Below are 112421 nucleotides of genomic sequence, written 5' to 3'. Positions count from 1 at the left end.
GACCCCATTCCCGATGAACAACTTTACACTTTTTTGAAGGAGGAACTTTAGGTGGTCACCTTCATCCGTTTTTAAGGAGGCAAGTTTACCGTTTTTTCCAAATTATAATTTTAACAAACCAATAAAACAAAAATCAAAAAATTCTTTTTTACATTTGTATTTTTAAAATTACAGAGTTTTGATTTGACAAGAAGTGTGGCATATACTTAAAAATTAAAACATAAAATTCAACAGAATGAAAAAAATAGTTTTTCTATTACTGGTTGTGATACCTTTTATGGTATTCGGGCAAAAATCCCAGATTAAATTCGAAGCCACTTCCCACAGTTTCGGAACCATCAGCGAAACCGGTGGTAAAGCGGTTCACGATTTTCTTTTTAAAAATACAGGAGATGCTCCCTTAATCATCACTAATGTACGGGCAGGTTGTGGCTGTACCACTCCGGAATGGAGCCGCGAACCCATCGCTCCGGGAGCAACCGGAAATATCAAAGTATCTTTCGACCCCACCGGACGGCCGGGAGCATTCATTAAATCCGTCACCGTCAATACCAACGGCAATCCTTCCGTAGTGACCCTTACCATCCGGGGAAATGTAAGCCGCAAACCGGCTTCGCCTTATGCCAGTTACAAATTCTCCATCGGTACCCTGAAACTGACTACGCTCCACTTGAATCTGAATGCCATTAAAAACGACAAACAAACAGAGAAAACCATAGATATTATCAACTCTGGAACAGAACCTCTGAATATCACCGCAACAAGCACTTCTCCGGCCATAACCGTCAATGTCGAACCCAAAACTTTAGGGAAAGGAGAAAAAGGAAAAATACAAGTCATCTATGATGCACAGAAAAAGAACGACTGGGGATTTGTATCGGATAAAATTGAAATAAAAACCCAGAATGCAGTCGGGAACATCATGATTGTCGGAAACATACAGGAGGATTTTTCAGCCTATAACGGCGATTTCTCCGATGCTCCGGTTGCTGTTTTTTCAGAAATGGAAAGCATCTTGGAAAATCTGGCCCCCAACAGCACAGTAACTCACGAGTTTTATATTCAGAATACCGGAAAATCTGATTTGATCATCAGAAAAACCCGGACTTCGGATAATCAGGTATCTGTAAATGTAGCTAAAACTTCCATAAAACCCGGAAAGAAAACCAAAGTAGTTATTACTTTCAAAACCGGACAGATTTCCAAAGCAACCAAAATCATCCAGTTTACGTTAAACGACCCGCGTAATTCTATCGCCACTTATAAAATAGTAAGCATCTTGAAAAAATAAAAGCATCGTTAAAATCCTACGAACATGAAATCCGTTTTATTTTTGACTATTTTCTCTCTTTTGGCGATAAAAATCCTCGCACAAGGACGTTTAGAGCTCGAAACACCTCGGATAATCCTGGATCGTTTAATGGTAGACGACCAGCCCCAACACGCCACTTTTACAATTAAAAACAGCGGCGACCAACCGATCATCATCACCCGGGTCACTCCCATGTCAAGTCAAATCAAAGCAGACTGGACGAATGAACCATTGGCTCCGGGAAAAAAAGGGACCATTACCCTGACATTTACACCTTCCAGATTTCCAGAAAATTTCAACTATAAAATACTGATTTACTCGAATGCACAAAACAACCGGGAAGAGGCAGAACTGGCAGGAACGCTGGTAGAAAATCCGGACAAACTCAAGTTATCCTACAAATACGATCTCAACGGATTAGCTTTCAAAACCACCAATGTCAATTTGGGTAAAGTTTTTACCTGGCAGAAAATATCCGATACAATTACCTTTATCAACACCAGGAAAGAAACGGTTAAACTAAGCGTACAATACCAACCGGCCCACCTTCAAACCAGATTTATTCCGGAAGAAGTGGCTCCAGACCAAAAAGGATGTGCCGTCATTACTTATGACGCCCCCAAGAAAAATGATTATGGCTACAACTATGAAAGCATCATCCTTTCCATAAATAATTCCCGGGATTATAAAACCCGTCTTTCCGTGAGTATCAACCTCCTGGAAGATTTCAGCAAACTCAACAAAAAGCAATTGTCAGAGGCTCCCATAGCTTCTTTTAAACAAAAAGATATCAATTTCGGAGAGATAAAAAAAGGAGAAAAGGTCAACTGTGATTTTGAATTGACTAATAGCGGAAAAAGTGACCTTATCATCCGTAAAACCAAAGCCAGTTGCGGTTGTACGGCTGTAACCCTGGGCAACAAAACACTGGCACCAGGACAATCGACGATAATCCGGGCTACCTTTGATTCTACCGGCAAATCCGGACGGCAATACAAAACCATTACCGTCATTACCAATGACCCTGCCCAAGCGGAAGTACAATTAAATATTCAAGGAAACATTAAAGAAAAATAGGAATATCCAGGCAAAAGAAGTAACCCCAAAGATGATATACCCGGAACATTTCGAATCCAAAATCAAATTCGATAAGATCAGGCAGCTCATTAAAAACTATTGCTCCAGCGATATGGGCAAAGAACTGACGGACGCAATGAGTTTCACAGCAGAGCCTCATCTCCTGGAAGAAAAATTAACAGAAACCCGGGAATTCATGTCTATTCTCCTGGAAGAAAATGAATTTCCGGATACTCACTTCCGGGATGCCCGTCCTTTTCTACAGAAAATCAGAATAGAAGGTTTATTTCTGGAAATAGCGGAAATGGTTTCTTTAAAAAATTCCTTGGAGACTTTATCCGCAATCCTCCGTTTTTTCCGGACCAAAGAGGAACGCTACCGCCTTCTCTGTAGCAAAGCAGAAACGATTTTTCAGTTTCCGCTCATCTTACAACACTTAGATTCTATTGTTTCCAAACACGGAACCATAAAAGACTCGGCCTCTCCTGAACTAAGCAATCTACGCCGTGAATTGCAAAAAAAACAGGCAGGGATTTCAAAACGGATGCAGAGTTTATTACAACAAGCACAATCCGAAGGATGGGCGGACAGGGAAAGTAGCATTGCCATCCGGGATGGTCGTATGGTCATCCCCATCCCCTCAGCATACAAACGAAAAATCAATGGTATTGTACATGATGAATCAGCTACCGGCAAAACTTCTTACATAGAGCCCACAGAAATCGTTGAGACAAACAATGAAATCCGGGAACTGGAATTGGAGGAAAAAAGGGAAATCAATCGCATCCTCCGTAAATTCGCCGATGAGCTTCGCCCGCATATCGACGAACTACTGCCTGCATACGACTTTCTGGCCTATATCGATTTTGTCAGGGCAAAAGCTTCTTTTTCCAATTACATAAATGCAATCGTTCCCCCTTACAGCGAACGTGCGGAAATGTTATGGTATGAAGCCCGGCATCCATTGTTATGGCTCAGCCTGAAAAACACAGACAAAGTATTGGTTCCACTCAACATTGAGATAAATGAAGACCAACGGATTATCCTGATTTCAGGCCCCAATGCCGGAGGAAAATCCGTATGCCTGCAAACAGCCGGACTCCTGCAATACATGTTTCAATGCGGATTGCCCGTACCCGTCAGTGAAACCAGCAAATTCGGCATTTTTAAACATATCCTGATTGACATCGGAGACGAACAGTCACTTGAAAACGATTTGAGCACCTATAGTTCCCATTTGATCAACATGAAATATTTCCTGAAATATGGAAATGCCGCAACATTGATTTTAATTGACGAATTCGGCACAGGAACGGAACCGATGTTGGGAGGGGCCATTGCAGAAGCCATACTTGCCGACCTGAACAAAACGGAAGTAAGAGGAGTCATTACCACTCATTACACCAATCTGAAGCACTTTGCTGCAGAAACACCGGGAATCTTAAACGGAGCCATGCTGTATGACAGTCATCGGATGTTACCACTGTTTGAACTGCGAATCGGCAAACCAGGCTCTTCCTTTGCCTTTGAAATCGCTAAAAAAATCGGCTTACCCAAAGAAATATTAGACTATGCAGCTACCAAAATCGGGGAAGACCATATCAACTACGACAAACACCTCAAAGACATTGCCCGGGACAAACGCTATTGGGAAGAAAAACGACGTAAAATTCATGAAAACGAAAAACATCTGGATGAAGTCGTAGAAAAATACCGTACAGAACTCAACGAAACCTCACGGCTACGTAAAGAAATTATCCAGGAAGCCCAGCAAAAAGCCCGGGAAATCATAACCCAGGCCAATAAAACCATAGAACAAACCATCCGGGAAATTAAAGAACATCAGGCCGAAAAAGAAAAAACACGGCAATTGCGCCACCGATTGGAAGCAGAAAAAGAACACTTGCTTTCTGAAGCTGCCGCAACAGAAGAGGAGCGCATCCGCAAGAAAATGGAAAAACTGCAAAACCGGGAAAAAAATAAAAAGCAAAAGAAAGAACCGCCCCCTCAGGACACCCAACAAACAACAAAACCGGAAATGTCCATTTTTTGCAAAGGAGATATGGTAAGCCTGCCTAATAAAGCCATCGGAGAAATTATCAAACTGGATGATAAAACAGCAACCATTGCTTTGGGTAATCTGCAAACAACAGCCAAACTCACCCAGTTAAAAAAAGTATCCGCCTCACAAGCCAGAAAAACGGCGCGCCCTCAAGTTTCTTACGCCAATATTCGCGAAAACATCAGTCAAAAACGCATGAACTTTAAGCCGGATATAGATTTGAGAGGAATGCGCGGAGATGAAGCACTGCAAAAAGTAATCTCTTTCCTGGACGAAGCCGTCATGCTGAACTACAAAGAACTCCGGATCCTGCACGGAACGGGAACCGGAGCTTTACGCCAACTCATCCGGCAATACCTCAGTACGAATCCCTTGGTTGCCTCATACGCCGACGAGCAGGTACAACTTGGAGGAGCCGGAATTACCGTCGTACAATTGGATATTTAAGTAGAATAACGGACACCCGGAAGTTCATGGCCTTTTACATCCGCAATACGGGGAGAAACAAAATGTAAATAATACCAGTAAGTATTTTTAAAACGCCAAAGCATTTTCTTCGCTTCCTCTTTATTCCCCTGGTACCTCTGAAAAATAGTCATATAGTCAGAATAAGCCCTCGCACTTTCAGCCGATACACCCCAGTTCTTCTCCATTACGCTTTCATGCTGAAAGTCCATAGCCACCAACAAAGCCTGTTCATATGCCCTGGGAAGGCGGACATCGGGACCATAAGAATAAAAATGAGTAAATATACGGCAGAATTTCTCCAATTCCTTATTCAACAAAAGTCCGCAAAGAACATAATTTAAAGTCAACGACTTACTTTTTCCGGCATCCAAAACACGAGCCATATCGGATAAGAAAGGACGTCCTCCGATGAAAAAATCCCTATCCGCAAAAAAATTCAGTGTATCCCGGGCAACAGCTTCCAATTCAACTCTTTTTCCGGCACACCATTGCCTATGATTTGATGAATGCTCCAACACCGACAGATATTTTTCTGCCACAGCAAAATCCCGCTTCTGGATATTCAGGTCAACCAAACGCCTGAGACACCGGAAATCCATTCCCTGCGGCGTTCCTACCGAAGCCTGAAAAATCCAATGAATCCCTTCATTGGGAATATTCAAGCGGTAATAAAATTCTCCGCCAATGACATTAGTCTGGTAATCCATATCCCGGGGCAGATATAAACATCCCAACCCCCAAACCGGAAAATCAAACAATCTGTCTCCAATCTGATCATTACAAGCCAAAGCCAGGCAAATCAAATACATTTCTTCCCGGGTCGGTTCTTTTATCCCTTGAGCCACCAGCAAGGCACGCTCCCACTTCCCTTGCTGGACAGCCTGGTCCAAACGATAAAAAACTTCCCGCTCGGCCGGATACATCCGGTAAAAGCACAGTCCTAAACCGACAAATACCAAAGCCAGTTCACTCCAGTATACCCACCTGCGGAAAGGCTTCTGCACTTTTCCGGCCCCACAGGCAATCAGCAGTAGACACAGCCCATAAACATACATCCCCCAAACAGCCCACATTCCTGCATTTTTCAAGGGAATAAGGATTAAAGCATACAAAGATTCTGACGAACTGAAAAACATTTCCCGACGCCAGATATAAGGAAAACTCCATAAAAGCCCTAACCACAAAATACCTATTCCCCACCGGCCCTTTTCCTTCATCCGCCAAAGCTCATACCCCCAACAGGTCAGAAACAAAAAAATACATCCTCCCGGCGAAAGCGTCAAATAAAGCAAAGGGAAAGCGAAAGTGAAAATACCGTAACGCCACTTTACCGAACGAATAGCTACATATCCTCCCAATCCCCAAAAGAAAAAAAACATCCGTAAAGATTCACCCAAAAATATATCGGAATGCAATTGCAAATAAAGATTTAAAAACACCGGGATATATCCCACCCATAACCAGGCAGGTGGCACTGACAAATGAACAGCAATAAAACGAATTGCCATATACAGTCCAAAATTTATCCCCGTTAACAGTAAAGCCCCAACCGCCGGCCACTTATAAAACTGCAATAAAAAATGGGCCAGATAGTCTGTCCATCCTCCGGGTCTCAGCGCAAATTCCTGCCAATATGCGCTTTTCAACATAAAAAAATCCGATTCCTCTCCAAATACAATATGTCCCGGCATACACCAGAACCAGAAACACCAAATCAACGGAAAAGTAAAAAGCGCAATTTTTTCTTTTTTCATTACCATCTCCTCTTTTTAATTATAAAGCATCCTCTATCTTTCCCTTCATCACCTCTTCCAAACGGTAAGGAGAAACAGTCACTTCTCCCCCGATAAATTCAGGGACATTAAACGAGCGCAAATACATCTTGTAGAATTCCGGATCTTTTTGAGGCATAACGAAAGGTTTATGCATTTGTCCGTTCCGGTCAAAATAAGCAAAATAACAATGCGTGTATGCATGGTCCAGACGGCGGCTACTGAAAACCACCCACCGGCCCGAAGAAGCCCAACCGTGATAGCTTTCTGCCCGCTCACTGTTCAGTACATCAGCATCCACAAGACTATTCGTTTGTAAATCCCATATCCTCAGGTCCGCATCTTCATGGTGAATCAAGAAAACACCACAATCGGCCTCTGTATACATCAGATAACGCCCATCCGGTGACACGGCAGGATATACAGCAGTAGTACCCGTCTCTGCCGGATCGATAACAGGAACAATGGAATCTCCCAATAGTCCCGTTTCTGCATCAAAATCAACCCGGTAAATTCCATACCTCAGTTTCCGATATTCCTGAGGCAATTTTACCGGCTCAGCTTTACAAAAATACAAATATTTCCCGTCAGGCGACCAGGCCGGATAAGCCATCCATTGGTCCCGGACATTAAAACGCGGATCGGCCAGAACCCTATTATGCTCTACATCATATATCATCAGGTCACCCGCCAGGTCATACACTTTGATTTTCTCATCGGCAAAAGCATGAAAGGCCTGATAGGTATCATTACACGAAAAAGCAATATATCTACCGGAAGGATGCCACATGCGGTAAGAACCGGGACGCTCCAGACCGGCTTTGGTATTTACTCTTTTCGCTTTTCCGTCCTTCACAATAATTGTTCCCGGGTCTTTCCAGCGTACATGAAACATAAAATGGTCAGGAGAATAATTACAAAAAGAATGACAATTTACACAACTCCCTTCCACCAAAGAGGCCGGCACAAAAGCCTTCTCCTGAAAAGATGACAAGTCTCTCTGCACCAAACACAAACGGGTTCCCAATTCATAGCCGGGATCAATTAAACGGTAAGCCAGATAGGGATCAATGGAATCGGCCGCCACCATCAGAGGAAAAGCCTTATATCCCTCCCATCGTCCTTGTTTCTTCGAAAAAACTTTTACCTCTAACGTATCTCCCTGGGCTTCTGCCATCAGTCTACGCCATTTCTTTAAAGAAATATCTATTCCCTGCTTCCCCCGGCAAGTCAATAGAATGGTCCCGGACTTAGAAAACTGCACTTCTATGCTTTCTGCACCATCCAGCATAAAATTCAAGGGAGCTATATTTACCGGTACAGTCACAGCTTTATAATCCGGGAAAATCTCCGGAAGCCGGTCAATCTCTTTCACTTCCCTCTTTCCTTCCTGACAAGCAGAGAAACACACCCCAAGAGCACACACACACAACCACCTTCTCAACATAATTGATATTTTAAAATTACAAAATAGCCTTTCTTATCCGTACCAATCGTTCCAACAATCCTTCCAACAAATCCAGTTGCAACATATTGGCCCCGTCTGATTTGGCATTCCGGGGATCCGGATGTGTTTCAATGAAAATACCATCTGCTCCTACTGCCACCCCGGCGCGTGCAATTGTCTCTATCAACTGAGGATGTCCCCCGGACACCCCACAAGCCTGGTTCGGCTGCTGTAAAGAATGCGTCACATCCACCACTACAGGACAATGGCAGGACTCCTGCATGATCTTCACCCCACGATAATCCACAATCAAATCCTGATAACCGAATGTTGTCCCCCGTTCCGTCACCATCACATTTTCATTGCCCGAATCCCTTACTTTCGCAGCAGCAAAAAACATAGCCTCCGGCGACAGGAACTGGCCTTTTTTTATATTCACAATCTTCCCGGTCCCCGCTGCAGCTACTAACAAATCCGTCTGCCGGCACAAAAAAGCAGGAATCTGCAATACGTCCACATACTCCGCAGCCAGCACAGCATCCTCCGGAGTATGAATATCAGTGACCACCGGTACATGAAATTCTTTCTTTACCTTAGCCAGAATCTCCAGAGCTTTCTCATCTCCGATACCTGTAAAAGAATCCAAACGGGAACGATTGGCCTTTTTAAACGACCCCTTAAACACATAAGGAATTCCCAGTCTTTGGGTAATAGCCGCTATATGTCCGGCAATATTCAGGGCCATCTCTTCTCCTTCTATCACACAAGGCCCCGCCAATAAAAAAAACATCTCCCGATTGGTTAACTCATCTAATATTTTCATACGATTATAATTTTACGAATTTTATATATCCTTTTTCTTTTGAATGGTCCGGTTTTCTTAAAATCCGGCTACCTGATCAGTTATATTTCTTTTTCCACCAATTTTTCAATCTTTCCCATATTTTTATCTCCGCTGCATTAGACTGCGGCCGGTAAAATACTTTTTCATTCACTTCTTCCGGCATAAATTCCATTTCAACAAAATTTCCCGGATAGTTATGAGCGTATTTATAATCTTTTCCGTAATTCAATTCCTTCATTAACTTCGTCGGAGCATTACGCAAATACAAAGGAACCGGAAGATTACCCGTTTGCTTTACAACAGCAATAGCCTCATCAATAGCAAGATAGGCAGAATTACTTTTGGGGGAAGTAGCCAGATAAATGACACATTCCGACAAAGGAATACGCGCTTCAGGCATACCGATTTTATGAATAATATCAAAACAGGCATTTGCCAATAACATAGCATTCGGATTAGCCAGACCTATATCTTCAGAAGCAGAAATCAAAAGCCGGCGGGCAATAAACTTGGGATCCTCTCCTCCTTCCAACATCCGGGCCATATAATAAAGGGCGGCATTCGGATCACTCCCCCGGATAGATTTTATCATAGCAGAAATGATATCATAATGCTGTTCCCCGTCTTTATCATACATCAACGGATTCTCCTGCAACTCCCTACGAACGGTATCATTATCAATGATTATTTCAGGACCCGCCTGGGCATTCACTACCAATTCCAATATATTGAGCAATTTCCGGGCATCTCCTCCGCTAAAAGAAATCAAGGCTTCTTTTTCCCGGACTATAATATTCTTTTCTTTCAGATAAAAATCTTTTTGAACAGCCCGGTCCACTAAAGCTTCCAGGTCCGCTTTTTCCTGTGCCTTCAGAACATATACCTGGCAACGGGACAACAACGGAGATATCACTTCGAAAGAAGGATTTTCAGTAGTCGCCCCGATTAAAGTCACTGTGCCCTTTTCCACAGCAGCCAGCAAAGAATCCTGCTGTGCTTTGGAGAACCGATGAATCTCATCAATGAAAAGAATGGGATTAGGCGTATTAAAAAAGCGCTGGCTTTCCGCTTTCTGAATCACTTCCCGAACATCCTTCACCCCGGAACTGACCGCACTCAATACATAAAAAGGCCTTTTCAATTGCTCCGCAATAATCATCGCCAACGTAGTCTTGCCCACTCCCGGAGGCCCCCACAAAATAAAAGAAGAAACCACACCCGATTCAATCATCTTGCGCAATACTTTCCCCTTACCGACCAAATGCTGTTGCCCGATATAATCGTCTAACGTCTTAGGTCTTAAGCGCTCTGCCAAAGGCTTGTTGTCCATATTAAAAATCCGTATCTTCTGACAAAGATACGGATTTAATTTATCATTCGACAAGCTTCATTTTATTTCTTTGAAGTACCACTTTCCAATATACTGACTATAGAAAACAGACAGAAACAAATAGCCCCCAAACCGGATAACACCCGGGCCGGTACAAAAAAAGCATTGTCATACAGACCTTCTTCAAATAAAAAAACACCTGAAAACAAACACAATAAAGCAGTAATTACCGGAATCATAGGAATGCGGTTGGCTAAAGCAAAAGACCGCTTCCATACTTTAGCCAACAAAATCACTTTACTGGAAATACTAAAACAAACCAATCCCAACCCCAACATGATAAAACCGGTAGTATTTGCAACATTTCCTATCCAGGCAAAAATAACCACTAATCCCCATATAAAAGCAACGGTTCCCATCGTTAAAACCAGCTTAGGCCACATATTCCGGTCCCGATTTGTATAAGTATTGCGAATCTGTTTAACAATACTCGCCACCAAAGCAATCAGACTGGTACAGATACAAGCCAAGCCCCCCATAACCGTTCCGGTGACAAAATAATAAGTTTCTTTTTCTGCACACATCAATAATACTATACACCAAACCCAGGCTATCACCGAGAAAAACGAAACCAGACCGGTCAATATCCGTCCCGTCACAGTGGAAAACCCCTGAACATTTACCCTGTTTCCAACTGTCTCGGAATTAACCGGAATCAAATAAAATTTAGTGGAAGAAGTAGCAGCAGTTGAAACACAGGCAGCAATCAAACCCACTCCGCAGACAACATGGCCCGATACAATAAAATTCGAATTTCTCCCATTCAGAAAAATCATCACTCCCGCAGCAATAGTAATAGCAGCGACCAAATAACCGAAAGCGGGCACTACATAACGAAGAAAAGGATGAAACTTTTTTATCAACTGCCGAATGATGACAGCAGCCGTAGCATACAAAGCCAGGCAAATTGCTCCCAGAAAAAATACCACAGGCCCGGCCACCTGACGTAATCCGTCATCCCCATACCAATAAATAAAACCTCCCAGAAAAAAACAGATAAAAGCCATTACAACCGGAATAGCCCTGAACAAGACACTGATACCATGATTCATACCTCTATTTTTAGTTATTCATTCACGGTATACGAATCTGTTTTTCCCAAAGTTTCTCCCTTTCCCCCCTCCCGGCAAAACTCCTTCAAACAGTCAGGACAAATACAATACCCTTTTTAATAAAATATCTTGCCGGAGGTTATATTCCTCCGGCAGATACTCTGCATTTCAACCGCCCCGGTTCAGATTTTATCGTTCCGGACATCCCTCAGCATATCTTCAAGTTTTTTCACCTCGATCAAAGGCTTTTTCTTTTCAAAAATCTTTTGTTTGGCAATGGCCGTTTCCAAAAAAACAACAGCCTCTTTCTTGTGCTCCAGGCGCATCAACAACCGGGCAGCCCTCATCGCAACATCCGGACTGTAGGGATTCATCCGGCAAACATAATCCAGCCAATCAAAACACCGTTCACGATATTTCTTATCCGAAGGCACCAAACGCCAATAATAATCAATAAAATTAATCATGGTTTTACCGAACAACAGATAACGTTCCGACATCGTACTCCGTGCAAAAGGGATATACTCTATCAGTTCTTCCAACTGCTTCGTTTGGGCATTCAGCGTATCCAACGGATTTTTCCGCATCAAATCCGGCAAATAAGATTCCATCAACGCTTTAAAACGTTCGTCATCATTCCGATTTTGATATAAATAACGAAGATTAATCCAATCCTCCGATACAAAATACAATCCCCGGCCTTCGACAACATTAATATCATTGTCTATTGAATGAGGCAACACGCTGAATGTCTTTTTTAACGAAAAGAGTTCCTCCAGGCGTTCCTGTTCCCCATTTCTCACACATTGATTAAAAAACTCTGTCATTCTGAACTGCAACGGGAAGGTATAAACAAAATCATATTCCGGACTCTGTTCCCCCATCTTCACCCGGCCTTCAATGATACGTTTCATCAAATCGTAATTATAAACCGACAAGCCTTTCTCAAACAACTTCCCCGTTTCCTGAGCAAACAATTGTTTGTCCGGCAATGCCATCAAATAACGGTTTAACGCCACAACTTTCTCATCTCCCGGACAAAGTTCATAATATACCTTTATCAACTCCGGGTCAGTGCTTCCGGATTGATAAGCGGACTGTATTTTCTCCCAACCGTCATACTGTGCACAAAGAGACACCCTTTCAGCTTCTTCCAGAAATTCTTTAGCATCCCGGGCACCACTAAAACGATACACAACCTGCCCCTCTCCATTCAAATACAAAAAAGTCGGGAAAGCAGTTACTTTATATTTCTTCGCTAAATCCGGTCCTTCTCCCTTCTCCCCGTCAACCTTGCAACAAATAAAATTCTGATTATAGTAATCCCCGACTTTCTTCTGGGAAAAAACCTCCCTCTCCATCATCTTGCAGGGACCACACCAAGAAGTATAAAAATCCACAAAAACAACCTTATCCTCTTGTTTGGCCTGCGTAAGTATTTCTTCCCAAGTGCCTTTCTGAAAAACAATCCCCTGGGCCCACACTCCGCAAGCCACCAGCAAACACCCTAATAAAACCAACAAATTTTTCTTCATTCCAATCCTGTTTTAAACTGTTTATGTAACCATGTACCCATAGCAGACGTACGCATTACCGATACATCAGACTATCGGTACATTGATATAGTATTTATTTCCCTGTAAAAGCAAAATCCGATTTCCAGGCACTACGTCCCGGGCAATAATTCAACACCCAACGCATCCGGATACATTGCTCCCGCGAAACGGAACAATGTACTCCACGCGGATCGTCCATGATATTTTCCGCCCGGAAATAACAACCGTTGGCTTCCTTATACCATTGCCGATTCTTATCTACAGCATTTTCGTCCGGCCCATAATCATGAGTGTCATCACAAAAATCTGTCCCTACTCCATATAAATGACAGGTCGGCAACAACCCCAGATATTGCCCGATATAATACCCCAGTTCATTATTGGCCAATCCTCCGCTATTCGAAAACTCCCGGTCAATATTATCCAATTCCTGCAATTTATAAATCACTCCCGCTTCACGTGCCGACAACTCACTGCCGTCATATTCCTTCCAGGCAATCCCTTCCGGCGCATTTCCCTCACCCGGATTCACATAATACGGATAACACAAAGCACTGATTTTATTACCGAAATCATCGACATCCATTTCCCTGTCCGAAATCAGCCAAACATTCATATAGTGCTCCACCGGCCAAATCAAGTGCTGTCCGACCAAAAAATCTTCATACCGGTTCTCAACATTAATCTCCCTTACTGTCAATCGGTCAATACCGGGTTCCATCAACTTCTTACCGTAAGGATCGTAAAGGGCAGGCTTTAACCGGATATGCGTATTCACCCCTACCGGATTATGTGTTGTACTTCCGTCTAACATGTTATTCAACTTCATTAACAAGGCCTCAATCTGCTCCTGTTTATATTCTCCGCCGAATGATTCCACATCCTCCGTAGTCTGTACAATATGAAACACCACCGGTATGATGATTTCCGAAGTATATTCCGTCTCCAACGGAGCGATAACCTCAAAAGTCACCGGATTCGATTCCAAATCCGTCCCTTTAATTTTCAACCGGGCCGTCACGGTCTGGCCAATCAGACTGGCATCCGATGTTGAAAAATAACGGCTAAGACGGATACCCGATTCCGAAACATACTCCAACCACTCATCCTTTACCCGGCTGTCGGGAATCTGATTGCCCTCCCGGGTAAACAACTTCGGAAAAAGTTCCAATTGCGCATGCCCATCAGCCAATACCATAACATGATTGGCGACAAGAGCGACACTATCTACACTACTGACATCCATATCCCGGTTATCCCGATAAGTATAATCATCCGGTGTGCAGGAAAACAATAACCAAATTCCTGAAAACACTCCTAATATTCGTGATACGTTCTTTTTCATACGATTCTATTTTTATTGTACCAGGATCACTTTCTCCCATCCCGGCGTTTGCACCATATTTTTATTCAATTGCAATTCCCGGAGCGGTATAGGAAAACTATACCGAAAATCATCCGGCTGCAAGATAAACCGCTCTCCGGCAACCAACCGTTCCACCCGTACCCCCAGCCGCTTCATATCCAACCAACGGAAATCATTTTCCTGGTAAAACTCCCGAATCCGCTCATCAAGAATCTCCTGCAACAAAGTCTCAGGATCAGAAGCAATCTCCACCTCGTCCGTATAACGAGCAGAACAAAATTCCTGCAATACTACCCGGGCATCGCCAATTTTACCCTGCCGGACCAAAGCCTCCGCCTTAATCAGATACATTTCCGCCAATCGGAACAACATCAGACATCCTCCATTCATACTTCCAAAAATGCCGTACTTGTCATTATAAGTACCCTCGCTATTAAACCATGCCGTTTTCCGGATATCCTCATCCCGGAAATAATTATAATACATCCGGTTAACCCGACCGTCACTCACTCCTCCCTCATAATAGGCATTGCTGAAATTAAAAAGCTGCTGATGGTTTCCGTCCAGAAGCCGAAAATAAAATTCATCACTCTCTATCACCGTTTCATTGCTCACATCTTTGCAATTAAATATGTTTTTCAATTCTGCAGAAGAACTGACTAAAGCACGTCCCTGCATAGCTTCCGTAGCACACTTTTCCGCATCAGCCCAGTCTGTGGATTCCGCAGCCCCAGACATTGCCCTCCACGTATAAATACTGGCCATCATAGCATGGATAAAATCGCTGCGCCAGGCACAATTCCACTCATTGGAAGCCGTCTCCCTCAGTAAAGCCAGAGCTTCCCCACAGTCTGTAAATATACGGTCATACACCTCCCTCTGCGTTTTCCGCTCCGGCATCGCCGCCCCGATATCCTGTTCCGGAGTCAGATATACCGGTACGCCATAAATATTGTCTTTATAAGGAGCATAATACTGCAACAGCTTAAAATAAGCGAATGCCCTCCATACCAAAGCCTCCCCCTTCACCCGGTTCCGCAACTGCTCATTTTCTCCTTCCGCCGTCTCAATTCCGGAAATAATCAAATTAATCGGTCCTAAGAAACCGTAATAACGGTCCCAGGCATAAACATCCGTCATTAGCCAGGTCTGCATATTCTTTCCGCTCGTCGTATACGTTCCGTTCTTGTTATCATAATAAAAAGATGAAGCCGTATTCAGATTCGTTTCTCCGGTATAAACCCCCAGATTGGCAGCTACATCAAAAAGCGGAAAAGCATAGGCATCTACCCCAAACACTTTCTCCTGAGTAGGGTTCGGCGTTTTCAGCAAACGCATATAACTTGCCATAATATCCCGATAATCCTCAATCGTACTGACTACCTTTTGATCACGGGGTGTCAACTCCAGAAACCTATCACAAGACGTCAGTATCAAAACCGACAAACATGCAATAAACAAATATATCTTATTCATAAAACCCTTTTTTTAAAATCCAACAGTCAGTTTAAAATTAAATTCACGTGCCACAGGATAAGCAAAAGCACTACCCGACCCGACATCCAAACCTCTGTACTTCGTAAAAGTCAATAAATTCCGGGCATTAAAACCAAGGGACAAATTTGTCATTTTCCATTTCTGAACCAATTGTGAAGGGAAACGGTAACTCAATGACAAATTTGTCATCCGAAGATAATCTCCCTTTGAATAACGGTCAGAAATACACATTGAAGACCACAAATCATTATCCGATGTCGTAAACTGCGGCACATCTGTGACATCTCCGGCAAACTGCCAGTAATACAGATACTTTCTCTCCCGGTTTGTTGCCGACACTTTCAAATCCGAGGAATAACCCAACGCTACACGCCTGTCATCCGCTTCGTTATTCGGCGCATTCTGGTAATCATTAAAATTAGGAATCAAATGACCTGTCTTAAATGTCCACGAAGTTGTAAACTCCAGACCTTTATAACGCATTACAGTATTAAAACCACCCACATGCTTCGGATTGGAACGTCCGAGATACTGCATGGAAGAAGTGACAAACCCAAATTTATCGGAACTCGCCCGCAGGTAATCTATTTTATCAGGAATCTCGTTCATCGAACCGATCAAAGGTTGATATTCCTCTTTCTTTTTATCGGAATAAGAATCCCAGCCATCAAGAAACTTTCCGTAAGCCCTTTTCCCTTCTTCCGTCAAATAATATTGCGGATTACCTGACCGGGGATTCACTCCGGCAAACTTCCAGCCATATATACCTCCGGTTTCGTTCCCTACAATGTTGATAATACCCCCTTGTACCACAGCTCCCTTTTCCAACACCTCCCGATAAGAAGCATAATCATAATGCGATTTCTTGATTACATTTTTATTGCGGGCAATATTAAATGAAGTACTGAAAGTAAAATCCCCGGCCTTCACCCATCTCACATTCAGATAAAACTCCAGACCGCTATTCTCGACAACACCGCCATTGGCTCTCACTGAAGTCCGTCCCGTGGAAGAAGGTACCTCCAGATTTTCCAACACATCTTCCGTCCGATTGGAATAATAATCAAACGTAAAATTAATACGGTTATCCAACAACGTCAGGTCCAGACCGATATTCCGGTCCTTTTTTCTCTCCCAGCCTACAGTCGGATTGGGGTAAGTAAAATCCGTCGCATAACGGTTACCCATATACATATTGCTGCCAAAAGAAATGGTAGAAAACGGATAAGCCGAACGGTCGATATTACCGGTATAACCATAAGACCCCCGAACCGATAATTCCGTTACTATCGGATTTTTGAAAAACTCTTCATTATGCAGGTTATATCGTGCTCCAACTGACCACAACGGAGTAAAACGATTGGTATTCCCAATCACATCCGCACCGTCTGCCCGGTAATTGAAGTTCAAAACATAACGGTCTTTATACCCGTAACGCAACGAACCTAAAAATGACACACTGCGGTCCTGCCCGTCAGAAGTCTGGAACATACTCCCAACAGAAGTCAGCAAATCCTCGTAAGCCACATTCTTATCAAAAGTCGGTACGCCTGTAATCCGGTAATCACCATAATAAATGGGAGAAGTATAACCGAAATTAGTGAATTTCTTCGACATAACCTCATTCGCCAACAGCACACTGAAAAGATGGTCCTGCTTTACAGTAAACGAATAATCAATCTGATTCCGGATAGACCAGTTATAGTTTTTCCCGGAATTCTCCGATAACTCTCCGTTATCATATCCAGCAGGCATGATATTATAGTCCTTAAAAGCATCCCGCCCGAACTTCTCATTCTTCCAGGAAGTATACGTCCCTGCATTCACCTCCCGGGTTTCAGTATTGTAACTGATTCCTTTACGGACAATCGACTCCAGGGAAAGTCCCGGAATCACTTCATAACGGACATTAAAAGTCAGCTCTACATCCGAACCGTCCTGCTTCAAACGGGTATCACGCATTTCTTTCAAAATATTAAACTGGTCATATACATAACCGGAAGCCCTTTCGGAAGTATAGTTATTGCTCAAATAACTCAAGTCAGCTGCATAATTCCCATTCTCATCATAAGGTCGTTCATAAGGATTCGCAAATATTGCATACGTGAATGGGTCAATTGCCGAAGCATTGTCTCTGTTTTTCCGGGAATTGGCTGCAACATTCAAAGCCACAATCAAATTCTGTACCGGACGGTAATCCAATTTCATCAATACTCCCGCACTCTGATACTTATTAGAAATCAGAATACCGTTCTTTTCCTGATAATTTACCGAGGTATAATAAGTCAATTCGCCCGTACCTCCCCTGAGGCTGATATTATGGGAATGCGACTGTGCCGTCCGGAACAAAACATCAAACCAGTCAGTATTTATATTGGCCAAACGCTGTACTTCCCGTTCATAATTTGCCGGAGTCAGGTAACCGTTCACGCTCCGCTTATACATATATCCTCCACGGCCTGTCAGATAAGCATAATTGAGACCAAAATGGTCGACAATCGAACGTTCATAACTCAACTTCTCTGCCGAGTTCATAAAATCCAACCGGTTGCGGGGAGCAATACCACATTCATAAGTACCACTGTAATTCACCTGGGTTTTTGAACGGAATCCTTTCTTCGTCGTAATAACAATCACACCGTTAGCAGCACGGGCCCCATAAATCGCCGCAGCCGAAGCATCCTTCAAAATACTGATCGACTCTATGTCTTCCGGCATAATATTACCTACACCATCCTGCATAATTGTACCGGCATAATCTCCCGAATTACTCTGAGGTACTCCCGACATCATCGGCAATCCGTCAACAATCCACAAAGGTTCGGTATTCCCGCTCAGATTATTCTCCCCACGAATGGTAATCTTGGAACGGGATCCCGGAGCCCCGGAAATCGTCGTACTGTTCAAACCGGCTACCATACCTTCCAGTATACGGTCCAGAGAAGTAATACCTTGCATCTTCAAATCTTTAGCTGTAATAACGGTAGCACTACCGGTCATGTGCTCTTTCTTCACCGTTTCCATACCGGTAACGATCACTTCATTCAGGCTTTCCGAATTCTCATGCATCACCACCTTAATTTCTTTGGCCGGATCTTTCACCGAAAAACTTTCCGTCTGCATCCCGATAAAAGAGAAAAGTAACTCCGGCAATTTTTCCCCTACCGGAAAACTTATCGTAAAACGGCCTTCAGCATCCGTAGCAACACCAACCACTGTCCCTTTCAGTAATACCGATACGCCAGGCAAAGGCAACCCGCTTTCATCCTGCACCTTTCCTTTCAGTACCCACACCTGAGGCTGCTCTTGCGGCTGTGATTTTCTCTGTTGCAGAACAATAATTTTATCCTGAATAATAAAATCCACATTCAGGTTCTCCAGACAAATCCTCAGAACTTTCTCGATATCAGCATCCTGTACATCGACTGAAACCCTGGCCCTGTCATTAATCTCACGGGCATTATATACAAAATCAAACTCTGTCTGAGCCTTGATTTCCTTTAAAATTTCTCTGATTTCCGCATTTTGCTTACTCAGATTTACTCTGGCCAGTTGCTGGCCGGCAGAAGCATGTGCAAAACTACTCCCAAGCAAGATAGTACACACCACCGTACATAACCATCTGCTCCAATACGTTCTATAATAAAATCTGTTCTTCATCGGTTATATCTCTTTATCATTTATATGCAAAAATTAACGGATTTGCGGATTAGCTACCACTGCCGGACACTTGATTTCCAATTCCAAGGTCGGATTCTGGGGTATACGATATCCCATCATCCCTCCCATATCCTCATCCGTACGAATGGCAACTCCTTCCGCTACCCAAGAGATAACTTTTATCACACCCGACACACCTTTTCCGGTTTGGAAAAAAACATAACACGGTTTAAAATCCTGCGTCGGAATTTTCACAACTTCCTCCGTAATGGCAAAAGAAAAGGTCTCAGCATTTAAATTTTCAAAATCCGCATCGGAAAAATCCGCCGGTGCTTTCATGTATATCGTATGACAAGGAAAATTATATTTATCCCTATGTCCTACCCAACGGCGAACCCGTATAGGAGACTCAAAATAAAAAGATTCTTCCGTTTTATCCCATGACAAAGCCACATCAATTGCATCTGCTTTTTTGCTGGCATCCTTTACCCTCTGGCTTAAACCGGTAGTCAAAGAAAATAAAGAAGTTCCGTTATACTCGATATCATAATCATACTCCTTGTTTCCAACATCAAAATAGCGACCGTCACTTACTTCTAATCCGATATATTCAGCCAATTCATCAAAAGATGTCATTCCCAAAATCTCCATAAAACCATCCACCCCTCCAAAATCTTCAAAAGCCCCATCCAATATCATCCGCGCCAAAGCCTCATTATACCAGGGAGTAACTTCCACTTTCTCCATTAATCCGGCCAGCACAATATCCTTATATTCGATGGAACTTACCTGAGAAACACGACATTCGTCAAGTTTTCCCCTATACTCGCCAAAAATCTCCCCCCCGAAAGTGGTCTTACACTCAAACTTTACATACCATTCCTCTCCGTTCTGCCCGATATTCACTTCCCCCTCAGCCAAGCCGGCTACAACATTATCCCTTTCGGAAGTGTTATAATCCGATGAACAATATCCGCTAAAAGTTCCGGGTAATTTCTCCGTTCCAAATACATATTTCCCCGGAACCAACCGACCTGTTTCAGCCGAAGCCAGGTGGAAAGAAACACAAGCACCTTTTCCCTGAGCTTTCTCCAATTTCTCATTATAAGTAAGTCCCTCTTCATAAAGCGAAAGCATAAAATTACCGGTTTCCGTTTGGTCATCTCCCGGACAAACCCCTTCAACCCGATCGGTAACCTGTTCACCCTCATCATTCACATAAACATCTTCATACACATAGGGCTCACTCGAAACAACCATGTTCGGATTACTCTGCCAGATCACACCACTCTGCAAATTGTAGGACCGGCCATACAACCGAATCACGCGCTCAGGACTCAAAGCATCGTCGTCGCTATCTGAACAGCCCCAAAAACATGATAATGCCAGAAACATTATCCCCACGAAACAAAACATTTTATTCATACTATAACTATATATTGGTTAGTCAATTACTTATCCTCAGCAAAAACCGTAATTGTATTTCCTTTGACACCGAAACGGACACCCCCGGCCGTTCCAATAGCCTCCAACAATTTCTCTATGGTATCATACTTTCTGATGTTACCACTGAAAATCAAATCCTTAGCACTTTCATGCTGAAAAAAAACATGGATTTCATACCAACGGGATAATTTGTGCAGAATTGTTTCCAACCTTTCGTTCTGAAACACAAACTGCCCGTTCCGCCACGAAGTATATAATTCCGTATTTACCTTCTCCGTACTCAAATCTCCGGCTCTTTTCCCATACACAGCTTTCATTCCCGGAGTCAACTGTGCCATCCTCATATCCTTAATTATCCGGACACAACCTTCTTCCAAAACCGTTTCCGCTATTTCTTCATCCGGATAATTCCGGACATTGAAAGAAGTACCCAATACTTCCACCCGAATATGGTCGCGCAACTGAACATGAAAAGGACAATGTTTATCATGTGCCACCTCGAAATAAGCCTCACCCGTCAACTCTACAGACCGGATACTGTCTGTAAAAACAACCGGATACCTTAATCGGCTCTGTGAGTTCAGCCATACCTTTGTTCCGTCACTCAGCGTTAGTTGATACTCACCACCCGTGGGCACCCGTAGTTCGTTATAAACCGCCTTCCCCGCAGGACAAACAGAAACATCAGAAAGTTGTTTATAGCTCAGCCGGGTTCCGGAATTATAAGCCTCCGCATGACCGGCCATTACCCGTTTTTCCTTCACGGCCGTCTCCAAATTCCACACACTTCCGTCACTCAATACCAATTCGGCCCTTGACATTCCCGGAGTAATCGCACGAACCACCTCCGGATAATCTTTCCGGACCGGTAAAAACAAAACAGTCAGTCCGATGAATAACACCGCCACAGCAGCGGCAATCCATAAATACCCCACTTTCCGCCGTACATAACGCCTATGGTATTTCATCAACCCCTTCTCCACATCTATTTCATCATAACGGGCTAAAGCCGATGCCCAATCCTTCCGACTCAACCGCTCATACAACTCCCGATGATGGGAACATTCCGCCACCCATTTCTTCAGTTCCTCAACTTCAGACGGTTTCAGAATTTCCAATCTTTCTTTTAAAATCAATGAAAAAAGTATTCGATAATCGGGTCGCATATCCATGTTATTTTTATATATAAACCCGCAATTTTTACATTTGATGACAAGAAAAATGATTTTTTTAGGAGACAATTTTCATTATTTAATGAATCCTATGAAACTGTCAGTAAAAAAGCAACGTAGAAAAGACTGTATTTAAGCAAGAAATAAACTTGATTAACAAGGAGGAGTGTTATGAATTTAATCAGAAAAAGCGGAGAATCCAGGTCTTCTTATCCGAATATCCTGGATGAATTATTAAATACGGGGCTCTCTGTTTTTGAAGACAGAAGAAGTGTTCCTGCATTGAATGTAAAGGAGGATGAAAATCAACTGGCATTGGAATTGCGGGTCCCGGGTATGAAAAAAGCAGATATTCATCTGGATTATAAAGATGGTATTTTGACGGTTTCCGGAGAAAAGAATGAAGAGAAGGAAGAGAAAGATAAAGATAAATATCTGAGGAGGGAATTCTGCTCTTATTCTTTTAACCGGAGTTTCGAACTACCGGAGGAGAGATATGATGTGGCAAATGCTCAGGCAACCTATAATGACGGAATACTTGAGATTTCTTTGCCAAAGAAGGAGCAGAAAGATAACGTGAGTAGAAGAATTGAGGTGAAGTAGGTAGTTTGATTTTAGTGGTCGGCCGGTTCGCAGAAAGAACCGGCCGATTTTTAATTTCTTTTTTTACAGAATTATTTGGATAAAATTATAAAAGATATTATCTTCGCATCGTCAAAATAAGAGTTGATTGATTTTATGCGAAAATAGCTCAGTTGGTAGAGCACGACCTTGCCAAGGTCGGGGTCGCGGGTTCGAGTCCCGTTTTTCGCTCCACGTGCCGGATTAAATCCGGCATTTTTTATTCTATTCCGGCTCTTGCTCCAAGAAAGTTAAACATCTTTTCCGTATATTTGTAAAATAAACTTTTCGGGCGTTATGGATATAAATCCTCAGTTAGAACTGGCTTTTAATTTTGTGGAATTTACCGGAACAAGTGTTTTTCTGACCGGAAAGGCAGGTACCGGAAAAACTACTTTTTTGCGGGAGTTAAGAGCACGCTCGCCCAAAAGAATGGTTGTACTGGCTCCGACGGGCATCGCTGCCATCAATGCGGGTGGAGTAACCATCCATTCTTTCTTTCAGTTACCTTTCGGGCCTTATCTGCCGGGAAACCACGCAGGGAATTCTACCGGAGAGAAACGTTTTACGAATAAATTCAACCGGGAAAAGATCGATATTATCCGTAGTATGGATTTATTGGTCATCGATGAAATCAGTATGGTCAGGGCTGATTTGTTGGATGCCATCCATGATGTGTTATGCCGTTATCGGGACAGAGACAAACCTTTTGGCGGAGTACAATTGTTACTGATCGGGGATTTGCAACAGTTGGCGCCGGTGGTCAGAGAAGAGGAATGGGAATTGTTGAAGGGAGTTTATTCTTCTCCTTTTTTCTTTAATAGCCTTGCTTTGCAGCAATTGCCTTATTTTTGTGTGGAATTGACCCGGGTTTACCGGCAAGCTGATGTTTTTTTTCTTCGTTTATTAAATCAAATCCGGGAAAATCGGGCGGATGCCGATACATTAAGACTGTTGAATCAACGATATATTCCCGGATTTAATCCGGATGACAGTGAAGGCTATATTGTTCTGACTACACACAACCATCAGGCTCAGCAACTCAATCAGAAAAGACTGAAGCAGATTGAAGAGCGGGAATATACTTATAAAGCAGAGGTAAAGGATGATTTTCCGGAATATGCTTTTCCGACTGATGCTTCCCTGGTATTGAAAAAAGGTGCCCAGGTGATGTTTGTAAAAAATGATTCTTCATCAGAGAAAAGATATTATAATGGAAAAATTGGCAGAATAACCGCACTTAGTCCTGAACATATTTTAGTACGTTGTGCAGACGGGAAAGAGGCTATATCTGTAGAACGGGAAGAGTGGAATAACACCAGGTACAGCATAAATCCGGAAACCGGAGAGATCATTGAAACGGTCACTGGTTCTTTTAAACAATATCCGTTGAAGACAGCCTGGGCCATAACCATCCATAAAAGCCAGGGACTTACTTTTGAAAAAGCAGTTGTGGACGCAGCTTTTGCATTTACGCACGGACAAGTTTACGTGGCTTTAAGCCGTTGCAAAACGCTCGAAGGACTTGTACTGGGGTCTCCTTTGAGATTGGAGGCTTTGGTAAATGACCCTACTGTGAAGGAATATACAGAATATGTGCAACGGAATGTTCCCGAAACCAGACAGTTGCAGGAGGCACAACAGGAATATTATCTGTTATTGCTGAAAGAATTATTCGATTATTCCCTGATTGTAAGGAAGTTACAGTATGCCACCCGGTTAGTTTGTGAACATTTGTGGAAATTATATCCTGAATTGGCCGAACGGTATAAAATGCATAGGGAACGTTGCTACAAAGAATTATTGGAAGTCGGGGAACGGTTTCAAATGCAGTTGGAAGAAGGGGTAAGAAAAAACAAGAAGTATGAGGAGGATGAATGGATCCGGGAAAGAGTGATAAAGGGAGTGGAGTATTTCCGGGAAAAGACCCGGATACTTCTGGTAGAGTTGTTGGAGTCTACTCATCCTGAGACAGATAATAAGGAAACCCGTAAAACACTGGAGGAGGCTTTAATGCGTTTACAGCAGGAGATAGAGGTGAAAATGACTGTATTAGAAGGTTGTCGGGAAGGCTTTGGGGTAAAAGCATATTTAAGTCTTCGCGCCAGAGCTCTGTTGGAAAAACCGAAACGGAGGACGAAAAAGGAAAGCAATAAAGTGGAAGCCGGCGGGGATATATTACATCCCCGGTTATATGAAATATTACGTATGTGGCGTAAGGAAGAGGCACTCCGATTGAAATTGCCTGCTTATACCGTATTGCAGCAAAAAGCTTTGCTGGGTGTTGCCAATACTATGCCAACCAGAAGCAAGGAACTTCTGGCAATACCCGGAATTGGCAAAAAGGTCGTAGAACGTTATGGAATCCGGTTGTTGGAAATTGTAGATGAGTATCGATTAAAAATAAATGGAGATTAATATGGAAAATAGTTATGTTTTAGGAGTAGATATCGGCGGTTCGCATATCGCTTGTCAGATTGTGAATTTAAAGGAATGTCAACCCCTGAAAGAAAGTTATGTAGAGGTAAAAGTACCTGAAAATGAGGCTGCCGGTGTGATCTTATCGGCATGGGAGAAAGCTTTGAACACCTGTATTCAAAAGATGCCGGATATTGAAATTACCGGTATGGGGGTAGCCGTACCTTCTCCTTTTGATTTTGTGAACGGTATTGCGATGGCGGAGCATAAATTCGCTGCTTTGAAAGGGTTAAATATCCGGGAAGAACTATCCCGGGTGACAGGGATAAAGCCGGAGTGTATTTTATTTACGAATGACGCTGCGGCCTTTGGAATGGGGATATGGCGTTGTCATGGAAAGAAACATCATCATCTGATAGGAGTGACTTTGGGGACGGGGTTCGGAGCTTGTTTTATTGTTGACGGGTGTTATGCAACCTTTGGGCCGGGAGTCCCCGTTGGCGGGGAATTGTGGAATTGGCCTTTCAGGGGAGTGATCGCGGAGGATTATGTATCTACCCGCTGGTTTGAGAAACGTTTTAGAGAATTGACCGGAGTAAAAATATCAGGATTAAAAGATATGGTAGGCCTGTATGAACAAGGGAAGTTTTGCCGGGAAGCAGAACAGGTTTTCCGTGAATTTTCCACAGCATTCGGAGAAATTATGCTGCCCTTTATGCAGCGTTTTGAAGCCGATAGTCTGGTTATTGGCGGAGGGATGGTACAGGCCGCTCAATATTTTCTGCCTCAGATAAGGCAATATTTTGAAAATAACCATGTCAGGGCGTCAGTAGATATTTTTACCGATACTACTTTGGCTATTATTACCGGTGCAGCCGCCTTGTGTGATTGATATTTTATTTTGAAATGCTATATTTGTGCAGTTATCGAAAGAATATGACAATCACAGAAAAAGATTTCGGAGGATTTATAAAAGGGGATGAAAAATCCTTCGAAATTATTTTTCGCCAATATTATAAGACACTGGTATCTTTTGCGATGCACTACGGCCTTGAACAGATGGAAGCTGAAGATGTTGTCATTGAGGTAATGCATCGTATCTGGGAAAAGCGCACGGAAGTGCAATCAGCTGCAGCTCTGAATAGTTTGTTTTTTACTGCCGTACAAAATCGTACAATAAATGTCGTACGTAATCTTAAAAACCGGAATCGGATTCTTCAATCACAAGAGCAACAGGAAAAAGAATTCTATAATTATGTGACGGAGGAAGAAATTACCCGTTTGCTGGATGAGGCGATAAAGGCGTTGCCGGAAAAATGCAGGACAGTTATATTGCTGGTATTGCAAGGAAAAACAACTGCCGAAATTGCCGGAGAAATGGGAATTTCCGTAAATACGGTAAGAACTTATAAGATGCGTGCCATCCGGATATTACAAGACCGGTTATCAGGTAATCCTTTTATATTGTGGATGATTTTACTCCGTTTGGATAGTACCCCATTGGGCAGATATTAAAACGTAACTTTGCAGGAGGCGTAAATCTGGCAAAGAGCATGACCTTTCTTCTTAAAAAATATCCATCCTGTTATACTTTCTATTAAAAATTAAAAATTAGCTCTCCCATTCCAATTGCCTTTTAAAGCTTATTTTGTAACTTCGAAGCCTGATAAGAAAAGATTCTCAATATGGCTATAATCAAAAAACTAAACGGGCATGTTCCTCAATTTGGAAAAAATTGTTTTTTAGCGGACAATGCCGTTATTATCGGTGATGTAGAAATGGGAGATGATTGCAGCATCTGGTTCGGGGCCGTACTCCGGGGAGACGTGCATTCCATCCGGATAGGTAACCAAGTCAATATTCAGGACAATGCCGTCATTCACGCCACTTATCAAAAATCCCCCACTCACATCGGCAACCACGTTTCAATAGCCCATAACGCCGTTGTTCACGGCTGTACCATCCACGACAATGTGTTGATCGGTATGGGAGCCATAGTTCTGGATAATGCCGTCATAGAAAGCAACACCATCATAGCCGCCGGCAGCGTAGTGACCAAAGGTACTGTTGTCGAATCCGGATGGGTGTATGGCGGTATTCCCGCAAAAAAAATCAAACAAATGGGAGAGGAATTATTAAAAGGAGAAGTGGAAAGAATCGTAAATGCTTATTCCATGTACGCAAGCTGGTATAAACAAAGTGAAGAATAAGCTAAATTGAATATCATAACTTAAATACACAAAAATGAGTGTTATTGTTTCTCCTTCACTACTTTCCGCAGATTTTTTGAATCTGGGCAAAGATGTGGAAATGGTCAATAAAAGTGCAGCAGATTGGTTTCATTTGGATATTATGGACGGTGTATTCGTTCCCAACATCTCCTATGGTTTGCCGATTGTAGAACAAATAAAGAAGATTGCCTGCAAACCTCTGGACGTACATTTAATGATTGTCCAGCCGGAGCGTTATATTGAAGCCTTCCGACAGGCAGGAGCCGATATTCTGACCGTTCACCTGGAAGCCTCCACTCATTTACACCGCACTCTGCAACAAATAAAATCCTGCGGAATGAAAGCCGGAGTGGCCCTGAATCCGCATACCCCGGTTCATTCATTAGAAGATATCATCCAAGATATTGACGTGGTCCTGATCATGAGTGTTAATCCGGGATTCGGTGGTCAGTCTTTTATTCCACATTCCTTGGAAAAAATCAGAAAATTAAAAAAATTAATACAGGCAACCCAAAGTAAAACTTTAATAGAAGTAGACGGAGGAGTAAATACCCAAACCGGTCAAGAACTGATAAACGCAGGTGCAGACGCCCTGGTTGCCGGCAGTTTTGTCTTTAAATCTCCACATCCGGCAGACACCATCCGAATGTTGAAAGAATTGAAAACCGAGTAAGAAATAAACTATGGCTGATAGCATTATTAAAATGACAGGAGGAGTAATCCGCCAACAAGCAAATACCATACTCAAAAATGTCAACATTGAAATTCAAAGCGGGGAATTCATATATCTTATCGGTAAAGTCGGTAGCGGAAAAAGTTCGTTCTTAAAAACCTTATACGCCGAATTGCCTTTAGAATACGGAACTGCGGAGGTGGCTGGTTTTCAATTAAAAAAAATCAAAAAATCACAAATACCATTACTCCGTAGAAAATGCGGAATTGTATTCCAGGATTTTAAACTATTGATTGACAGAAGTGTATACGATAATCTGGAATTTGTACTCCGGGCTACCGGATGGAAAAACAAAAAAGCCATCAAAGAAAGAATCGAAAACGTATTGGAAAAAGTAGGCATGTCAGAGAAACAAGATAAAATGCCTCACCAACTTTCCGGAGGAGAACAACAACGCATCGTCCTCGCACGGGCACTCTTGAACGCTCCCCCTTTGATTCTGGCAGACGAACCAACCGGAAATATCGACCCCGCAACCTCTTATAAATTGGTAGAGCTGTTAAAAGAAATCTGCAATACAGGCAAAACGATTATTATTGCCACCCATCAATATGACCTCATAGAAAAATACCCGGGTCGGGTTCTCTGTTGTGAGAACGGAGAATTATTTGAAAAATCTGATTTCGCCGGATGTAACTGTGAAGAGGGGACCTCAATTCTTCCCGTCGAAGAGACTGTTCCTGCTATCCAGGAACCGGACCTTCCAGAAAAGGAAACTGACGAACAAGAAATCATATCTGAAACCGCCTCCACGGTAACGGAAGAAACAAACGAACAGCCGACAGAAGAAACCCAAGAAGATATCTTATCCCTTATCGGGAAGTTGGATTACCCGGAAATTACAGCTTTTGATTACGAATTGGAGCAACTTCCGGAAATCAAACCCGAAGAAGAAAAGAAAGAAAATACCGCTTCACCGGCATCCCCTGTGATGGATTTAGAATTGATTGACTGATTCTTGACCGGTTCTCCGGAACCATCATTACAGAAGCCCAGACAGAACATAAAACCGCATAAGACGAACTCTTAAAACATGTTAGTCTTCAGGTTTTAAGCAAACTTCCGTATCTTTAATTTCGATAATCCCCTGTTTCAACAAGGTCCCCAAAGCTTTCTTATAATTCTTTTTACTACAACCGAAAACACGGTATATCTCTGCCGGCTCACTTTTATCAGAAAGGTCCAATACTCCGCCATAATCTTTCAGCTTCTCCAAAATCATCCCCGCCAATCCTTCAATTTTTCCATATCCCGCGGGTTGCAGAGAAACATCTATTTTTTCATCTTCACGCACTGTCTTGATATAACCTCTCATCTTCTGCCCGATCTTAAGAGGCCGAAATATCTCATTGTCATACACCAACCCCCAATGAGCATGATTGACAATGACAGCATATCCTAAATCGGTCTTACGGGCAATCAAAACCTCTACTTCTTCTCCCGGTTCATAATCCGGAAATACCTGATCCAAAAATTTCTCAATCTTTGTCGAAGCAACAATCCGGTCAGATGCCTTATCCACATAAGCATACACCAAATAGGATTTTCCTTCCACCATAGGGTCACGCTGTTCCCGAAAAGGCACAAATAAATCCTTCCGCAATCCCCATCCCAAAAAAGCACCCACCTTACTGACCGCCACCACTTTCAGAAAAGCAAATTCCCCCACCTGTATGGCCGGTATTTCCGTCGTAGCCACAATCCGGTCTTCAGAGTCGAAATAAACGAATACCTCTACTTCATCGTCCGGACTACAATTGGTCGGTACATATTCTTTGGGCATCAGAATCTCACCTCGTTCACCCCCGTCCAGATAAACTCCGAAATCAACTATCTTTACAACAGTCAGTGTATTATACTTACCTATTTCTACCATGTATTTCTATATTTCTGTTTCCAATCAGACAAAAACAGGCCATCACCTCTTACTTCTGTCCGGAATTTCATTTACAAACTTTAAACTCACATCATCTTGCAACTTTTCAAAAACAAAGTAGCCCTCTATCCCCTGTTCATCCCGGCTCACTCCACGAATCGTCGTCTCATCCACCAACAGCCCGAACCAATAGTCCAACTCGTAACTCACCGGAAAATCAGCATGGATCACATCAAAACCGGTAGCTTCCAGTTTAACCTTCTTTTCCTCCTGTATTCCGGTCAGAAACTCCTGAATCATATAAGGAACTTCCCCCTTCAAACGATCGGAAAAAACAATCCTTCCGGACAACTCCTTCCCTTCTTGTTTCAGATACAATTCACCTTCAGCAACTCCATTCCCGTAATTTTCAAAATATCTCCATTTTCCCGTCAAATTCATGTCTATATCTACATCATTTATGACAAGTTGAAACCTTCTGCTTAGCTTCCTGCCAAAGCATTTCCATCTCTTCCAGACTCATATCCTGCAAAGTCTTTCCTTCTCTCTGAGCACTTTCTTCAATATAGTTAAACCTTCCGATAAATTTCCGATTCGTTTTTTCCAATGCATTCTCCGGATTTATCCCATATAAACGGGCAGCATTCACTACAGAAAACAAGAAATCTCCAAACTCTTCTTCCATTTTTTCGGGATCAGCCTTTTGAACTTCCGCTTCAAACTCTTCCAATTCTTCTTTCACTTTTTCCCACACTTCTTCTTTCTGCTTCCAGTCAAACCCCGCTCCCCTGGCTTTATCCTGAATGCGGTAAGCTTTCACTAATGCCGGTAAAGCCTGAGGGACCCCCTCAAGAACTTTATGCTTACGTCCTTTTTCCTTTAATTTCAATTGCTCCCAATTCTGGACTACCTCCTCAGCATTCTGTACCTTCACCCCGCCGTAAATATGCGGATGACGGTATTTCAATTTCTCACAGATTCCGTGCAACACATCCGAAATATCAAAAACCTGTTGTTCCTGTCCTATCTGGGCATAAAAAACAATATGCATCAGCAAATCCCCCAATTCCTTCTTCACTTCTGCCAAATCATTTTCCAGAATAGCATCTCCCAACTCATATACCTCCTCGATAGTCAATGCCCTCAATGTTTCCATGGTCTGTTTCCGGTCCCAGGGACATCCAGACCGCAAAGTCTCAATAATCTCCAATAATTCAGCAAATGCTTCTTTTTTAATCTCTAATTTTTCCATGAATACATGCTTTAGCCAAATTCAAACCATAGCCTCCCAACAAAATATTCCACAGCCTCCGTATACCTTTTTCACCATTCACCTGATTTTCATCCGCAAAAATAAGGTATTTTTTTGACAAAAAAATTGATTTACTACACCTGATAATATTAAAAAAGACGCTACATTTGCTTGATATTTGAGAAACGAAAAGTCAAGCATTGAATCAGGTTTTATGCAAAACCAAGGCGTTTATTAAAAGTTTCATGATCGAAAAAAGAATAAGTATAGGCAATATTGATCCCCTGGACTTTTATGGAGTGAACAACTCTAAATTTAATATCCTCAAAGAATATTTTCCCAAACTGAAGATTACCGCACGAGGGGATGAAATTATCCTGCAGGGAGAGGTAAACGACATAGAAGTAATCAGCAATAAAATCAATGCCCTGTTAGAGCACTACCACCGTTATAATATGCTGACCGTTGCCAATCTGAAACGCATCATCCTGGAAGACAATCAAGTAACAGACCCGGAAGATGCAGAATCGGTTATTTTGTTCGGTCATGCCGGCAAAGCAATCCGGGCACGTACCACCAACCAACGCACTTTGATAGAGCTGGCACGTGCCAATGACCTGCTTTTTGCCACAGGCCCGGCAGGCTCCGGGAAAACCTATACGGCCATCGCCTTGGCAGTAAAAGCACTCCGCAACCGGGAGGTAAAACGCATCGTACTCAGCCGCCCGGCAGTGGAAGCCGGAGAAAGCCTGGGATTCCTGCCTGGCGATATGAAGGAAAAAGTAGACCCTTATCTGCAACCTCTGTATGATGCACTTTCCGACATGATTCCTCCTAAAAAATTGGAAGAATATCTGGAATCGGAAATCATCCAGATTGCTCCGCTGGCTTACATGCGGGGACGCACACTGAACGATTCCTTCGTTATTCTGGATGAAGCCCAGAACACAACCCGCAACCAATTGAAAATGTTCCTGACCCGAATGGGAGTCAGTGCCAAGTTCGTCATCACCGGCGATATGAGCCAGATTGACTTACCCCGACGGAACGATTCCGGCCTGATTCATGCCTTTAAAATCCTCAAAGACATTAAAGGCATTGCCTTCGTGGAATTTAACTCAGATGACATCGTACGCCACCGTCTGGTAAAAGACATCGTCAAAGCCTATCAGAAAGAAGACGAAACTTTCGAAAAATAAAGATTATATTGAACATTAAATATTAAAGTTATGGACGCCATCGTAAAAACAGATTTCCAGTTTCCCGGACAAAAAAGCGTATATAAAGGAAAAGTACGCGATGTATACGACATCAACGACGAATACTTAGTCATGGTAGTATCAGACCGTATTTCAGCTTTCGACGTAATCCTGCCCAAAGGAATACCTTACAAAGGACAAGTACTAAATCAAATCGCGTCCAAATTTCTGGATGCCACCTCCGATATAGTACCAAACTGGAAAATTGCTACCCCGGATCCCATGGTCACCATCGGACACAAATGCGAACCCTTCAAAGTGGAAATGGTAATCCGCGGTTATTTGACCGGAAGTTCGTGGCGGGCTTATAAAGCCGGTGAACGGACAATCTGCGGCCTGCCCTTGCCCGAAGGCATGAAAGAAAACCAGAAATTCGATTCTCCACTCATTACCCCAACCACCAAAGCCGATGAAGGACATGATGAAAATATTTCAAAAGAAGAAATCATCGCTCAAGGTTTAGTAAGCCGGGAAGACTACGAACAGATGGAAAAATATACATACGCCTTATTTAAGCGTGGCACAGAAATAGCTGCCGAAAAAGGATTGATTCTGGTAGACACCAAATACGAATTCGGTAAGAAAAACGGAAAAATATACCTGATCGATGAAATCCACACGCCCGATTCTTCCCGCTACTTCTATGCTGAAGGCTATGAAGAAAGATTTACCAAAGGAGAGAAACAAAAACAACTCTCTAAGGAATTCGTCCGCGAATGGTTGATGGACAACGGTTTCCAGGGACAAGCCGGACAACAGGTTCCGGAAATGACCCCGGAAGTCGTGGCAGGCATTACCGACCGTTATATTGAACTTTTTGAACACATCACCGGACAAAAATTTGAAAAAGCAGAAGGCGGAAATATCCTTAAACGCATTGAAAATAACGTAAATGACTGCCTGAAAAAATTATAACCAATCCCTAAAAAAGAGCTCCGGCAAATGCCGGAGCTCTTTTTATTTTCCCATTCCTATTTCGTAACGAAACCGGCAAAATCATTTGCCAGAAATTTTTTCAACTCTTCAGGACTCACCCTTACTTTATAATTCCCGTCCTTAAAAAAAGTAATATTACCAGTCTCTTCACTAACCACCACGACATAAGCATCACTGACCGAGCTTAACCCCAAAGCTGCCCGATGACGCAACCCCATACTGCCCGGAATATCCGTGCGGTCCGATACAGGTAAAATGCAACGGGCCGCCAGGATTTTATTGTCATTAATAATCACAGCACCATCATGAAGAGGGGTATTTTTGAAAAAAATATTTTCAATCAGTTCATCTGTCACTTTAGCTTTTATCAATACTCCTGTCTGAGCATAGGTATATAATTCCGTATTTTGCTGGAAAACAATTAAAGCACCGGTTTTCGTGGCTGCAAAATTAGTACATGCCTCTACGATAGCATCCGACACATTCTCCTGGATTCCCGGTTTGGCAAATAATTTTTCCAGATTAAAAATATTCTGCAAATTATACCGGCTGCCGACCAACAATAAAAAACGGCGCACCTCCTGCTGGAAAACAATCAACAAAGCAATCACCCCCATACCGATAAACTGCCCCAGAATAGAAGAAATCAGTTCCATATTGAAAGCCCGTACCAGCAACCAGGCCACATAAAAAGTAAAAATACCAGCGAAAATATTAATAGCCGCCGTCCCTTTCACCAAACGATAAATTTGATAAAAGATAAAAGCTACAATCAAAATATCCAGAATGTCGAAAAAGCCCAATTTGATGAATAATAACATATTATTCCAGAATTATGTTTTTAATTTCTAACTAAGCAGGTTACATTCTACCCTTTGGAGGATTAATCATTTTATTCCACAAATCTAAATAAAATTTCAGAATATACAGTACATTCCTTATCTTTGTATTAAATTTAAAATGAATGCTATGCGATACTTTACAACCTTACTCTGGATTATGATAGCTTTCAGCGTTCTGGCACAGAGCGATCCAAAAGCCAGAGAAGTTCTTGACAAAGCTGCCGCCAGGTTCAAAGCCTATCCGGCTGCAGAAATAGATTTCACCCTGGCTATGGAAAACAAAGCAGAAAACATCCAGGAAACCCACTCCGGAAAAGCATGGATGAAAGGCAATCTGTACAGACTCGACCTGATGGATGTTGAAAACTATTACGACGGTAAAGTGATTTACACTTATATGCCTGAAGTAAAAGAGGTAAACATCAAAACTCCCAGCGATGAAGAAGAAGGCTTTCTCAATCCGGCAACTTTATTCGATATCCACAATCAAGGCTTCAATCAGAAACTACTCAGCACAAGTAATGATGTCGCTTACATAGAACTTTACCCCAAGGAAAAGAAAAATATAGAAAAAATCGGAGTATGGGCCAAACTATCCTCCTCTTCCATTCAAAAAGTGACTTCTTTTGGTAAAGATGGAAACAATGTAATAATTACCATTAAAAACATCAAATCCATAAATCCGGCTCCATCGGATGATTTTTTCAAATTCGATACAACCCAGCATCCGGATGTGGAGATAATCGATATGAGATAGAAGAAACAGCAAGAGGGTGCCCGTAAGGACACCCTCTTCATATTATTCTTATCGGTTGATCGTATCAGCCTATACGTTAAAGCGGAAATTCATCATATCCCCATCCTGCACAATATATTCTTTTCCCTCAACCGACATCTTTCCGGCTTCCTTGCATTTGGTTTCAGAACCGTAGTGAATAAAATCTTCATATTTGATTACTTCAGCCCGTATAAAACCTTTCTCGAAATCAGAATGAATAATTCCGGCAGTCTGGGGAGCTTTCATCCCCTTACGAAAAGTCCAGGCTCGCACTTCTTTCGGACCGGCAGTAAAATAAGTCTGCAAATTCAACAAATGATAGGCCGTGCGGATCAATTTGTTTACCCCAGCTTCTTTCAGGCCTAAATCCTCCAAAAACATTTGTTTCTCCTCGTAAGTTTCCAGTTCGGCAATATCAGCCTCAATAGCCGCACCAATCACCAGAACTTCGGCATTCTCATTCTTCACAGCCTCCTGTACGGCTTCCACATATTTATTTCCATGAACAACAGAAGCTTCGTCCACATTGCAAACATACAATACCGGCTTAGCCGTAAGCAACTGTAAATCCTTGGCAGACTCCTGCTGTAATTCGTCCAATACTACTGTCCGGGCAGACAAACCTTTCTCAAGGGCATTTTTATACATATGCAATACTTCCACCAAACGTTTTGCTACAGCATCCCCCCCTGTCATCGCCCGTTTTTCTTCTTTCTGCAAACGATTTTCAACTGTTTCCAGATCTTTTAATTGCAATTCCGTGTCTATGATTTCTTTATCCCGGATAGGATCGACACTTCCGTCCACATGAACGATATTATCATCGTCAAAACAACGCAACACGTGAATAATGGCATCCGTTTCCCGGATATTGGAAAGAAATTTATTTCCCAATCCTTCGCCCTTGCTGGCTCCTTTCACCAAACCGGCAATATCCACAATTTCCACAACGGCCGGCACCACATTGGCCGGATTGACCAATTCCACCAATCTATTTAAACGTTCATCCGGAACAGTAATCACTCCTACATTCGGCTCAATGGTACAGAAAGGAAAATTGGCCGATTGAGCTTTGGCATTACTCAAACAATTAAACAACGTGGACTTCCCAACATTAGGCAGGCCCACGATACCACATTGTAAACCCATAAATATGAAGTAAAAAATAAACACAAAAAGTGAAAAAATCACTCAGTCATCAGTGTGCAAAAGTAGTACAAATTTTTATATTATCGTACAGTAACATGAAAACATCCCTGTTTAAATTCATAGCGCACGAAACACTTCTTCTGCTTGCGCAAATCCTGCAATACTTCTGCCAAAACAGATTTCAACTTATCTGTCTCTTCCTTGGCAGCCCCTTTATACCGGGCATAGGCAATGTCAAAAGTAGTTCCGTAAACATGGGCAGAATTGGCACTGGCATTCATATTCTTCTTTCTCAGTTTCTGCACCGTTCCGGCAGTACGTAATACACTTGTAACGATAATCTTTCGGTCCGGCAACCCCTTGCTATCCAAAGAATCCCGGAAATTTTTCCCAATTTTCCGCAAAAGTTCCTCTGCTTTCGGCACTAAATAAGGAACCGAATGGGTAAGTTCATCCAACTCATAATAACGTCCGGAAGAAAGACCGCTTAATTTACCCTTCTGCTGCTGAAAATCCTTCTCGGAAGTCACGGGGCGTATACCCCAACGACGGGCAGCCTCCAGATGTTTATCATTCAAGTCATTAAAGGTTCTTTGATAATGCCGGAAATATTTAAAGCTCCCTTTCTTCTTTTCTCCTCCGCATCCGGAAATCCCGATGAACAACAAACAAATTAACAGATACCTCACCACGTACATACCATTTTTATTTTAGTTATCAAAGATAATGCAAGACGGAAACAGAAACAAACTTATTCAAACCCGGTTGAAGGATAGTAAAGAAAAGAAGCCGAAAGAGACAACGCATAACAAAATGCCAGTGATTGTCCCGGCACCGTAATGAACAAATGCACGGTGGCGGGTAGTTCATAGCGGGAAACCTTGACACCAAGGTGATTTAAACGAGCAGCAAATTCCCGGCCCTGAGTACATAAAATATCGCGTTCGGCAGCAACCAAAAGCGTGGAAGGCAACCGGGACAGCAAGCTGTCAGGAGCATGGGCTACAGACACCAGGTAATGGTGTGACTCCCCGGGAGCATAAGCCCGGTTAAACGCTTCCATCAATTCGCTATCCAAGGCAAAACCAGAACCATAAAGCCGCCAGGACGCTGAATGGTCCGGATAAGCCAAAGTCACCGGATAAAAAAGGAGAAGCGAACGCAACAAAATCGTATCTGAAGAAAGCAGACTCAATGCTGTTGCCACGGCAAGATTACCTCCAGCGCTATCTCCTCCGACAGAAACCAAGTGGCCGGCACTGCCCCATTCTCCCGCATGTTGCACGGCAAATCGTACAGCATCAATGCAATCGTTTAATCCAAAAGGGAAAGAAGCTTCGGGAGCAAGGGCATAATCAACAGCAAGAACGGAAACTCCTGCCCTCGCAACAAGTTCTCCACAAAAACGGGAACAACTGTTAATGCTTCCGAATGTCCATCCTCCACCATGAAAATAAACCAGCAACGGACGCAAAATGTCTGCCTTCACAGAAGGCGTATACAGACATAAACGAGGAGTCAGAAAAGTAGCAGACACACCATAAGGTAAAGGAGAAGGTACATTACGGGAATGACGCACCCGGTTCAATGCCTCAGTGTCTCCTTTCGTAGCACGGTATACAGCTTCTGTCTGTTCAGCCTGCAATCCTTGCGGAAGGGTAGAGAGAAACGCATCCGCCTCTTTCCGCAAAGCGACTGTATCCATATCCAGACAAAGTGTCTGGGCACAAAGCCGGAAACTTTCCCCAAAAAATAAAACAAAAAAAACAAAAATCCGGATCATATCTTATCAACCATTAAACGGGTAAAGATAATAAGTCAAAGGCAAAGCCCATCGCCCCATCATAAAAAAAGCGGAGTTTCCTCCGCTTTCTTTCCGATTTATTCATCAGAACATTATTTATTTCCTCTTTTTTTATACTCCTCCAAACCTTTTTTTAGGAAAGCGACAAACGCATCCTTATCCAAATCATGGCCGCGTGCAGGAGCCAGCACATGTTGTTGCAGGTTTTCATCATTTCCTCCCCGACTGTCCAACAATATATAGTTCGGCTGCGCATTCGAATCAAATTTCTTGATTTGGAAATCCGCATTTTTCTTTCCTAAAGTTTTTTTCTTTTTGCCGTCATATTCAGAAACATACCACTCCTCTTCCGGCAAGGTCGTCTTATCATCCACATACAAGGCCACAATCACATAGTCATTTCTTAACATATCTGCAACCCGTGGGTCTGCCCACACCGTTTGCTCCATTTCACGGCAATTCACACAACCATGTCCGGTAAAGTCAATAAACAACGGTTTATTCTGGGCCTGAGCACATTTCAAAGCCTGTTCGTAATCAAAATATCCGTCTAATCCATGAGCTAAATGGAGGAAATCAGCATATTTCGGAGCTTCACAGGCCTCATTGGCAACCGGAGCAATTCCATTCACTACACCTCCACTCTTTGCCACCTGTTTAACGTTTTCACGTACAATCCGGTTTATATCAAAATCTATGGTCTCCTGCGGAGGGAAATAACCGGCCAACGCTTTCAGCGGTGCTCCGAACATACCGGGAATCAAGTAAACGACAAAAGCAAAAGTCGCAATGATAAAAGCCAAACGAGGCACTCCAATATGAGTCAGTTCGCTGTCATTGGCAAATTTGAGCTTACCCATTAAATAAAGGCCCTGCAGAGAGAAGATGGCAATCCAGATAGCAATATATACTTCCCGGTCCAATAATCCCCAATGGTAAGTCTGATCGGCCACCATTAAAAACTTAAAGCCCAAAGCAACCTCTATAAATCCCAACACTACTTTAACCGAATTAAGCCATCCTCCGGATTTCGGTAAATTACTTAACTTGGAAGGGAAAAAAGCAAAAAAACCGAAAGGTAAAGCCACTGCTACAGAAAAGCCAAGCATACCGACAATAGGACGTAAAACTGAGCCCCGGGCCGCTTCAACCAACACGGTACCCACGATAGGAGCCGTACAGGAAAAAGAAACCAAAACCAAGGTAAACGCCATAAAAAAGGCCCCGATATATCCGCCTTTATCTGCCTGTGCATCGGATTTATTTACAAGCCAGGAAGGAAGTACAATCTCAAACGCCCCAAAGAAAGAGGCCGCAAAAATCATAAAAATGACAAAAAAGAATACATTAGGCACCCAGTTGGTACTTAGCCAATTGATAAAATCAGCTCCTAAAAACATCGAAATAATCAATCCCAAAGCCGTATAAATAGCTATGATCGAGAAAGAAAAGAACATCGCTTTTGCCTTGGCTTTCGCTTTATTGCTATCCCCATGCATAAAGAAAGAAACCGTCATGGGAATCATGGGAAACACGCAGGGCATAACCACTGCTGCCAAACCGGCAACAAAAGCCAGCCAGAAAAACAGCCACAAAGAATCATCCTGGGAAGCCTCCCCGGCAGGAACAGCACCTGATTCAGTCACATTTTCCTTCACCTTAATATCAAAAGCCTCTTCGAACATCACACACTGTCCTTCCCGGCAAACCTGATATTCCAAAGTTCCTTTTACCACACCGACAGCAGGGTCAATTACTTTGATTCGCTGCGTAATCACATATTCATGCTCAAACGACAAAACATCTACTCCAAAAACAGCATCATGCTTCTTTTGAGGTTCATTTTCTGTGGCTTTTCCTACCAACTCAATCCCTTTCCCAGCCTCTTCCAGCGTCAGAGTTGTGGCCATCGGCCCCCCGGCAGGCGTATACATAGAATAGATATGCCATCCTGGCTGAATGGAAGCCCGGAAAGTCAGTTCATATTCATCATTACCCAAACTTTTCTGCGTAAACGACCAATTGGAAGGATTGGCTACCTGGGAAAAGGCAGCAAACAGACCGATAAATACAGTCAATAAAAAAATAAGTAACCCCTTTTTCATACAATTATTAATATAAATCATCAAATCAGTAGTAAATTTTAGACAAAAATATCATTAATTTTTTCCCACCTTAAACCCTATTCCAAGTTTAACATATAATTAATGGCGGGAAAAATGATTTTCAAATTTCTTTAAGAGAAAAAAAGGTAAAAAACGGAATATCGTTTTTTACCTTTCATAAAGCTTTATTTTACGCCTTCCAGTTCCCGGTTATACCGATTATAAAAATGATATTCGTAAATATAAAAAGAAGGAACATCTATAATCTTCAGGGAAATATGGTAACGAAAAGCCCATCTACGGCGCAGGGAGAAAAGTCCTTTTTTAAGGTAAGCACCCACAAAAGGATGAACTTTCAAAATAATCGTCTTATTTTTCTTTTCACAAACGTAAAATTCCAATTCATCCTCTATCTTGTCAACAATCAAAATGGCAGCTTCAGCTTTACCGCTACCGTGGCACACCGGGCACAATTCCGTCGTGTCCACTGTCATGGCAGGGCGCACCCGTTGACGGGTAATCTGCATTAAACCAAATTTGCTCAAAGGCAAAACCGTATGTTTGGCCCGGTCGATTTCCATGCACTCTTTCATCTTCTCAAACAGCTTCTGCCGATTCTCCGCTTTCTGCATATCAATAAAATCGATTACAATGATCCCCCCCATATCACGAAGCTGTAATTGTCGGGCCACTTCCTCGGCGGCTGCCAGATTCACCTCCAAAGCATTGCTCTCCTGATCATCACCCAGTTTTGCCCGGTTACCACTATTCACGTCGATCACATGAAAAGCCTCGGTATGTTCTATAATCAGGTAGGCTCCATTTTTAAAGGAAACGGTTTTTCCCAAAGACGACTTAATTTGCTTATCCACCCCAAAATGATCCAAAATGGGTATTTCAGGAGAGACATACTTGACGATATCTTGTTTTTCCGGAGCGATAGTACTCAAAAAATGTTTAATCTCCTTACTTAAGGTAATATCATTCACGTAGATATTTTCAAAAGTAGGATTCAACATATCCCTCAGGATGGCACTAGTACGGTCAATCTCTCCCAGGATTAATTTGGGAGGCTCCATATCCCTGATGTGCTTGAAAGCAGTCTCAAAACGTTCGACCAACTCCTTCAGTTCAGCATCAAAAACCGCCACTTTCTTCCCTTCGGCCACAGTCCGGACAATCACCCCGTAATTCTTCGGTTTGATGCTTTCAATCAAACGTTTCAGTCGTTTCCGTTCCTCCGACGATTTGATTTTCTGGGACACAGAAACTTTATCCGCAAAAGGCATCAGTACCAGATTCCTGCCCGCAATACTTAATTCGGAAGTCAAGCGCGGCCCTTTGGTAGATATAGGTTCTTTCGCCACCTGAACCGCAACCCATTGCCCCACAGTCAATATATCTGAGATTTTGCCTGTCTTGTTGATCTCCGGTTCCAGTTTCAGTTTCGATACTGACATTCCTTTACGGGCAATACATTGCTTAATATAACTATCCAGCGAATGAAACTGGGGACTTAGATCCAGATAATGCAAAAAAGCATCTTTCTCATACCCCACATTTACGAAAGCAGCATTCAACCCCGGCATGATTTTTTTCACCTTCCCCAAATAGATATCCCCTACAGCAAATTGCATACTGGTCTTTTCCTTGGTTAATTCTACCAATTTCTTTTCTTTCAACAGCGCAATTACAATCTCTTCCGCCTTAACATCTATAACTAACTCACTACTCACTGCTATACTATTATTAATCTTTATTTTTTCAACAAATAAACCTAAAGACACATGCCTTTAGGTTTAAATCTTTACTCACAAACGCAAAGAATTACTTCTTCTTATGACGATTCTTTCTCAGTCTTTTTTTCCGTTTGTGGGTAGCCATCTTATGTCTTTTTCTTTTTTTACCGCTTGGCATAAATTCCTCCTTTCTTATTTTTTAACATTACCCTTAACCTCATTAACAAAACTCTTGGACGGTTTGAATGAAGGAATAAAATGTTCAGGGATTTTGATAGTCACGTTTTTGGAAATATTACGGGCTGTTTTTTCAGCTCTTTTTTTCACAACAAAACTACCGAAACCTCTCAAGTACACATTCTTACCCTCAACAACGGAATTTTTAATTGATTCCATAAAAGCCTCCACGGTAGCCTGAACAGCTACTTTCTCGATCCCAGTCGTTCTCGAAATTTCGTTAACAATATCTGCTTTTGTCATTTTCTTTAAATATTTAATATTCAATAATTTATTTCTATTTTCTTGTTTTTCAGTCTGCAAATATAAGGCTTTTCTATTAAGAATAAAAAAATCACGATGATTTTTGTCATTTTTTTCTGATTCGGATTTTTTTCCTTAATTTCGCTCAATCAATTGAAGTAAATCATACTACCCTCAAAAAAATCTCAGATTCAGCCATTGGGAAACGAGGATTTTTTTGTAACTTGTGTAATATTGAGAAAAAGAAAATTTTAAGGATCGCGTTGCAATCAAATCCGGGTGTATGTAATTCATTTTATAAACGTTAACAGAAAAATTATGGTCAATAAAGTAATATTAATCGGAAATGTCGGTGCCGAACCCGAAGTCAGGTACTTAGACGGTGGAGTTGCAGTAGCCAATCTCCGGCTGGCAACTACTGAAAGATACAAAAATAAAAACGGCGAAAACGTCGATCAAACCGAATGGCATAACATCGTATTGTGGAGAGGGCTGGCGGAAATTGTGGAAAAATATGTTCATAAAGGAATGCGTCTTTATATAGAAGGCCGCATCCGGACCCGTTCATGGGACGACCAGAACGGGGTAAAGAGATATACCACCGAGATTTATGCAGATAACATGCAGATGCTCTCCGCCAGACAGGACGGTGACAATAATACCACTGTCCCCCGTTACAGTGCTCCGGCCAATACAGCATCTGCTCCGGCCACAACCGGACCAGCAGCAGAACCGGACGACAACGACGATCTGCCATTTTAATCTAAATAAAAAATTCTAAGCTATAGGCTAAAGTTATCCCGAACGGTTACTCTTTATCCTATAGTTTAGCCTAAAGGCTTTATATTGTTTAATTAATTTCTTTCATTTTGGAAACAGACGGTTATGACGCGGTGACTTCACTATTCCGCGGTACTTTTGATGTTCTGGATATTGTATTCATTATCATTCTCCTTTTTTTATTGCTATGCTCGGCTCTGGTCTCCGGCTCGGAAGTTGCCTACTTTTCGCTTACTCCCGCAGAACTGGATAAATTACGGGAAAAAAGATATGAAAAAGTCATTCATCTCCATCAAAAGCCCAATCTCCTGCTATCAACCATATTAATCACCAACAATTTTGTCAATGTAGGAATTGTTATACTTTCCACTTATCTGGTGAATACTTTATTTGATTTCTCCGGCTATCCTATTCTGGGTTTCATCATACAAGTGATTGTCGTTACTTTCCTCATCCTGCTTTTCGGGGAAATCATGCCCAAATTGTATGCCAATCGCTCACAAATGCGCGTAGCTATCCTAATGGCAGCCCCTTTAACTTTTCTGACTTACTTGTTTCGTCCCTTATCTCTGCTCCTGATCCGGTCGACTTCTATTATCAGTAAACGGATAGCAAAAAAAGACGGACTATCCATCGACCAGTTGTCAAAAGCCCTGGAATTGACCCAGGACGCGGAACTGAATGAGGAAAAAGAAATTCTGGAAGGTATTGTCCGGTTCAGCAATATTGACGCCATCGACATTATTTGCCCCCGCATCAATATTATAGGTCTGGAGATTGAAGATAGTTTTGAACAAGTCCGCAATACCGTCATCGAACACGGCTATTCCCGGCTCCCCGTTTACAGGGAAAATCTGGACACCATCGAAGGCATCCTATATGTCAAGGATTTATTAGCTTATCTGAAAGAATCCAAAGACTTCAAATGGCAAAAATTAATCCGTCCCGCATATTTTGTTCCGGAAACAAAAAAAATAAACGACCTGCTGGAAGAATTCCAGACCAAAAAAGTGCACATGGCTATCATTGTGGATGAATACGGAGGCACTTCCGGCATTGTTACCATGGAAGACATTCTGGAAGAAATTGTCGGTGAAATCAATGACGAATACGATGAAAAAGAAGAGACTTTTACAAAATTACCGGACAATAAATATATTTTTGAAGCCTGTACCCTTCTGAATGATTTTATAAAAATCGTTGATGCCGACCAGGATAGTTTTAAAGACATTGAAGGAGAAGCAGATACCCTCGCAGGACTGATTCTGGAAATAAAAGGCGAATTGCCTGAAAAAAATGAGGTCATTACCTACCAGGGACATCAGTTTACCATACTCGAAGTAGACAACCGGAGGATAAAAAAAATAAAGTATGAGAAAAAATAAAATACTTATTTTGGTTTTCTTTTTTCTGTATGGATGTTCAGAAAAGTACACCCCTAAACCTTACGGATATTTCAGGATAGATTTTCCTGAAAAACAATGGGTACAAACCCCGGACTCCTTACCGTACACCTTTCAGATGGCCGGCACAGCCTATATAGAACATGACCCGGACCCAGACGCAGAAAAAGGATGGATCAACCTGCGCTATCCTCAATACAATGCCCGCATTCACTTATCTTACAAAACCATCAAAGAAGATACCTCACTCACCCATTATCTGGATGATTGCCACCACATGGCCTACACCCACACAATCAAGGCTGAGTCCATCCATGAAAAATATTTCCGGAAACCGTCCGTATTCGGTCTTATCTACTACATCGAAGGAAATACTGCTTCATCAACCCAGTTTTTTGTAACGGATTCCAGCCGTCATTTTTTAAGAGGAGCTCTTTACTTCAACCAACATCCCGACAAAGATTCACTGGCTCCGGTCATTCAATTTTTACGCCAGGACATCGTACAACTCATCGAAACTATACAATTTCCCTGATCATTTCACAGCCGTATAAGGTACAGGAATCTCCATCAAACGGCAAAGAAAGGGCAACAAGGAAGTCATTTCACACTCTCCAGGCAAACCAACGGCTCCGCCTCCATAAAGATAAAGAGGTACTTTGTGCCGTTTACTATAACGGGCAAACTGGTCTTCCGGGTCTTTCAACTCCGGAATCCACGTCGGTTGTAAAGTATATAAAACATCTCCGCTCCTTTTCTGAGAAAAGGAATTTTGAAACAACAACTCTATACCCGAAGAAGAAGCATTGTGAGTCAGGGAATGGGCGGTAACAACCCGGGATACTCCCTCAAACTCAATCATAAAATCAGCTATTTTGTCCTGTATATCCTTCAGTGGAATTTTATTTTTTGCTATCAAAGTCCTGTCTAAATATATCTGGCCCGCATCATAATCCAAAATCCAATCTCCGTCTCCGTACATCAAATTCAAAAAAGATTTCAACAAAGCAACTGCTTTAAAAATACTGAAATATCCTCCGGCTAAACGTATTTTTTCCAATTCTTCCGGCAACAGCTCCCGACTCTCAGAGAAAGTCAGAAATAAAGCATAATTACCCTCCCCAACACAATTATCCAGTTCCGTCAAAAGGCGCTCCATATCTTTGTCCAACCGTAACACCACATCCTGAAACTCCCTGGCATACACACCAAAATCCCGGTTCATATAATCCAGACAAGAAAAATTCAGCATCAGCAAATCAGGATCGTTATCTTTTCCCAATTGCTCAGCACCCATCAATTCCATTGCCAAATCCACCACCATTGTATTCACGTAGGGAGTAGCCTTCAATATACGGTAAGTATCATATTTCCGCTTTGCCTGGGCCAGGTCGTAAAAAAAAACATTAGCTAATCCTATCTTATTCTTCCATCGCAAAGCCGCCGTATTACCCCCCTCATCTCCCAGAGACATCCATCCCCGGCGAACAAAGTAATCGCTTTCCATACGGGCATTATAAACATTCAGCCAACCCGGCAAAGAATCGGCATAATAATCGGAAGAAACCCACTTTCCACTTTTCTCACTCAACCAAAAAGCCATATTGGCACAACTTCCACCACTCAGCACAGCTTCCTCACCATTGACCGAAATACTGTACACCTTAGAAAAAGCATTATTCATTTTCATCGCACACCCCAGAGTCAACGCCTGAAGCCAATCCGGACTAAACCCTTCATCCCCCTCCTCGCCTATCAGCCTGTAATCCTGAGCAACCACATTACTCTGGCGCCTATTACGTAAACGGTCAAACCAGGCATGCGAAATCACCCCATGTTCAGACGGCAGCAATCCCGTATAAATCGTAGCCTGGTCCACCCCCGTCTGAGAAAAAATATAATTATAATCGGCCATAGAAGATTTTCCCTCATTCATGATTCTTCTGAAACCACCTTCAGAAAGCTCATTTTCATAAATGGTAAGCCATTCCGGATAAAACTGGCTGATTGTAATCCCGACAACCAACTTCGGTTTGCTCCCGGCCATAGCAACTATACCACTTATACCCAATAAAAATCCCAATACTATTGCTTTCATACTTTTTCCCCTGACTTCACTTTTAATTTATTATAGCAAAGGTAAATATATTTGGTATTTATATACACGTAAAGATGTATATAAATACCTTATATTTTATCCCTACGGAAGTTTTTTTTCCAAAAACTATAATTTCTTAAAAAAAAAGCTTGACAAATAACAATTTACTACCATTTCCGGACAGACTATCCCATATTGTTTATTATATTTACACCACCAAACAGAATATATGGAAAACATGACCTCATCCAAAGACATACTGGCAGAAAAATTACGGAGTTATATTGCCAAATACGGGATAAACGATTTCAATGAAGAGCGTCTGGAAAAAACCGGACTCACACTGAAAGAACTGAAAGCCAATTTTACAGACCGTCAGGATATGGTCAAAACCGTATTGGAATACGAACGTAAATGTTTTGAAGAAATCTTTAACGAATACAATTTTGAGGGATGGAATGCCATTGATATTATGCTGATGGTAAGTAACGAAATCAATAACCGCTTCTTTAATGTTACCCCGTCAGTAACGATAATCCTATCCAAAGTATTTCCGGACATATTTGAAGAGCATTTGCAAAAAAGATCCGATTTTATCTTTGAAAAAATTAAAATAAACATCGAAAAAGGCATGGAACAAGGCATGTATAAAAAAGACATCTCCAGCGAAATGATTGCCAGAATGTACATTGCCAAATTAAATGATATTCATAATCCCCAAATCTATCCCCCGGAAGGATTTACTTTTGCCACCATTTTCAACAACCTGATTGACAATGTAATCAAGAGCATAACCAATGAAGAGGGAAAAACTTATTACAAACAACGCAAACAACTTTATAGCATACTAAATTTCAGATAATTACCTAACTTAACCTACATACTATGAAATATCAGATTGACGATATTGACCGAAAAATCCTTTCCTATCTTGTCAAAAATGCCAGAGTCCCTTTTCTTGAGATTGCCCGTGAATGCGGTATATCCGGTGCCGCCATCCATCAACGCGTAAAAAAAATGGAAGATGCCGGTATCATTGAAGGCTCACGTTTCATCGTAAAACCACGGGCGCTGGGCTTCAAAATATGTGCTTTCATCGGTGTCATTCTCGACAATGCCTCCCAATACAAAAACGTAGTCAAAGAAATAGAGAAAATACCGGAAGTCATAGAATGTCATTTTATTACAGGCCATTACTCCTTTTTCTTAAAAATCAGATGCAACAGCCATCAGCACCTGATGGATATTCTGATTCATACCCTGCAAGAGATTCCGGGAATCGCCAAAACCGAATCTTTTATCTCTCTGGACCAATTAATTGAAAAACAAATAGACATTTGCCCTGAAGAAAATTAAAAGAATACAGAAAAAGAACAAATCAAGCCTGGAATTCGCTATATCTGTCTATAACATTCCAGGCTTGATTATTTATTCCAACCTCTACCGGTAATCTAAATTTAAACCTCTTATCTGATAACCAGTTTATCGTTTTCTTTATCGCATTCCACCCGCAAAATACCTCCTTCTGACACCTCTCCTTTAATAATCACTTCCGCCAATTCATCTTCGAGATATTTCTGAATTGCCCTTTTTAAAGGACGTGCACCGTATTGCGGATCAAACCCTTTTTCTGTCAGGAAATTCTTTGCCGCTTCCGACACTTCCACCTGATATCCCAATTCATTTACCCGCTTCAATAATCCTTTCAATTCAATATCTATAATCCGGTGGATATCCTCCTTGCTCAAAGAATTAAAAATAATCACATCGTCAATCCGGTTCAGAAACTCGGGGGAGAAAGCATTCTTTAAAGCTTTCTGCACAACATTTTTGGTATAGTCTCCATTTGCAGTATCTGCAGAAACAAACCCGATTCCCCGGCCGAAATCCTTCAACTGGCGGCTACCGATATTGGAAGTCATAATCACAATGGTATTTTTAAAATCCACCTTACGACCCAAACTATCAGTCAACTGACCATCATCCAGCAACTGCAACAGAATATTAAAAACATCCGGATGAGCCTTTTCTATTTCATCCAGCAAAATCACCGAATAAGGTTTACGTCTTACCTTTTCTGTCAATTGCCCTCCTTCCTCATATCCGACATATCCCGGAGGTGCCCCTACCAGACGGGACACGGCAAACTTCTCCATGTACTCGCTCATATCCACCCGAATCAAAGAATCGGCAGTATCAAAAAGATATTTGGCCAATACTTTAGCCAATTGAGTTTTTCCGACTCCAGTAGGTCCAAGGAAAATAAATGAACCTATCGGCCGGTTCGGGTCTTTCAAACCAGCCCTGTTCCGATGGATGGCTCTTACAATCTTCTCAATAGCCTCCTGTTGCCCGATAACACTATCTGCCAATTCCTCCCTCATCTGCAACAACTTCATTCCCTCTGTCTTAGCAATCCGCTTCACCGGCACTCCGGTCATCATGGCCACTACCTCGGCTACACTTTCTTCGTCCACGACCACCCGGTTTTCCCGCAATTCTTTTTGCCATTTTTCCTTTTCCTGTTCCAAATCCGACAACAACTGACGTTCCTCATCCCTAAAGGCAGCAGCAACCTCAAAATTCTGCTGTCTGACAGCCTCTTTCTTTTTCTCTTTGATTTCCTCCGTCGCCCTTTCCAGTTCCTCAATCACCGGCGGAACCACAATGTTGGCAATATGAATACGTGAACCAGCTTCATCTAAAGCATCAATCGCCTTATCCGGCAAAGCCCGGTCCGAAATATACCGCATGGTCAGTTTCACACAAGCCTTAATAGCGGCATCTGTATACCTCACATTGTGATGATCCTCATAACGGGATTTGATATTATTTAATATCTCTACCGTTTCATCAAAAGAAGTCGGTTCCACCAATACCTTCTGAAAACGGCGCTCCAATGCTCCGTCCTTCTCTATATTCTGACGATATTCGTCCAGCGTTGTGGCACCGATACACTGAATCTCTCCCCGTGATAAGGCAGGTTTCAGCATATTGGCTGCATCCAGGCTTCCTCCCGAACCACCAGCTCCTACTATCGTGTGAATCTCATCAATAAATAAAATAATATTTTTATTTTTAGCCAACTCGTTCAAAATAGCCTTCATGCGCTCCTCAAATTGCCCCCGGTATTTCGTTCCGGCAACAATGGAAGCAATATCCAACGCCACCACCCGCTTATCAAACAACACCCGGGAAACCTTTTTCTGCATAATCCGGATCGCCAGCCCCTCTGCAATAGCAGATTTACCCACTCCCGGCTCTCCAATTAAAACCGGATTGTTTTTTTTACGACGACTCAGAATCTGAGCCAGCCGCTCAATCTCCCGGTCACGTCCCACAATCGGGTCTAAAGTCCCTTCTTCAGCAGCTTTGGTTATATCTATCCCGAAATTATCCAATACGGGAGTGTCTGACTTTAAGGGACCACTCTGACGATAAGGATTATAAGTCTCCTCTTCCCCATTGTCATCCTCTTCATCGGATTCCTCTCCAAAGTCAGATTGCATCCGGGTCTTTTCTTTTAACAACTGTTCTTTAAATTTATCGTAATCTACTCCCATCGAATTAAATAATTTGGTTACAAAACCAGCCTGATTGCGAAGCATCGCCAACATCAGATGCTCCGACTCCACTTCCTCATCCCCTAATTTCCAGGCTTCTTCCATGACCCTTTTCAATATACTGTTAGCAGCCAGTGTGAAATCCAGCTTTTCAGGCAATTCCTCCTGCCCTTTTTCTTTCTGTCCGCTTAATTTCTGTTCTATCCTTGCCTTCACCTCATAGAAATCAATGCCTAAAGCAATCAACACATCAATGGCCCACGCCCGCTTCAATCTCAGCATGCCCAAAAACAAGTGTTCCGGAGAAATCTTGTTATTCCCCAAACGCTTAGCCTCTTCACTTGCCAGCACCATGATTTCTTTTAACCTTTTCGTTTCGTTATTCGTCATAATAGCTCTTGTTTCAACATATTTTCTTTTCTGATGTTCATCAGTTAAAGATAACGGTTTCTCATACAGAGAAAACCGGTATTTACATTTTATCCTCTTCCAACAATTTATAAAATTCCTGCTCGGAAATAATTCTTGTCCCCAGTTTCTCCGCCTTCTTCAACTTACTTCCGGCATTCTCTCCTGCCAATAAATAAGTGGTTTTAGATGAAACCGCATCACTTACCTTCCCGCCGGCATTCAAAACCATCTCCTTGAAATACTCCCTCGGCCGGCTCAAAGTGCCTGTAATGACAAAGACAACTCCGCTCAACTGGTCACTTTCTCCTGCCTTCTCTTCTATTTCAGCTTCTACGCCATATTCCATCAGACGTTTCACCAATTGCCTGTTTTCTTCCTTGCCGAAATAGCGCAACAGGCTATTGGCCATTTGCTCACCTATATCCTCCACCTCAATCAATTGCTCATATCCGGCCTCCATCAGGCTGTGCATATTCCTGAAACTTTTTGCCAGATTACAGGAGGCTGTCTCTCCGATATAACGTATTCCCAAGGCATTCAGTAAAGAGGCAAACCCTGCTGATTTGGATTTTTCTATGCCGGCAATCAAATTATCCACCGACTTCTCCTGCATACGGTAAACACTTAATGTATTCAATTTACGTACCAATTTTTCATGTTGAGCAAAAAAAATGGTAATCACCTCAGCCTCAACATCATCTATCCCCTCCACCTTCACCAGCTCTTCCGGCGAAGCAACCGATAACTCATAAATATAATCAAAACGGGCAGCCAGCAAATCCGCCTTATGTCGGTCAATCCCGGAAATATGCAATGCATATATCACATCTCCCAAAGGAATATTATCTGTTTTTCCGGCTTCTTCCAGGCGTATTAATGTTTCATTAAACGGCAACCGGAAATAATCCAATATCCGGTTGGCACTCCCCTCATCCACCCAACGCAACAGCTCCTCCCGCGTAGCCTTTGAATACGCTTCCAGACTACCAAAATATTCCGCAATGCCCTCTGCATTCCGGGCTGAAATATTTTTTAATCCGATTTCAAAAGCATAAATGATTTTTCCCAAAGGAATACTGGTCATTTCAAAATTCTCTGGATAAACGATCTTTTCCAACCCCACCAACTCTTCCCGCCGGAATGGCAGTGTATAAATATCAGCTACATTCCGGATAAACTTTTTGCTCAATAATAAATCTATCGTCTCCTCTCCCATCCCCTCGATATTCATCGCTTTCCGGCCGACAAAATGCTCTATCTTTCCCGCAATCTGGGGAGGACAATGGTCCTCATTCGGACAATAGTGATTCGCTTCCCCTTCTATCCGGATTAATTTCGTCCCGCATTCCGGACAATCAGTAATAAACTTTACCGGCAAAGCTCCCGGCTTGCGTCTTGACTTATTCACTCCCACAATTTTCGGAATAATCTCTCCCCCTTTTTCCACATACACCGTATCATGTTCATGCAAATCCAAGGCCGCTATAATATCCGCATTATGCAAAGAAGCCCGCTTTACAGTCGTCCCTGCAAGATGTACAGGTTCGAGATTGGCCACCGGCGTAATACTCCCGGTACGCCCCACCTGATAAACCACGTCAATCAAAGGAGTTGCCTCCTGTTCCGCCTTGAACTTAAAAGCAATGGCCCAACGCGGAGACTTAGCCGTATATCCCAGCAAGTGCTGCTTTTCTATATCATTTACCTTAATAACAATTCCGTCTATGGGTACCGGCAAATTTTTCCGTTCTGAATCCCAATAAGTGATAAAATTCCAGACTTCTTCAAAAGAATTCGCCAAACAAAGATAGGGAGGAATATGAAATCCCCATTCCTTAGCTTTCATCAAATTCCCGTAGTGAGTGGACGCCGGCGTCGCTTCCCCGGGAATATAATATAAAAAACAATCCAATTGCCGCTTAGCCACCTGAGCGGAATTCTGCAATTTCAATGTCCCCGCCGCAGCATTCCGGGGATTGGCAAACAAAGGTTCTCCAGCCCCGGCCTTTTCCTGATTAAGCCGGTTAAAAGTAGAAAAAGGCATTAAAATTTCCCCCCGGATTTCAAACTCAGACGGACAATCCCCATGCAACTTCAAAGGGATGGTTCGAATCGTACGGACATTGGCCGTCACATCATCTCCCCGTACTCCATCACCCCGTGTCACAGCCTGAGTCAGTTCTCCGTTTGTATAAGTAAGGCTGATGGAAGTCCCGTCATATTTCAATTCACATACATATTGCACACCCTCCCCGGCAACTTTTCTCACCCGCTGGTCAAACTCCCGTAACTCCTGTTCACTGTAAGTATTGCCCAAAGACAACATCGGATACTTGTGCAATACCTGAACGAATTCCCGGTTAATATCCTGTCCTACCCGCTGGGTGGGAGAATTCGGATCGTACAATTCCGGATAAGCCGCTTCCAGTCCCTCCAATTCATGCATCCATTCATCAAACTTCTGATCTGAGATCTCAGGTGCATTCTCAATATAATATTTATAATTATGGTATTCCAGAATTTTGCGCAATTCTGCTATTCTATCCTGATCCGTCTGCATATTCTCCTTGTTATTATAGGGCAAAGGTACTGAAAGTTTTCCAAAATGTTTGTGTCATTTCTTCTGGCAGATTCCTAAAAAACAAATTCGCATAAAAAATTTAAAAATCTCATTTTTTATAAATTAATACCCTATCTTTAATTTCTCAAAAAATAAAGAGTCTGTCCATGAAGAAACAAGTTTTTCTACTATTGATACCTTTCTTGTTATCACTTTCCGGGTCAGCTCAATTTATTAATTTCGGCCAGGACCGTGCTGCATTACGCTGGAAACAAATTAAAACAGACCAGTTTCAGATCATCTATCCGGATTTTTTTGAAAAGAATGCCCAGCGTATGGCCAATATTTACCAACAATTATATACTCACTCGCACACATCGGGCATTCATCCCCGGAAAATAGCGATGGTCGTCCACGCAGACGGAGGCGTTTCCAATGGGAACGTTGCTTTAGTCCCCCGAAAAAGTGAACTTTACGTTCTTCCTCCGCAAAATCCCACCGACACCTGGCTGGAACACCTGTGTACCCATGAATTCCGCCACGTCATGCAATTGGATAAAGTGAATCAGGGAACCACGAAAGGATTATCCTATATATTCGGTGAACTGTTTCCCATTGCCGTAGTAGGCCTATACATTCCGATGTGGTTCATGGAAGGAGATGCGGTAGCTTACGAAACCTCCGTCGGCCGAATCGGCCGGGGACGTTCCCCGGAATTTCTCAATGAAATGAAAGCTCAGATTCTGGAAAAAGGAATTTATAATTATTCCAAAGCCGTACTCGGTTCCTATAAAGATTTTGTTCCCAACCGATACACAATGGGATATTTCATGACGGCAAACGCCCGCATCAACTATGGCCCGGACATCTGGAACAAAGCCTTAACCCGGACAGGAAACCGTCCCTTCGGTATTACTCCCTTTGCCAAAAGTTTAAAACAGACCATGCAAGGACAACGGGACAGCCTCTGGCAAGACTCCGCATTCCGTTCTCTTTTCCTGCATCCGGAGAAAGTAAAAGCGTCCAATACCTATCCCGATGCCAAACGCACCCTTTACAGAGACAATTTCAGCGAACTGCAAAAAATCTGGAAACAGGAAACAGACACTCAAAACTCCCTTTTTGATACAATTCCTACCCGTAACAAGTACTACACGAACTATTACTACCCCACTCCCGCCGACAGCAACAACGTGATTGCATACAAACAGGGATTGCAGGAAACCGGAGCTTTTGTACAACTGCAAAATGGCAAAGAAAAACGACTTACACGGACAGGTCTTCCGGACGACTATAAATTCGCTGTTCAAAACAACCAAATCGTATGGAGTGAATATTATCCCCACCTTCGCTGGGAGCAAGGCGGACGCATACGATTAAGTTCCTACCATTTAAAAAAACGGCAATACATCCGTTATAAAGGCCGGCACAACCAACTTGCCCCCTTTCCGGTTGACGGCTGTTGGGGATTTGTGGAAATTAACCGCCAGAATGAAGCCGCCATCGTCATTACCGACTCTTCTTTACGCCGGGAGCTGTGGCGGTTTCCGGCACAAACAGATGAACTGTTTATTCATCCTTCTTATGCAAACGGAAAAATTTTCACCATTGTGCAATCTTCACAAGGATTACGTATAGAAGAAATAGATATACTCACCCGTCAGCGCCGTCCTCTCACTTCATCCGTATACTACGAACTGGACAACCCGATTCTCCGGGACAGTGTGCTTTACTACCGGGCTTCCTATAACGGCAATAATGCTTTCTATCAACATCATCCTCAAACACCGTTTTTCCTATTGGGCAGTCCGTACGGGGTACGTTTCCCGGCTATTGAGCCGCACAACAATACATTGTATTTTTCCTTTTACACGGCTGATGGTTATAAACCCGGATGTACCCCACTCTCCAACCTTTCACTCCAAACGTCGGAATTAAAAAGTTTCCCTTTAGCCGAAGCCATCAGCACACAAGAAAACTGGCATTTGACTCCAGAGAATGACTCTGTTTTCATTAGCCGGAAATATTCCAAGCCTACCCATCTGGTTAACATTCACAGCTGGGGACCACTTTTCATCGACCTCTATGAAATGGAAGTGGACTTAGGAGCGGTCATTTATTCCCAGAATAAACTCAGCACCCTCTCTTTTACCGCAGGATATGTCCGCCAGTCCGGTTATGTACACGGAGCCGGGATATTCAACGCCACTTACAGCGGGTGGTGGCCCATCTTTGAAGTAAACCTACAAACCGGCCGGGATAATTTCAATCATACACTCAACAGCTATAATTACCAAACCGACAGCACCGAAATCCTCTACCTTTGCAATAAAGCCCTCCGCTCCTCTGCCGACGTGACTGTCCGCTTACCTTTCAATTTATCGGTCAAACAATACAAACGCACCTTACAACCTTATTTCCGCTACAAAACGGAAAGCCTCCACCGGATTCGTCCTCAACAGATTTACCGGGTACATCAGGAAGGAGCAATAAACTGGCTCTATCCCACCAATAAAGAATTTTACAAAATCCAAACATCGCCCCGGGCTTACCATCTGGTGGAATACGGTATCAGTTTCAATAACCAAACCCGAATGACAGAACAAGAAATAAATCCCCGTTGGGGACAACGTCTGTCGGCAGGATATACCCAATCGCTGAAAAAAAGCATAAATTTAGGAAACCAATGGTGGAGCGAGGTCTCTCTCTACTTTCCCGGTCTTTTCACGAACCACTCCCTGTCTCTTTACGGTGGTTTTCAACACATGTCCGCCCACATCCGGAATTACGGCAGTAAAATCCTTTATCCCCGGGGTACCGACTTATACGGATATGAGATGTCTACCTTCAGGTCTGGCTACAAATTCCCTCTCTTATTTCCGGACTGGAGCATCAGTTCCCTGATTTATCTGAAAAGCATAGAGGTTGGTTTATTCTATGATTGGGGTAGCGCCAAAAACAATATAAAGCAATCGACCTATTCTTCCTATGGCATGGAACTGACCACCGATACCCATTTTTTCCGTCTCACCTATCCCATCCACCTGGGAATCCGTACCGGCTATGAAAATCAAAACAAAAAACTGTTTGCCGAATTACTTTTTTCCATTGGATTGAGTATATAAATATCAGCTTCCGCACCCATCCGTCAATGACAAGGAACATAAAGGGAATCATCCCTCGGGATAATCAAGACCGGCGTACGGGCATACTTCCGGAAAAGACGCAGCACATACGGGAAATAAAAAGAAAAAATACGAAAAGGACGCATAATCAGAACCACACCACCATTACTTTCCTGAAAAGTCCTTTTCAGGTTTTTTTCAAAACTCCCTTCCGGAAAAGTCCTGGCATACCGGGCTCCAGATTTCTGAAGAATATTCTCTATAAAGGCCAGATTATTTTTCACCATAAAAGCAATATGCTCATCTTTCTCTTCAGGCACAACCAGTTCAACCTGACATTCCCGGTCATTACGCTGCAAAAAATTCGCCCACACAACCTTCTCTTTATTCTCCTGCGAATACCCAACCGGTACTTTCAGGTGATGGTATACCCCCGGCATATCCTTTCGATGGACTATCATACAAGGCTTATTCAGTGCATAAACATATTGCATCAGTCTCCGGAATTTAAATACGGTACGCTCAAAAACACAAAATACAGTATCCTGTCCTGCCAAACTGGCAATAGCTTCCGGGAACTGCGGTACCTTCTCATACCTCAGATGCAAATGATAAATCTGCATCAACGCCTCTGCCGGCCCGGAAACTTCCGATTCAGTTTCCCTGTAAAATGCAACAATGCCATAATCACCCATAGCTTAAAACCTTAACACATGATTATTCAAAATTAGTAAAACAAGGTCACAAATAAATGTTCTCCCGAAACTTTTTTATTATCCCATAATAAATCGCCTGTTATGCCTCTTTGTTATAAGGCTAATTTTTCATAATTTTATAATATCCTAACCACTGGAAGTGCTTGTCTCCTATTCCCGAAGAGGAATGTACCTGAATTGTTTTTCATCTTAAATCTACATTATCATGAAACGTTTTATCATACCGATGTATGCACTCATATTGCTTGGGTGTCATCACTCTATGGATTCCTGGCCATCAGACGGAGACAAACCGGAAGTAGCCATGTTTGTCAGAACCCGTAATCTTTCAGGAATAAACGGCTTACCGTCAAATTATCAATTTTTCGTCTACGATAAAACACTCGGCACCACTGCCCGTTACGAAGTCAATCCGGACAAAGACAACAACCTGCATGTCAAATTATTCCCGGGGGCATATACCGGCTACTGCGTTACCAATGCATCCGACGAAACGGTTTGGGAATATACGGCACAAACCACGCCGGACCGGATTTATCTGAAATCGCAAACCAGTACACACGGAACAGAAGAACCCAGGGATTATTTACTCGGCCAGACTGACTTCGAAGTAAATGAAAGCGGCGGAGAAGTTATTTTCGACCTCAACCGTAAAGTAGGCATGCTGAAAGTAATCATCGAAAACATCCCGGAATGGTTAAACGATTTACAAATCAATCTCTCCGGCATACCACAAAAAATGAATCTGGAAGGAGAATACACAGGCAAATACACCATCACTAAAAAAATATCTCCTCCGGATAAAAACGGCATTTCGGAAACTTCCATCTTGCTTTTTCCCCCCCAACAACAAACCGGCCTGACACTATCTTCTGAATCCTTGGTGTTCATTACTCCTGAACACCCCATTGAATCCGTTTCTGCTAACCGCACAACTGAAATCAAAGCTATTTTTCAGGGAGAAATGGATAAATTACAGGTAGATATGAACACCAGACTCATAGATTGGGATAGTCGGAATATAAAAGAACCCGACTGGAATATTGATTTACCACAAGGGCCATGCAGTGGCTCCGGTAACGGAACTAACCTGGTTTTAAATCCGGGATTTGAAAAAGAATTTACAGAATCGGTTCCCGCCGACTGGAAATTAGACAATAGCGGCGACACTAAACGGGTAATCCGGGTAACCTCACCCGTAAAAGAAGGAAATTATGCCGTACGTCTGGAAGGTAAGACCTATCTTTATCAAGATATAACAATCAGCGGAGGTACATGTTACCAACTGAAAATGTTTGTCAATGCCAGACAAAGTAATGTAAAATGGAGACACTGGTACACCTGGATGAAAGGAAGCACTAATCTGAAATCCGATGCCATACGTAGCTCTTCCTATCAATATGCAACCGAAGGATTCACTGATGTTTTTCAAGGCCAGATTTTCCGGGCACCTGCCGAAGCAAATAAACTACGAATAGAAATAAGGACCTACATGGAACCTGTTGCCGGAGAAGGTCTCTATGTAGACGGAATAAGTGTTGAACCCGTCAACTAATTATCCGTCTGCCAACCAGAACTCCATCTTGACAAAAAAAAAGTGCCGGAAAAATTTCCGGCACTTTACATAGAAGTAAAAAATATCTTTCTATTCCGTAATCATACAAACAATCCCATAACGGTCTCACGGATAATTTCAGGGTCTTCATCAACCGAAAACACACAATCCGGTTTCTTATACACCAATTCATGCTCACTCTTAAAACGACCGATTCCCCCACCTGTAATATTCAGCATAATCACCGCATCTTTTTCTACCGCCTTTTGTTCTATCGCTTGCTTTAAAGAAGCCACCGCAACGGCAGCAGCAGGTTCAATATCAATACCCTCCGCCTTTTCAAACAATGTCAAAGCCCAGGCCGTCTCCTCATTCGTTACAGCAAACACATCCCCCCCGGTTTCAGTCAAAGCATCAAATAATCCTCCTTTTAAAGAATAAGGCGGTTTACGGTTGGATAATACCTTTGCACTGATAACTTCCGCCTGACGACGGGCAACATCGTCATCCACTGGAAGTAAACTCCGCGAACCGGCCTTCCAGGCATCATACATCGGAGTAAACGGAATATTCTGAGAAACCATTAATTTCATCAGATTATTTCCATACCGGCCATCCGCAATAAAACGTTTATTGGCTTCCCAGGCAGCAATAGCACCCGTTCCGCTTCCGACAGCCTGGAAATAATAATCCGGAATCCTGCCGATAGTAGTCACTGCCGACAATACGGTCGTTCCCATCCCATCCCGGCGAGCTACATTTTTCGCCCCACCCTCCGGATAAAACTGCTCCAATTCACAAACCACATTGGACAAGTGAATCGCATCGAAATAATCACTTCCTTTCGAAGTAACCACTAATTTCACACAAGAATCCAAAGGTTGTGCAGACCACATAGCCTCCAGGCAATCTTCAGGAACACACAACAACAGTGGGATCTTATTTTCCGAGCATACCCTGGCAAAAGCTCTGGCCGTGTTTCCGGCAGAAGCCACCACCATAACCTTATCACTGTTCGCATTAACCCGGGCACAAACGGAATAAGCCTCACATTCTTTGAAAGCCCCTGTTTCCATCCAAGCCCCTATCTCAGGCCAATATCCGTTAAACGTAATATACAAATTGGATAATCCGAATTCCCTGGCAAGTCCTTCACTTTTATAAGTGACCGGTGCACCGGACCCTTTCAGCACTCTGCAAACCGGCAACCAATCCGAATATTTATACAGACCAGGCAGATTTTCCTTCACTTCCAATTGTTTCTTGGCGTAATTGGCAAAAATCAAAGCCGCACCATCCCGGTTAGGACAATCCAGTTCCCACTTCTCGTCTACAAACTTTGTTCCGCAACAACGGGATTCCAGAATATAATCAGTTTTTTCCAATGTATTCACTTCGGTACAATTTACAACTTATAGTTTACAAAAATAAGTCATTTTAAATTTCTGAATTTAGGTATAAATACTACTTTTATCCTTTCTTCCCTATTTTCAGATTTTATACCTGAAATACATTTTCCACAATTGTACAGGCATGCTCCAAAGATGAACAAAACGAATCCGGCTGTCTCCCTGCTCTTGCCAGACATTCAAAGGAACCTCGCATATAACGCTGTTGTAATCCGGATAGCTGTTTCGGATTCTCAACAAAATTTCCACATCAAACAGCCATTTCGACAGAAAAGGTCTTTCAAAGGCCAACTCAGCCATATCACACCTGAAAATCTTAGCACCGCACTGGGTATCATAAGCATTCAAACGAAACAAGACCGCAATGACAGTCGCAAACAGCCTCCCCATATAATGACGAAGCAAACGGCGCTCTATTTGCACCCCCATCCGTTGAATCCGGGACCCCATTACCATCCCTATCCTTTCCTCATTTTCCAAAACATCCGCCAACCTGCGGATTTCCTCCAATGGGGTTGCCAGATCGGCGTCAGCAAAACCGATTCTCCGATATTGTTTTAAAGCCAGCATCCGAAGGACTCCGGTTCTGACAGCCTCTGCCTTACCCCGGTTACACTCATAACTGACACCATACACTCTCCCGGGAAACTCCCGACTCAATCTCTCAATCATATCACGGGTTCCGTCCGTACTGCCGTCATTTACACAACAAAAATCAATATCAGGCTCCCGTTTCAAAAAACGGACAAAAGCGTCCGTCTTAAAACGTTCCGATTCATTATAACAAGGAATAACTATACAGGTTCTTTCTTGCATAAAACATAATTTGATAATCCCGGCAAGCCGATACCCATTTTGCGAAAGAATTTTCCAATACGATAATCCATTGTCAAAACCCAGCAGAGTACCCCGGTCAACATTTTACCACCTTTCCATTCCACTAACCCTGTTGTTCCTTTACCTTCCGAAATCCATTTTTCTTTGAGACGTTGTAAAAACCGTGGCAGCAACAACGTAAAATAAAAATACCCGGATTGCCTGTTTTCCAGCCGGACTTTACACAACAGGTCTTTCAATTGTCCTAAACAATACCTTCTGTAATGTCCTAAAAAACGGTCGTGAGAAGTATATAATCCCTGAAAGGCAGGAACAGTAATCAGCAAATACGTATCTTTCGTCACAAAAGGAGAATCCAGCAATTGATTCAGAAAAAGCAAAGGGTCTTCTATATGCTCCAACACATCAAGCAGCAGAATAACATCCACCTGCTGATTTTCAGCAGCAAAAGCCTTCAAATCATTATATACGCTGATATTTTTCTGTTTCTGATTTAAAAACGTAACCTCCTCTTCCGTAAAAGCTATATCCACACAAAAAAAGCAGCTCTCCGGATAATACTGCGACAAACATTCTTCCAGAAACAAATCCCCGCAACCAATATCCAGTATATTGGCAACACCATCTATCGTTCCCCGGAGAATATCCGCAATCACCTTTCCCCTGGATATCTCCCAGGGATGCCGGCTTAAACAATCTATCCGATGTCTTTCCTTCAGATCCATATCCTATTTTTTCTGTAACTTCAAAGCTTCGGCATTCCCCGGGTCCAGTTTCAGAGCCTGTTCAACAGCCCACTGCATAGTTTCCCGGTCCTGGATCCTTTCAGCATACATAGCCCTCAATACAAACAATTCCGCATCCCGGTGAACAGGCTGTAACTGTCTCAGCAACAATGCAGTCTCTGCCAGTTTATTTTGCTGAAGGAACATTCGGAGCTTTACCTTATAAATAGGAAGATAAGAAGGCTGCACCTGTATCATCTCTTTCAATATTTCCTCCGCCTGATCGTATTTCTCCGCCCTGCACCAGGCATCGGCCATAGCCACCTGGGTGCTGACCGCATTCTTAATCCTTAAAGCCTTTTGATACATAGCCACCGCCTGGGTATAATTCCCCGTCTGCTTAAAAATATCCCCGGCCAATACCAAAGCACGGTCATATTTAGGACGAATAGACAGGATTTTGTTCAAATCCCGGATGGCAGCAGAATAATCATGAGTAGAATAATAAATGGTAGCACGTAAAAAATAAGCATCTACGGAAGATGAATTTTCCGCCAGCATTTTATTTACTGACTCAAAAGCCGCATTGTAATCTTTCAGATTCAGATTGATCAAAGCTGATATATACAAAGCCTCATTCAGAGAAGGATGTAATTGCAAAGCCCGGGCCACAGCCTCTTTCCCTTTATCCATATTTCCCACCATATAATACAACTTTGCCATTCTCCCCCATACTTCTTCTTCATCCTGATGATTTTGTATATATTCCTCAAAAACCTCCAAAGCTTTTCCAGGTTGTTTTTCTTTCTCCAACTGATAACCTTCCAGTCCCGCTTTGGATTGCCGCTGCAAGACACAAGAAACCGGATAACCGTCAACCAATGGAGAGTACAAATTACCTGCCGGAGGGAAAAGCCCGTTCTGCAACTGAAAACGGTTAATATACACATTCCCGAAAATAGCATAATCCCACTCTTTGGCATGCTTCTCGTAATAACGGGTATAAACCACCTGTATATTGGTATCTTTCCGGAAATAATAATCCAACGGTCCCTGAGTAACGATTATAGTTTTCCGGTCCGCAGGTAAAGTCGGAAGAATGTTCTTTTTAAACCAGTCGGCAGATTGCTTCAAAGAATTAAAATAATAATCGGTCTCGTAATTACCATAAGCCCCTTTCAACCCTCCCGCCAATTCATTAAAATACACATATTCATTAGGATGGTTCTTCACAGCATGCGCTACAGGCAGACTGAACAAGACCACAAAGAGAACCGTACACCCTATTTTCAAGGGTATTTTCGTCGAGTTTATCATTTGCGTCCAAAACCGGCCGGCAATAACCACCATCGGAGGCATAACAAACAACAAATGACGGATACCGCCATACAAATTCGAGTTTTTATAAACGACCCAAAATACCGGAAAAATAACAGCAAAAAGGAAAAAATAAGCCATCAAGGAAAACTCTTTCCTCCGCCACAACAGATAAACGATATAACCGAAAAAACCCGATACGGTCACCAGCGGCATACCTATACATAAATATTTCGGAGCATATTCCCAAGGCAACATATTGGACATCATCTGTTTACCGTCAAAAATAGTACGAAGTCCGATACTATAGTTGGTAAACCTCTCCAACGAATACAACACATTGGTAAAAGGTTTCTGCAAAGCGAAAGGCCACAAACTAATAGCCAACAGATAACTGACAACCACAACAAACAACATCACACTGATGGTGCGTCCCGTCAGATTCATATATTTCCGAAGTTTATAGCATTCCTTTATCCCGACATACCGGATATAAAACAAACCGGCATACATAAAAAACATAGGATAGAGAATCAAGCCACCGGACCGGGTTCCCAATGCCAAAGCAATTCCCGCCACTACACCCACAATATGACGAAACCTAAAATAAGGGAAATAGTCAAAAAAACGAATCGTATAATACAGGGCAACCATGTAACCGACAGCGAAAGGAATATCTTTTAGGTTATTCATACTATGCCCGAAAAAACGGGGAGTAAAAAACATAAGCAGCAATGTCACCAAACCACAAAACCCTCCCCCCCAGCGCAAACCGGCTAAACCGGCTACCAGTATACCCAAAGCCCCTACAATCCCTCCAATCATATGCCGTACTTCATGATACTGGTCTATGTCAAACCATCGGCAAATTGCTCCGGCAACAACCTGCACCGAATTGCCATACAAATGCAAAGCTGTCTTCGGCTGATACAAGGCCGTAGTATCTCCTTCAGCAAAGTAATCCAACACATACCCCACATGCCGGTGGTCCACAAATTCATCTCCGGTTACTCCATAGTCCCGACTCACCCAAGGCATATAAAAAAAAGAAAAGCAGGAAAACAGCACAAATAAAAAACGGAAAACCATATCCCGTTTCATTTTGCCCTCTGTCTTCAAAAAAGACTTAAAAAATTCCCCGGAAGTGAGATACCGGAGAGGAAGTCTGAAAAAATACCGGAATCCTAAAAGCTTCCGGGTAAACTGAGTTTTTACAGGAGAGGTTACTCCGCAAGCATAAGGCAGCCCTTTAAAAACTACTCCTCCAACCTGTTGCAAAGAATAAGCAACAGCGGTTATAAAAGAGGCCAGGTCTTCTCCGGCATAAGCTCGTTCCATCCACTTTCTGTGAACTATCAGAAAAGGAGAAACCAATACATCAGCCTCCACTTGCCCATAATTCCGGTAAACCGCTCCACCCCAGGTTTTTGCCGCAATATGACTGCAATATCCCACCTCCTGATGAAGACATTCTCTGTTATAGAGAGAAACCAAAGATTTGACGGCAGAAAAATCCAGCCGGTCCAGGTCCAACAATAGAATCAGTTCAGCCGAAGTATCCGACAAGACCTTTGCAAACCGGGCCTGGGTGACTTTCCCTTCCAACACATGCACTTCACAATTGTCCGGAAATTTTTCCAAATAATCCGTATTTTTGCATTGGGCCGAGTATGCCATCACGCACACCGTTTGCTTTATTTCATCTTTTGTCATCTTTGCCATTCTATCATTTCTTAAATCCCCGGCACGCACCGTTTCCCACAAGAATCTTTTGCCAAAGATACATAATTGAATATATATTTCAAACCATCCTTTCCATTATGACTCTCCTTTCTAAATATAAGACTCCGTTGTTCCCACCCGTTTTACGCCATCTTCTGATACTGACGTTCTGGCAGATTTCATGTCATAACCATTCTTGTTTTTTACAAAAAACCGCCATTTTTACAAAAAAAATCTTGTTCCCTCCGCTGGCACGCCATTTGATAAAAAATAAATGGATTTGAACTAAAACCTCAAACCCACCAAAAACGAATAACAAATAAAATTGAATAGTAAGTAAATAAAATAATTAAATTATGGGAAAAATAATTGGAATTGACTTAGGAACTACCAACTCATGCGTTGCCGTAATGGAAGGTAACGAACCGGTAGTAATACCAAACAGCGAAGGTCGGCGTACCACCCCTTCTATCGTAGCATTTGTAGACAACGGCGAACGGAAAGTCGGAGACCCTGCTAAACGTCAGGCCATCACCAATCCGAAAAAAACTATATATTCCATCAAACGTTTCATGGGTGAAACATTCGACCAGGTACAAAACGAAATTAACCGTGTCGCTTATGAAGTAGTCAGAGGTGACAACAATACTCCCCGCGTAGTAATTGACAACCGTCAATATTCCCCGCAGGAAATCTCAGCCATGATTCTCCAGAAAATGAAGAAAACGGCAGAAGACTACCTGGGTCAGGAAGTCAGCGAGGCGGTAATCACTGTTCCTGCCTACTTTAACGATGCCCAGCGTCAGGCAACCAAAGAAGCCGGTGAGATTGCAGGCCTAAACGTAAAACGTATTATCAACGAACCGACGGCTGCCGCTTTGGCATACGGACTGGATAAAAAATCACAAGACCAGAAGATTGCAGTATTCGACTTAGGTGGCGGTACCTTCGATATTTCTATTCTGGAACTCGGAGACGGCGTGTTTGAGGTAAAATCTACCAACGGCGATACTCACCTGGGAGGTGATGACTTCGATGACAAAATCATCAACTGGCTGGCAGATGAATTTCAAAAAGACGAAGGTGTGGACATCCGCAAAGACCCGATGGCTCACCAGCGCCTGAAAGAAGCAGCCGAAAAAGCAAAAATCGAATTATCAAGTTCCACTTCTACCGAAATCAACTTACCGTATATCTTCCCGGTTGACGGTATTCCAAAACACTTGGTACGTACCTTGACCCGGGCCCAGTTCGAACAATTGTGCGACAGTCTGATTCAGGCAACCATTGAACCTTGCCGAAAAGCATTGCAGGATGCAAACCTGAAAGCTTCTGACATCGATGAAGTGATCCTGGTGGGTGGTTCTACCCGTATTCCGGCGGTTCAGCAAAAAGTTCAGGAATTTTTCGGTAAAGCCCCTTCCAAAGGAGTAAACCCCGACGAAGTAGTAGCTGTCGGCGCCGCTATCCAGGGCGGTGTTCTGACCGGAGAAGTAAAGGATGTATTGTTGCTGGACGTGACACCGCTCTCATTGGGTATAGAAACCTTAGGCGGAGTAATGACCAAACTGATTGAGGCCAACACTACCATTCCGACCAAAAAATCGGAGGTATTCTCTACTGCCGCGGACAATCAGCCATCTGTAGAAATTCATATTCTCCAGGGTGAACGTCCCATGGCAAAAGACAACAAGACTATCGGCCGTTTCCATCTCGACAGCATACCGCCAGCACCGCGCGGAGTTCCTCAGATTGAAGTAACCTTCGACATCGACGCCAACGGCATCCTGAACGTTTCTGCCAAAGACAAAGCTACCGGTAAAGAACAATCTATCCGGATTGAAGCCTCTTCCGGTCTGTCAGATGCAGAAATCAAACGAATGAAAGATGAAGCTACTGCCAATGCCGCTGCCGACCAACAAGAAAAAGAGAAAATAGATACAATCAACAAAGCAGACTCTATGATTTTCCAGACTGAAAAACAGTTGAAAGAATTCGGAGACAAACTGCCAGCCGACAAAAAGGCACCAATTGAATCTGCTCTCCAGGAACTGAAAGACGCTCACAAAAATCAGGATGTTGCTGCTATCAATGCCGCTATAGATAAACTGAACAATGTCTTCCAGGCTGCCTCCCAGGAAATGTACAACGCCCAGGCTCAACAACAGCAAGCCGGCACACAACAAGGACCGCAAGGCAACCCGAACGCCGGACAGACTAACAACGGAGGCAAGGACCAGGAGGTAACTGATGTTGATTTCGAGGAAGTGAAGTAAGTATCGGTAAACAACGATAATTATAGATAGAAATATAGGGTGTAGCTCAATGAGTTATGCCCTATTTCTTTTTTACATCACCTTTCTTTGACTTTGCTTGTTATTCGGATTTTTATTGTATATTTGTACCATAATTGTACCGACACTTAAAAGTAGATAATGTGACACTTATAAAAATGTTGGTATTGAGAATGAGAAATATAAGTAAAAAGTGAATTATGCCAGCAGCAAAATTTGAAATAACACGTCAATGCAAGGTTTGTGGAGAGACCTTTGTGGCTAAAACCATTGAATCGTGGTATTGCTCTCCCAAATGTTCCAAAATTGCGTGGAAAAGGCGTAAGGATGAAGAACAGAGATTGCAAAGGTTAGACGAAGTGGTTAAGAAGATACCCAAGTCCAAAGAGTATATCACGGTCTCTGAAGCATACGCTTTGTTTGGCATAAGCAAAGAAACTCTTTATCGCTTGATTCGTAAGGGTACAATTCCAAGCGTGAATGCCGGAGAAAGGCAAACATTATTATCAAAAGAAGAACTGATGAAACTCTATCCGCTCCGAAAGAAAACTCTCACAAAGCCAAAGCCTATCGCCAAGTTATATAGTTTGGAACCAAAAGACTGTTATACCATTGGAGAGATTACAGAGAAGTTTCTTGTGAATGAAAGTACAGTTTATCTCCATATACGCAAATACTCTATCCCTACCCGACAGATAGGTAACTTTATGTATGTACCCAAGAAAGAAATTGATAACTTATATAAAGGTATGAAGCGATGAAGAAAGCATTAGTCAATACACGAGTGTCGGTAAAGCTCCGTAAGTCTGAATATCGTGATGAGTGGTATCTTTATGTGGAATCTTATCCTGTGTTCCAATCCGGGAAAGATACTCCGCAAAGAGTTCGTGAATATCTCAATCGTACTATTACGACACCTATTTGGGATAAGTCACGTAATGCACGGACTAATGCCGAAGGTAAAACCACTTATAAGCCAAAGCGAGATCTGAATGGTATTATACAATGTAAGTCCCAATTGGATCAAGAATCATGTATCTATGCCGATAAAGTCAGAAGCCTACGGCAAAAGGAATATGATAATGCGGCTCTTTATGCTGATACCGATGCTGAACAGGCAGAGCAGTTAGAACGCTCCAGAAGTAATCTTCTATTCATGAATTGACTGAACCTTTGAAAAGCTCTGTTGGAAAAGGCACAGGAAAAAGGATCCGAGAGCTGTTCTTATGAAGGTGCGCGAGGGCTAATGGAAAAGTCTGTTTGATCAAAAAGATATCTATGATCACAAAATAAAATTTGCAAACATATTGCTTTATTTTGCCCAATTCAAATAAATGATTACTTTTACCAAAATTACACAAGCAGATTCTTGAATGATAACAGGAGACGATGATAGACAGAAATCTGTTACTAAATCGTTACTAAAGGACAGTTTGAAATAATTATCACCTTGATAATAAGGATTTTAATGGGAGTTGGTTCATAAACCTCTCTCTCCGCCGAAAGACAAAGAAAAAATCAAGAAAAATCCTGTAAACTATTAATTTACAGGGTTTTTACTTTTTGAATGGAAAGCAAAAAACAGCAAAACTCCGTGACATTCACGGATAAATTCGGTGACATTTTGAGATAGTGTACCAAAAAGTGTATAAATTTTATCTATTTTCCTTTTTGCAAATCTATTCCTTTTTAATAAAATAATCTTAATTCTAAAAATTTATAAATAAGGTATTTATAAATTCAGGTGGGCATCGACTGGTGTACCACCCAAAGCCGCGATTTGCTGGCACACGGTGCTCCAGCCATCCACTACTACACCATGGGCAAAGCCGATAACATCCGCGAAATCCTGAAAAGGGCATTTTGAGACCAGTGTGTGAGCGGAGCTATCCGTTCAAAAAAGGAAGCCGACTGAAAAGTAAAATTTTCGGCCGGCTTCCTTGCTATGTCCTTACCTTGGCGGCAGGAACACCTGAATCGTTATCGGTTATTCGTATTCGAAACCGATGGTGGATACTTCCTCTTCGTTCGTACAGGCAATCGACTTTATCCCACCCCATTCTTCATACGTATAGGTAAGCGGTAAATGACCATTCATGGCATCTAAAGAAGACGGCAGATTAGCGGAGGAATTTCCGCAAAGTCCTAAAAGATGCGGGAAGAAGTCACCATTTTCTGTAATAGACGTCAGGATAAATTTGTAAATACAAATCACCGGGTCTACACCGTTCGGGATATTTTTTTGTTCCCCGAATTTAAGTCCGCTTCCGTCGATGGCCACCAAATTGTTATCGGTATATTCGTATTCGATGACATATTCTTCCTCTTCTCCCTCATACCTTACGGCTAAAGCAGTAAGGTAGTTGTTTGTATATTGACAGTTGAAAGAGGTGTTGTAAGCATCCACGTAACCGGCTATTTTACCGTCTTTCAAGGAATAGGTATATGCTTCGGCTTCTTCTGCGTCAGCGATAAAGACCTGTTCACTTTCCCGTTTTACATTGTAAATCATTTCCTGAGTTTCACCCTCTGCTTTTACAACATATCCGATTTTCCCGATTTGTCCGTCTTCGCCATAGGTGAGGGCATACTCTACAGTGGTGCCCCAAGGGTCGGAAAAGATGACTTTGGTAAGCTTTTTTTCCACTTTGTTTGCCAGCAGCTCTACTGTTCCCAATTCATATTCCTTGTCGTTCTGGCGTACTACGATTTTGTAGTTACCGGCTTCTGCACCGGCGGGCACGGTGAAGGTGATGCTTGTAGCCGTGAACACAGCTCCTTCGATGTCCAAAGGCTTAGCCGCATCCGCACTATTTTTGAAAATAAGTTTGGCAGTAGTGGCAAAGTCTTTGCCGTTAATGGTGACTTCCTGACCGATAGTCAAGGTTTCCGGAAGGGTTGCTGTCGGAGCAACGGGAGGCGGTGTCGGTTTGTCGTCGTCGCCCGAGCAGGCGGTGAAAGCACATGCGCTGCATATGATGAGCAGCATCATCCAAATGTTTTTCATAACGTTAAATTTTAAGAAGTTAATAAATTACTACATCTATACACTGTGCCGTGTCAAAAAATTTACGGGCAAATGCAACAATGTCTTTCGCACGGATTTTATCGATGATGCCATCGAAATAACGGGGGTCATCAAGCGAGGTATGGGTGCGGTTGTAAAATTGCAGGTTTTCCGTCCAATAGGCCACGTTTTTTCCGGCAAAGGCCTTTTGGTGTTCTTTCTTAAGCACCAACAGATAGTATTCGGCGTCGTCTTCGGAGATACCTTCGTTGAGGAACTGTCGGATTTGATCGTGAACGATTTGCCGCATCCGGGGTCCTTTAGCCTGCGAACTCTCAAACTGTATGGCGAAAGTCTGGTCGTAGAACGGGTAATCCTCCGCTTCCGTATGGAGGTGCACTCCATAGGAACCGCCCTCATCCTCGCGGATAATCTGCCGGAAGAGGTTGTCGAAATGTTTCCGCAGGACATGAAAACAGATTTTATCCGATTCCTTGGTTTTCAGGTGGTTTTTATATTCTATGTTCACCATGTATTTCTCTTCGGGCAATCCCAGACGAATGTCGCGCGTGGCGGATGCCGTGTTGGCATATCGATGGTGCATGGGCGTTTCGCGGACATTCCGGGTTGGCAGGGAAGCAATATACAGTTCCACTAACCTGCGGGCCTCTTCACGGGGCAAATCGCCGACAAGATAGAAGGAGAAGTCGGCAGCGTTACGGAAACGCTCGTCGTAGATTTCCACCATCCGGTTGTAATCCATCGCCGCATAATAAGCCGTATCTGTTTGGTAGATTCGGGGCGACGGAAGGGTGTGCAACTCCTGCATGACGGCAGCAATCGAATCATCGGTTGTGGGTTTGGCATAGGTGCGCTGGATTTTGTTGGCACGCACGTATTTGTCGAAGTCCGGACGGCTAAACCGGGGATGTACGACAGTGAGGTGAAAGAACTGGAAAGCAATTTCCGCATCGTCGCGCGTGCTGCTGCAATTGATGCTTTCCGACCGTTCGCCGAGGTTGATGTTGATGTCGATGTTGTGCCCGCGCATAATGGTATTAAGCACCCGGGCCGGGTATTTGTACAATCCGTATTGTAGGAACAAGGTATTCAGCGCATCGGCCGAGGGCAGGTCTTCTGCCGGCAACAGGGAACGGCCTCCGGGGCTTCCGGCCAGGAGGTTAAATACACCGGTTTCGTAATCGTTGTGTTTGTAGTAGACTTTGGCTCCGTTGCTCAAGGTCCATTCCTCGGCATCGAGGGCTTTTAACGTCCTGGTTTTGACAATGCGACCGGCAGTGGGCGTGAAATCCATCAGAGCCGGCAGCGTATCGGCAACGGCCTGCACGTAAGGGGCCGGCAAGGCTTGACGGGCTTCGCGGAACAGACGTGTCAAAGTTTCGCTGTCCGGGAAAGGGTAATCCGGGTTGTTGCCTTGTACGGCATATATGCGGTTGAGGTCGCCGGCATTCCACCGGTCGAGCCAGGCATGCACGGCGCGGCTGTCGATGGAATCGAGCAGATGCCAGGTGGCGTCTAATTTTTCGGCCACTTCGGCCAATGGGTAACCGAGCAGAAAATGGTCCTGATAGATTTTCAGGTAGACGCTGTTGGGCATGCGGCCAAGCATGGCGGCCGACTGTTTCAGCCCGAGGCGGTAGTTGTCTGTCAGTTCCTTTAGCTTTTGGTCTGTGATGGCATAGCGGTGGATGCGTTCAAGCTGTTCCAGCACTTGTTGCACTGCTTCTTTCTCCATCCCGGGCAGAGGGGTAATGGCGATGTTTTGTCCCTCGTAATGGCGCACCATGTCGTGTACACCAGCCTGTGCACTCAGGAATAAGGCGTCTTCTTCCGAGATAAAATCATGGAGCCGTTCGCCGACAATCTGGTTATAGAACTCCCGGCACAGCTGGTCTTTGACCTGGTCGCTGAGGGTATGAATTTCCGGTTTTTGGAAACGTTTCATCAGCACAACGGCATTCTGGGGAATATTTTCATCGATAAGCCGGCAATACTGGGGCTGTTCGTTGTCCGGAATGGTATATACCACCCGCGGTTTGGCATTCACGCGCCTGGGAATACCGGCAAAAAGGCGTTTCACCCCGGCCTCCACCGCTTCAGGGTTGATGTCGCCGAGGACAATGACTGCCTGCTGGTCGGGACGGTAAAAGTCGTGATAGTAGGCGCGCACTTCATCGGCGGTGAAGTGGTTCAGGACTTCCGGAGTGCCGATAACGTCGTGGGTGGCGTATTTGCTGTGGTTGTAGAGGTAAGCGTTGAGCCGGCTTTGCATCCGTTGTGAAAGGTCCATCCCTTGACGGCGTTCTTCAAGGATGACTTTGCGCTCGATTTCCATTTCGTCGGCTCGGAGTTGCAGGAAGCCCGACCAGTCGTGAAGAATGAGCAGGCAGGAATCTACCAGTCCGTTGTCGGCCGTGGGGACGCCGTTGATGTGGTAGACCGTTTCATCGGCCCCTGTGTAGGCATTTAAATCCTGGATGCCCCGGCGTTTCAGAAAGGCAGGTACGCCTTCCGGGAAATTTTCCGTGGCATGGAAAGCCATGTGTTCGAGCACATGGGCAAGCCCGTTTTGATGGTCTTCTTCCATCAGGGCCCCCACGTTCTGCACTAAATAGAAGTCGGCTTTCCCGGCGGATGCCCCCGTAGCACGGATATAATAGGTCAGTCCGTTTTCCAACCGTCCGTAGCGGAAGGGTGTTTCCGGCGTCGCCGACAGGCGAAGGGCACAGACGATCAGCAATGTCAGGAAAAAGATTCTCATAGGTTGTTCATTTTTTCACGAATCATATTCTGTAACTGCACTTTTACAGCTTCTTCCGGAATACCGGCGCAAACGATAAAGGCCTGGTTGAGGCTTTGTTTAGCTTTAGCCGAATCACCGGTTTTCTGCTGGTTTTCCGCCAGCAACATCAACAGACGGGCACGCAGTTGGGCGGTCATGTCGAATGTCAGGGCACGGTCTAACCATTGAATCAGCATGGGGCGGGCATTGTCCGGCGGATTACCTTGATAAAGACCGTAGAGGTCTTCGATGGGCTGAGTGTAGTCGTTAATACTCAACGCTTTTCCGGCTCCTGCGAAATACTTGTCCATATTTTCAAAAAAGAGGGGCAGGTTGCGACGGAACAGGTTAAAATAACTGTCGGCCAGCAGGGTCACCGCTTCAACCGCCGTCAGGTCGCCGAAGGGCATGTCGGCATAGATGGCCTGTAAGTCGTCACCGATGCGCCCGAGGGCTTGCTTGTAGTCGGTTTTGCCGGTGCTGCAAAGGCGCAGGATATGCGTGTTGTAAAGTCCGATGAGGTAGTTCTGTACCGTCTCTTTATCCACTGCCTGACAATAACGGTCGTAGTTTTTGACTACGAAATCGAATATTTCGTCTTGTTTTTCCATCTCGGGATGATAGAGGGAGAGGATGGCAAAGTCGGTGGGGTTGACCATGTTTTCCAGTTTCCTGGTTTTGAGGTATTCCGGGAACAGGGCATCGATGCGCACCTTCCATTTTTCCTGGTTGTAATCGTTTTGCGTACCGATAAAATAGGGTGCACGGATTAGCAATTTTTGTTGCAATTCAGTGTTTTTCTTCTCTTTGCGCGATTTTTCATACAGTTTCTCGAACGTGAGTTCTTCGCCTGCGGCAATCTGCGCTTCAAGCATCAGCACGTCGGGAGTAACGGCTCCAATCAGGGTCCTTAATACCTCGCCCTTACTGTCGATGAACATCATCGTGGGCAGGGATTCCACTTTGTAGCGTTTGACAATCTCTTTATTGGCTGCCGCTTCGCAGTCTAATTTGCAATTGATGAAATGTTCGTTGAAGTAGTCGCCTACCGGTGGAATGGTGAACACCTGAGTGGCCATCACTTTGCAGGGACCACACCAACTGGCGTAGAAGTCGATAAAAAGATTTTTCTTTTCTGCTTTGGCTTTGGCCAAAGCTTCTTCAAAAGTGCCCTCTGTAAATGTGATTTGGGCAGATAAACCGTTGGCAGCCACGAGAAGCAGACCAACAAACAGGAGTTTCAAATGTTTCATATCTTCAGAAATGATTTATTGCAGGATAAAGGTGAATATATCGGGCAGCACTACGCTGTATCCTTCATTGCTGACCCGCAGCGAAATAACGTATTTCCCGGCCGGAGAGTTGACTTTGGCATCCACATACATGCGTCCGCCTCCGATAACAGTGAGGTAATGCCCGAAATCCATGGCAGCCTCTTCCCCCCGGTTGCTCCGGATGCCCACCAGGGAATAGGTTATCGGTTCCGTTCCCAACAACTGTTCGATGCAGGAGGTGGTCCAGGGAACATCTAAAGATTGCTGTTTCTGCAATTTTTCCAACTCCCGGGCAATGGCAAAGGGAGTTTCCAGACCGGCTTCCTGGCAGAGGGCTTTGATTTTTCTTTCTATCTGGTCCCTCATCTGGAATACCGGAGCGTACACCACAGCCTCGTATGTCGCGTAAGCTTCGTACGCTTTTTCGCAATTGTCCGTCAATTCCTGCACGCGGGCAGGGTCGGCGTCGGATTCGTCCGCAAACTGGTCTAAGTAGGCATACAGCGTTTCTCCGTGTTTATTCATAATGCCTTCCAACCGTTCGAGTTCTTCGGTGATTTTAGCTTCCTCTGCTTCAATTGCACGATAAGCGTTCAAGGAGTCGAGAATCTCTCCGGAATAGCTGTTCAATTGCTCTTCCAGCCGAATCACTTCTTTATTATAGTCGTCGTAGCGGATAATTTTCAGACTGTCTATCGGGTATCGGGCATCTTCTGTAAACAGGTAGCCTGTGTGTTCTTTTTCGCACCCCATTAAAGCAAGCAGGGCGAAAAAGAGAGTGAGATATACGGTGTATTTATTCATGTCCGGATAAAATTAAGGAGTTATTCAAATAAGAAGTCATGTCCTAAAGCTTGTACCACCCCGTTTTCGGTCTGAATGTTGCTGGAGTAGATTCTCCGGGAGGTGGCGAATTTTTCGATATAGAACCACAGATGTACGGCACCTGCATTTTCAACCCCTAAGTAGGACTCCTGGAAAGTCCAGAGGAAAGCTTCACTTCCGTCCATCAGGATATAGGTTTTGCCGCCGGTCTTTTCGCCTGTCGCATCGGAACGGGAACCGCGGGGCACATTGTTCATCAGGATGCGCTGCGGAATGATTAGTTTTTCCAGCAAACGCCGGCATTCAGCGGCGGGAATTTCGCTTACCCGCCTGTAGTTGTTATCGAACAGGTAGGTCATAATGGCCAGGTTACTGGGAGCCAAAAACGTAATTTGCCCGTATTCTCCTTTGCCTTCGAACAAATCCTGTAAGCCGGCATGTTGAATCATCACCCGGGTGGAATCCCAGTCACGGGGTTGTTTTTTGAAATAGTCCCACATGGAGCAGTCGTGTACTCCATCGGCTATACCGCCGTCGTGATAATTCCATTTTGTGCAGGAAGTCATAGCCAGACCAGCACATAAAAGAAGAGCTATGTGTATGTAAGATTTTATTTTTGCCATAACCAATATGTATTTTGAGTCATTAATGTGTTTTTTTCGAAAGCATCGGAGCTAATCCAGGTGTAGAGTGCACCGTTGCGGACTTCTTCATCGGTGAGGGTTTTGAATTTACCATGCAGCATCTCCCGGTAGTAACCGTTGCGGACAATGTCGAAATAATAGTGTCCTTCGCCGAACAATTCGCGGCGGCGTTCGTTGAAAATCTCCCGGCGCAATGTTTCCGGTTCGGTGCTCCCGGCGTATGCCTCCAATCCGGCTCTCTTCCGAATCCGGTCGAGGTCGTCTTTCGCTGTCGCTTTTTGGAGCCGTGCACGGCATTCGGCACGCAGCAATACCACGTCGGCCAATCGCCAGAAAACGAAATCGCAGTCGGTAGCAACGGGCACTTTGCCCTGACCTCCGAGTACCTCCGGGTTGGTTTGATAATGATAGTCGCGCCATTTATGGATAAAAGCATAGGGGGATACTCTTTCTTCTCCATCGTCTGTGTATTTAACGTTGCCCAAATTGTACCAAAATTCCTGCCGTCTCCGATCGTTTTCTTCGGGATAGATTTCTTTTACCGTTTCCACTGAAATTCGGTTGTAGTCCTGGCTTTTGTTGGTGGACAGGGGTTGCGGACTGACATTGGTGTAAGGGTAATCAATCAGTTCCTGTCCCGGCAGTTCACCTGTGAAGCGGTTGTCGTAGGTATGGGCATCGTCCAGTATGTCGTTGTCGATGCTGAAAATGGTTTCCTTGCTATGGCGGTTTTTGCCAAATACATTGCCGATTAAGCCTGCCATGTCTTCGAGTTCATAGTCGCCGTCAAATTCGTCGATAACCTGTGAGGCATAGTATTCTGCCTGTTCCCAGTATTTCGCATCTTGTGTCAGTCCCCCCATCCAGGCATAGATATTGGCCAGCAGGGTGTTGACAGACCCCCGACTGGCATATTGCCGGGAGGTAATGGTGCGACCGTTCGCGTTGGTCATTTTGTCGTGTGCCGGTAAGTCAAGGGCTTGTTCAGCTTCTCCGGCAGCGTATTGCAACACTTCCAAGGCCGGTTTTTTAGCTAAGGCAATGAGTGATTCCGAGCCCGGCGAAATGGGCGCATCTCCCCAAATCTGAGCTATGCGGAAATAGGTAATTGCTTTGACAAAATGTGCCTGTTTGAGCCAAAAGGCCGCCCGTTCTGCCGAAATGTTCTGAAAGCGGTATTCGTTGTCAATCATCAGGTCGGCCAGGCTAATCAAGGCGTAATGGTCGTGCCATGAGCTTTTCAGCGTTCCGCCGACGAGTGTCTGGGTGGTGTGTGTGGCCACATCCAGTTCGCGGAAACCGGAAATGTTGGGTTTCAGCTCATCGGCATCGACGGAGATGTAATAATAGGGTTGTTTGCCTTTACAGGCTACTTTCATGCGAGCCAGCATGGAGGTATGCAGGGATTCCAGGTCGGCTTCACTCTGAAAGAAATTTGTCAGCGTCACGGAATTTTCGGGAGAGATATCCAGCCAGTCGTTACAGGACAGCAACGGCAGGAATAACAATAAGAAATATAATCTTTTCATCTCGATGGCATATTAAAAGTTAACGGTCAATCCTACGGTAAACTTGCGGGGCAACGGATAGGAAGTAAGGTTATCCATACCGTTGGTCGGGTCGATCAATTCCGGGTCGATACCGGAATAGTTGGTCAGCAGGAAAAGGTTTTCGGCTGTCACGAAGAAACGCGCACTACCGAGGCCGATTTTTTTGACAATCTTCTCTTCCAGGTTGTATCCCAATGTCAATTGTTTCAGGCGCAGGAAATGTACCTTTTCGATGTCACAATCGAACAGGCCGGAGTACTGGTAATACAATCCGTAATCCTGGGGTTTGGGGTAAACTGCCTGTTGGCCTGCTGCACCGTTCCAGACGTTTAGTTGGGTCACATCGGCAAAGAGGGGACCGGAAGCAGCATCCGGTTTCAGGCTGAAATCGTCGTAAATTTTCAGTGCATGCCGACCGATGGAGTAATTGAAGAAGATGTTCAGGTCCAGGTTCTTCCAACGAATTTCATTGATGAATCCCCCGTGTGCCTTAGGCAGCGGACTGGCAGCTGCGTATTTATCGGCAGCACTGATACGCCCGTCACCGTTAAGGTCTACAAGCTTACGCGCGCCCGGCAGATACACCATCCGGGTGTCGTTGTCGTAAATCAACTGTATTTCTTTGTTAGCCGTGTAATATTTGGGCACTTCGTCCAGACTGTTGTAGAAACCGTCGGTTTTGAACACCATCAACTGGTGGAGCGGCCTGCCGATAATCTGGCTGTTGAAGTCGAACCCGTCCGCACTCTTCTCAAAGCGGTTCCAGTTGCGCGAAAGGTTGAATTTCATGCGCCACTGTACCGCCGTTTCGCGGAAAATGTCGGCCGTCAGTTCCAGTTCTATACCCTGATTGGAAATGGCCATTCCGTTTTGCCACTGGAAACCGAGATATTGCGTGTTTCCCGGGAGGGTAATGCGGTTCAACTGGCCTTTGGTGTAGCGGTAATAATAGTCTAGATTGATTTTAAAACGATAGTCGAGCAAGCTGACATCCAATCCCACGTCGTATTGGTTGGTTTCTTCCCAGCTGAGGTTTTTGTTGATAACGCCGGCACTCGTATTCGGCAACATTCCTGCATTACCGTGGAAGGTGTAATGGTCGGGCGACAGCAGTCCGTGTGCCAAGTAGGGCTGATGGAATTTCTGTCCGGAAACACCCCAGCTACCACGTATTTTAGCAAAACTCAGCCAATAAAAGCGTTTCATAAACGGTTCTTCTGAAAAAGCCCATCCCAAGGCGACAGAGGGGAAAGTGGCCCAACGAACGTTTTCGCCGAACACGGAGGAACCGTCGCGGCGCAACGTGGCTTCCAGCATATATTTTTCCTGAAAATTATAGGTGACACGACCGAAATAACTATTGAGGCGTTCTTCGTCGAAATTAGACAGATAAGTGAAGGCGGACATAAACAGGTCTGTGGTACCGTCGCCCACATTGTTTAAACCGTTGTCGCCCCCCCAACCTTGTTCGCCGACATAGTGGACATGGTCGTTCGGTCCGTTGGAACCTGAACCTTTATTCGTGAAACTCTGGTCTTTCTGGAAAGAAAGTCCCAGTAATACATCGAAATTATGCTGGTTTTTGAGGGAGAAATTATAGCTCAGCAGGTTTTCGTTTATGAGCGAAATGTCCCGCGCAATGGTCCCCTCCGAAGTAGAAAAATGGTAAGTCGGGTCCAACGCCTTCGGTTTGAAGACGTTCTGATTCTGCTGGTTGAAATCCACGCCTGCCGACAATTTCAGGTGCAGATTGCGGATAATCTCGTAGTCCAGCACCAAATTGAACCGCCCGGAATAGCTTTGATTTTTTTCCGATGTCTCATTCATTTGCTGGAGCATCTTCCGGGCTACTTCCCCTTCTCCGGGCAGCAAGGTGGGTGTATCTGTCGGATCGGAAGTAATCCCTTCCATTTTGCTGGCATTGCTACCGGCGTTGCTCCCCCGGCTCCGGTCGCTATAGGTGAGTGACAACTGGCTGTCCATGCGCAATTTTTTAGCCGGCATAGCCGTCAGGTTCGTCAATACATTGAAGCGGGTAAAGCCTGTATTGATAGCAATTCCTTCTTCGTCGTAATATCCGGCACCAATCATATAACGTACGTTTTCATTTCCGCCGGAAGCCTGAAGGTTTGCATTGAGCACCTTGGCAACCTGGTAGTTTTGCCGCCACCAGTGGGTAGAGTTGTTGTAAAACGGATTCAGACTGTCCTGTAAGGCAATGGCATTCTGCGGACGGGTAGACCCCCAAAACCAATTGTACATGGGGCCGTGGTCCTTGCGGTTTTCATATACCTCTTCGTACGACTCCGGCAATTTCCAGGTGCCGTCGGCTGTTTTATAAGGAGCCAGGGTGTTGTATAAAGCTTCGAGGTGGTACCTGCGTTCATAAATGCCCCCCCATTGGTCAGGAGCTGCGGGTAACCAAGATGCCGAATAAGAAAAGTTGGCAGCGAAACGGGCTTTTCCGGCCTGGCCTTTCTTGGTCGTGATGAGGATAACGCCGTTTCCGGCACGCGAACCGTAAATGGCAGCAGAAGCGGCATCTTTCAGTACTTCGATGGATTCAATCATCGACGGGTCTAAATCAGACAAGGTATTCGAGCCGGTCACCGGTGAGGTGAACGACTGCATGGGCACGCCGTCGATAACGTAAAGCGGGGTGCCGTAATTGCGTTCATCGCCTTCGCCTTCGACAAACAAAGAGTTATATCCCCGAATGGCTACCAGCGAACCGCCACCGCCCGGAGAACCGGAAATGTTGCTGATTTCCACTCCTGCCATGTGTCCCTGCAACAGGTTTTCGAGACTATGGGTAGGCAATTCCTTGAGGTCATCAGCTTTTACGGAGGAGATTGCACTGACAACAGTACGTTTTTTTTGTGCACCGTAGGCCACAACCTGCACTTCTTCCAAGTTGGCCGATTCGGGCTCCATTTTTACATTTACAGCATTTTCACCGTTATAGGGTATTTTTACGGTTTTGTAGCCCACAAAGGAAAAGACCAATTTTCCCTTTTCCCGGGGTACCGACAGGGTGAAATTCCCCCCGACATCTGTAGAAATCCCCATTTGTGTGCTGTCTAAGAGGACGGTAACACCCGGCAGGGGCATGTTATTTTCGTCCACTACTTTTCCGTGTACTTTATAAAATTTTTGAGGGTCCACTGTTTGGGATTGTTCACGGAACAGAATAATGGTTTTGTCTAAAATGCGGAAAGAAAAACCTGTCCCTTTCAGGCAAGCGGTGAGCACTTCTTCGATATGGACATTCCGGACATCCAACGTGATGTTGGCAATATTTTTCACGGCCGCATCGTCGAAGAAAAAACTAAACTCCGATTGCCGGCGGATGTTGTTCATGACTTGCTCCAGCGAAGCATTGTTCACTTTCAGGTCCAATTTTGCCTCCTGTGAGTAAGTCTTAGCCGAGACTTGTAAAAAGGCTGCGCACAAAAACAACATACAAAGTTTCATAATCTTTTGTGTTTTGCGCCATCGCCCACCATAGCGACGGCTGTTTTCAGCTCTGTTTTCCATTAAATTTGATTTAGACTTTTATTTTAGTTAATGATTTATTGCCATGAGATAGAGACCGTGTGGCCTTTGATGTGGAAGCGTACCCGCCGATTTTGCTCAATGATGCGAAGTATGTCTTCGAAGCGTTCGGTTTTGTCCATGTCGCCTGTGAAACGGATGTCTTTTACTTCGGGATTGAGGTAGAACACTTCTAAGTCGTACCAACGGGCAAGGGTGGTAAACAGGTCTTCCAACCGCATGTCCCGGAAAACGATTCGCCCGTCTTTCCAGGCTGTATGGAGATAGGTGTCGACTTCCTGTTTTGTGATGTAACCGTTGGTTTTCTCGAGGCATCCCTGTTCGCCGGGAGCCAGACGTACGCTTTGTCCGCCGATTTTTTCGGACATCTGCACGGCTCCTGAAACTAATGTCGTGACAATATCCTCCTCCGGATAAGCCCGCAGGTTGAAGCTTGTGCCCAGCACCGTGATTTCGGCAGGCCCGGAAATAACGGTGAACGGGTGCGAAGCATCGGGATGCACATGGAAGTAAGCTTCACCGATAAGATAAACGGTGCGTTGTTTTCCGGTGAATTTTACCGGGTAACGGAGCTGCGACTCGGTGTTGAGCCATACCCGGGTACCGTCCGCAAGGGTCAGCAGATACTCTCCGCCCCGGGGTGTAGTGAGCGTATTGCAGGGAATATTGTCGTTGACAGCCGATGTTGTAGAATAAGTAATTTGGTTTTCCCGGATTTCAATATTCGCTCCTTTTTGGGAAAGCAGAGGAACGGTTACCGTGTCGTTTTGCGATAAAACAATCTGCTCGCCGCCTGCGAGGGTGAGACAAGCTTTGTTGTGGCCGTTTCCCCATTCTTCGGCAGGCAATGCTGAATCTATCCGGTGGGATTTCACCAACCACACAGTCAGTCCGGAAAGTAGCAACATAACTGCAGCAGCATAACGGAGACCGTTATGGAATAGCCAGCGGCAACGACGCAAAGCATGCTGTTTCTGCATAAACATCCGACAGTCACCCTCCCAGTCGATATGCTGATGTAACTGTAGCTGTTCTGCAAGTGTTTTTTCTTGTCCGAAAGAGTCGTACAAGGTGCGGTGACGTTCATCCTGAGCCAACCACTCCTCTAACATCATGCGCTCCGTTGCGGAAAGTTCTTCCCGCAGAGAACGCGCTATTATTTCCGCTAACCGGAATATTTTACTTTCTTTTGTTTCCATAATATTTCCAAATCAATATAAAGACCCTTAAGGAAACAAAAAGAGGGTATACGAATATGAAAAATAATCAAAATTGTAACCAAAAAGTCAGTAGAACCAGCGGGACAATACCTTTTAAACGCTTGTACAACAAAGCTTTTCCTTGCTTTTTGTAAGATTTGACAGTTTCAACACTAATGGAAAGAGTTTCGGCTATTTCCTGATTACTTTTATTTTCAAGCACTAACCGGAAAACTTTTCGGCATTGCCCCGGGAGAGAATCGATGGCCTGTATAAGTTGTATATATACCTCTTCTTCCAGGACATGGTCTAAATAAAAAGCTTCTTCTTCAATGGATTGTGATTCAAAAACATACCGTTGTTTTACTCCTTCATGACGCAGGTGTTTCAAACAACGGTTATGAGTAGTCTGGTAAAGGTAAGCTTTCAAATTATCAACAGAAGTAAATTTTTCCCTGTTTTCAATAAGATGAAGAAAAATTCCTTGTACCACATCTTTGCAGTCTTCTATATCCGAAAGGTAGTTTTTGGCAAAAATCACCAAAGGCACATAATAATGCTCGAACAGTAACTTCACCGCCACATCATCGTAACGTAAAATATCATGCAAAGGTGGTGGTGCTGGAGCAGACATGTTTTTATCTTTTACCGTTAAAAACGCAAATATAATATTTTTGCCTATGTGGCTATAACCGTTTTTGTATAAAAAAGGCACCTACATACCAAATTACAACAAACTATTTTATTCCTAATATTTGTCAATTTTTAGACAAATAGATTTCTATTCTTTTCTTTATTCCAATAATGGAAGATATATATGGTCCTGCTTTTACTCCACTATCATCTTCCGATTGATTAAAATCACGATTAATATAAGTAAGTTTTCCTGTAACATTAAGTTCTAATATCCCATTTTACACCGACCAACTAACTTACCATAAACAATAATCTGCGCACCATCATCAAAGACATCAACTACTTTATCATAATTATTTCATATTTCCGATTTTAATGACAAAATTAATGCAAAAAACTCACAACGGCATTGCTGTGAGGCTCATACAAGATTTCTCAAAATTTCAATATTCCCTTATTCTGCTGCTGAAAATATTAATTCAGCACAATTTCATCAACAAATAAAAATCCCAGATTTCCTTTACCGCCATGCCACTCGGGAATCTGACGCTCAGAGTTAGCAATCACCTTTACATAACGGGCTTTTACCGGCTCAAATGTCAGTTTATGATTAAATATTCCGTTACGGTCCTCTTTTTTCATCGCAGGGTAATTCTCAGCCGCAACCCGCGTATAGTTATTACCATCTTCGGATATTTCAACAGCAAACCCACGGGCATCAAAAATCCAGTCCCCTTTTTCCACACAAACAGCAATCTCAGCACTTGAAATCTCTGTAGGTTGCTGCATATCCACCACTGCTTCCATATCATTTCCGTAAAAAGCAATCCAGCGACCGGTTTTATAATTGGAATTACCCTGTAAACCATCCACTAGCATAGGAGCACCATAATTTGAATATTGATTTATTTCCTTTTATAACATATATTACTTTTAGTACCGAATCTGTAACCGAACCATTTTTATTAGATATTGCTGGAAAACGTTCTCAACATTTACCTTCTTCAATAAAATATACAGGTGAGTCTGAAGAAGAAGGAAAAGATGAATCTGAATATAAATTCAGTTATAAAATGGAAGGAGATTATATATCAGAAATTATTATTGATGATGAAGGAGACATTATAACATTTAAGATTTTCTATGAAGATTAAAATCTTTATGAATAAAAAAGAACCGGTTGAAATTCAACCGGTTTTCTTTTTAATCTATGATTTGGTGTAATCTGGTATGTAGGTACCTTAATTTTTTCTACTATCTTATTTTCTGCGCTTCTTGCCTCCCACGTCTTTTTTCTTTTCGCTGAACCGGGCACGACCGCCGCTTTCGCTTTTGCGCCACTTATTGTTTGCAGTAGCATTCCGGCGTCCTCCGCCAAAATCGCGGCCACGGCCACGATCTGTTCCCCGCTCACGACTGTAACGGTCCTTTACTTCAGTCAAAGTAAAAGGCAGGCCATTAAAGCTCACGTTACGAAAACAAGACATAAATCCGTTTAAGCCGCGAATATCTACTTCAAACTTGGTATTGGTTTCAAAAATACGGATACTGCCTATTTCCAGACCTTTACGCGGAGCATTTTCGTTGATAATGCTCATCAGGTCGCGCGGAGTAAAACCGTCCTCCTTTCCGACATTCACACTGAAAGTAGTAAACTCATTTGAGCTCTCCTCCCGCCGGTCACTGCGCCGGCCTTCCTTACCCTTGCCTCCGCGGCGTTCATCCTCGGAAAGATTCAAATCCTCCACTGATGCATATTTCTTCAGCAATTTACCGAATTCATAGGAAACGATTTTCTGTATCAATTCCTCTTTCGTCAAAGCTTCAAATTTTTCAAACAACTCCTGCTGATACTTATCCAAGGTCTCCTTAGGCTCGGCAGCCATAATCTTATCGGCATAATAAAGCAATTGAGCCCGGCAAACCGCTTCTCCGGCAGGCACTTCCAAATATTGGAACTGTTTTTTCAGTATTTTCTCAATCCGATGCAGTTTTCCTTTTTCCTTGGAATTGATAATGGCTACCGAAACACCTTCCCGCCCGGCACGTCCGGTACGTCCACTCCGGTGGGTATAACTTTCCACGTCCTCCGGAAGGTTAAAATTTATCACATGGGTCAGATTATCCACATCCAAGCCTCTGGCCGCCACATCAGTCGCAACCAAAACTTTCAGCCGCTTCGCCCGGAAACGTTCCATCACCTCATCGCGTTGGGCCTGGCTTAAATCACCATGCAATGCATCACATTCAATTCCGTCTTTCTGCAATTTACGGACAATCTCCCGGGCATCCATTTTCGTACGCACAAAAATAATAGCATACATATCAGGAGCACAATCTATCACCCGGTGCAAGGTTTCATAACAATCTTTAGCCCGTACCTGATAATAAACATGGGACACCGTATCAGCTCCCTGATTCTTCTTACCAGTAGAGATTTCTTTCGCATTATGCAGGTAATTGCGGGCAATGCGTTCCACTTCTTTCGGCATAGTTGCCGAAAATAAATAAGTGTTCCGGCTATCCGGAGTCTCTTCCAGAATAAAATTCAAATCCTCCTTAAAGCCCATGTTCAGCATCTCATCGGCTTCATCCAATACAACCGAACGCACATGGTCTATATTGACCGCCTGTCGTTTTATCAAGTCACACAAGCGCCCCGGAGTAGCAACCAATACATGCACTCCTTTTTCCAACTCCCTAATCTGTTTGCGGATTTCTGTACCTCCGTACACACACAACACTTGAATATCTGGCCGGTATTTGGCATAATTCTGCAAATCCTTACCGATTTGCACACACAACTCCCTGGTAGGACTCAATATCAATACCTGGATTTCATTCAGGGAAGTATCTAACTTCTGAATTAACGGTAAACCGAATGCTGCTGTCTTTCCTGTCCCGGTCTGGGCCAATGCAACCAAATCATTCTCTTCCCCTAAAATAACGGGAATCACTTTTTCCTGTACGGGACTGGGTGTTTCGAACCCTAAATCTTCAATACCTTTAAGGATTTTTTCTTCTAAACCTAATTCTTTAAATTTTTCCATTCAATCTATTTTGCAGCACCCGGCTGCGTTACGAGCAACATAACGTTGCATATTCATGTTACAAACGGCATCACACCGTATTTCTTTTGTTTCTGTATTTGCCTACGGTCAGTTAATCTTCAGGTCCCTGCGTTCAAAAGCCGGGACACCTTCCAGTTCGCGGATTTTAGACATCGGCAATCCCGGTTTAACAACCACTTCCTCCTCTTTCAATACCGCAGGTTGGCACACACCGTCCGAAGCAGTCTCCATACCAAATAATTCCACATCTCCCGTCGGAAATCCCGTAGCTATAATAGTCACCGAAATGGCATTTCCCAGGTTAAGGTCGGTACCTACACCCCAAATCACAGCAGCATTATTTCCTACCTTCCGGATAATATGAGAAGTAATCTGCGACATCTCGTCCATCGTAATCTCATCCGTCCCGGAAGTAATGTTCAATAAAATATCTTTGGCTCCCAGAATGTCATTATTGTTCAGCAAAGGACTCTCCAGCGCATCGGTCACTGCCCGGATTGCCCGGTCTTCCCCGGAAGCCTGTGCAGCACCCATAATGGCCACTCCGCTATCAGTCATAACGGTCCTCACATCAGCAAAGTCCACATTTATATACCCCGGCAGCGTAATAATCTCAGCAATTCCCTTTGCCGCTATATTCAATACATCATTGGCCTTGGCAAAAGCAGCCGATATCGTCTGGGAACCGTAAATCGATTTGATTTTCTCATTATCAATCACAATCAGACAATCCACCTGGTCTTTCAACTTTTTAAGTCCTTCCCTGGCCTGATCTAAACGTTTGGGACCTTCAAAGCGGGCCGGCACAGAAACGATTCCAACCGTAAGAATACCCATATCCTTGGATAACTTAGCAATCACCGGAGCTGCGCCGGTACCGGTTCCTCCCCCCATGGCAGCCGTAATAAAAGCCATCTTGGTGTCCTTTCTCAACAACGCCTCTATATCGTCCAAGCTTTCCTGTGCAGACTTCTCCCCCATAGACGGATTGTTACCGGCACCATGCCCCTGGGTCAACTCCTTGCCTAACTGTATTTTATAAGGAATCGGGCTATTTTGCAAAGCCTGATAATCTGTATTGCAGATGACAAAATCCACATCACAAATTCCCTTATCGTACATATACTCCACAGCATTGCCACCACCGCCACCAACACCAATGACTTTGATGATGGTAGGGGTTTTCTCATTCAGATTAAAATTTATAAATCCGTCAACCATGGCCTGTCTAAATCAAAATTAATTTATTCTTCGTCACTGAAAAGTGTTCCTATCTTCCGTTTCAGCCAACTGTTCGTATCGGGTACTTCATTGATTCCCCGGCGGCTTCGTTCATAGCGCTCTGTCTGCTGTTCATTTTCCCGTCTCTGTTTCCTGCGGCGCTCCTCATCCTGTTTCACCCGACGTTGGCGTGCTTCTTCTTCCAAAGCAGAAGGATCCACCATCTTCATTTCCAAATCCTCCGGCAGAGCTTCCACCTTAAAATAAGGTTTCCGTTTCCCCGGTTGGCTGTCCTCCTGCATTTCACCGGTAACAACCGGTTTATTCCGATTATTATTAAATCCGGTAGCAATCACGGCAACCCGCAACTTATCTCCTAATCCGTCATCCTTACCGGTACCCCAAATGACATTTACATTCTTCCCCACCTTCTCACGTAAAGTATCTGTAATCAGGCTAATCTCATCCATGGTCGCCTCTTTTTCTCCGTAGAGCATATTCAACAGGATATTGGAAGCACCACGGATATCATTACTGTTCAGCAATGGAGATATCAAAGCATTATTCAAAGCTTCCATTGCCCTTTCCTCTCCCTCCGCTTCTGCCGCTCCCATCAACGCCACCCCACTATCCCGCATAACGCTTTCCACATCGGCAAAGTCCACATTCACATATCCTTTCACGGTAATGATTTCGGCAATACTCTTCGCTGCAATAGTCAACACATTATCCGCCATGGCAAAAGCATCTGACAATTTCAGGTCCCCGTATATCTCACGTAAACGTTCGTTGGCAATAATCAGCAAGGCATCAACATACTCTTCCAACTCATCAATACCAGTCATAGCCTGTTCAATCCTTCGTTTTCCCTCAAAACTGAACGGTACGGTGACTATTCCGATGGTCAGTATTCCTAACTCCCTGGCTTGTCGCGCAATCTCGGGAGCTGCCCCGGTGCCGGTACCTCCCCCCATGCCGGCAGTAATAAAAACCATCCGTGTATTACGCTGAAGTATGGTTTTTATAAAATCCATACTTTCAATTGCCGACAAGCGTCCCCGCTCCGGCTGACTTCCGGCACCCCTGCCTTCAGTCAGTTCCTTGCCCAATTGGATGCGGTTCCTCACCCGGCTCTGGCGCAAGGCTTGTATATCCGTATTACAAACAACAAACTCAACCCCATGTATACCCTGGCGGAACATATGATTTACCGCATTGCTCCCGCCTCCGCCGACACCAATTACTTTTATGATTGATTCATCCTGCGGCTGATGCGGCAACTTCAACGAAATCAAATCATCCTCTATATCCATAATAAAAAGTATAAAACCATTCTAATTCATCAGATACCGAAAAAACCTTTCAGCCCTTTCACTACCTTTTCGCCCAGTCCGTTCCGCGTTTCCCCGGTTTCCCCGCTATCACAGCCCAACAATCCTAAGGCTACAAAATATTCCGGTGTATACAAAACCTCCTCCCGGGAAGTCTGCACACCTCTGGCGACAGCCCGAACAACAGGATGGCCGGAAAACCGGTGCAATAAACTGTCCAAATCCTGTAAACGACATCCCCCGCCAGTGATTAAAATCTCATCTTCCGGACGGTCAAAACCCCAGCTCTGTAAAAGATAAACCGCCCCTTCCAACAATTCCTCAGCCCGGCTTTGGACCACCATGGATAAATCCCGGCTTTCCAAAGTAAATTTAGTATCCGGAATCTGCACTTTCTTATTTTTACACTGGGACCTTAACGCCTGACCATATTCGTGCTTCAATTTCCGGGCTTGTCCTGCACTTGTACCAAAGGCAGTCATAATATCCAAATCCACCGTATGCATTCCCAAAGGCAAATGTGCTTCATATTCCAGCATTCCTTCACGGAACAATACAACATTTATACCTCCGGCTCCTAAATCCAAAAGTGCAAAATCATTCGTCAAAGCAGACAAATCCAGAGCTTTCATGTAAGCCCGGACAACAGGACAAAAACAAACATTACCCACTCCGCAATCTTCGAACAAACAACGCATCCTGGACAAATAGCCATATTCAGCCAGATACACTTGATAGGTCACTTCTAAACTACGGCCCGATTTTCCCAAAGGCTCAGCCATCAACTCTCCCCGGTCAACAGAATAGGCCACGGGAATCACATCTACCAACTCATCTTGTCCGCCCCCCATTCCTTCCCGGCAACGCTGCTCCGCCCTATGGATATCTCCGGCCTCGACAATTCTCTTTTGCAGAGGCACAGTCACCCGACGTTCGGACACCCGCAGCACCTCTCCTCCCAAAGCAACATTCAGCACTTCAATTTCCCGGTCTTTCACCAATTCGTTCATCAAACTTCTTATGCAAGCCTTTACCTTGTCCTCATCTTTAATGACTCCCCGTTCCATTCCCTGGGAAGCTAAAACTTTTATTCCAACCAACCGGCAGGCAGCACGTTCCGAGGAGGCCAAAGCCATCACCATTTTTTCGGAACCCATATCTAAAGATGCAGTGAAACCCATAATCTGCCAAATATTATCTTTTTACACAAACAATCTGATCCTTAAACTTCAGATTAATTTCCTTATATACATTCCATCCTCTCAAAGCAATTCCTTTTTGAAGGAACAAGCGTAAATTCTCCATCTTTTGGTCTATATCCTCTAAAGAACCGACTACAATCCGAAAATTCCCCACCTTCGGAATCAGGCTGATTTCTTCTTGTTCTTTCACGACAATCTGTTCAATCAAAGCATCCCAGAAATCATCGTTTTTCAACTTCATGACAAAAGGATATAATCCGTCGCAAGCGAATTTCTTAGAAACGTTTCCCGTAGCAACAACAACTCTCGCAGAATATTTTCCGGACAACGGCATCATTTCCCCATCTTCATCCACATAATAACCTTCACCTGACATAACTCTCAGTACAGGCGTTCGTTGTGTGATCTCTACATGAAAATTACCGTCTAAACTGTAGTAAACCTGAGCCGACTTAATAACCGGATTTTTAATCAGCACCCGTTCCATACTGTCTTTATCCACTTCAACAATATGCACATCCCTGATATCTCCGTAACCGTGCTTAATGACCTTTAACACTTCTTCTTCGTCAATAAACACATTTCCTCCGGTATTGTCAACGACAACCTGCAAATCTTTACACTTAATCCCCTCCAGCTTTCCCGATGCAAAGGTAAGCACAATTATCAGGTATACAAACAAACAGACAGATAATATATAAGGTCCTGCTTTTTTCATCATCAAAAGTTACTGAGCAGACGTGTTTCCAAGTTTTTCACTTATCGTTTTCACCAGGCGGTCTATATCCCCGGCACCCATAGTCACTAAAACTCCCCGTTTAAAATCCTTTTCAACATAAGCGAGCAAATCCTCTTTCGTCATAATACATCCGGGAACTGTCAACCTCTCCCGGATAATCTCCGCAGTTATTCCCGGTATAGGCAACTCACGGGCCGGATAAATCTCCAGTAAAATGACTTCATCGGCAATACTCAGGCTTCGGGCAAAATCCGGATAAAAATCCCGGGTACGGGAATACAAATGGGGTTGGAATACTACTGTTAACGGCAATTCCGGCCACATCTCCCGAACAGAAGATAAAGTCGCTTCAATCTCTTTGGGATGATGAGCATAATCATCTATGTAAACAGTCTCTCCCGCATTTACCTGAATATTAAACCGGCGGGCCACCCCTTTAAATTCCGGCAAAGATACCCGGATTTCTTCCGGAGTCACTCCAGCTTCAAGGGCCAAGGTGATAGCTGCCGTCGCATTCTCCACATTCAGACGACCAGGTATACCCAACACCAATCCATCTATCTCCATACCTCTTCCGTGATAATCAAATACATAACGATTATTTTCTATCCTCAGACCATCAGCATAACAATCGCCGGATCCATTTATTCCGTAATACCCTGTAACTTTAGCGCCCTCTACATGCAATCCCTGTTTCACAAAAAGCTTTCCTTCTGCAGGAATTTTCCGGGCAAACTCCCCAAATGCTTCCAACAGATTAGCCTTATTGCTGTAAATATCCAAATGATCTTCATCCATAGAAGTAATCACAGCCATTTCAGGAGTCAATTGCAAAAACGAACGGTCAAATTCATCTGCCTCAATAACGATATACGGGGAATTACGATCCAGCAACAGATTGGTTCCAAAATTTTCGGAAATACCGCCTAAAAAGGCATTGCATCCTATTTTTGATTTTTTCAGCAAAAAAGCCGTCAGGGTGGAAACCGTTGTTTTTCCATGAGTTCCGGCCACACAAAGAGCTTTTCCCCGCCGGGATATCATACCCAAAACCTCCGAACGCTTATGCAAACGAAAACCAGCCTGCAAAAAAAAGTTTTTCTGACAACTATCGGCAGGGATGGCCGGAGTATAAACAATCAGTGTGGTCCGGGGGTCGCGAAACTCCAAAGCAATCTCATCGGCCGCATCCCGGTAATTAATAGACATACCCTCCTCCGACTGCATTCGGTCGGTCAAAGGAGAAGGAGTCCGGTCATAACCAGCCACCTGGTACCCGCAAGCCCGGAAATAACGGGCCAAAGCACTCATTCCGATACCTCCGATTCCCAGGAAATAAATATTCTTTATTGCTTCATTCAATATTTCTGCCATACGACATCATTTAATTACTCTGCTCCGATTACTTCTAAAATCTCCCTGGCTATTTTTTCATCGGAATCCCGGATAGCCAGGGTTGCAATATTTTTTTGCAATAAACTGCATTTTTCCTCATCCTTTAATAAGTCTGCCAGCACTTGTCCAAATTTTTCTTCCGCTTCAGCATCTTTTATCATCCATGCAGCTTCTTTCCTCACCAAAGCCATAGCATTTTTCGTCTGGTGATCTTCAGCTACATTCGGAGAAGGAATCAGGATTGCCGTCTTGCCTAACAGACAAAGCTCTGAAATAGTTCCCGCTCCGGCCCGGGCAATCACTACATCCGCACATGCATAAGCTAAATCCATCCGTTTCAGAAAAGCCGTCAGGTGCACATTAGAAGGCAATTTCCCGGCCAAACGATTCTTTAACCCCTCATAATAATAGCTACCACATTGCCAAAGTACCTGCACATCCTCCCAATGAGCTATTTTCTCCAATTCTCTGACCATAGCCTTATTTAAAGTTCCGGCCCCCAGGCTGCCACCTGTCACCAAAACGGTCTTACGACGGGAATCCAACCCATAAAATTCTATACCCTCCTCTCTCTTTTCACCACATTCCAATAAATCCTTTCGCACCGGATTTCCGGTAAAAACAAGGTTTCTGTCACCGAAAAAACGTTCCATCCCCTCATAAGCGACGCAGATCTTCCGGGCTTTCTTTGCCAATAACTTATTCGTGACACCGGCATAAGAATTCTGTTCCTGTAATATCAAGGGAATGCCTGCCCTCACCGCCATGCGGCCTATAGGTCCGCTGGCATACCCACCAACCCCGACCACAGCATCCGGCTGAAAATCCCGGATAATTTTCCGGGCTTTTCGCAAACTTTTCCAAAGATTGTAAAGTACCTTTATATTCTGAAGAGTCAACCGTCTTTGCAAGCCCCGGACCGGTAGACCAATAATCCGATAACCGGCCTCCGGCACCTTTTCCATCTCCATCTTTCCTTCTGCTCCCACAAAAAGTATCTCTATTCCGGGTTCCAAACGCCGTAAGGCATTTGCAATGGACAAAGCCGGAAAAATATGCCCGCCGGTCCCTCCGCCACTGACAATAACACGTTTCATAATTTCAATATTTCATACGACAAAACAATAAAATCAATCCTCCGGAATACTCTTTCTTCTTAATTCTTTCAATACTTTCCTTCCCTCACTTTCAAGTTCTTCCTGAATATCCGGAATACCAATATCATCAATAATATCAATATCTTCCCCAATAGGCTCTCCCATCGCCATCCGCCTTCTTCTCCGACGGTTACCGGCAACAGGTTCTCTTTCACGCTCCGGGAATTCACCATTGACTAATTCGTCCACCTCTTCCTCCAAATGGGTCGGAGCGTAACTTTCCTCTTTCCGCCGCCCTGCCGATTGCTCCTTTTCTTTCTCCATCCTGCCTTCCGGAGAGAAAGCATGAGCTATACTTAAAATAATACCAAAAGATGCACTGGTAAACAACAGGGAGGTTCCTCCCATACTCACCAACGGAAGCGTCTGTCCCGTCACTGGAAGAGCTCCTACACAAACCCCCATGTTTATCATCGCTTGTAAAACAATTGTCAACCCTAACCCGGCACACAATAAAGCCGGAAAAATATCAGGCATTCCTCTTGCATTCAATAGTCCTTCTTTCATGCTTTTCCGGCCAATCACCCCCACCCTGAACAAAATGACAATATACAACAGCATAATAAATCCTCCTCCTCCCAATCCGTATTCCTCTATTACAATAGCATAAATAAAATCAGAATAAGGAAACGGGAGAAAATTACGCTGAGTACTGTTTCCCGGTCCGCTCCCCACAATTCCTCCCCTCGCCACCGCAATTTTAGCCTGATCCGACTGATATGAATAATCATCTCCTTCCTCTCCGCCCTTGGTAAAATTAGTGATACGTCCCACCATAGTTCCAACCCGGCCCCATTCCTTTACCTGAGGTACATAAAATCCCAGCAACAAAATTAAAACTATGGCAGAAAATGCAGTACCAAAAGTCATTATCAGCAACTTCCACCGCATTCGGGCAATGATAAAAAGAATGAAACAAACCGTACCGATTAAAGCAGAAGTAGAAAAATTATCCAGAAAAATAACCAGGATAACCGGACCGACAAAAAGGAGGAACTTTTGCAAAGCCATATCATCACAACAACGTTCTGTCTGAAAATCAGCCAGTATCTTCGACGTATACATGACAATAGCTATCTTCGTCAATTCCGAAGGCTGAAAAGTCAGACCGACAAATGGCAAAGGAATCCACCGGCCGGCTCCGTTTACATTTTTACCGCCGAAGGCTGCAATAGCCAGAAAAATCATCGAAATGGCAAGCAACCAACCGGCATACTTATAGAAATATTTATAATGAATGGATTGCACACTGAACATCACCACAAAACATCCTACAATCAAAACCAATTGTTTCAGCAAATAATGCAGCGTATTTCCACCCTGTTCATGATATGCCAACCGTCCTGTTGAAGAGTAAACAACCATCACAGAAACAATCATCAACATGATAATAATATACCAGAGGATTTTATCTCCTTTAAATGCTATTAATTTTTTCCAGTCAGCAACCATGCAAAGTACATATTATGATTCGGAAATATCTAAAACAGCAGCCTTGAAAAGCTCACCCCTGTTTTCGTAATTTTTAAACAAATCGAAACTGGCGCAACAAGGCGACAACAAAACCACATCTCCGGTTATGGCATATCTCCGGGCAGCCACCATGGCATCAGCCAGACTATGAGTATCCACTACCTCACAGACAGAACCGAAATTTTCGATTAATTTTCGGTTATCTATCCCCATACATACCAGTACTTTGACTTTTTGACGGACCAAATCAAACAACACACTATAATCGTTTCCCTTATCCGTTCCCCCGGCAATCCATACCACCGGAGCCGTCATACTATCCAGCGCATACCACGCCGAATCCACATTCGTCGCCTTGGAATCATTGATATAAGTCACACCATTCCTGACGGCAACCGTCTCAAGCCGGTGTTCCACCTGCGGAAAAGTCCGCAATCCCTCGGCAATGGCTTCATTCGGTAATCCCAACCGCATACAGGCAAGGATCGCAGCCATCGCATTATATATATTATGCCGGCCTTTTATGCTCACTTCCTGCTTATTTATCCGGAACTCTTTTTTCCCCAGCCGGACAACAATCACATCACCCTCCATTCCTGCCCCCATACCGGAATGCTCATCCCAAGTAAATCCCACAGATTCAGGCACCACCTGCACCATCTGCATTGTTTTGCATACCGCTTCACTATCCATTCCATAAATGAACAAATCTTCCGGCCGCATGTTGTTCAATATCCTGAATTTAGAATTAATATAATTTTCAAACCGGTGGTCATAGCGGTCCAGATGATCGGGAGTGATATTGGTAATCACAGCAACATCCGCCCGAAAATCAAACATCCCATCCAACTGAAAACTCGACAGTTCAATCACATACAGTTCATGCTCCCCGCCGGCAACCTGAGCCGCCAGGCTCTTTCCCACATTTCCGGCCAAACCGGCATCCACTCCTGCCCGGGTTAAAATATGATGTGTCAATAAAGTAGTAGTCGTCTTTCCATTACTGCCGGTAATACAAACATGACGGGCTGCAGAATGCCTTCCGGCAAATTCTATTTCAGAAATCACCTCAATTCCCTGCTGTCTCAACTCCCTAATCATGGGCAAAGTATCCGGAATTCCAGGACTCTTAATAATCAAATCCGCTTTAAAAATCCGCTCCGGAGTATGCTGTCCTTCTTCAAACTCCACGCCTTGTTCAAGCAAAGAAGCCCGGTACGACTCCAGTAGCTTTCCTTTGTCAGACAAAAAAACCTCATACCCCAGTTTCTTTCCCAGTATAGCAGCCCCAACACCGCTTTCTCCTCCTCCTAATATTACTAAATTCATATCTTTTATTTTAAGCAGAAACTAAACCAACCGGCATCCTACCTTATTTTCAAGGTCACAATAGTCACCACTGCCAGAATAATACCGATAATCCAAAAACGGGTCACAATCTTAGGTTCCGGTATTCCCTTCTTCTGAAAATGATGATGCAAAGGAGACATCAGAAAAATTCTCCGGCCTTCACCGTATTTTCGTTTTGTATATTTAAAATAGCTCACCTGCATGACTACCGATAAATTCTCCATCAGGAAAACACCGCAAAGTGCAGGTATCAACAATTCTTTATGAATGATAATGGCAAATACGGCTATAATACCTCCCAACGCCAGACTACCGGTATCTCCCATAAATACCTGGGCCGGATAAGAATTATACCACAGGAAACCAATCGTAGCCCCGATAAAAGCCGAAATAAATACCACTAACTCACCGGAATGAGGTATATACATGATATTCAGATAATCGGCATACACCATGTTTCCGGAAACATACGCCAAAATACCAAGTGTAGCTCCGATAATCGCAGAAGTTCCCGTCGCCAGACCATCCAGGCCATCCGTCAGATTCGCACCGTTGGAAACCGCCGTGATGATAAAAATAGTCACAACCACAAACAACAACCAGCCCCAGAAATCGGCATACTTCCCTGCAAAAGAAGTAAACCAGGCATAATCGAATTCATTATCCTTGAAAAAAGGAATAGTCGTTTTAGTGGATTTCACATCCTTGGTCAAAACTTTCTGAGCATCCGCCTGCACAAATCCCTCATCCACCACACTGGTGACAACCCCACCCTGTTCCGTGGGCATCACCCTTTCCCGGATGACCGCATCATCGCTCATGTATAAAGTCAGGCCAACAATCAATCCGAGCCCGACCTGTCCTATCACCTTAAAGCGTCCTTTCAGTCCTTCTTTGTGTTTCCTGAACACCTTGATATAATCATCGGCAAAACCGATGCACCCCAACCACACGGTGGAAATAATCATCAACTGGGTATAAACATTATCCAGCCGTGCAAACAACAACACCGGAATCAAGATAGCCAGCAAGATAATTATCCCTCCCATAGTCGGAGTTCCTTTCTTTTCCATTTGCCCTGCCAAACCCAAATCCCGGATTTCTTCCCCGATTTGCTGACGGCGCAGCAAGCGAATGACTTTTTTACCTATTACCGTAGCTATAATCAATGACAGGATGATAGCACAGGCCGAACGAAAAGTAATGTACTGGAACATTCCCGCTCCCGGGAAATTCAACTCTTCCAGATATTGAAATAAATGATACAACATACAACTCCGATTAACGATTATTCAATGATGCAAAAACTTTTCCAACCTCTTCTTTATCATCAAAGTGATATTTTACTCCCTTGATTTCCTGATAATTTTCATGCCCTTTTCCGGCAATCAATATAATATCCCCCTTTGAAGCCATAGTAATCGCCTCCGCAATGGCTTGTCTGCGGTCGGGAATCACCAAGACCTTATCCCGGCAATCCGCCTTCACTCCTGCCTGCATATCCCGGATAATATCTTCCGGCTCTTCGCTACGGGGATTATCCGATGTTAAAACGACCTGGTCACTGTAACGGCAGGCAGCATCCGCCATCTCCGGCCGTTTGGTCTTATCCCGGTCTCCACCGGCACCTACTACCGTAATGACCTTATTCCCCCGGGTTTTCAGACCGCTGATTGTTTCCAACACATTCTCAATAGCATCCGGAGTGTGAGCATAATCCACGACCGCCATCACCCCCTGAGGCGAAATCATCGTTTCAAAACGGCCGGCCACCGGAACCAACAGGCTTACCCACTCCAATACTTTGTCCTTTGCAAATCCCAACAGACATGCCGAAGCATAAACTGCCAACAAATTATAAGCATTGAAATCACCTGTAAATTTAGTCCATACCTCCTCTCCATCCAATTTCAACAAAGTCCCGTCCAACCGTTTCTCTACCACCCTGGCCCGAAAATCAGCCATTGTCTTACAAGAATAAGTATATTTACGGGCAATTGTATTCTGCAACATCACCAAACCATTTTTATCGTCTGCATTGGTCAATGCAAAAGCATGCTCCGGCAAACCGTCAAAAAAAGCCTTTTTGGCTTCAATATAAGCTTTAAAAGTCTTATGATAATCCAAATGGTCGTGAGTGATATTGGAAAAGATAGCCCCGTCAAAGTCCAAACCGGCAATTCTCTTCTGATGAATCGCATGGGAACTGACTTCCATAAAACAATATTCACATCCACACTCCACCATGCGGGCCATATATTCATTTATAGCCAAAGCATCCGGCGTTGTATGGGTTGCCGGAATCTTTTCCTCTCCGATATAATTACACACCGTAGAAAGCAAACCGGCCTTACAACCGGCCAGCCGGGCCAATTCATACAACAAAGTAGCCGTTGTCGTCTTTCCATTCGTACCGGTCACTCCCACCAACTTTAACCGACAGGAAGGCCTGTCATAATAATTAGAAGCCATTATCCCCAACGCCTCTGAAGAATCCCCAACCACCACATAAGTAACATCCTCCCCTACTTCCCCGGAAAGGGTTTCGCACACGACCACTTTAGCCCCGGCAGCCACCGCTCTGGGTATATACTCATGCCCGTCTACACTCACCCCACGCTGGGCAATAAACAAATCCCCCGGTTGAACCTTCCGGGAATCAAAATGCAGCGCATTCACTTCCACCTCCAGAGAACCGACCACCCGCTGGAGACTGACACCAACCAATAATTCCTTTAATGTTTTCATAATCTCAAGTAACTCCTGACAGAATTATATTATGTTTTATCTCAATTCTATTTGAATAAAAGAACCCTTAGACACTTCATCTCCGGCCCTCAAAGACTGTCTCTGTACCATACCGTTACCCACGACCCCGACTTTCAGCCCTGAATTCTCCAATACATACAAAGCATCCCTTAAACCCATACCCTTCACATTCGGCACCGAAGTATAATTTATACGCCGGGGTTTCAACACGACATTCTCCGCTTCGGCACTGGCGGTAATCACCCAGTCTGCCTCCCGGACCTCCTGACGTCCGTTTACCTGCATATTCAGTTCATCAAAAATAGTCAGGAAATCTTTTTTCAACCCGTTCTTACATACCGGCAAAGATTTATCCATCTCATATTTCTGCTCTCCATACTGAACATAAGCCATAGAATACACTTTATCGGCAATCTCCCGGAACACCGGAGCAGACACCGTAGTGGCATAATATCCATTGGAAGGGTTATCAATCACCACAATACAAGAGTAAAGCGGTTTATCAGCCGGGAAATAACCCACAAAACTGGCCCGGTAACGTCCGCCACCATATCCGGCAGACCCAAGAGCCAGGCGGGCTGTACCCGTCTTACCGGCAATCCTGTATTTCGTCGTATAAATATTGCGGGCCGTACCGTTCTGTACCACTCCCTCCAACATGTCCCGAACCTCATTCAGGGTTTTCCGGCTGCAAATACGGTCCCCCACTTCTTCCGTACCATAAGTCTGAATAACCTCCCCACGATTCCGGATTTCTTTGACCAAACGCGGGCGCATACGTTGTCCGTCATTTGCTATGGCATTATAAAAAGTCAGAATCTGCAAAGGAGTCAGCTTCAACTCATAACCAATACTCATCCAGGGCAAACTGATTCCACTCCACCCTTTTTCCTTCGGGTACTTAATATAAGGAGCCGCCTCGCCCGGCAAACAAATGCCTGTTTTCTTATCCAATCCCATAGCATACCAGCGATTGACAAACTTTTCAGGCCGCTCCTTGTAATGGTCAAATACCAGACAAGCAATCCCATTGGAAGATTTTTCCATAATCTGTTTTACCGTCACTTTTCCCAATCCCCCTTCGTGCGACTCGGTCAAATACCGGTCATAAAATTTATAGCGCCCGGTAGACCCCAGATTAATCGTATCAAAAGGTGAAGCACAACCATCCTCCAGCAAAGCTATCATCGTCGCCGCCTTCATCACTGACCCGGGTTCTCCGGCATTGCTGATAGCAAAATTCTGATTTTCTACATACACACCCTCTTTATTACGGGCCAAATTGGCTATTGCCTTGATATCCCCGGTCCCGACCTCCATCAAAATAGCCGAACCATTCGTCGCATTGCTCTTTTCCAGCTGATTTCTCAAAGCATGCTGTACAATATCCTGGTAATCGACATCAATCGTCGTCACCACATCATGCCCGTCCACCGGTTCCCGTTGGGTTAACACCATCCAGGTACCCGAAAGCATTCGCCGCATACCTTCTCCATATTCTCCCTTCAACTGATTTTCAAAAGCCGCCTCCAGCCCAACCCTTCCTTCTGCCGTTCCATCCTGCGATTCATTCAGATATCCGATAGTACGCCCGGCCAGGTTGACATGAGGCTGCAACCGCTTGTTAATGACAATAGATTGAAAACCACCTTTGTTTTTCCCCAACCGGAAAATGGGAAATTTACGGATTTGCTTCAATTCCGTATAGTTTACCTTACGGTGGTTAATCAGGAGATAACGATTGGGATGCTTTCCACTCCGGGCCCGCACCAATTTATTCCGGTAAGATTCTTTACTGGCATCTTTAAAAAAAGCGGACAAACAATAAGCCAAACTATCCACTTTTTCCTGAAAGACCTTCTTGTCAACGGCTACCGGATCAAACCTCAACTCATAAAAAGGAACCGAAGTGGCCAGAATACGTCCGTCTGTAGCCCAGATATCTCCCCGGTTCGGAGCAATCCTCACCGGCCGTACAGGAACATTGGCAGAAGCTTTCTTTCTCCATTTCTCCCCCTCTACCGTCATGACCACCACCGCTTTTACCAGAATCAGACAACCGAACAATAGGATTACCCCATATACAATGATAGTCCGCCATGTTATGTCATCTTTAATCGCCATCTTAATCCTTATATAATTTTACCGGTGGTTCTTTACTTTCTTCCAAAGTCAGTCCTTCCTTTTTTATTCGTTTTATCACCTCCGACTGTTTTCGCATAAACATCAGATCCGCCGCAGCCGTAATAGATTCAAAGCGGTAATCCGTTACCTCTTTCTCCAGGCTCACCCTCTCCCGGTGCAGTCTCTCCGTAGAATACCCATTCGAAATATACCATATTCCCAGACAAGTAACAAACAACACATACCGGATATTATTCCGCAACTTCTCCGCTATCAAGCTTCCTTCCAACACACTTTTCACGGAAGGCGCCGCTTTGGGCGGCATCCCGCGCCCCGCCTCCCGAGCTGTTGATTCTGTTGTCCCGTCCTGTTCCATATACAAAACGATATTTCTATTTTTTCCGGGCAATCCGAAGTTTGGCACTCCTTGCCCGCGGATTCCGTTCTATCTCTTCCGGCGAAGGCACAATCACCTTACGATTAACCGATTCAAAATTATGCTCCACCTGTCCGTAAAGCAAATCCTGCTTTACACACCCCTCCATATTTCCCGTTTTCAGATAATTTTTCACAATCCTGTCTTCCAGGGAATGATAGGTAATAACAACCAAACGCCCACCCGGCTTCAATACCTCCATAGCCTGCTCCATCATTTCCTTCAACACCTCCAATTCCCCGTTCACCTCTATACGCAACGCTTGGTATACTTTCGCCAGGTATTTCTTTTCCTTCATCTTCGGAATACAAGGCTCTATCGCCCGGTAAAAATCCCCCGAAGTCACCAACGGAGCCACCTGACGTGCCCTCTCCACACACTCAGCCAAACGACGGGCATTCTCAACCTCCCCATAATTCCTGAACAAAACAGACAAGCTCCCCAAATCATAAGTATTCAGCACATCTGCCGCAGTCAACCTGTTCCTCCTGTTCATCCGCATATCCAACTCCGACTCAAAACGAAACGAGAATCCCCGTCCTGCTTCATCAAACTCATGCGAAGAAACCCCCAAATCCGCCAGAATCCCATCCACTTCCTCATATCCGTAATACCGGACAAAGTTTCGCAAATAACGAAAATTATGATTCACAAAAATAAAGCGCCCATCCTCCGGCACATTTGCTAACGCATCCTCATCCTGATCAAAACCCAACAACACCCCATCCGCATCCATCCGCCTCAAAATTTCCCTGGAATGTCCCCCTCCGCCAAAAGTCAGATCCAGATATACCCCTCCCGGCTTAATCTCCAACCCGTCAACCGACTCATTTAACAATACCGGTACATGATATTCCGACATCATCCTGAACTATTACAAAATTATTCCTTAAATATTTCTTCCGCCAACGCCCCAAGTTCCTCCGGCGCCATCACCACTCCTGCATAAGCATCCACACTCCATATCTGAATCATATCATCCTGTCCGGCCATCACCAGGTCTTTATCAACACCAATTTCTTCCAACAACCGCCGGGGCAACAGAATCCGCCCGTTCGCATCCAATTCAACCTCCTGCGTTCCCCGGCAAAACTCCCTGAAAAAAGCTACATGGCGGGCATTGAACAGATTCAGCTTGGCCTTAATATCCGCCAACATTTTCTCCCATTCCACCAAAGGATATAAATCCAGACATTTCTCGAAGATATTTTTACGCAACACAAAAAGCGATTGTCCGGAAACAGCCATTCCTCTCCGAAAAAGAGCAGGTACAACTACCCGGCATTTCGCATCCGCCTTGCATGTATAATCTCCTATAAATGAGGCCATATCAATTTTTACAATTCCCCTTACAAATGATGAGGTAAAATTAAAAAATTATTTCCCACTTTAAACCACTTTGTTCCACTTTTTTATAAAAAAACTACAAATTTAACTTAAAGACGCCTCCCTAAGGCTTCCGTCATGTATAGGGGGGGGGGCAAAACGAAAAGTAAAAATAATTCATCATTATCCTGTAAAATAAGTTAATGTCTGCGAATATACACATTTTCTCATGATGAAACAGGTGTTTTTCCTTGCTAAAAGAAGGATATTCATTCCCATAATCCGGGTAAAGTCAGAAAATAACAGAAACACACCGAAATCAGAAAAAAAAGCATAATTTTGTACACCCATGAAAATAAATTACAAACACATATATCTCCGGACAAGACAGATGCTTACCCACCCCGCTCTTGTCTGGCCCGAAGCACTGAAAGAAAATTTCACTTTCAGAGAGGTATTTCATTCCTATTTGTTTCCTGTCACAATCGGTCTGTCCGCCATCGTATTTCTACTTGGTCTGATACACTACAGCCCTTTACAAGCCTTAGGCACAGGAATAATCAACCTGATTTCCGGCACCAGCGGAGCATGGTTCACCTACCTCATCACCCGCGAATACCTTTGCAAAAAACTGAATTACCGGACTTACGAGGCCATGAACCTGACAGTGTACAGCTACACCGTCTACATCCTCTTCCATAGTATCGGCAGTGCCATTGGAAATACTTTTATCGGACAGATATTTATTTTATTCAGTTTCATATTCCTCAAAACGCTATATACAGGAATCGGACAATTACACGAACTCCCGGCGAATCATAAAAACAACATACTTGTTATCACCGGATTGTCTACAGTATTCATTCCGACCATACTGACCCAGATACTCATGATCGTATTCCGGATTTCTGCGATTAATATCTAAATCTTATCTCACCAACCATGTCAAACGAAATAAACATCCGAAATAAAAGGGCCTCTTTCGACTATGAGTTTATAGAGGAATACACGGCCGGAATAGTCCTTACCGGGACAGAAATAAAATCCATCCGGGCAGGCAAAGCCAGCCTGGTCGACTCCTATTGCTATTTCCACCGGGGAGAACTGTGGATAAAGGGAATGAATATTTCCGAATACAAACTCGGCACCTACTACAACCACGAGGAAAAAAGAGAGCGGAAACTGCTGCTGACGCACAAAGAATTGGTAAAATTAGAGCGCAAAGTAAAGGAATCCGGACTCACGATTATCGCCTACAAAGTATTTCTGAACGAAAAAGGATTCGCCAAAATGCGCATTGCCTTGGCCAAAGGAAAAAAAGAATATGACAAACGGGAATCCCTCAAACTGAAAGATGCCAAAAAAGACATGGACCGGGCTATGAAACGGTAAACATTTTATCCTCCCTGTTGCTACTGTTGTGTTGCTACCGAAAAAGTAGACACGGGAAGGTGGAAAAAGTGTAACTCTGCCATTGGGAAATGGGAAAAAGTTATCGGATAAAGAAATATCCTCCTCAATAGTTGTATCATAATACAACTATTAGTATATTTACATCATGAAAAAAATTATAGCATATAGGAATTATTTCAATGAGTTTCTTAAGAAACTATCTGAACAAGAAGTTTTTAAAATATTGAACTCATTAGATATGTTGACACAAGAGGAGAAAGTACCGAGGCATTACACAAAGTACATACGGGATGGATTGTACGAATTTAGAATTACATATAAAAATAATGAATTTCGCATATTTTTTATGATAACCAAAGCACTGAAATTAAAGGAGGAATATTATGCAACTAAAGGAAATCAGTAAGGATATTTACGATGTGAGCGCCATGCTCGATGAAGTATTGGGCAAAGAAGGCACTCCCGAAAGAGAACGTAACCGAGAAAAGGCATGGGAAGAATACAATGCCGCTATTCTGCTTGAAGCACGCAAGAATGCAAAGCTGACACAGGCGGAACTTGCAAAACGTATCGGTGTAGACAAGGGGTATATTTCAAGGGTTGAGCGCGGTTTGGTTGTCCCCAGCGTGGCTACTTTGTATAAGATTGCATCAGCAATGGGGCTGGTTGTAGAATTGAGACCGGCGTAAATTCCTTGTCAAGGACAAACTTGCGGATGTTATCATTCCCGATGTTGAGTTAAGTTTATTGACTGTTTGATGACATGACACCTACATACCAGATTACACCTAACTATTTTATAAAAGAAAAACCGGCTGAAATTTCAACCGGTTTATTTTCTTTTATTGGGATTTTAATCACACCTCACTTCAACTCCGCCACACGCATCACTTCCGCCTTAATCTGCTTATATTGAGGCATAGCCTCGCCAATGCCCGCGTTGATATACGTCGGATCGCACACAAGGTATTTACGTCCGTCCAACATCAGATAATCGCCCGGCACATCGTCACCCGAGGCGACAGCAGTGGCCAAATGATTCGGGTAATGCAGCAAAACCACGTCTAATCCCAATAATTCACGTACCAGCACCGCATAAAGGATGGCCCGGTCCTCGCAATCGCTGTACGGATAAAAAAGTGTCTCATCGGGAAAGAGGGGCGTTCATAACCGAACTGCTCGCCGTCCGTCCGGTAGTCGAAAGCCGTCTGCACGAAATTCAGCAACATACCGGCAGCCACACGCTTTTCCTTACCACCGACGGCAGCCTGCAACACCGGATACATCGCGGCTTTCGCCTCCGTGCTCAGTGATGCCCGCACATAGACATTCCAGGATGTCTGCGGATAGTCTGTATAAAAATCCATCAGATTTTTGTTGACCGACACGGTCGCCATCAGTTCCGGATAGGCTTTCGAACAAAGCTGGCGCCGGGCTGCCGGAGCAGAGGACAGGAACGGCATCACCGGCATTTCCATCGAAAACTGCTGTTCTTTCGGAAAGGCGTGTTCCATCACATAATACGGCCCTTTTTCATCAGACGGAAGAATATAATATCTCATCCCGTCCCGTTCGATATAAGAATACCCGTACACCATATCCCGGGTGGGCAATAACAGGCAAAGCCGGGTTCCGCTCCGGGCGATACGCACCTTATACCCCGATTGCGTCAGGATAAACATTTGCAGCAACCGCGCCTCGTTCTGCCGCGATTCGGGGAAAAACGCCCCGGTCATTTTCTCCAAAAAGCGAACATATCCCCAGTCACACAACAGCAGACTGTCCCGCTAACGCATACAGGCAGCCAACAAAGGCAGATAATCCTCCTCCGAAAGGCGCAGCCACGCATCCGCCACACTGTTTTCGTCCACACCTTTCAACTCGAAACGCTGGGCATTCGTCAACGGCAACGCATAAGAACCGCCGTAAAAGCCAACCAAGAACGCCGGCCGCACCGGTTTCAATTCCGGCACATCGGGTACCGGGACATCCAACGGCACAAACGGCTGGGGACGGGGATTCACCGGTTGCAATCGGGGCCGTGAAGGTCCATACGGGTCCACCAACTCAAAAGGCAGCGTATCCTGCGACGGTTCCCGCTCCGGGTCCTTCACCACCGGCTTGGGCGGTTCCGGCCGTTCCGGCAGGGGAACAGCCGGTTTGGCATCACGCTTTTTCCACGCCTCCCGTATGTATCTGGCAAATTCGGCATTCACACTGTCGCGGTAAGCACTGAAATCCCGCTGCGTCTTTTCACGGTAGGCCTCAAACTCCCGCTTCGCCTGCCGTTTATAGTCTTCAAAGGTCTGGGCAGAAATACTTCTTGATACACAAATAATACAAAGAAGTACTCCTATCTTCCATTTTTCCATTATCGTTCTATTGATTAAATATTCCCTTATTTTACAGAAGACTTCAAATTACATATAATTATTTATCTCTTACAAGTATAAAGTCACCTAACAATTCCGCATTACTATTGACATATAAAGGATTTTTATTTGGGAAAAACTTACACTCTGCTTTCGTTGGCAATCTCCAATCATTATGTCCCATATAATTGGCTTTTTGCAACTTCATTAAAAATTCCAGAGCTTCATTGCGAGTCATCTTACTTTTGAATTCATCTGAATATTCTAAATATCCAGCAACTGTTTTCATCTGAGACTTTTTCAATGGTCTTACGATCATTTGCGTCCGATCCACATTTAAGTAGTCATAATACGTTCCTGTTTGTCTCTTTTCTCCTGCTCCGAGCAATATTGTTTGTGCATCACCAAAAGTGCAGTCTTTACTACCGGGGTAGTATATTGCTACTCTGTATAATACCATTACAGGAAATTCGTTGTAATTGGAAAATAATATCTTGGCTCTATAACCGTTGTCAGACTCTCCACATTGTTTATCAACCCCTCCAATATCTTCGCGTGAAGATATGCCATTTATCGTAAAGTCCTGTGCAAACACACTTTGTGACATAACCAACAAACTTGTCATCATGAAAACAATTAATTTTTTCATAGCAAAATCTATTTCATAAATAATATAAAAATTCAAAATCTATCATTAGAATGTGATACGAGTTGCAAATCCTATACTACTCTTTGGCAATATAACAGGTGCAACAGCATATCTTCTGTTTTTAGAATTCACCACCACTCTTCTGGCTCCGGGAGCAGCAATGGCATCAACCAAATTATAAATATAGAGAGCTGCACAAGCACCGATACAAATGTTGCGTCCCGTAGCAAAATGGTCTCGCTTGGTTGCATAATCCCGTTTCAGATTAACACTATGCGTTTGAACAATCTTACGAACATAATCCGAATGCTGATTTTCCGTAAAAATAATTCCTGCAATCAGAGCTGCACATCCCCCTAATATCAAGCCTCCTTTCAAATTCGCTCCTTTATGGAATTGCCCCCAGCCCGGCACAATTGCCGAACGCCACAAAGCATCAAAACCATAACACGCCGAAACATTCACATAATCTTCCGGCAATTGCGAATTAGCAAGGTTAGCAATACTATACAGCACAAAACAGCCGTATTCCCCTTGGCGATTTCTTTGCCAATACTCATCTACCACACGACTTATAAGAGTGATTTTTTTACCATTTTCTTCACACTCCATTGAAAAATCTTTTGTTTTGGAATAACTTTCTCTTGTCAAATGTGAACTACCTCTGAACTTAGAACTCACAACAATCCCACGCTCATGTTCCAATTTTGTGATGAGATTAATAAAGCAATGTTGCCGGGCTTCATCCAAAGATTTTCCATCACCATACGCCCGTTCAAACAAATAGGCATCATTCTGCTCAGGGACTTCTTTGACCAGCCACTTTGGCTTATACCTGTCTGATTTGTCCTGGGCTTTCAAATGGAAACCCAAGACAAATACAAACAATATTATAAAATGAACAAAAGCTCCCATATCATGAATTAACGATTATTCCTCTTTTCTTGGCGATAACGTTCTACTTCCTCTTGATAAGATTGACGAAAACGTTGTTCGTCAAATTCAACTTCCAAAACAGCATCTTCTGCAAGTACTGCTTTTTTTGCAGCCTCTTCTATCGTTCCCACCTGACTGACACAAACCACACTCTCATATTTGTCACCTACGATATAACGCTTAGAACACACAATTGTCGTATTTGCCAGACATTCTTCAGTTATCTGATCTACAGTTTGCTTGGCACTACGGCTGGCTGTAGCAACACTATTCTTAGAAACTGTCCCACGATAAATCTTCATGACGTTTGTAATCAACGCCTGAATATCAGAAGCCAATTGTCCCCGCGCTAAAACCGCAGCCTGTTGGCGGGCAAAGTCCCGGTCTTCATCTATCGCCGACGCATACGCTTTCAAACGTCCGTCGGAATAATCCCAGGAAGCCCTCTCACATTCGTCAGCCTCTTCTTCTATCTTCTTAACCGGAGTACTTTTTTGCTGCGGCTCCTGTTGAATACCTGCATTATCTTGACGGACCCACTCCCGTTGCTGATATTCTCTCGATTGCCGTTCGGGCATTCGTGAATATTGCTTCGATGTCCTGCAAGAACCACAAAAAATAATAATACCAATACAAATAAATAACAATCTTTTCATGTTCATTAAATTTAAAAATTAAATAACTATTTACTACTCTTCTGTTTTCGAAATTCTTCCAGTTTTTTGCGATACGTTTCTCTAAAGCGTTTTTCATCAAACAAAATTGCGTCTATTTGGTCTATAATACTTTTCCCTTTAACTTTAACAGGTATATCTTTGAGCATATCTCGCATTTTATCACGTGTATTTTCATCGATAAAATAATAACTCTGACAATCATAATATCCATATCCTTTGTCGCGAAGCAAAACAAATTCGGGCATTGGGAAATTCCCAAAAATCATATCTTTGGCAGATTTAAATGTACTGTCATCAAGCCAACGTATCATTCTGGATTCCATATACAACCCCAAAATTGATTCGACACATTTTGTTATAGCATCTTCTTCTGCTTTAAAAATTGCAGTTGGCCCGTCTTGTCCATAAGAAAAACCGATGATTCCACCGGAAAATCGGTGTCTGTAATAAAGGCTATCAAAACGTGCAAAAGCAACAGACAAGGAACGACCATCTCTTACATACCATCCTTCCTTTTTCATTGCTTTAATATAAGCTTTATTTGGTGGTCCAATGGACTTTTTATTTTATGCTGATACATTCATACAAGTCACAAACATCCAAACCGTTATTCCCCAAATGACTATTTCCTTCATAACTATTCTATTTATTTGAGAGAACGCACACAACGTGCTGATTTATTCACACTTTTATAACCGGAACTTAGAGTTCCATTATAAAAACTTACACAACAATAATCACCGTAGGCGGAATAAGGAGTAGAACTCCAATAAGACTCGTTGCTAAATCCCTTTATTTCATTTCGATTTGTATACAACTTCATCAATTCATCTTTGGTCGGAAGACGCCAATCCGTATAACCTCCCAAGGTAGAATTATCACACATGGCATTTACAGACGCCCAATCATTGTTTCCTATATCTTCATTTTGTACAGCTATTCCAGCGGCAGTCAATTCTATAAATTCCGTATTTTCCACTTTAATCGGTTCTCCATAAGAGGTACCCACTTTATTCGTGACATAGGCACGAAAATAACATGGAATTGGTATATTCGAGAGCCAAAGACTATACGTCCCCTCCACACCGCTGCTGTCCTTTACTACTTTATTGCCGTCATATATTGTTATATCCTGCCGCTTTCCGTAAACAAATCCTCGCTCCGTGTATACCGGATCTCCAACACTGAGAATCTTTCCATACAACGTTGCTGTTCCGTTGCTTATATCCGTAGCCTCAATCGTTTCGACTTCCGGCTTCGACTCTGCCGTGACAAAACAATCCTCATTAGTACTATACACAGTATCCCTGCCATTGCTTGCATAAGCACGTACATAATAGGTCTTGCCTTGAGGTAAATCGTAAAGGCGATAAGAATACTTCTTTTCACTGTTTACTGAACACGACAACTTTGCCAATGTCTTTTTCAGTGTTGGAGCAGGTTCCGTATGATATACAAATCCCCGCTCCGTATAAGCCGGAATTCCGGCATGGATAATTTCTCCATTCAATATAGCCGCAGTAGTCAACGGATAAGTTCTTAGCATATTTACCATGAGTTTCCTTTGTCCCGTTCCTGTCGCACAGACCCTCACCTCAGCGTTACCACTCGTGGAAGAACTGACGACAAGGTTTGTTTCATTCTTTCCATCGGAAAGCAAGTTACGGTCAATAACTACCGTAATCGCCTCTGTTCTGCCTTTCGCCAATACACCGCTATCAGGCATAACTTCCTTAATCCAATCGCAATCTTTCTTGATCTGCCATTTAAGAAGTTCATAACCGTCATTCGTTATGCTGAATGCACGTGTTGTCAATTCTTCTTCAAAATCCAATGCATCCGGGGAAATCATAATTATTGCAGGAGTAAGTTTTATCGTCAAGTCACACTTTTCATTGCTTCCGGTTTTCACCATAACATTCGCTTTCTGGGGTACGTAATTCTCTTTTTCCGCGCAAATCGTATAAATGCCTCCTTTTAACAATTCAAATGAATAACTTCCGTTCGTTCCAGTCTTGGTTGAAAAACCATCAGGTCCTAACGTTACAATTGCAGCATCCACCGGTTCACCGCTAACATCGGAAACCGTGCCGTAAATTCCGGTTATTGTTTTCTCCTCTTCATTTTTTGAGCAAGAAAAAAACAAGAAAACGACAAACAAATAAACGAGTTTATTCATAAGTATGTAGTTTTTAATTTTTTGTATATGGAATATCCAATTCCATCTGTGCACCCGCTGAGAGTTCAATCTTTTTCTCCAGATAGCCATTCCCCCATACCCAGTCATCGTTGTCATCGTCCCACTGTTGAGATTTGCCGACAACAATTCGAAGCGTATAGGTTCCTTCTTCCAAATCCGTAAAAGAAAACTCGCCTTTGCTATCGCTCAATATAGTTTCTGTATGTTTACATTTATCTGGAAACGAGCAATAAGCCAAATCATAGGACAATTCAACTGTTACCCCTGCTTTAGGAGTTATCGTTTCCGGATCATAAATCAATCCTGAAATACTGCCGAACTCTTCTTTTGTACAGCCGAAAAACAAAAAGAAAACAAAAAGGAAACCAAGGATTCGTTTCATCATCATTCATTATTACTAATCGGTATTAAAGAAATATCTACTTGTACATCTTCTCCGGCAATGGCATTCACGCCTCTGGAATTAGCCTGATAACCATGACATATAACACTGACGGTATATTGCCGGGAGTCTAAATTGTCAAAACGGAATGTGCCATTTTTATTTGTCGTTTTGACCTGAGATGACGGAGCAAGCGTCACGCTGGCATTTTCTACCGGCACTCCGGTATCGGAATCGGTCACTGTGCCGTACAGGGCACCATAAATCTCCGTATCCTCGGCCGAACAAGCCGCACTCCATGCAATCAACCATGCCAAGCACACTATTGTTCCAAATTTCCTATATCTTTTCATATTTGATTCGATTATACATTAAAATACAACACCCACTTGAAAAGTCGTTACACGAGTATGCCAATCCGTATTTTTTGCCGCCTCCAATAAACCGTACCGGTAACTGAAATCAAGATTGAACATACAAAACACAATACCTAAACCGGCACTTCCACCTATATCAAAATAATTCCATTTCCAATCGTCCGGAAGCAGTTTCTCCCTATCTCCATACTGATCCTTCTTTTTGCTTTTTCCGCTTAAAGTACACTCAAGAGCATTGTGCCGGTATTCGCCAGCCATATCCCCACTGGCATAAAGGCCCAAACGCATATCCACTTTCAATACATTACTTATTTTGAAAAGATGACCGAACTGTACCGGCGAAATAATTACACTGTGAGCCATTACATGTTCTTTATGTCCTTTTCTTTCCTTCTCAAAACCACGGGAAGCAAATCCGAATTCCATACCCCAATAAAAATTACCAGGTACTTTCCTTAATGGATCCATAAAACGAAACGTCGCATTATATCCTTGTTTGCCTTTCACTCCAAAAGTATCATCAAACTTCATCCAGCTCATTCCTGCTTGAAATGAGTACAAGGTATGAGGACTTTCATTTTTTAGAAAAGCTGAATTCCAAACTCTCTCCTGAGCTTGTGTCACCACATACAAAAGCAGAGCGACAAGCAAAATAAAATATCTCTTTACCATATCATTCAACATCATCAAGTATTATCATCATTCGGAAACCTTAGGAATCATCACCACACGAAAACCAGTACTGGCTGTGCGCATGGCAGGCACATCATACCCCGCATTGACACTCGACAATAATATGCAAGGACCCCCAAGCACCACCGCGGGAAATGCGTTCACGACCATCTGCAGGACCGATAGGATTCTGTGTATCGTAAGTACGGTAATCACCGAACCAATCCTCACACCATTCCCATACCTTACCGCTCATGTCATACAAACCAAGCACATTAGGACGCTTCGTCCCAACAGGATGCGTTCCTCCATCACTATTTTCCTGGTACCAGGCAACCGAATTAACCGAAGCACTGCCACTATATTTCGTGTTATTTACTCCGCTTTCCGGAAGTCAATGCGAATGGTTTTGCCATCGTAGTCCCAGGTTTTTCCGTACTGCGTATCAGAATAATAGAATTTCATCTCCCCCGGAATATGATCATTGTCGAACCATGCCGTTACCGGAAAAAGGCTCTCCCCGTCTCCCGGATTATTACAACAGACCAAGTACGTTAAGTCAGTATTCTTATTTATATCCAAAGAGGTGAGTTGATTATCCGAGCAATCCAACTCGGTTAACGCAGTATTTTTGCTTACATCCAAAGAGGTAAGTTGATTATAATAGCAATACAACATGGTCAACGCAGTATTTTTACTTACATCCAAAGAGGTAAGTTGATTATTCCCGCAATCCAACATGGTCAACGCAGTATTCTCGCTTACATCCAAAGAAGTGAGTTGATTATAATAGCAAT

Annotated in this window: 93 protein-coding genes, 1 tRNA gene and 4 pseudogenes; 30 read left to right on the top strand and 68 right to left on the bottom strand. The window is 43.6% G+C overall.

The features are described 5' to 3' along the window. Positions 1-235: 235 nt before the first annotated feature. The 3 genes from D1136_RS08380 to D1136_RS08370 are packed head-to-tail and all read left to right on the top strand — an operon-like array spanning position 236 to position 4898. Positions 236-1291, top strand: coding sequence for a DUF1573 domain-containing protein (locus D1136_RS08380; RefSeq protein WP_161877183.1), 1056 nt, complete (start codon positions 236-238; stop codon positions 1289-1291). A 24-nt stretch (positions 1292-1315) separates the two neighbouring features. Continuing rightward, the gene (locus tag D1136_RS08375) at positions 1316-2389 is read left to right on the top strand and encodes a DUF1573 domain-containing protein (protein WP_161877182.1); all 1074 of its coding nucleotides are present in this window, start codon (positions 1316-1318) and stop codon (positions 2387-2389) included. Between the two features lie 31 nt (positions 2390-2420). Beyond that, entirely contained in the window at positions 2421-4898 is a 2478-nt protein-coding gene (locus tag D1136_RS08370; protein WP_161877181.1) for an endonuclease MutS2, read from the top strand. Here D1136_RS08370 and D1136_RS08365 read toward each other — a convergent pair. The 11 genes from D1136_RS08365 to D1136_RS08315 form a co-directional block, all read right to left on the bottom strand. Further along, positions 4895-6673 carry a DUF6057 family protein gene (locus D1136_RS08365; protein ID WP_161877180.1) on the bottom strand — a complete coding sequence of 593 codons (1779 nt, stop codon included), beginning with the start codon at positions 6671-6673 and terminating at the stop codon, positions 4895-4897. The genes D1136_RS08370 and D1136_RS08365 overlap by 4 nt on opposite strands. A gap of 19 nt (positions 6674-6692) precedes the next feature. Further along, on the bottom strand, positions 6693-8138 hold the full coding sequence (locus D1136_RS08360; RefSeq protein WP_161877179.1) for a PD40 domain-containing protein: 1446 nt from the start codon (positions 8136-8138) through the stop codon (positions 6693-6695). A 16-nt stretch (positions 8139-8154) separates the two neighbouring features. Beyond that, positions 8155-8961, bottom strand: a complete 807-nt coding sequence (gene kdsA, locus D1136_RS08355; RefSeq protein ID WP_161877178.1) for a 3-deoxy-8-phosphooctulonate synthase — start codon at positions 8959-8961, stop codon at positions 8155-8157. A gap of 76 nt (positions 8962-9037) precedes the next feature. Further along, positions 9038-10312, bottom strand: coding sequence for a replication-associated recombination protein A (locus tag D1136_RS08350; protein WP_161877177.1), 1275 nt, complete (start codon positions 10310-10312; stop codon positions 9038-9040). Between the two features lie 62 nt (positions 10313-10374). Beyond that, positions 10375-11424 carry a DUF2776 family protein gene (locus D1136_RS08345; protein WP_161877176.1) on the bottom strand — a complete coding sequence of 350 codons (1050 nt, stop codon included), beginning with the start codon at positions 11422-11424 and terminating at the stop codon, positions 10375-10377. 182 nt (positions 11425-11606) lie between these two features. Continuing rightward, a complete protein-coding gene (locus D1136_RS08340; protein WP_161877175.1) occupies positions 11607-12959 on the bottom strand; it encodes a thioredoxin family protein in 1353 nt (450 codons plus the stop codon). Between the two features lie 94 nt (positions 12960-13053). Then, entirely contained in the window at positions 13054-14325 is a 1272-nt protein-coding gene (locus tag D1136_RS08335) for a hypothetical protein (RefSeq protein ID WP_161877174.1), read from the bottom strand. Positions 14326-14337: 12 nt separating this feature from the next. Continuing rightward, positions 14338-15822 (bottom strand): RagB/SusD family nutrient uptake outer membrane protein, encoded by a 1485-nt coding sequence (locus D1136_RS08330; RefSeq protein ID WP_161877173.1) that lies wholly within the window; start codon positions 15820-15822, stop codon positions 14338-14340. A gap of 12 nt (positions 15823-15834) precedes the next feature. Next, complete coding sequence (locus tag D1136_RS08325; RefSeq protein WP_161877172.1) at positions 15835-19503, bottom strand: SusC/RagA family TonB-linked outer membrane protein; 3669 nt, start codon at positions 19501-19503, stop codon at positions 15835-15837. A gap of 33 nt (positions 19504-19536) precedes the next feature. Next, positions 19537-20928, bottom strand: coding sequence for a hypothetical protein (locus tag D1136_RS08320; protein ID WP_161877171.1), 1392 nt, complete (start codon positions 20926-20928; stop codon positions 19537-19539). A 26-nt stretch (positions 20929-20954) separates the two neighbouring features. Next, entirely contained in the window at positions 20955-22115 is a 1161-nt protein-coding gene (locus tag D1136_RS08315; protein WP_161877170.1) for a FecR family protein, read from the bottom strand. Between the two features lie 177 nt (positions 22116-22292). Here D1136_RS08315 and D1136_RS08310 point away from each other — a divergent pair, with 177 nt between their 5' ends. The 8 genes from D1136_RS08310 to D1136_RS08275 all read left to right on the top strand — a co-directional run bounded on the left by D1136_RS08310 (position 22293) and on the right by D1136_RS08275 (position 29079). Then, complete coding sequence (locus tag D1136_RS08310; protein ID WP_161877169.1) at positions 22293-22724, top strand: Hsp20/alpha crystallin family protein; 432 nt, start codon at positions 22293-22295, stop codon at positions 22722-22724. A 137-nt stretch (positions 22725-22861) separates the two neighbouring features. After that, positions 22862-22937 (top strand) — tRNA-Gly (locus tag D1136_RS08305). A gap of 102 nt (positions 22938-23039) precedes the next feature. After that, positions 23040-25160, top strand: coding sequence for an HRDC domain-containing protein (locus D1136_RS08300; RefSeq protein WP_161877168.1), 2121 nt, complete (start codon positions 23040-23042; stop codon positions 25158-25160). Between the two features lies 1 nt (position 25161). Then, positions 25162-26052 (top strand): ROK family protein, encoded by an 891-nt coding sequence (locus D1136_RS08295; RefSeq protein ID WP_161877167.1) that lies wholly within the window; start codon positions 25162-25164, stop codon positions 26050-26052. A gap of 44 nt (positions 26053-26096) precedes the next feature. Next, positions 26097-26675, top strand: coding sequence for an RNA polymerase sigma factor (locus D1136_RS08290; protein ID WP_161877166.1), 579 nt, complete (start codon positions 26097-26099; stop codon positions 26673-26675). Positions 26676-26845: 170 nt separating this feature from the next. Beyond that, positions 26846-27370: a gamma carbonic anhydrase family protein gene (locus D1136_RS08285; protein ID WP_161877165.1), complete on the top strand. Its 525-nt coding sequence runs from the start codon at positions 26846-26848 to the stop codon at positions 27368-27370. A 34-nt stretch (positions 27371-27404) separates the two neighbouring features. Next, positions 27405-28064, top strand: a complete 660-nt coding sequence (rpe, locus tag D1136_RS08280; protein WP_161877164.1) for a ribulose-phosphate 3-epimerase — start codon at positions 27405-27407, stop codon at positions 28062-28064. Positions 28065-28074: 10 nt separating this feature from the next. After that, the gene (locus D1136_RS08275) at positions 28075-29079 is read left to right on the top strand and encodes a cell division ATP-binding protein FtsE (RefSeq protein ID WP_161877163.1); all 1005 of its coding nucleotides are present in this window, start codon (positions 28075-28077) and stop codon (positions 29077-29079) included. Between the two features lie 81 nt (positions 29080-29160). Here the strand turns inward: D1136_RS08275 and D1136_RS08270 are convergent, their stop codons facing one another. The 3 genes from D1136_RS08270 to mazG are packed head-to-tail and all read right to left on the bottom strand — an operon-like array spanning position 29161 to position 31252. Further along, positions 29161-30000, bottom strand: coding sequence for a S1 RNA-binding domain-containing protein (locus D1136_RS08270; RefSeq protein WP_161877162.1), 840 nt, complete (start codon positions 29998-30000; stop codon positions 29161-29163). A 42-nt stretch (positions 30001-30042) separates the two neighbouring features. Further along, a complete protein-coding gene (locus D1136_RS08265; RefSeq protein ID WP_161877161.1) occupies positions 30043-30441 on the bottom strand; it encodes a hypothetical protein in 399 nt (132 codons plus the stop codon). A gap of 13 nt (positions 30442-30454) precedes the next feature. Next, complete coding sequence (gene mazG, locus D1136_RS08260) at positions 30455-31252, bottom strand: nucleoside triphosphate pyrophosphohydrolase (protein WP_161877160.1); 798 nt, start codon at positions 31250-31252, stop codon at positions 30455-30457. A gap of 245 nt (positions 31253-31497) precedes the next feature. On the opposite strand from mazG, the gene D1136_RS08255 reads away from it, so the two are divergent. Continuing rightward, positions 31498-32451 (top strand): PhoH family protein, encoded by a 954-nt coding sequence (locus D1136_RS08255; RefSeq protein ID WP_161877159.1) that lies wholly within the window; start codon positions 31498-31500, stop codon positions 32449-32451. Positions 32452-32481: 30 nt separating this feature from the next. Further along, entirely contained in the window at positions 32482-33426 is a 945-nt protein-coding gene (locus D1136_RS08250) for a phosphoribosylaminoimidazolesuccinocarboxamide synthase (RefSeq protein ID WP_161877158.1), read from the top strand. 56 nt (positions 33427-33482) lie between these two features. On the opposite strand, the gene cdaA is transcribed toward D1136_RS08250, so the two are convergent. Further along, positions 33483-34268, bottom strand: coding sequence for a diadenylate cyclase CdaA (cdaA, locus tag D1136_RS08245; protein ID WP_161877157.1), 786 nt, complete (start codon positions 34266-34268; stop codon positions 33483-33485). 148 nt (positions 34269-34416) lie between these two features. Here cdaA and D1136_RS08240 point away from each other — a divergent pair, with 148 nt between their 5' ends. After that, the gene (locus tag D1136_RS08240; RefSeq protein WP_161877156.1) at positions 34417-35046 is read left to right on the top strand and encodes an outer membrane lipoprotein carrier protein LolA; all 630 of its coding nucleotides are present in this window, start codon (positions 34417-34419) and stop codon (positions 35044-35046) included. Positions 35047-35115: 69 nt separating this feature from the next. Here the strand turns inward: D1136_RS08240 and ychF are convergent, their stop codons facing one another. The 6 genes from ychF to D1136_RS08210 form a co-directional block, all read right to left on the bottom strand. After that, positions 35116-36216: a redox-regulated ATPase YchF gene (gene ychF, locus D1136_RS08235; RefSeq protein WP_161877155.1), complete on the bottom strand. Its 1101-nt coding sequence runs from the start codon at positions 36214-36216 to the stop codon at positions 35116-35118. An 80-nt stretch (positions 36217-36296) separates the two neighbouring features. Continuing rightward, complete coding sequence (locus tag D1136_RS08230) at positions 36297-36914, bottom strand: DUF5715 family protein (protein WP_161877154.1); 618 nt, start codon at positions 36912-36914, stop codon at positions 36297-36299. Between the two features lie 53 nt (positions 36915-36967). Next, positions 36968-37921, bottom strand: coding sequence for an alpha/beta hydrolase (locus D1136_RS08225; RefSeq protein WP_237567029.1), 954 nt, complete (start codon positions 37919-37921; stop codon positions 36968-36970). 191 nt (positions 37922-38112) lie between these two features. Continuing rightward, complete coding sequence (locus D1136_RS08220) at positions 38113-40125, bottom strand: thioredoxin family protein (RefSeq protein ID WP_161877152.1); 2013 nt, start codon at positions 40123-40125, stop codon at positions 38113-38115. Between the two features lie 185 nt (positions 40126-40310). Beyond that, a complete protein-coding gene (locus D1136_RS08215) occupies positions 40311-41861 on the bottom strand; it encodes an Rne/Rng family ribonuclease (protein WP_161877188.1) in 1551 nt (516 codons plus the stop codon). Positions 41862-42056: 195 nt separating this feature from the next. Then, positions 42057-42404 carry an HU family DNA-binding protein gene (locus tag D1136_RS08210; protein WP_161877151.1) on the bottom strand — a complete coding sequence of 116 codons (348 nt, stop codon included), beginning with the start codon at positions 42402-42404 and terminating at the stop codon, positions 42057-42059. A 255-nt stretch (positions 42405-42659) separates the two neighbouring features. Here D1136_RS08210 and D1136_RS08205 point away from each other — a divergent pair, with 255 nt between their 5' ends. The 3 genes from D1136_RS08205 to D1136_RS08195 all read left to right on the top strand — a co-directional run bounded on the left by D1136_RS08205 (position 42660) and on the right by D1136_RS08195 (position 45062). Then, positions 42660-43106 (top strand): single-stranded DNA-binding protein, encoded by a 447-nt coding sequence (locus D1136_RS08205; RefSeq protein ID WP_161877187.1) that lies wholly within the window; start codon positions 42660-42662, stop codon positions 43104-43106. 107 nt (positions 43107-43213) lie between these two features. Further along, on the top strand, positions 43214-44509 hold the full coding sequence (gene gldE, locus D1136_RS08200; protein ID WP_161877150.1) for a gliding motility-associated protein GldE: 1296 nt from the start codon (positions 43214-43216) through the stop codon (positions 44507-44509). Further along, positions 44496-45062: a gliding motility lipoprotein GldD gene (locus D1136_RS08195; RefSeq protein ID WP_161877149.1), complete on the top strand. Its 567-nt coding sequence runs from the start codon at positions 44496-44498 to the stop codon at positions 45060-45062. The genes gldE and D1136_RS08195 overlap by 14 nt, the downstream gene beginning before the upstream one ends. Here the strand turns inward: D1136_RS08195 and D1136_RS08190 are convergent, their stop codons facing one another. Beyond that, positions 45063-46625: an alkaline phosphatase family protein gene (locus D1136_RS08190; protein WP_161877148.1), complete on the bottom strand. Its 1563-nt coding sequence runs from the start codon at positions 46623-46625 to the stop codon at positions 45063-45065. Positions 46626-46854: 229 nt separating this feature from the next. Here D1136_RS08190 and D1136_RS08185 point away from each other — a divergent pair, with 229 nt between their 5' ends. Next, positions 46855-47487: a hypothetical protein gene (locus tag D1136_RS08185; RefSeq protein WP_237567027.1), complete on the top strand. Its 633-nt coding sequence runs from the start codon at positions 46855-46857 to the stop codon at positions 47485-47487. A gap of 23 nt (positions 47488-47510) precedes the next feature. After that, a complete protein-coding gene (locus D1136_RS08180) occupies positions 47511-47981 on the top strand; it encodes an Lrp/AsnC ligand binding domain-containing protein (RefSeq protein WP_161877147.1) in 471 nt (156 codons plus the stop codon). Between the two features lie 110 nt (positions 47982-48091). Here the strand turns inward: D1136_RS08180 and D1136_RS08175 are convergent, their stop codons facing one another. Beyond that, positions 48092-50578: an ATP-dependent Clp protease ATP-binding subunit gene (locus tag D1136_RS08175; protein ID WP_161877146.1), complete on the bottom strand. Its 2487-nt coding sequence runs from the start codon at positions 50576-50578 to the stop codon at positions 48092-48094. 82 nt (positions 50579-50660) lie between these two features. Continuing rightward, complete coding sequence (gene ligA, locus D1136_RS08170) at positions 50661-53159, bottom strand: NAD-dependent DNA ligase LigA (protein ID WP_161877145.1); 2499 nt, start codon at positions 53157-53159, stop codon at positions 50661-50663. Positions 53160-53326: 167 nt separating this feature from the next. Here ligA and D1136_RS08165 point away from each other — a divergent pair, with 167 nt between their 5' ends. Then, on the top strand, positions 53327-56284 hold the full coding sequence (locus D1136_RS08165) for a hypothetical protein (RefSeq protein ID WP_161877144.1): 2958 nt from the start codon (positions 53327-53329) through the stop codon (positions 56282-56284). A 23-nt stretch (positions 56285-56307) separates the two neighbouring features. Here D1136_RS08165 and D1136_RS08160 read toward each other — a convergent pair whose 3' ends face one another. Then, positions 56308-56979: a hypothetical protein gene (locus D1136_RS08160; RefSeq protein ID WP_161877143.1), complete on the bottom strand. Its 672-nt coding sequence runs from the start codon at positions 56977-56979 to the stop codon at positions 56308-56310. A gap of 226 nt (positions 56980-57205) precedes the next feature. On the opposite strand from D1136_RS08160, the gene D1136_RS08155 reads away from it, so the two are divergent. Beyond that, entirely contained in the window at positions 57206-58555 is a 1350-nt protein-coding gene (locus D1136_RS08155) for a hypothetical protein (protein ID WP_161877142.1), read from the top strand. A 101-nt stretch (positions 58556-58656) separates the two neighbouring features. On the opposite strand, the gene D1136_RS08150 is transcribed toward D1136_RS08155, so the two are convergent. The 4 genes from D1136_RS08150 to D1136_RS08135 all read right to left on the bottom strand — a co-directional run bounded on the left by D1136_RS08150 (position 58657) and on the right by D1136_RS08135 (position 64565). Then, positions 58657-59949, bottom strand: a complete 1293-nt coding sequence (locus D1136_RS08150; RefSeq protein WP_370461325.1) for a cysteate synthase — start codon at positions 59947-59949, stop codon at positions 58657-58659. Positions 59950-60045: 96 nt separating this feature from the next. Next, on the bottom strand, positions 60046-60780 hold the full coding sequence (locus D1136_RS08145) for a glycosyltransferase (RefSeq protein ID WP_161877141.1): 735 nt from the start codon (positions 60778-60780) through the stop codon (positions 60046-60048). Continuing rightward, a complete protein-coding gene (locus D1136_RS08140; protein ID WP_161877140.1) occupies positions 60759-61526 on the bottom strand; it encodes a bifunctional 2-polyprenyl-6-hydroxyphenol methylase/3-demethylubiquinol 3-O-methyltransferase UbiG in 768 nt (255 codons plus the stop codon). The genes D1136_RS08145 and D1136_RS08140 overlap by 22 nt, the downstream gene beginning before the upstream one ends. 3 nt (positions 61527-61529) lie before the next feature. Continuing rightward, entirely contained in the window at positions 61530-64565 is a 3036-nt protein-coding gene (locus tag D1136_RS08135; protein ID WP_161877139.1) for a tetratricopeptide repeat protein, read from the bottom strand. 356 nt (positions 64566-64921) lie between these two features. Between D1136_RS08135 and dnaK the strand changes: the two genes are divergently transcribed. The 4 genes and pseudogenes from dnaK (at position 64922) to D1136_RS08115 (ending at position 68726) form a co-directional block, all read left to right on the top strand. Further along, positions 64922-66841 (top strand): molecular chaperone DnaK, encoded by a 1920-nt coding sequence (dnaK, locus tag D1136_RS08130; protein WP_161877138.1) that lies wholly within the window; start codon positions 64922-64924, stop codon positions 66839-66841. 218 nt (positions 66842-67059) lie between these two features. Further along, positions 67060-67620 carry a helix-turn-helix domain-containing protein gene (locus D1136_RS08125; protein WP_161877137.1) on the top strand — a complete coding sequence of 187 codons (561 nt, stop codon included), beginning with the start codon at positions 67060-67062 and terminating at the stop codon, positions 67618-67620. Next, positions 67617-68012: pseudogene (locus D1136_RS08120) on the top strand (Arm DNA-binding domain-containing protein); the annotation flags it as partial. The gene D1136_RS08125 and the pseudogene D1136_RS08120, both read left to right, overlap by 4 nt. 591 nt (positions 68013-68603) lie before the next feature. Then, entirely contained in the window at positions 68604-68726 is a 123-nt protein-coding gene (locus D1136_RS08115) for a methylenetetrahydrofolate reductase (RefSeq protein WP_237567026.1), read from the top strand. 120 nt (positions 68727-68846) lie between these two features. Here the strand turns inward: D1136_RS08115 and D1136_RS08110 are convergent, their stop codons facing one another. The 10 genes and pseudogenes from D1136_RS08110 to D1136_RS08065 form a co-directional block, all read right to left on the bottom strand. Continuing rightward, positions 68847-69866, bottom strand: a complete 1020-nt coding sequence (locus D1136_RS08110) for an IPT/TIG domain-containing protein (RefSeq protein WP_161877136.1) — start codon at positions 69864-69866, stop codon at positions 68847-68849. Between the two features lie 19 nt (positions 69867-69885). After that, a complete protein-coding gene (locus D1136_RS08105; protein WP_237567025.1) occupies positions 69886-72564 on the bottom strand; it encodes a pitrilysin family protein in 2679 nt (892 codons plus the stop codon). Positions 72565-72644: 80 nt separating this feature from the next. Next, entirely contained in the window at positions 72645-73922 is a 1278-nt protein-coding gene (locus D1136_RS08100) for a thioredoxin family protein (RefSeq protein WP_161877134.1), read from the bottom strand. Positions 73923-73937: 15 nt separating this feature from the next. Beyond that, positions 73938-74747 (bottom strand): hypothetical protein, encoded by an 810-nt coding sequence (locus D1136_RS08095; protein ID WP_161877133.1) that lies wholly within the window; start codon positions 74745-74747, stop codon positions 73938-73940. Between the two features lie 20 nt (positions 74748-74767). Next, positions 74768-75391, bottom strand: coding sequence for a fasciclin domain-containing protein (locus D1136_RS08090; protein ID WP_161877132.1), 624 nt, complete (start codon positions 75389-75391; stop codon positions 74768-74770). Beyond that, positions 75379-76941, bottom strand: a complete 1563-nt coding sequence (locus D1136_RS08085; protein ID WP_161877131.1) for a RagB/SusD family nutrient uptake outer membrane protein — start codon at positions 76939-76941, stop codon at positions 75379-75381. Before D1136_RS08085 ends, D1136_RS08090 begins: the two co-directional genes overlap by 13 nt. Before the next feature lie 12 nt (positions 76942-76953). Beyond that, the gene (locus tag D1136_RS08080) at positions 76954-80499 is read right to left on the bottom strand and encodes a SusC/RagA family TonB-linked outer membrane protein (RefSeq protein WP_161877130.1); all 3546 of its coding nucleotides are present in this window, start codon (positions 80497-80499) and stop codon (positions 76954-76956) included. Positions 80500-80534: 35 nt separating this feature from the next. Further along, positions 80535-81716 (bottom strand): FecR family protein, encoded by a 1182-nt coding sequence (locus D1136_RS08075; RefSeq protein ID WP_161877129.1) that lies wholly within the window; start codon positions 81714-81716, stop codon positions 80535-80537. A 67-nt stretch (positions 81717-81783) separates the two neighbouring features. Beyond that, positions 81784-82350, bottom strand: a complete 567-nt coding sequence (locus tag D1136_RS08070) for an RNA polymerase sigma-70 factor (protein WP_161877128.1) — start codon at positions 82348-82350, stop codon at positions 81784-81786. A gap of 476 nt (positions 82351-82826) precedes the next feature. Further along, positions 82827-83255 (bottom strand): annotated as a pseudogene (locus D1136_RS08065) (discoidin domain-containing protein); the annotation flags it as partial. Here D1136_RS08065 and D1136_RS08060 point away from each other — a divergent pair. Continuing rightward, positions 83246-83506 (top strand): hypothetical protein, encoded by a 261-nt coding sequence (locus D1136_RS08060; protein WP_161877126.1) that lies wholly within the window; start codon positions 83246-83248, stop codon positions 83504-83506. The pseudogene D1136_RS08065 and the gene D1136_RS08060 overlap by 10 nt on opposite strands. Before the next feature lie 105 nt (positions 83507-83611). Here the strand turns inward: D1136_RS08060 and D1136_RS11040 are convergent, their stop codons facing one another. The 16 genes and pseudogenes from D1136_RS11040 to D1136_RS07985 form a co-directional block, all read right to left on the bottom strand. Further along, positions 83612-84754 (bottom strand): helicase-related protein, encoded by a 1143-nt coding sequence (locus D1136_RS11040; protein WP_370461326.1) that lies wholly within the window; start codon positions 84752-84754, stop codon positions 83612-83614. Positions 84755-84805: 51 nt separating this feature from the next. Continuing rightward, positions 84806-85402: pseudogene (locus tag D1136_RS11035) on the bottom strand (DEAD/DEAH box helicase); the annotation flags it as partial. Positions 85403-85510: 108 nt separating this feature from the next. After that, positions 85511-86644, bottom strand: a complete 1134-nt coding sequence (gene ftsZ / locus D1136_RS08050; RefSeq protein WP_161877124.1) for a cell division protein FtsZ — start codon at positions 86642-86644, stop codon at positions 85511-85513. 23 nt (positions 86645-86667) lie between these two features. After that, on the bottom strand, positions 86668-87957 hold the full coding sequence (gene ftsZ / locus D1136_RS08045) for a cell division protein FtsZ (protein WP_161877123.1): 1290 nt from the start codon (positions 87955-87957) through the stop codon (positions 86668-86670). Between the two features lie 29 nt (positions 87958-87986). Beyond that, a complete protein-coding gene (locus tag D1136_RS08040; RefSeq protein WP_161877122.1) occupies positions 87987-89156 on the bottom strand; it encodes a cell division FtsA domain-containing protein in 1170 nt (389 codons plus the stop codon). A gap of 13 nt (positions 89157-89169) precedes the next feature. Next, the gene (locus D1136_RS08035) at positions 89170-89895 is read right to left on the bottom strand and encodes a cell division protein FtsQ/DivIB (protein WP_161877121.1); all 726 of its coding nucleotides are present in this window, start codon (positions 89893-89895) and stop codon (positions 89170-89172) included. Between the two features lie 9 nt (positions 89896-89904). After that, the gene (gene murC / locus D1136_RS08030) at positions 89905-91290 is read right to left on the bottom strand and encodes a UDP-N-acetylmuramate--L-alanine ligase (RefSeq protein WP_161877120.1); all 1386 of its coding nucleotides are present in this window, start codon (positions 91288-91290) and stop codon (positions 89905-89907) included. Between the two features lie 14 nt (positions 91291-91304). Beyond that, positions 91305-92408 carry an undecaprenyldiphospho-muramoylpentapeptide beta-N-acetylglucosaminyltransferase gene (gene murG, locus D1136_RS08025; protein ID WP_161877119.1) on the bottom strand — a complete coding sequence of 368 codons (1104 nt, stop codon included), beginning with the start codon at positions 92406-92408 and terminating at the stop codon, positions 91305-91307. A 33-nt stretch (positions 92409-92441) separates the two neighbouring features. Continuing rightward, the gene (locus tag D1136_RS08020) at positions 92442-93920 is read right to left on the bottom strand and encodes an FtsW/RodA/SpoVE family cell cycle protein (protein ID WP_161877118.1); all 1479 of its coding nucleotides are present in this window, start codon (positions 93918-93920) and stop codon (positions 92442-92444) included. A 12-nt stretch (positions 93921-93932) separates the two neighbouring features. Further along, positions 93933-95270 (bottom strand): UDP-N-acetylmuramoyl-L-alanine--D-glutamate ligase, encoded by a 1338-nt coding sequence (murD, locus tag D1136_RS08015; protein WP_161877117.1) that lies wholly within the window; start codon positions 95268-95270, stop codon positions 93933-93935. Positions 95271-95308: 38 nt separating this feature from the next. Then, positions 95309-96562: a phospho-N-acetylmuramoyl-pentapeptide-transferase gene (mraY, locus tag D1136_RS08010; protein WP_161877116.1), complete on the bottom strand. Its 1254-nt coding sequence runs from the start codon at positions 96560-96562 to the stop codon at positions 95309-95311. Positions 96563-96572: 10 nt separating this feature from the next. Continuing rightward, positions 96573-98039 (bottom strand): UDP-N-acetylmuramoyl-L-alanyl-D-glutamate--2,6-diaminopimelate ligase, encoded by a 1467-nt coding sequence (locus tag D1136_RS08005; RefSeq protein ID WP_161877115.1) that lies wholly within the window; start codon positions 98037-98039, stop codon positions 96573-96575. 36 nt (positions 98040-98075) lie between these two features. Continuing rightward, positions 98076-100184 carry a penicillin-binding protein gene (locus D1136_RS08000; protein ID WP_161877114.1) on the bottom strand — a complete coding sequence of 703 codons (2109 nt, stop codon included), beginning with the start codon at positions 100182-100184 and terminating at the stop codon, positions 98076-98078. Position 100185: 1 nt separating this feature from the next. Next, positions 100186-100560, bottom strand: coding sequence for an FtsL-like putative cell division protein (locus tag D1136_RS07995; RefSeq protein ID WP_202623098.1), 375 nt, complete (start codon positions 100558-100560; stop codon positions 100186-100188). Between the two features lie 16 nt (positions 100561-100576). Next, entirely contained in the window at positions 100577-101482 is a 906-nt protein-coding gene (rsmH, locus tag D1136_RS07990; RefSeq protein WP_161877184.1) for a 16S rRNA (cytosine(1402)-N(4))-methyltransferase RsmH, read from the bottom strand. A 20-nt stretch (positions 101483-101502) separates the two neighbouring features. Further along, positions 101503-101949, bottom strand: a complete 447-nt coding sequence (locus D1136_RS07985; protein WP_161877113.1) for a division/cell wall cluster transcriptional repressor MraZ — start codon at positions 101947-101949, stop codon at positions 101503-101505. Between the two features lie 346 nt (positions 101950-102295). Between D1136_RS07985 and D1136_RS07980 the strand changes: the two genes are divergently transcribed. From D1136_RS07980 to D1136_RS07965, 4 genes are all read left to right on the top strand, one after another. Beyond that, positions 102296-102871, top strand: a complete 576-nt coding sequence (locus D1136_RS07980; RefSeq protein ID WP_161877112.1) for a hypothetical protein — start codon at positions 102296-102298, stop codon at positions 102869-102871. A gap of 17 nt (positions 102872-102888) precedes the next feature. Beyond that, the gene (gene smpB, locus D1136_RS07975; protein WP_161877111.1) at positions 102889-103338 is read left to right on the top strand and encodes an SsrA-binding protein; all 450 of its coding nucleotides are present in this window, start codon (positions 102889-102891) and stop codon (positions 103336-103338) included. Between the two features lie 166 nt (positions 103339-103504). Continuing rightward, on the top strand, positions 103505-103765 hold the full coding sequence (locus D1136_RS10960) for a type II toxin-antitoxin system RelE/ParE family toxin (protein WP_161877110.1): 261 nt from the start codon (positions 103505-103507) through the stop codon (positions 103763-103765). Further along, positions 103743-104048, top strand: coding sequence for a helix-turn-helix domain-containing protein (locus D1136_RS07965; RefSeq protein ID WP_161877109.1), 306 nt, complete (start codon positions 103743-103745; stop codon positions 104046-104048). Before D1136_RS10960 ends, D1136_RS07965 begins: the two co-directional genes overlap by 23 nt. Before the next feature lie 175 nt (positions 104049-104223). Here the strand turns inward: D1136_RS07965 and D1136_RS07960 are convergent, their stop codons facing one another. From D1136_RS07960 to D1136_RS10965, 13 genes and pseudogenes are all read right to left on the bottom strand, one after another. Continuing rightward, positions 104224-104451, bottom strand: a complete 228-nt coding sequence (locus tag D1136_RS07960; protein WP_161877108.1) for a hypothetical protein — start codon at positions 104449-104451, stop codon at positions 104224-104226. After that, complete coding sequence (locus tag D1136_RS07955) at positions 104424-105104, bottom strand: hypothetical protein (protein ID WP_161877107.1); 681 nt, start codon at positions 105102-105104, stop codon at positions 104424-104426. Before D1136_RS07955 ends, D1136_RS07960 begins: the two co-directional genes overlap by 28 nt. A 42-nt stretch (positions 105105-105146) precedes the next feature. Then, positions 105147-105731, bottom strand: coding sequence for a hypothetical protein (locus D1136_RS07950; RefSeq protein WP_161877106.1), 585 nt, complete (start codon positions 105729-105731; stop codon positions 105147-105149). 58 nt (positions 105732-105789) lie between these two features. Further along, positions 105790-106380 (bottom strand): DUF1566 domain-containing protein, encoded by a 591-nt coding sequence (locus D1136_RS07945; protein ID WP_161877105.1) that lies wholly within the window; start codon positions 106378-106380, stop codon positions 105790-105792. 45 nt (positions 106381-106425) lie between these two features. Further along, positions 106426-107295, bottom strand: coding sequence for a DUF5683 domain-containing protein (locus tag D1136_RS07940; RefSeq protein WP_161877104.1), 870 nt, complete (start codon positions 107293-107295; stop codon positions 106426-106428). Between the two features lie 8 nt (positions 107296-107303). Continuing rightward, positions 107304-107972 (bottom strand): hypothetical protein, encoded by a 669-nt coding sequence (locus D1136_RS07935; RefSeq protein ID WP_161877103.1) that lies wholly within the window; start codon positions 107970-107972, stop codon positions 107304-107306. Between the two features lie 26 nt (positions 107973-107998). Then, entirely contained in the window at positions 107999-108514 is a 516-nt protein-coding gene (locus D1136_RS07930) for a hypothetical protein (protein WP_161877102.1), read from the bottom strand. 125 nt (positions 108515-108639) lie between these two features. Then, complete coding sequence (locus D1136_RS07925) at positions 108640-110172, bottom strand: DUF1566 domain-containing protein (RefSeq protein WP_161877101.1); 1533 nt, start codon at positions 110170-110172, stop codon at positions 108640-108642. A gap of 13 nt (positions 110173-110185) precedes the next feature. Then, positions 110186-110575, bottom strand: a complete 390-nt coding sequence (locus D1136_RS07920) for a carboxypeptidase regulatory-like domain-containing protein (RefSeq protein WP_161877100.1) — start codon at positions 110573-110575, stop codon at positions 110186-110188. A 2-nt stretch (positions 110576-110577) separates the two neighbouring features. Beyond that, positions 110578-110928, bottom strand: coding sequence for a carboxypeptidase-like regulatory domain-containing protein (locus D1136_RS07915; protein ID WP_161877099.1), 351 nt, complete (start codon positions 110926-110928; stop codon positions 110578-110580). An 18-nt stretch (positions 110929-110946) separates the two neighbouring features. After that, entirely contained in the window at positions 110947-111492 is a 546-nt protein-coding gene (locus D1136_RS07910) for a hypothetical protein (protein WP_161877098.1), read from the bottom strand. 226 nt (positions 111493-111718) lie between these two features. Then, positions 111719-111934: pseudogene (locus tag D1136_RS07905) on the bottom strand (formylglycine-generating enzyme family protein); the annotation flags it as partial. Positions 111935-111999: 65 nt separating this feature from the next. Continuing rightward, positions 112000-112421, bottom strand: a 422-nt coding sequence (locus D1136_RS10965; protein ID WP_202623097.1) for a leucine-rich repeat domain-containing protein, incomplete at its 5' end; no start/stop codon positions are given.

Source organism: Odoribacter sp. Z80 (genome assembly GCF_009935865.1).
Taxonomy (GTDB): domain Bacteria; phylum Bacteroidota; class Bacteroidia; order Bacteroidales; family Marinifilaceae; genus Odoribacter.
Note: the sequence above shows the minus strand (reverse complement) of the source record. Positions and strands in the feature narration are given on the sequence as shown.

What these genes read in the sequence shown, in the direction of transcription:
- D1136_RS08175 (WP_161877146.1), bottom strand. Translation starts at nt 50,578, where the DNA reads ATGACGAATAACGAAACGAAAAGGTTAAAAGAAATCATGGTGCTGGCA.
- D1136_RS08195 (WP_161877149.1), top strand. Translation starts at nt 44,496, where the DNA reads ATGAGAAAAAATAAAATACTTATTTTGGTTTTCTTTTTTCTGTATGGA.
- D1136_RS08070 (WP_161877128.1), bottom strand. Translation starts at nt 82,350, where the DNA reads ATGTCTGCTCCAGCACCACCACCTTTGCATGATATTTTACGTTACGAT.
- D1136_RS08335 (WP_161877174.1), bottom strand. Translation starts at nt 14,325, where the DNA reads ATGAAAAAGAACGTATCACGAATATTAGGAGTGTTTTCAGGAATTTGG.
- D1136_RS07925 (WP_161877101.1), bottom strand. Translation starts at nt 110,172, where the DNA reads ATGAATAAACTCGTTTATTTGTTTGTCGTTTTCTTGTTTTTTTCTTGC.
- D1136_RS07920 (WP_161877100.1), bottom strand. Translation starts at nt 110,575, where the DNA reads ATGAAACGAATCCTTGGTTTCCTTTTTGTTTTCTTTTTGTTTTTCGGC.
- D1136_RS08040 (WP_161877122.1), bottom strand. Translation starts at nt 89,156, where the DNA reads ATGGGTTTCACTGCATCTTTAGATATGGGTTCCGAAAAAATGGTGATG.
- D1136_RS08370 (WP_161877181.1), top strand. Translation starts at nt 2,421, where the DNA reads ATGATATACCCGGAACATTTCGAATCCAAAATCAAATTCGATAAGATC.
- D1136_RS07995 (WP_202623098.1), bottom strand. Translation starts at nt 100,560, where the DNA reads ATGGAACAGGACGGGACAACAGAATCAACAGCTCGGGAGGCGGGGCGC.
- D1136_RS08320 (WP_161877171.1), bottom strand. Translation starts at nt 20,928, where the DNA reads ATGAATAAAATGTTTTGTTTCGTGGGGATAATGTTTCTGGCATTATCA.
- D1136_RS08100 (WP_161877134.1), bottom strand. Translation starts at nt 73,922, where the DNA reads ATGAAACATTTGAAACTCCTGTTTGTTGGTCTGCTTCTCGTGGCTGCC.
- D1136_RS08190 (WP_161877148.1), bottom strand. Translation starts at nt 46,625, where the DNA reads ATGAAAGCAATAGTATTGGGATTTTTATTGGGTATAAGTGGTATAGTT.
- kdsA (WP_161877178.1), bottom strand. Translation starts at nt 8,961, where the DNA reads ATGAAAATATTAGATGAGTTAACCAATCGGGAGATGTTTTTTTTATTG.
- D1136_RS08110 (WP_161877136.1), bottom strand. Translation starts at nt 69,866, where the DNA reads ATGAAAAACATTTGGATGATGCTGCTCATCATATGCAGCGCATGTGCT.
- D1136_RS08325 (WP_161877172.1), bottom strand. Translation starts at nt 19,503, where the DNA reads ATGAAGAACAGATTTTATTATAGAACGTATTGGAGCAGATGGTTATGT.
- D1136_RS07985 (WP_161877113.1), bottom strand. Translation starts at nt 101,949, where the DNA reads ATGGCCTCATTTATAGGAGATTATACATGCAAGGCGGATGCGAAATGC.
- D1136_RS08135 (WP_161877139.1), bottom strand. Translation starts at nt 64,565, where the DNA reads ATGGCAAAGATGACAAAAGATGAAATAAAGCAAACGGTGTGCGTGATG.
- D1136_RS08265 (WP_161877161.1), bottom strand. Translation starts at nt 30,441, where the DNA reads ATGAATTTGACGGGAAAATGGAGATATTTTGAAAATTACGGGAATGGA.
- D1136_RS07945 (WP_161877105.1), bottom strand. Translation starts at nt 106,380, where the DNA reads ATGAAAAAATTAATTGTTTTCATGATGACAAGTTTGTTGGTTATGTCA.
- D1136_RS08300 (WP_161877168.1), top strand. Translation starts at nt 23,040, where the DNA reads ATGGATATAAATCCTCAGTTAGAACTGGCTTTTAATTTTGTGGAATTT.
- D1136_RS08185 (WP_237567027.1), top strand. Translation starts at nt 46,855, where the DNA reads ATGGAAAACATGACCTCATCCAAAGACATACTGGCAGAAAAATTACGG.
- ftsZ (WP_161877123.1), bottom strand. Translation starts at nt 87,957, where the DNA reads ATGGATATAGAGGATGATTTGATTTCGTTGAAGTTGCCGCATCAGCCG.
- ychF (WP_161877155.1), bottom strand. Translation starts at nt 36,216, where the DNA reads ATGGGTTTACAATGTGGTATCGTGGGCCTGCCTAATGTTGGGAAGTCC.
- D1136_RS08365 (WP_161877180.1), bottom strand. Translation starts at nt 6,673, where the DNA reads ATGAAAAAAGAAAAAATTGCGCTTTTTACTTTTCCGTTGATTTGGTGT.
- D1136_RS07950 (WP_161877106.1), bottom strand. Translation starts at nt 105,731, where the DNA reads ATGGAAAAATGGAAGATAGGAGTACTTCTTTGTATTATTTGTGTATCA.
- ligA (WP_161877145.1), bottom strand. Translation starts at nt 53,159, where the DNA reads ATGCAGACGGATCAGGATAGAATAGCAGAATTGCGCAAAATTCTGGAA.
- D1136_RS08165 (WP_161877144.1), top strand. Translation starts at nt 53,327, where the DNA reads ATGAAGAAACAAGTTTTTCTACTATTGATACCTTTCTTGTTATCACTT.
- D1136_RS08240 (WP_161877156.1), top strand. Translation starts at nt 34,417, where the DNA reads ATGCGATACTTTACAACCTTACTCTGGATTATGATAGCTTTCAGCGTT.
- D1136_RS08345 (WP_161877176.1), bottom strand. Translation starts at nt 11,424, where the DNA reads ATGAATCATGGTATCAGTGTCTTGTTCAGGGCTATTCCGGTTGTAATG.
- D1136_RS08095 (WP_161877133.1), bottom strand. Translation starts at nt 74,747, where the DNA reads ATGAATAAATACACCGTATATCTCACTCTCTTTTTCGCCCTGCTTGCT.
- rsmH (WP_161877184.1), bottom strand. Translation starts at nt 101,482, where the DNA reads ATGTCGGAATATCATGTACCGGTATTGTTAAATGAGTCGGTTGACGGG.
- D1136_RS08035 (WP_161877121.1), bottom strand. Translation starts at nt 89,895, where the DNA reads ATGAAAAAAGCAGGACCTTATATATTATCTGTCTGTTTGTTTGTATAC.
- D1136_RS08360 (WP_161877179.1), bottom strand. Translation starts at nt 8,138, where the DNA reads ATGTTGAGAAGGTGGTTGTGTGTGTGTGCTCTTGGGGTGTGTTTCTCT.
- D1136_RS08145 (WP_161877141.1), bottom strand. Translation starts at nt 60,780, where the DNA reads ATGCAAGAAAGAACCTGTATAGTTATTCCTTGTTATAATGAATCGGAA.
- D1136_RS07910 (WP_161877098.1), bottom strand. Translation starts at nt 111,492, where the DNA reads ATGAGCTGGATGAAGTTTGATGATACTTTTGGAGTGAAAGGCAAACAA.
- D1136_RS07915 (WP_161877099.1), bottom strand. Translation starts at nt 110,928, where the DNA reads ATGAAAAGATATAGGAAATTTGGAACAATAGTGTGCTTGGCATGGTTG.
- D1136_RS08375 (WP_161877182.1), top strand. Translation starts at nt 1,316, where the DNA reads ATGAAATCCGTTTTATTTTTGACTATTTTCTCTCTTTTGGCGATAAAA.
- D1136_RS08085 (WP_161877131.1), bottom strand. Translation starts at nt 76,941, where the DNA reads ATGAAAAGATTATATTTCTTATTGTTATTCCTGCCGTTGCTGTCCTGT.
- D1136_RS07935 (WP_161877103.1), bottom strand. Translation starts at nt 107,972, where the DNA reads ATGAAAAGATTGTTATTTATTTGTATTGGTATTATTATTTTTTGTGGT.
- murD (WP_161877117.1), bottom strand. Translation starts at nt 95,270, where the DNA reads ATGAATTTAGTAATATTAGGAGGAGGAGAAAGCGGTGTTGGGGCTGCT.
- D1136_RS07980 (WP_161877112.1), top strand. Translation starts at nt 102,296, where the DNA reads ATGAAAATAAATTACAAACACATATATCTCCGGACAAGACAGATGCTT.
- rpe (WP_161877164.1), top strand. Translation starts at nt 27,405, where the DNA reads ATGAGTGTTATTGTTTCTCCTTCACTACTTTCCGCAGATTTTTTGAAT.
- D1136_RS08075 (WP_161877129.1), bottom strand. Translation starts at nt 81,716, where the DNA reads ATGGAAACAAAAGAAAGTAAAATATTCCGGTTAGCGGAAATAATAGCG.
- mraY (WP_161877116.1), bottom strand. Translation starts at nt 96,562, where the DNA reads ATGTTGTATCATTTATTTCAATATCTGGAAGAGTTGAATTTCCCGGGA.
- D1136_RS08160 (WP_161877143.1), bottom strand. Translation starts at nt 56,979, where the DNA reads ATGGGTGATTATGGCATTGTTGCATTTTACAGGGAAACTGAATCGGAA.
- D1136_RS08020 (WP_161877118.1), bottom strand. Translation starts at nt 93,920, where the DNA reads ATGGTTGCTGACTGGAAAAAATTAATAGCATTTAAAGGAGATAAAATC.
- smpB (WP_161877111.1), top strand. Translation starts at nt 102,889, where the DNA reads ATGTCAAACGAAATAAACATCCGAAATAAAAGGGCCTCTTTCGACTAT.
- D1136_RS08350 (WP_161877177.1), bottom strand. Translation starts at nt 10,312, where the DNA reads ATGGACAACAAGCCTTTGGCAGAGCGCTTAAGACCTAAGACGTTAGAC.
- D1136_RS08380 (WP_161877183.1), top strand. Translation starts at nt 236, where the DNA reads ATGAAAAAAATAGTTTTTCTATTACTGGTTGTGATACCTTTTATGGTA.
- D1136_RS08080 (WP_161877130.1), bottom strand. Translation starts at nt 80,499, where the DNA reads ATGGAAAACAGAGCTGAAAACAGCCGTCGCTATGGTGGGCGATGGCGC.
- D1136_RS07940 (WP_161877104.1), bottom strand. Translation starts at nt 107,295, where the DNA reads ATGGGAGCTTTTGTTCATTTTATAATATTGTTTGTATTTGTCTTGGGT.
- D1136_RS08005 (WP_161877115.1), bottom strand. Translation starts at nt 98,039, where the DNA reads ATGAAAACATTAAAGGAATTATTGGTTGGTGTCAGTCTCCAGCGGGTG.
- D1136_RS08275 (WP_161877163.1), top strand. Translation starts at nt 28,075, where the DNA reads ATGGCTGATAGCATTATTAAAATGACAGGAGGAGTAATCCGCCAACAA.
- dnaK (WP_161877138.1), top strand. Translation starts at nt 64,922, where the DNA reads ATGGGAAAAATAATTGGAATTGACTTAGGAACTACCAACTCATGCGTT.
- D1136_RS10960 (WP_161877110.1), top strand. Translation starts at nt 103,505, where the DNA reads ATGAAAAAAATTATAGCATATAGGAATTATTTCAATGAGTTTCTTAAG.
- mazG (WP_161877160.1), bottom strand. Translation starts at nt 31,252, where the DNA reads ATGGAAAAATTAGAGATTAAAAAAGAAGCATTTGCTGAATTATTGGAG.
- D1136_RS08270 (WP_161877162.1), bottom strand. Translation starts at nt 30,000, where the DNA reads ATGGTAGAAATAGGTAAGTATAATACACTGACTGTTGTAAAGATAGTT.
- murC (WP_161877120.1), bottom strand. Translation starts at nt 91,290, where the DNA reads ATGGCAGAAATATTGAATGAAGCAATAAAGAATATTTATTTCCTGGGA.
- murG (WP_161877119.1), bottom strand. Translation starts at nt 92,408, where the DNA reads ATGAAACGTGTTATTGTCAGTGGCGGAGGGACCGGCGGGCATATTTTT.
- D1136_RS08220 (WP_161877152.1), bottom strand. Translation starts at nt 40,125, where the DNA reads ATGAAAAAGGGGTTACTTATTTTTTTATTGACTGTATTTATCGGTCTG.
- D1136_RS08180 (WP_161877147.1), top strand. Translation starts at nt 47,511, where the DNA reads ATGAAATATCAGATTGACGATATTGACCGAAAAATCCTTTCCTATCTT.
- ftsZ (WP_161877124.1), bottom strand. Translation starts at nt 86,644, where the DNA reads ATGGTTGACGGATTTATAAATTTTAATCTGAATGAGAAAACCCCTACC.
- cdaA (WP_161877157.1), bottom strand. Translation starts at nt 34,268, where the DNA reads ATGTTATTATTCATCAAATTGGGCTTTTTCGACATTCTGGATATTTTG.
- D1136_RS08295 (WP_161877167.1), top strand. Translation starts at nt 25,162, where the DNA reads ATGGAAAATAGTTATGTTTTAGGAGTAGATATCGGCGGTTCGCATATC.
- D1136_RS07965 (WP_161877109.1), top strand. Translation starts at nt 103,743, where the DNA reads ATGCAACTAAAGGAAATCAGTAAGGATATTTACGATGTGAGCGCCATG.
- D1136_RS08225 (WP_237567029.1), bottom strand. Translation starts at nt 37,921, where the DNA reads ATGGATACAGTCGCTTTGCGGAAAGAGGCGGATGCGTTTCTCTCTACC.
- D1136_RS08090 (WP_161877132.1), bottom strand. Translation starts at nt 75,391, where the DNA reads ATGGCAAAAATAAAATCTTACATACACATAGCTCTTCTTTTATGTGCT.
- D1136_RS08290 (WP_161877166.1), top strand. Translation starts at nt 26,097, where the DNA reads ATGACAATCACAGAAAAAGATTTCGGAGGATTTATAAAAGGGGATGAA.
- D1136_RS08285 (WP_161877165.1), top strand. Translation starts at nt 26,846, where the DNA reads ATGGCTATAATCAAAAAACTAAACGGGCATGTTCCTCAATTTGGAAAA.
- D1136_RS08000 (WP_161877114.1), bottom strand. Translation starts at nt 100,184, where the DNA reads ATGGCGATTAAAGATGACATAACATGGCGGACTATCATTGTATATGGG.
- D1136_RS08155 (WP_161877142.1), top strand. Translation starts at nt 57,206, where the DNA reads ATGAAACGTTTTATCATACCGATGTATGCACTCATATTGCTTGGGTGT.
- D1136_RS08230 (WP_161877154.1), bottom strand. Translation starts at nt 36,914, where the DNA reads ATGTACGTGGTGAGGTATCTGTTAATTTGTTTGTTGTTCATCGGGATT.
- D1136_RS08125 (WP_161877137.1), top strand. Translation starts at nt 67,060, where the DNA reads ATGCCAGCAGCAAAATTTGAAATAACACGTCAATGCAAGGTTTGTGGA.
- D1136_RS08315 (WP_161877170.1), bottom strand. Translation starts at nt 22,115, where the DNA reads ATGCGACCCGATTATCGAATACTTTTTTCATTGATTTTAAAAGAAAGA.
- D1136_RS08310 (WP_161877169.1), top strand. Translation starts at nt 22,293, where the DNA reads ATGAATTTAATCAGAAAAAGCGGAGAATCCAGGTCTTCTTATCCGAAT.
- D1136_RS08140 (WP_161877140.1), bottom strand. Translation starts at nt 61,526, where the DNA reads ATGGATCTGAAGGAAAGACATCGGATAGATTGTTTAAGCCGGCATCCC.
- D1136_RS08340 (WP_161877175.1), bottom strand. Translation starts at nt 12,959, where the DNA reads ATGAAGAAAAATTTGTTGGTTTTATTAGGGTGTTTGCTGGTGGCTTGC.
- D1136_RS08255 (WP_161877159.1), top strand. Translation starts at nt 31,498, where the DNA reads ATGATCGAAAAAAGAATAAGTATAGGCAATATTGATCCCCTGGACTTT.
- D1136_RS08250 (WP_161877158.1), top strand. Translation starts at nt 32,482, where the DNA reads ATGGACGCCATCGTAAAAACAGATTTCCAGTTTCCCGGACAAAAAAGC.
- D1136_RS07930 (WP_161877102.1), bottom strand. Translation starts at nt 108,514, where the DNA reads ATGAAAAAGGAAGGATGGTATGTAAGAGATGGTCGTTCCTTGTCTGTT.
- D1136_RS08330 (WP_161877173.1), bottom strand. Translation starts at nt 15,822, where the DNA reads ATGAATAAGATATATTTGTTTATTGCATGTTTGTCGGTTTTGATACTG.